Source organism: Panacibacter microcysteis, from assembly GCF_015831355.1.
GTDB classification, from domain to species: Bacteria; Bacteroidota; Bacteroidia; order Chitinophagales; family Chitinophagaceae; genus Panacibacter; species Panacibacter microcysteis.
The window spans coordinates 1,787,816-1,903,158 of record NZ_JADWYR010000001.1 but is presented as its reverse complement, the minus strand read 5'-3'; the positions used below and the strand labels follow the sequence as shown (position 1 = coordinate 1,903,158).

Sequence of the window (115,343 nt, the reverse complement as noted above, 5' to 3'; positions counted from 1 at the left end):
TTATAAAACTCACCGTGCCGCCACCTTCCATGATTATGTTCGATGCCAGTAACCGCGATCAGTGCGAGGTGAAAAGGCTTAAGACAAATACACCGCTGCAGGCACTTATTATGGAGAACGACCCCACCATGCTGGAAGCATCGCGGGTGCTGGCGCAAAACCTTGCCACAGAAAAAACGCCTGCAGAAGAGAAGATCACCAAAGCTTTCAGGCTGATTGTTTGCAGGCGCCCGACAGACAAAGAAAACGCAGTGTTGAACGGTTATTACAAAGATCAACTTACGGCATTTCAGCAAAAAAAATTAAGTGCAGACAGTACACTTAAAGTTGGAGAATACACGATGAATGATAAGGCAGACAAAACCACATCTGCCGCACTTATGAAAGTAATAGAATTGATCTATAACCTGGAAGAAAGTATAACAAAGACTTAGTTTTTATCACCCGTTATTTAGTTCATTGATTTTTTTTTGAGCCCGGCTGTTGAATAAGCATTGAGCTTTGGTTGCGTCGCACACTTGTACGCCTGCATAAATAATGAGCTGCCAGCAACACGTACTAACCAAACCATTCAGCTTTGCGCATTGCCTCATCGTGTTGCCTGTAGGTACTCAAAGTACAAGTGAGTGACACAACAGGCGATGCCACAAGGTGCTGCAGCCGGCCACCAAAAAATAAAAGCTGTTTCCCATACGAATGATGCATACCGGAACAAATGCAACAAAATTGGCTTTGCCGCTTGTTTCGTTTTTCTTCTAACCTTGAAATCTTAATGTAAAGAACATGTCAAAAGAATTTATAGAACACAGGCTGAATATGAACCGCAGGCGCTTTCTTTCGAGAATGAGTTTGGGTATTGGCAGTGTGGCGCTGGGCTCATTGCTTATACCCGATCTGTTCAGCGGTAAGAGTGAGGAAGAAACCATTATGAGCGGTTTGCCACATTTTGCTCCAAAAGCAAAACGGGTAATATACCTTTTCCAAAATGGTGCACCGTCTCAGCTTGACCTGTTTGATTATAAGCCCATGCTGCAACAAATGCACGGAGAAGACCTGCCCGCCTCCATACGTATGGGGCAGCGGCTTACCGGCATGACGGCTGACCAGAAAAAATTTCCGCTGGCGGGCACTGTTTTTAAATTCAACAGGCACGGGCAGGCCGGTGCATACATCAGTGAATTGCTGCCTTACACGGCAAAAATTGCCGATGACATTTGCATTGTAAAAACGTTGTATACAGAAGCCATTAACCATGATCCCGCATTAACGTTTTTTCAAACGGGTGCACAGGTAGGCAACAGGCCTAGTATGGGTGCATGGGTTAGTTATGGTTTGGGAACAGAAAATAAAAACCTGCCGTCTTTTTGTGTATTGTTGTCTAAAGGCAAAGGAAATGGCCAGGGCGTTTATTCAAAACTGTGGACAAACGGTTTTCTCGATTCCACCTACCAGGGCGTGCAATTCAGCAGCGGAGATCACCCGGTGCTTTATTTAAATGACGCAGACGGCATAACAAGGGAAGACCGGCGTAAAATGCTGGATAAACTGGGTGAGCTAAACGAAGAAAACTACAAACAATTTGGCGACCCGGAAATAAGCGCCAAGATACAGCAGTACGAACTGGCTTACAGGATGCAGACAGCGGTGCCGGAAGTAACCGATCTTTCCAAAGAACCGGAATCTATCATCAAGCTATATGGACCTGAATGCCTGGTGCCTGGGACTTATGCAGCCAATTGTTTACTGGCCCGTAAGCTGTCTGAAAATGGGGTTCGCTTTGTACAACTGTACCACCAGGGCTGGGATGGGCACAACAACTTACCCGGCGAAATTGTAGGCCAATGCAAAGATGTAGACCAGGCCAGCGCCGCATTGATCACAGATCTTAAACAACGCGGTTTGCTGGATGAGACGCTCGTTATTTGGGGTGGGGAATTTGGCAGAACAAATTATTGCCAGGGAGAACTAACAAAAGATAATTACGGCAGGGATCATCACCCACGTTGCTTTACCGTTTGGATGGCCGGTGGTGGAGTGAAGCCGGGCATTGTATATGGAGAAACAGACGAATTTGGTTATAACATAGCTGAGAACCCTGTGCATGTACACGATTTTCATGCAACGATCTTAAACCTGCTGGGTATGGATCATGAAAAACTTACTTACAAACACCTGGGCCGGCGATACAGGCTTACCGATGTATCCGGCGAACTGGTAAAAGGAATAATGACATAAAAAAGGGCTGCTCAACAGAGCGGCCCTTTTGGGTTACATGCAATATGTTTTAAAGTCTTACACCTACACCTATACTAAATGTGCGATACTTGTTTTCGTCTGTACTGTTGTCAGTTTGTGTAGAGTTAATCTTGGTTAAGCCAAGACCATAGTTAACACCAATCATAAAACGGCTCACCTCAACACCAGCAAGTGCGTTGATACCAAAGTCAAACCTCTTTAGCCTGTCGTAACGTGCACCTTCCTGTTCTCCGGTTGTAGGATCATCATCGTTAAAATTAATTGTTTCACTGGTAGACGTTTTTACACCTGCCAGAGAAGCTTCTGTTTTTGCTTTACCACCAATACCCATCGCTGCATAGGGGCCTGCACCTGCATAAATACGTGCACCAGCACCTATCGGGAATTTTACTACCAGGTTTGCAGGTAGTTCAAGGTACAATGGATTAAAAGTTGTTTTGTAAAAGTTATCGGACTGATCTGCATCGTTTAGATACAAATTGGTTTTAGAACCTTTTCCGTTGAGCAATAATCCAGTCTGGAAAGACAATACCGGCGCTAAAGGAATGTCTGCAACAACGCCGACATGAAAGGTGCTGAGCGTTTTTGCCTCGTTTACAGAACCATTTTTGTTCTCGGTAATATTGGCTGCATTGTATCCACCTTTAATAAAAATTCCTCCGGGGTTTACTTTTGCATCCTGGGCTAACACAGAACCTGCTGTAATCGTTGCAATTGTAAGTAATGATAATACTTTGTTCTTCATAAAGTTTCAATTTGAAAACCTTATTTTTCCAAAAGCATGCCACCAAAAAATCAGCTCTAAAAATCGCCGTATAAGCGTATAAAATGTAGAAAAATATACCGCAGGTTTCTACAGCATGAACATAAAAGGAGAAAAAACATGATTTAAATCTTCACTTCGCCCGCTACTACCATACCGGGGAGGTTTGGTGTAGCTTTAACATTGCCTTTTTCTTCAACCGTTATGGCAAAGACCTGGGGCGTTTTGCTAACGTTTAACATTTTGCACAATGCTTCTTTACCACAATTACCGAGGGCGCCGGCGTTTACGGGTGTGCCGTCTATAATTGCCCACAGCTCATACTGTTTATCAGCAGGCAATGGTGCCAGTGAAGCAGACATAATATAAACATCATTTGTCTTTTTATTCCAGAAAACCGAGGCGAGATTATTCTGATCCGGCTTTACAGTTTTAAGATCTATTTTCTGCACATTGGTATCTTCTATAATAGAGAAGTTGGTGCGGTATACATCATTATTAGCCTGTAGTGTATTTCGTTCCTGCAGCAATGCAACATACTTTTCGTTACTGTCTTTATAATTGCTGTAGAAATAAAAATTCAGTGCTGTACTGCCGACAAGTAATATGATTGATGCCGCAGCAAGATAGCGCCAGAAAGGTTTGGCGGGTGCAGCCATTATTGCTTCGTCGTTTGTATTGGTATTGAGTTGTACAACCGGCGATTGCTTTTTGTTGCCGGTAAATTCGTCGGCCAGGGCAAGCATAATATTTTCCTTCACCAGCGGCGGTGGAGGCATAGCATTCTCAAAAGCATTGGCTTCCATAAGCGCGGCAAAGTCGTCGACCGCCTGCTTAATGTCAGCATATTGCGTGCAAAGCAGTTCCAGCTCAGCAGCTTCAGCTGCTGTAGCCATGCCTAGCACGTAGCTTTCAATTATACCACTTTCTATGTATGCCTTTGTATCCACTTAATTCTTTACTAGTTCTCGTAATTGCAATAGTGCGGCCCTGAGCCTGGTTTTCACCGTCCCTAAAGGAATGTTCAGCATTTTTGAAATTTCATCCTGGGTGTATCCTTCAAAATAGGAGAGTTCTACAAGTACTTTGTAGTCATCCTTTAGGGTATGAACCAGTTTGCGGAGGCCTATCTTATCGATGTTGGTAGCTGTACTGCCACCGCTTTCATATACGGTTTCTGTTAGCTCCCGGTTTTTTTGATTGTTTTGAAAACTTTTACTGCGTACTACATCGATGGATGCATTACGGGCAATATTCATCATCCATGTAAAAAGACGGCCTTTGGAAGCATCATAAGATTCTCCCATACGCCATATCTTAACAAAGACTTCCTGGAGTACATCGCTTGCCTGTTCTTTTTCGGGAACTATTGCCAGTATTACATTATAAAGGGCGCCGGCATAATGATCGTACAAATAACTGAACGCATTCTGGTGCCGCTCTTTCAGCAAAGCTACCAGTTCAATTTCAGTATATTTTACACTTTCCGGCATTAATGATGGGTAAACTTAAATTTTATTTAAAAATGCTGGCCGCCCGGCAATTCTGGATCTTTGTGGTGCATGCACATTGAAGTAAGTATATATGGCTTGAATGTTTGAATTCAGAACCATTTTTAAATGAACCGCTTTCTTCGATTGCCTGTGCCCAAAAAAAATGCTATAACAAACAAAAAACAATAAAGTTATGCGCAAGACCACTATCTCCCCGGCATTTTACAACCTGCGGGAGAAGCCTTCTTCTGCCGGGAGTGCGCCGGTGGCACATGCTGCATATAGTTGATGCAGTACAAGTGTGCGACGCAACAACAGCCGGGGTTTGCAATTTGCCCGGTTCATAATTATTACTTCGGGAAAACAACGGGTGATTAATGGCTAACCAACCAGCGCTTCGTAGGCTGCGGAATCCATTAAAGCATCTATATCTGCAACGTTGGCAACTTCCAGTTTCACCATCCAACCTTCTCCATACGGATCTGTGTTCACAAGCTCGGGATGTTTTTCAAGATTTGTATTTACTTCCAAAACCTTGCCAGCTACTGGCAGAAAAAGATCGCTTACTGTTTTTACGGCTTCTACAGTTCCAAAAACTTCTTCTGCATTCAGGTCTTTGCCAATACTTGCCACGTCTACATAAACAATATCTCCCAACTCCTGCTGTGCAAAATCTGTAATGCCTATCAATGCTGTATTGCCATCAACCACTTTTATCCATTCATGGTCTTTGGTGTATTTAAGTTCTGAAGGAAAATTCATGCGCTAAAATTTTGGATTACAAATATTGAATAAAAAACCTAATAAGTGTAGTCTTTTATTGTAAATAAAAATGCCGCTAAAAAGATGCCTTAATTGAGCATTTTCATTTTCATGCGTACATCCTGCGTGGGCCTGTCGTTGCCATCTTTTGGCAATGCTGCTATTTTATCCAATACATCGAGGCCTTTTATTACTTCACCAAAAACAGTGTAGTTCTGGTCGAGAAAAGGTGTTCCGCCAATTGTCTTATATATTTTGCGTTGCGCGTCTGTAAACCTGAAACCGGGATCTTCCTGGCGCACATTACACTCCATCATATTCAGCGCTGTATCGTTATAGGTTTGCCCCTGCACTATATAAAACTGGCAGTTGCTGCTGGCCTTATCAGGATTGTTATCTCTTGCTGCAGCCAGTGCTCCTTTTTTATGAATAAGGTTACTCCTGAATTCTGCGGGTATGCGCTCTGCACCCGGCGCACTGCCTGCACCTAATTGCTGGCCGGCCTCGGCATTTTTACTGTCAGGATCGCCGCCCTGTATCATAAACTGCTGAATGATGCGGTGAAACATGAGGCTATCATAAAAACCCTGTTTTACCAGTTTTATAAAATTATCGCGGTGTAGCGGGGTAGAATCGTACAACCGGATAACCATGGTGCCATAATCTGTAGTTAGCTGTACCAGCCGGCCTTTGGCAACCGGTGTAGTGGTTTTGGGTGCTGTGGTTGTTTTTGGTTTGGCGGTTTGGGCAAATGTTGTGTGTGCGAGGGCAAACACCAGGAAAACGAACACTAATTTTTTCATGCTGAATAGAGGTTTAAAATCCTTGCTGGTCGAAGTAAAGCAAAATATGGTCTTTTAAAAAATTTTCCTGCTCGGCAAGGCCCTTCACAGGCATATCTTTCAATTGCCTGAAATGTGGCCAGCCATCTTTATCATAAGCTTCAAGTTCGTACAAACCACTTTGCGATAATACTGTACAAACGGCTACGTGCATCAGGTCCTGCTTTTGTTCCTTGGTTATTTTTTCCTGCATAAAGTTGGTTTCCTGCATACCAATGAGAAAAAGAATAGCCTCCAGGTCTGGCTTTTTACCAAAACGCTCCACCAGTTTAGCCTCGAGGTTCCACCAGCGTTGCTGTAAATCATCATTCACATATTGCATAGCGGGCAAAGGTAGGGCAATGAAGGAATAAGCAGCAAAGCGCGGTTGAACCAGATGGCTGTGTGCGGGCAAACATTCATCAAATATTTGCGGTGATTCTTTTTGGTTGCAGGCTACAGTAGTACTATGAAGCTTTTGTTGTGTCACTCACTTGTACGTCCGGTACTTTATGCAGCAAACGCGAAGATGGGCACGCAACATTTAAAACCTTTCTCCCTTTACCTTTCACCGTCCACGCTCTACCTGTCACCCCCCACCCGAAAATATTCTTCGCCGTATGCCGGTTATAATGCCGATAAGTTACCTTTATCAACGCACGCCATAAAAAACATTATTATGAACAGAAGATCTTTTTTAGGTACTACCGCAGCAGCACTGGCTGCAACAGGGCTGGCTTCCGCAATTCCTGCAACGTTACAGGCAGCCGCCCGTAAAAAAGGCATCAGCATGCCCATCGGTTTCCAGTCTTACGTTTTCCGCGAAGAAATATCGAACCAGCCACACGAAACCATGAGCCGTCTTGCCGGTTATGGGTACAAAAATGTAGAGTGGTGCAGCCCAAAAGGCTACCAGGGGCCGTTTGCACCACTGGCAAAATATTCCGGTAAAGAACTGAAAAAGATCACCAACGATGCCGGTCTCGAAAGCACCAGTTGCCACTTTACCTGGCAGGAAATAACCAACGATGAAAGCCTGAAAGAACGCATTGAATTTGCACACCAGCTTGGTTTAAAACACATGGTTTGTTCCGGTGGTCTTGGTGCAAAAACCGCAGATGAAATAAAACAACGCTGCGCACAAATGAACCATGTGGGCGAAATGGTAAAGAAAGCAGGTATGATTGCGGGCTACCACAACCACAATGGCGAGTTTGATGAAAAAATTAATGGCCGGCCACAGTACGATCTTATGCTCGAGCAACTGGATCCTGCAATGGTAAAAATGCAGTTCCAGGTAGCTGCTATAACCTCGGGTTATAAGGCACAGGATTACTTCCGCAAATTTCCGGGGCGTTTTATTTCAGCACACCTGCAGGATTACAGTCCTACCGATCATACAAAAGAAGTAGTAATGGGAACCGGCATTGTAGACTGGAAAGATTTTTTTGCTGCTGTTAAAACCGGCGGGCTCCAATACATCTTTGTAGAAATGGAATCTGACCAGTCAATTATGCAGGGCTGTGCCGATTACCTGAAACAATTATAACAAGAAAAGAAACTATTTTATTCAACAGGCCGTAAGCACAATGCTTACGGCTTTTTTGTTACAAACTTTGAGCATTTTACCTCAACTTGTACAGTAATAAAACCATTTCTTCCATTATCTTTAAATCATTGTCCATTCTTTACAACGAATCTTTAAAACACGATTGTTATGGCAGCAGGAAAAATATTGATCATCACCGGCGATGCAGGCGAAAGCTTTGAAATCCTCTATGCATCGCACCGCTTAAGAGAGGTAGGTTTTGTGCCCGTAATAGCAGCACCGGCAGTAAAAAGAATGAACCTCGTAATACATGATTTTGAACTGGGATGGGACACATATGTTGAGCGGAAAGGCTACCTCGTAGAAGCAGACATTTCTTTTGATAATGTAAATACTGCAGACTACGAAGCGCTGTTACTACCCGGCGGCAGGGCACCCGAATACCTGCGCAACAACGAAAGCGTTATAAAAATTGTGCAGGAGTTTGCCCGTAACAACAAATACATTTTCGCAATATGCCACGGCGTACAGATCCTGGTAACAGCCGGTTTGGTAAACAATAAAAAAATTGCCTGCTACGAACATGTAAAGTTTGAAGTAGAAAGCTGCGGTGGCGTATATGTTTCTCCCGACGAAGCTGTGCAGGATGGCATGATCGTTACCGGCAAAACATGGCAATCGCACCCCGAATTTTACAGGCTGGTCTTTCAATGCCTGCAGGAATAAGCGCTGTACAACTATGAATATATACAAGCATTACACGCAGGCGCAACTAAACGACCAATACAACAACCGCCTGCATGTGCCTGATTTTGCTGCTTATCTTTCGCGCTGGGAACAAACCAGCCTAACCGTTGCTGCGCAGCACGCAAATTTTGCAGACATACCTTATGGCAATCATGCGAGGGAACGACTTGATATATTCCCAGGCAATAAGCCCTGTACCAAAGTGCTTGTTTTTATACACGGTGGTTACTGGCAATTGTTTGATAAAGCCATGTTTCATTTCATTGCACCTGCTTTTCTCCGTTACAACGTTACCACCGTACTTATCAACTATCCGCTTGCACCTGCCGCAACAATGGATCAGATTGTTGCGGCTACACGCAAAGCCATGCTGTGGCTGCAGCAAAACCTGCAAACGTATCATGTTCCAACAACCGATGTATACGTAGCCGGGCACAGTGCCGGTGCACATCTTGCTGCCATGTTAGCTGCTGATGCCGCATTAACAAACACCCACTTTATAAAAGGCATGTGTTTACTAAGCGGCTTATACAATTTAATACCCATCCAGCTTTCTAACCGCAACGAAATATTGCAGATGGATACCGCAACTGCCATACGAAACAGCCCGGTATATTCAACGGCTGTTAATACCTGCCCCTTGCTTATTGCGGCAGGTGCTGCAGAAACAGCAGAGTTTAAAGCGCAGAGCCAAGAGTTTTGGCAAAGCAGTTTGAAAAACGCCACACCCGCAGACTTACTGCTATTAGATGGCCTGCACCACTTCTCTATTCCCAACGCATTTGTTGATGCAGACAGTGCATTGCATAAAGCCATGCGACAATTGATGGATGTATAAAAAGAAAATTCAGTTTACAACGTGCAGTTATGTGGAAGCAATAAGGTGTAACCAGCGGCAGTGCTACTATTGAGCTTTGATTGTGTCACTCACTTGTACGTTCGGTTCTTTGTGCGGCGACGATATAATTCTATAACAGCATTGTAATTTATGTTGATTTATGCTTAGCCTTAACATCAATTACTGCTGGAGTAAAAGGTACGCTACTAATGATAAACTACATACTAACGACAATGAAACATACCGTGAGGCCATAGAATTGCAACTGATGCTGCACAATGCGGATATGGAAATTATTAAAACAGAGAACCTGTATCTCTTTGACGGGGAACCCGCATTTACAGCAGCGCAAGGACAATAGGAATTATACAATTACAGAACACGCTTGCTGAGTCAATCAAAAAACTCAAAGAAAAGCAACAGGAGTATACGTATGTAAACGCACTGATAGAGGTCAATTTTAAACCTCCGCTGAATTAAACGCGTAATTTTTGAGTTGTGTTTTTTACAACCAGGTATGTATATGCCTGGCTTTTTTGTTTTTACGTGTAACTGCGTTTTTAACTACTGTAAACACAAAGCCATTAAATACTATTTACAGTTTTACAAGACTTTTCATTTTACGAAAATGGAACTGCGTGCGCATTGCTGCATATATAACCAACAGTACAAGAGTGCGACGCAACAGAAGCATAATAGCAGTACTACAGTTGGGTACATACATATTCTCTTATTACTCAACAAACGTTATTACAAACTGTTATTGTAACGTTTGCTTTTGTTTAATTATAGTGCCCGAAAATCTACCCGAGCAAATGAAGCACTTTATATTTTAATGCCAAAAGACACGAAGCAATTTCTTGCATCTGAAGGCATTAAACCCGGACCAGGATAGCCGCCTGCGCGACGTGTAAAATAACGTACATCAGCAAGGTTGTTAATGCCCGCTTTTATATTGTAGTTGCTAAGAAAGCGATAAGTGAGTGCCACATCCACAACGGTGTAGGCAGGTATAAGACCGGTTGTTGCAGCGGCACTGGGTGTAGTGGTATTATTTGCATCTGAATAAGCACTGCTTACATGACTCAACTGAGCAGTTAGTGAAAACCCTTTGATAAAGTAAGTAAGCCCGGTTCTCAGAATGTGGCGCGGCGCATTCTCTACACGTTTATCCCTTAGATTAGTTTCTGCAAGACTTCCATCGCTGGCTTTGGTGATCACTTTAAAATCATCATACTTCGCATCAGTATATGCGTAAGAAACAAACAGTGCCACCTCGCCATATGTTTTTTTCAACCAGTTTGCCTGGAACGGATTGAATTCAATTAAACCCTCAAATCCTTTGCTATGGCTGTTGCCAACATTTGTACTGTAATTGTATGTACTGCCGTCCTCCCTCATTTGTGTAATAGTACCTATACGGTTGCGGTAATTAAGATAATACACACCTGCATCGAAGTAAAGGTAGTTTTGTAGCTTACCGCGGTAGCCAAAATCAATATTGTATCCTTTTGCATCCCGCAGGTCAGGGTCTACGACATCGGTGGTTGCGTTGGCGCTAAGGTCTGCGAATTGTATAGGCCGGTATGATCCCGTAAAGTTTGCATAGAATTCGGTAGTGCCAAGATGATATTCAGCAGCTGCACCCGGTAATAAAAAGCCCCTGCTTTTGCTATTGTCAGCAAGTTTTATTTCGGTGGTATCTGTATAACCCACCCTGCCGTTTGCAGTGGTAGAAATCTGCTCCCACCTTAATGCAGGAATAACAAGAAATCGTTTGTTTATCCTGAAAATATTTTCTACCGCCACTGCTACATTGTTTGATACAAAATCAAGTTCTGTAGGAAAAACGCCTTCAATGTCTTTATTAAAATCATTGCCGGCATTTCCTTTGCCGTTGCGGAAACGGGTTGTATTGCCCCTGAAATATCTTACAGAAGTGGTAAGAGAATTTACTTCGCTGCCCCAGCTATAATTGTATAAGTGGCGTAGCTCTGCGCCAACATTTTTATACTTATCAATATCCACCGTTCTGTTGGCATAGGCACCTGTATTGCGGTTTATGGTATCTGCAACGGTAATAGCGTTCAGAAAACCAATACTGTTCCTGGTGCCTGATAATCCAAAGAGCTTTAAATTAAAATGACTGTTGGCGCCAGGTTTAAAATCCACGTTGGCTGCTGCGGTTGTCCATTGTACGTTAAACCAGTTACGCGTACGCAAAGACTGCTGCGCATCGATATTAAAAAGAGAATCTGTAAGACCACCGGGTTGCTGGCTTAGCATTTCGTAATGCAGCACTTCAATGCCTGCATGCAGTTTATCAGTAAAACGATAACCATATGTTGCAAAACCCGTATTGGTTTTATAGTTACTGTTCGCTCTCCATCCGTCTGCGTTTCTGTGGTCATAAAAAGCGTAGTAGTTCGATTTTCCCGACTGCCCGCCGATGGCATTGAAAGTATTGATCATTCCAAAACTGCCCACTGTATTTTGCGACTCGAAGGTGATGGGTTTATTCAGCCCGCTGCCATTTCGCAATACATAATTGAGCATACCGCCCATTTGCGGGCCAAACTGCAAAGCACCTGCACCTTTTAAAATCTGTATGCGTTGCACCGCCTGCATCGGTGGATTATAGTAAGCCTCAGGATAACCGAACGGATCTGCGGAAATATCATAACCGTTTTGGCGCACATTAAAATCCCAGCTACGGTTTGGGCTAAGTCCACGTGTAGATATACCCACCTGTATACCACTGCCATCGCTTTCCCAAATATGTATGCCCGGAACTTTTGCCAATATCTGGCGCATGGTGTTATTTACTACATTACCATTTACATTGTTTACCACTACCAATGCATTTTTCTTACCAGCGAAAATATGCGTACCCACTATTTCAGGCATCTGTACCATGTCGTGTCTGATGTCTGTTCCCACCACAGTAACATCTGGTAAAAACTGGCCTGGCGTTAATGTGTCTGTTCTTGGCTTTTCCGTTTTGCCGGTGTTAGAACTTTGTGCCGCTGCAATGGTGTTTACCATTACGACTAACATACCGATGATTGCTTTTTTCATTTGTAAAAATTCACATTGCAAAAATTCATCAGGTATGGCAAGATGGCTTACGGATTTGGAAACTCGGCTTACGGATTTAGAAAAATGCACAGCTTATGCATTGTTGTTTTCCTGCAACCAAACATCTTGTTTATCAGTTAAAGCAAGCCGTGCCTTTTTGTTAAACAAAGATGTAATACCAATAAAAAGAAGGAATGTGTTGCCAGCTATGTCAATACTATTGAGCTTTGGTTGTGTCACTCACTTGTACGTTCGGTTCTTTGTGGAGCATGTATTACTTCTTACCGTTCTTTCAACAGCTGACTTAAATGCCACAAACTCTTTTTTACATGATGCTCTAAAGTCAGAAAAGCCAAACAACATAGCTGCTTCAACCAACTCCAGGTCTTTACCTATACATACAAGACCATTGAGCATACGTTGCTGCACACTTTGATTAGTCAACAGATAATTTGCGTAAGTAAGAAAAGCTGAACGCTGCAGCCGCCATAAAAAAGGAACGATGAAGTGAGTGACACAACAGGCGATGCTATGAAATACCTATGCCGGCTACACTATTCTTTCTTCTTTTGTTTTGCTTTTTGCGGCAGGCTCATTCCGGCAACAACATTGTTACCTTTTCTGCAACTGATGGCTACCCTTATCTTTGCGCAAATTTTTTTGCATGTTACAGGTAAATGTTTTGCGCCAGCAAACAGCATGGGTTAAAGAAAGACTGGCCGTAAAAAACTTTAAACAGCCGGAACTGGTTGATGAGATTATTGCGTTGGATGATGAAAGGAAAAAGCTACAGGCAGCGTTTGATACCATACAATCGAAAATAAACACTGCATCCAAAGAAATTGGCAGGCTGATGGGCCAGGGCAAAAAAGAAGAAGCGGAAGCAGCAAAAGCGGAAGTGGCCACCAACAAAACTGCAGTTGGCGAACTGACGGAAAAAATGAACAGCACCGAAAAAACGCTGCAGGAAAAACTGTTGCAGTTACCCAACCTGCCATCTGCTACAGTGCCACCGGGTAAATCTGCGGAAGATAACGTGGTGGTGAGAACAGGCGGCAGTGATGTTACACTATATGAAGGTGCAGTACCGCACTGGGACCTTATTGAAAAATATAATATTGTTGATTTTGAAACGGGCTCTAAAGTTACCGGCCGCGGTTTTCCTTTTTATAAAGGTAAGGGTGCAAAACTGCAACGTTCATTGATTCAATATTTCCTGGATTACAATACTGCAGCGGGTTATACGGAATTTATTCCACCCTTTATGGTGAATGAAGCAAGTGCTTACGGTACAGGGCAACTGCCCGATAAAGAAGGACAAATGTATCATATAACTGCAGATGGGTTTTACCTTATTCCCACTTCTGAAGTGCCGGTGACGAATATTTACCGTGATACTATTGTAAAAGAAACTGAACTGCCTGTTATGATGACTGCTTATTCTCCATGTTTTAGAAGGGAGGCAGGCAGCTTTGGTAAAGATGTACGCGGGTTGAACCGCCTGCACCAGTTTGAGAAAGTAGAGATTGTGCAGATTACGCACCCTGATAAAAGCTATGAAGCGCATACCGCTATGGTGGAGCATATAGAACGTTTGATACAATCACTGGAACTGCCATACCGTATATTGCATTTGTGTGGCGGCGACATGAGCTTTACAAGTGCGCTTACCTACGATTTTGAAATATTCAGCGCTGCACAGCAACGCTGGCTGGAAGTAAGCAGTGTAAGCAATTTTGAAAGTTACCAGACCAACCGTTTAAAATGCCGCTTCAAAGATGCATCAGGCAAAACGCAGCTTACACATAGTCTTAATGGCAGTTCATTAGCACTACCCCGTATACTGGCCGGCATACTGGAAAACAACCAGACAGCGACCGGAATTAAGATTCCTTTTGTATTGCAGCCATATTTTGGCGCCGCAGAATTGAGCTAGTCATTTTTAAACTGATCGAAAAAGACCTGCTGCCAGTGCAGGTCTTTTTTTTGCGTGTGTAATAATGTGTGGTAAGAATTGTAAGGAGTAAAACGGCGGATGTGAAATATGCATCACAGTGCATGGACGCATCGTAAGATTATCTGTGCCTGGATTTTTTGGTATTTTTTCTTTCAGGAGAAAAGAACATGTAACAACTTAGTGGACGAGGAGCAAAATGAAAGCGTAACGCTGTTATTGAACAGGAGCAAAAGATAAAAATACTTTATCTTAACTTAATGAAAAAGCCAGTCTATGCCTGCCAGAGAACCTAAAATAGATGCGTACATAGAAAAGTCAGCCGACTTTGCGAAACCCATTCTGCAACACATCAGGCAACTGGTGCATACTGCCTGCCCGGAGGTAACGGAAGCGGTAAAATGGGGAATGCCATTTTTTGATTGTGACGGACCTGTATGCAATATGGCATCGTTTAAAAAACATTGTGCCTTTGGTTTTTGGAAAGCCGCCCTGATGAAAGACCCGGAAAATATTTTTAACAAGGATGGTAAAAATGCCATGGGCCAGTTTGACAGGATAACATCGCTGGAAGATTTGCCTGCGGATAAGATCATTATTGCTTACATAAAAGAAGCGGTGGCACTGAATAAAGCAGGCATAAAACAAGTAAAAACAAAAATGCCGGTACAGGAATTGCCCGTGCCGGAAGCGCTGGTCACTGCACTGCAACAACATACAAACGCCAAAGCAGTTTTTGAGAATTTTCCACCATCTCACCGCAAGGAATACATACAATGGATAAACGAAGCTAAAACAGCGGCAACACAGGATAAGCGCATTGCTACAGCCATTGAATGGATGGCAGAAGGCAAAGGCAGAAACTGGAAGTATGAAAAAAAATAACACACTGTCCATGGCTTCTTTGCTTCGGTCTACGCGTTTGCCGCATACTGCTTCCACAGTACAAGAGTGCGACGCAACAGGCGCCGAGTTATGCACATTTGCCGGGTACACAAACATTTCTTTTCTTAATTATTCACTATTCACCTGATACGAATGACCATTGCATGGTTTACTGTATGTTTGTTTTCAAACTCAGTACATGCCTTTTGATTCTATTGACACCATTCTTGACTTCCTTGAGCCGGTTAATAAGGCTTTTCTAAGTAATGACGAGGGTTATAAAGACAGCCAGCTTGGGAACAACATCATGCTGTATGACGAAGTTTTTCCGACACTTGAACAGGCAGACCTTGTGATTATCGGATGTAACGAAAACCGTGGTGCCGGTGTATTTCAGAAGCAAACAGCCAATGCTGCGGATGCTGTAAGAAAAGAATTGTATAAACTTTTTCACTGGCATAGAGATGTACATGTTGCCGATATTGGCAACATAAAACCGGGTGCTTCTATTACTGACACCTATGCGGCGCTGAGAACGGTGTTGCAGGAGCTGGTAAAGCAGGACCGGAAGGTGTTGATACTTGGCGGCTCTCACGACCTTACACTGGCACAATACGATCTGTATGCCAGGCAACAGAAAATTATTGAAGCGGTTGCAGTTGATGCAGCCATTGATATAAACGTGGAGAGTGTGGTGCCTGCAGACCAGTTTTTGATGCAGATGCTTACAGGCGAACCCAATTTTATCAGGCACTATAACCACATCGGTTTTCAAAGCTATTTTGTACACCCGGGTATGCTGGAAACAATTGACAAACTGCGTTTTGATTGTTTTCGTGTAGGCAAGGTGAAAGAAAACATGGAAGACATGGAGCCGGTGATACGCAATGCGGATCTCTTTTCTTTTGATATTAGTGCCATACAACATGCGCATGCACCTGCCAACCATCTTACACCCAACGGTTTTACCGGCGAAGAAGCTTGCATGCTGATGCAATATGCCGGTATGAGTAACCATACCGGGACCATAGGTATTTATGGCTACCGCAATGAGCTGGATACTGATAACCTGACAGCCAAACAAATCAGCCAGATGATTTGGTACCTGATGGACGGAATGCTGAAAGGCAAACAGGAAGCGCGTTTGACAGACCAGCATAATTTTAACGAGTTTCGTATTGCTTTTGCAGAAATAGAAACAACCTTTTTGCAAAGTAAAAGAACAGGCCGCTGGTGGGTACAGCTACCCGAAGGCAATTATATAGCATGTAGCCACCAGGACTACGTAATTGCATCTCAAAATGATATTCCTGAGAGATGGTTGCGGGCTGTTGAGCGGGGTTAACAGCAATATTGCTTTTTAGCGGCTGAACATCCTGTCAAGATAATCTTCTTTAAACTCTATATATGTAGGGCTACCGGTGGGTGTAACGTTTGCGGTATTGCTTAAAAAAAGTTCTTCCACCACCGTTTCCATTTCATTTTGCGACAAAGACTGTCCTGCTTTAATGGCCTGTTGCCTTGCCATACAACGCACAAGTTTTTCACGTTTGCTGAATTTTATATCGCTGCTGAAATGTTTGAATTGCTCCACCAGCAATTCGATGGTATGCTTTTCATTGCCATGGTTTACATCGGCAGGCGTACCCTGGATAACAAAAGCATTATTACCAAAAGGTTCTACCAGGTAACCCAGCGAAAGCAGGTCTGGTAAAAGATCGTGGAGCAATGCGGCATCCTGTGCGGGCAGTTCAACCGTTACAGGAAAAAGACTTTGCTGTGTAGCGATTTTCTTTCCGTGTGTTGCCAGGCTAAAACGGTCGTATAAAATACGTTCATGCGCCAGTTGCTGGTGTACCAGCAAAAAACCACTCTGCGTTGGAGCTATGATATAAGTATTATGCAATTGCAGCAAATGGGCGCCGGGGATTATTTTTTTACTTGTTGATACCGGCAACATTTCGTGCTGGCCAGTGTGCTGTACGGTTGCTTTGTCGTACGTAAACTGTGCGGTCTTTTCCTGCTCTTTGCCGGTAAAAAAATCTTTCCAGTGTTTGAGTTCACTTTTTTCGGTAGGTTCAATAAAATGCGCCTGGTGCTTTTGTGTAAAAGTTTTGAACAACGAGGATGATGCAGTTACAGACTCTTGCTGATCGTTGGTAAAAGGTTTGCTAACGGCATCCAGCTGCTGAATTTCTGCGTTGAGCGAAAAGTCTAACGATGGCGCAATACTAAACTGGGCGAGTGCATGCTTTACCGCAGCCTGTACAAAGGCATAGATGATCTTTTCATCCTCGAATTTTATTTCCTGCTTGGTAGGGTGAACATTGATGTCTATCTGCGAAGGGTCTAGATCGATGAACAGGACATAGAGCGGGTAACTGTCTTTAGCAATCATCTGGTCGAATGCAGTCATAACCGCATGGTTTAAATAAGCACTCCTTATAAACCGGTTATTGACAAAAAAATATTGCTCACCCCTGGTTTTGCGCGCAGTATCTGGCTTACCCACAAAACCATAAATATTCATGTAATCTGTTTCTTCTTTTACGTTTACCAGCTTTGCCGCATACTGGTTACCGAGTATCTGTATAACCCGTTGTTTAAGCGATCCTGCCTCGAGGTGAAAAACCTGCTGACCATTACTGGTAAGGGAGAAAAAGATGGCGGGAAATGACAGTGCCACCCTGATAAATTCATCTACTATATGACGTAGTTCTGAGGGGTTGCTTTTTAAAAAGTTCCTTCTTGCAGGCACGTTAAAAAAAACGTTTTTCATACAAATGCTGGTACCTGCAGGCGCAGCGCATGGCTCCTGTTTAACGACAACACTGTTTTCTATTTCTATATAAGTGCCCAGTTCAGCTTCAGGCTTACGTGTTTTCAGTTCTACCTGAGCCACAGCAGCAATAGATGCCAGCGCCTCGCCCCTGAAACCCATGGTTTTGATATGAAAAAGGTCATCAATTGCTTTGATCTTGCTGGTAGCATGCCGTTCAAAACTCATCCTCGCATCTGTCTCGCTCATGCCTTTTCCATTGTCAATTACCTGTACAAGGCTTTTGCCTGCGTCGTTGACAATGAGTTGAATGTTTGTTGCTCCTGCATCTACCGCATTTTCGAGTAATTCTTTCACGGCGCTTGCCGGCCGCTGAATTACCTCACCTGCAGCTATCTGGTTTGCTATATTATCCGGTAGTAATTGTATGATATCCGCCACTGCGCTCCTTCTTTTTTCAGGCGGCAAAAATAAAACTATTCAGATGAATCGGGTGGTTTAGTATTAACGGAGCCTTTCATATGTACATTCGTTTTACAATAACACCTGTTTTACGCCTTGTAAAACAGGTGTGTTGATAAATCAGCTCCTGCAATTTAACCTGTAAAACGGGAAACTGCAGGCAGCACATGTAGATTTTATGAAGCACGACGCCCACAAATGCGCTACACTTTTATGTGGCTCTAATAAGGCAAATGTTAACGCTAAAAGATTTTTTCAAGTTCCACCGCTTTTCTTTGCGTAATAAGTGCTGTAAAACTTTGTTGCATGTCGGTAGATATGTCAAGTATTCCTCCAAGGGTTTGCAAGAGTTTTTCTTCCAACAATTCCAGCCGCGCATCACTCAGTACGATCTCTGCGCAATAAGAATACAAGGCATATGCATGCACAGGGTTGATTTGTTTTACCAGTGCCGTAAGGTATTCATGCTCGTCTGTAATAAGGTTTTTATAATTCCTGTATTGTACCACCTGCTCTTTAAAGTTGAGCGTTGCATGCAGGTCTAACGCTACAAACAGGCCGGATACAAAATCGAGTTCCTTCTCTTTAAAGTCTCCGTCTTTATAACAGCAATGTAAGAACAAATGGCATATTGCTTCTTCTTTGGTTGTAATACCGGTCGTGATCATATTATATTTTTAGCTAAGCAGGTCAAGTATAGTGCCAGTTGGAAAAACGTAACTGGCATTATGGTTGCGCTTTTATTGCCTATAAAATTATTTTACATGAAAAGCACCGTGATCGTATACATATGCTGCCTTTGCCTGCTGGCCTTTTCATGCGACTCCAGACCAAAGCAAAACCCCAAATACACGCCGGCCACCAGTGCAACAGACAGTGTTATAAACAGCGGCGGGAAAGTTGCGGTAGAGAATTACCGCGAGGGAGCAAGAATGATTGCCGCCAATGATTGCTTTACCTGCCACCGGGTAGAAGAAAAAACAATTGGCCCGTCTTACCGGGAGGTTGCTGCACGTTATCATTTCAATGACGGCAATGTTGAAAATCTTGCTCACTCTATTATGTACGGTGCAAAAGGCTTGTGGGGAGAAAGAGAGATGACACCCCACCCCGGCCTGGAAAAGCGCGACGCGATGGAAATGGCGCGTTATATTCTTTCTCTTGACACTACCAATAAAGCCAATTAACAGATGGGATGAACCATACACTGACTGTGCCCGCCATTGCTGCATATGGTTATGCAGCACAAGAGTGCGACGCAAGGAACGATGCCCGGAGATCTGCTGCCGGGCTCCATATACTTACAACAGTAAATAATCGCTATCTTGATTAAATGAATGCTTCCTTTCTACAGGTTCTTATTAGCCTTATAGCAGGTATTGCAGTAATTGTTATACTTACATCGCGCTACAACATCCATGCATTCTTTGCGCTGATGATCGCCTGTTTTGTAACAGGGCTTGGTGTAGGCATGCTGCCCGCCGAAATTATCAATACCACGAAAGAAGGGTTTGGCAGCATTATGCGTTCGCTGGGTTTTATTATTGTGCTGGGTACAGCACTTGGTGTATTACTTGAGCACACCAGGAGCACACAGGTAATGGCAAATTATATTTTAAAAAAAACAGGTGAGAAACATGCTGCACTGGCATTGAGTTTAACAGGCTTTATTGTGGGCCTTCCCGTTTTTTGCGACTCAGGTTATATTGTTTTAAACGGCCTCAATAAATCTCTCATAAAATCCACTGGTTTACCCGCAGTAGTCATGAGCATTTCGCTGGCCACAGGTTTATATGCTGTGCATTGCCTGTTGCCACCACACCCTGGTGCTGCTGCCGCTGCAAGCAGTATTGGTGCGGACTATGGCAGGCTTATGCTGTATGGTATTGCCGTGGCAATACCTGCTATGCTTACAGGTTATTGGTGGGCAAACAAGGCAGGTAAAAACTTTGTGAATACTGCGTTTGCAGACACAGCAGAACCAGATGAAGCGGAAAGCGAACAACCAGGTGTTATACAGGCTTTTTTACCGGTTATTGTTCCTATTGTATTGATTGCTGCCGCATCATTTATGCACGCTTACGCAGCCAATGCTGTAATCAAAAATATTCTCTTTCTCGGCGATCCTGCAATGGCGCTGACCATTGGAATACTGCTTGCTTTTTTTGCAAAAAAGAAATGGCACAAAAACACTGTAGGCAGTTTATTGCAGGAGGCAGCTGAAAAAGCTGGCGGTATATTGGTCATTATAGCCGCAGGCGGTGCATTTGGCGCCATACTGGCCGCAACAAAAATCGGCGACCATTTCAGCAATGCGGTTACGTTAAGCAGTATCGGCTTATTATTTCCTTTCCTGCTTACCGTGGTATTGAAAACGGCCCAGGGCTCATCTACCGTTGCCATCATTACAGCAGCATCTATTGTACAGCCATTGCTGGCTGTACTTGGTTTACATACAGATGCGGGTAAGCTTATTGCGGTGTTGGCCATGGGTGCGGGTTCCATGATGATCTCTCATGCAAACGATGCTTATTTCTGGGTTATCTCCAGGTTTTCATCTGTTGACATGCGGGCCATGCTAAAAGTATATTCCACTGCCACCATACTGATGGGTATTGTATCGTTTTTTATGACGTGGCTTTTATCGTTACTGATCTTATAAAAATTTGGTGACGGGCTGCATTGCTACTATGAAGCTGCTGTTGCGTCGCACTACGTTCATCGGTAGTGCTGCTATGGGGCAATGTGCAGTCATCACCAGTTAAAATAAACTTCATGAGAATTGTAATTGCACCAAACGCTTTTAAAAACAGCCTGCATGCAACAGCAGTTGCCGATGCAATAAGCATGGGTCTTCAGCAAAGTAAACTCAACTGCGAAACGGTATGTTTCCCTGTTGGCGATGGGGGCGATGGTACAGGTGCGTTATTAGTCAACCACCTGGGTGGTAAACACATTGTTACAAAAGTGCATGACCCGCTGGGAAGAACGATCGATGCCTCTTTTGGTATGGTGGCATCTGCAAATACTGCTATTATTGAACTGGCAGATGCATCCGGCCTCAGGCTGTTAAAACCTTCTGAGTATGATCCTTTACATGCCACTACTTATGGTACAGGAGAATTGATAAAGGCAGCGCTCGATCATGGTGCAGCGCAAATTTTGCTTTGTATTGGCGGCAGCGCTACGGTAGATGCAGGCACGGGTATACTCAGTGCTTTAGGTGCCCGTTTTTATGATGCTGCACGTAACCTGCTGGAAGGCTTACCGGCATCGTTAACAGCAGTAGCGGCTGTAAACCTGCTGGGTTTGGACGAACGACTGCAAAAAACAGGTATCACGATCTTATGCGATGTTGAAAATATATTGCTGGGAGAACAAGGGGCAGCCAGTGTTTTTGGGCCGCAGAAAGGTGCAACAAAAGCAGCGGTAGAAATACTGGAAACGGGGTTCAGGCAGTTGTGCAATATCGCTTTTGATGAATCTGGTAAAGACATGGCCACCATAAAGTATGGCGGTGCTTCGGGAGGTGTGGCTGCAGGATTGCATACATTTTTACATGCAGAGCTGGTGCATGGCATAACACATTTCCTGGCCGTTACAGGTTTTGAATCTGCCTTACAGGATGCAGCACTTGTAATTACCGGGGAAGGCAGCCTGGATGTGCAAACACTGGAAGGTAAAGGCCCGTTTGGCGTGGCACAAAAAGCAAGGGCCAATAACATACCGGTTATTGGTATAGCGGGCAAAGTACCCTTACAACACCACCCAAAGATGCAGGAATATTTCGATGTATTATTACCAATCAGTAATGAAGCAATGGACCTGGATGAAGCAATGGAAAAGACGCACGATAACCTGGTAAGAACTGCAAGGGAACTGGGCAACCTGCTTGCTTTAAATATCAGGTAAGCTGCATGGTAATGGTATATAGTGAATGATGTATATCCACCTTTACACACCTGCCTTTTTGGTAATGATAGATATTGTAGTTACCATCGGGCATATCAATCCTGTATATGTTGTTGCCCAGCGGCTTTACAGCAAGAAACTGCTGAAAATTATCAGAGTATACTTTTGATATACTTACCGGCTCTGTATTGTATAAACACATCAGGTTATAACTGATGCTGATACAGCATACCGAATCTTTTTGGCGCTTATTGCAGATAACATATCCATTACCCGAATAGCTATGCTGCTTGTTTAATTTTTCATCGCCGTTTACTTTCCTGTATACAGAAGACTTGTTAAGAATACCGTTTTTAAAATGCGATTCTTCGGCCGCATCGACCGAAACGGCAAACACAAAAGATGTTTTAATATGTGATACCAGTTTGATCGTTTTAGCAATCCCGTTGCTGGTCTCTACAACGGTAAAGGTGCCAATATTTTTCTCGCCTTTCTTTACAGTATAATGTAAGGTTGTTTCCTGTGCCAAAGCACTATGGATAGTAAGCATGCATAGGCACAATATAAGAATGCTCTGTGCTGCACGACGTATAACAGGGGAAATATTTTTCATGCGGTTAAATTGTAAAAGCCTGCCCTTATAACGGGGCGGTGATGTTTTTGTTACAACGACTTTACAAACTTAACAGCACGGGATTGACAAAGCTTCAATATTGTGTTTGAACTGTGGAGATAGTATAATGAAATGTACGCTACAATATTTACAGGAAAATTTTGATATAGAGCCATACCAGTGGCGTGGTAAACAACAGGGAATCGAAACGATCGAGAAAACCGCCATGGCCCGGCATAATATTGCCACTGTCTTTTACGCCGGACATTCTTTTGATTTTACTTTCGAAAAGGTCGCCTGTGTTACCAGCGATGGCGGCTGTAGCAGATATCACAATAAGTGTTGTATAATCCTTCATGCCGAAAGCAAAGTAACCAAGCAGCGTTACCGTTGCAACGGCCAGTATTGCACCACCAATTGTTCCTTCCCATGTTTTTTTGGGCGATATACTGGAAAAAGGTGTTTTACCGATTACTGAACCAACCAGGTAGGCCATGGTATCGTTGATCCATATGGCAGCAATCATTACTACCGGAATAAGCCAGCCAAGATCGATGGTAAAAAGATTACCGAATATGAGTATGCCTTCTGAGCGCAGGTCCATCATTAAACCCCAGCAAACAGAAATATATAAAAACCCAAACAGGGAAATGCCGATATTCTGCAGGTTGAAGTGCCTGCCCAAAACTACTTCTGCCACGGGCATGGTAATAAAAAACATGAGCATGAGCCACCAGCCAATTTCAGAAAGTTGCATGCTGCCAACCTGGTAGGCGTTGTTTGTCATCCACATAATAAAACCCCAGCCTGCCAGCATGATGCCGTAACGGTGTATTGCTATAATGTTTTTGTAATCAGGATAAATTATGCCCATGAGTTTCTGGTACTCGAACCAGCAGCCAAAATGTACAACAGAGAATAAGATAAAGAAAGACCACTGATCTATAAAAAGCCCGCAGACCATTACGAGAATAAAGACAAGTGCTGTTAATGCCCTTACTTTAAACACAACAGGATTAAGTGCCATGTAGGATGAACGTTTATTAACAGCGCCGCAACGTGCGCTGTTTTTTTTATAAAGATAGCAGATTAGTTTGTAGCATATGTTTATAATGACTGTACCCTGGAGTGGTGCATATTGATCTGTTGTACAAGAGTGCGACGCAACAGGTGATGCCACAAAGTACAGGTGCCCGGTACATAAAAAAACCCGGCCTTTACAGACCGGGTGATAAGTGGTGTTTTAAGTGGTTATTGAATCATTACAGAGCTTGTATAAGCGATGTTCTCTTTGGTATTGATTAGTTTGATGAAGTACACGCCTTTTGGATAGGTTGCAACAGGAACACTTAAGCGGTTGATCATTTTAGCAGCGGTAAACAACTGGCCAAAATTGTTGCTGATGGTTACTGCATATTGTTTATCGTCTGGCAACTGTATTACAAGCTGGCTGCCGCTCTGGTATGTTTTTAGCAACGGGTTCGTTTTTACGGCACTGGTAGCAGTGGCTTTGGCAGCTTTCTTTTCAGTAAACTGGATATCGAACCTTTCGCCACCGATGATGGTGTTTTTATCCATTTGCTGAATATCGAACAGGAAGAGTTTGCCCGGGTTAAAAGAACGCGGCATTACAGTAAGTGTAACACTTGCCAGTTGATCCGGGTTAACAGGAATGCCATAGATTGTTCCTTTTGGAGACGTGAGCCTTACAACAGTTTTGCCCTGTTTATCTTCTGTAATAAAGCCGCCTTCTACTTTACCGCTTCTGCCAAGCCAGTCTTTGGCAAGGTCGCCAAGATCGATCTCTACATCGGCAACCTCGAGTATGTTGTTGTTTTCTTTTTCTTCAGGCATTTTAAATGCAAGGTCGAAAGTTGAAAAATCTCTGCCCAGTAGTTTACCACCTGCAACCAGCACTGAAGTACGAATCAGGGTAGCGTCAGGCAAGGCGTTAACGATAGAGATATTTTTCCAAACGATATTGTTGTTCTTCTTTACGTTATCGCCAAGGTTGGTTGTTTCAGGAAATGCCATACCGTAGGGAACAGCGGGTGTAGTTTCAATTCTTGCCAGCAGGCAGAAGTGCGAAGCATCGCTACCAAAGCAGGGGGCATAATCTGTTGGCTTGGGCGGCGTCCACGAAAACACAAGTGTGGTTGTGCCACCGGAAGAAACTGCGGGTATAACTTTTGTGCCGATTGCACCGCCAATATTTAAGGGCGTGCCTGCACAGCCGTAAGAGGCGCCGGTCCAGGGGAAGGTCCAGCCGAGGCTGGCGGATGCTTTGGCCCAGTAAAGTTTTAGCCTGCTGCCGGTAGCAAGTGAGGCCGCCACGCCCCTGTTGCGCACTTTTACATACACGTAGTTGGTTTGGCCATACTCAGGGTTTTGGTGCGTGGTACCGCCGTCGTTGGTGTTTCTTACCCATATATCAGGCGATACAAAGTAAGCCGAAGCATTATCAGGATTGGGTTCCAGCCCGGCATCGGTTACCTGGTCTTTCATGTAAAGATCGGGACCACTTTTCCATACGGCCCTGTATAAATTTAAGCGGCCATAGCCCATTTCGTTGCTGAAGCCTGATGCATTGTAAGTATAACCACCTACCTTATCTGCATTTTCGGTGAGTATGTTGAATACCTGCTGCTGTGTAAGATTTGCATTTAGCGAAAGCAACAATGCTGCAGCACCGGCTACCTGTGGGCAGGCGGCGGATGTGCCACCCATTCTGCCGGTGTAAGCATCGAAATTTGTACCCGCTGCAGGAAGATAAGTGCCGGTTGTATTTGGATTATAACCTGTAGCACCGGGAATATCCATAGACCATATTTCAAAATCTTCCCCGCGTATTTGAGAAGGGTAAGCACGGTGTGATGGTGCCACAATATCTACTACCTGGTTATCGGTACTTGCAGTATTGCTGGTGGGGCTGTAGTTGGCCTGCGCATCGTACCTGTCTGACGCACCAACGGTAAGTACACCCGCAACGTTTACATTGCCGGGAAATGTAACAAAACCATTGTTGCCGGATGCATGATTGGCTGTATTACCTGCAGCAAATACCACCACACAGCCAAGCCCGCCACGGCCGGTAGTAGTAGCATCTGTAATGGCTGTAACGATTGCCGGTACAAAGTTGGACAAGCTTGTTCCATAGCCCCAGCTATTGGATAAAATCTGCGCACCATTATTTTTTGCGAAGGTGATGGCATTGGCAATATTGGCATCAGAAGCAGAAGGGTTCAATATTTTGATGGGCATTATCTTACAAAGCGGCGCAACACCCGCAACACCCTGGCTGTTATCCCTGGTGGCGGCAACAAGACCTGCGCATGCATTGCCATGGTTACCGTTGCCCACAGGTGATGGATCGTTGCCAGGTGTAGCGGTTGAAAAATTACTGCCGCTCAATCGTACCTGCCTGGTGTTCGGCAGATCAAAGTGGTTACTGGTTACGCCTTCGTCGAGTACGGCGATGGTAATGGTGTTTTTACCTTTTGTGCGTGCCCAGGCCTCCGGTGCATCTATATCGGCATCTGCCGTACCTGTATGGCCGTCATTAATAAGCTGGCCAACATTGTGCAGGTTCCATTGCTGCCCAAAGTATTCATCATTTGGAACCTGGTGCATAATGATATCCCGGTAAAAATTTGGATGAGAAAACTCGGCCACTCCGCTTTCCATGATTGCATTGGCAACCTGCAGCGTATTGGCTTTGCGTGGTACAGCCACTGTATAAAACAACTCTCCTTTTTGTAAAATGGTAACATTGAATTTTTTTAAGATGGCTTCGATGTTTGATGAGTCGATGTCTTTTTTAAAGCGAACAAGAATTTCCTCTGTTGCGGAAAGCGCCAGCTTTTCCTTTGCTGTCTGAAGCAGTGGCTGAGCACTTATGATGTCGCTTTCATTTTGCAGTTGCTGCAGGGCGGCGCCATCTTTGTCTTTGAGTGCATTGATAATAACAGTGCGGTCATCTTTCCATTCCTTGTTTTTGAAGGCGCCGCTTTTTTCGAGCAATGCTATTTTTTCTTTTGCTTTATCTGCATTGATATAGCGCAGCACGTACTGGCCCGTTACGGTTTCAAGAGAAATTTTTTCTGTAAAGGCGTAATAGAAAAGGCCGTTTTGAAAATGACCAAAACTGCTGAAGACAATGGCAGCAAGGCATAGCGCTGCCATTAAGGTGCTAAGTAAAATACTGTTTTTCATACGTTAGGTTTGTAGTATTAAATAGATAAGCGGTTGTGTTGGTAACCACACAGGATTTGTTGCAGTACAAAAATTACCGGGCCCGGTTAATTAAACTGCTTAGTTTATCATAGGTTACACTTTTGATTGCAGCACAAAAATGCAAAGCAGTTTGCTCGAATAAAAGCGTAGTTCTACTAAATGTAAGAAGTGATTTTACGCATCATGATGCGTATGGTGAAAGTGGTTAGCTATTCCATCTTTGCGTGGCAATGTTAAAACCCGCAATGTCCAATACACGGTCTACAACGGTTAGCGCCACTTCTTCGATCGTTTGTGGCCGGTGATAAAAAGAAGGCGTAGCGGGGCAGATGATACCACCCGCAAGTGTTACGGTTTCCATATTCCTGATATGGATAAGGTTATAGGGTGTATCTCTTACCATAAGTATCAGCTTCCGCCGCTCTTTGAGCATTACGTCAGCGGCACGTGTTACCAGGTCGTCGCTTATGCCGTTTGCAATACGGCCCAGGGTGCCCATGCTGCAAGGTGCAACGATCATTATGTTGTAGCGTGCCGAGCCTGAAGCGAAGGGTGCCGAAAAATCGTGTTTATCGAAATAAGTTACAGGGTAGTTTTTATAGTCTTCATTGCTAAGCTCGGTTCTCCAGACTTCTTTTGCATTACTGCTCATTACCACACCCAGTTCCTGCCACTGCGTTTTGATGGTCAGCAGTTTGTCCAGCAACACTTTTGCATATACAGCGCCACTGGCCCCGGAGACAGCTACAACAACTTTATTCATTGAAAGCACTTTTTTTACCAAACAAAAGTAGCAGCTAAAAGGTTAACCGTGGTGAAAGAAGAATTATGTGGCGGGCTGCAGTACTGCTATGGGGCTTCTGTTGTGTCACTCACTTGTACGGCAGCACATTATGCAGCAGTAGCGGTACAAACAGGTTTTTATGTGCAAAATTGCTGGCCGGGGTTTTTAATGGTTATTATAAACAAATTAATCTATTTCTAATTTTATTGTTAAAATTAATGTTGCAACTTTGGCTACACAACAAAAAAATATTTACCTGATTTAACTAGGTGTTTTTCATAGGTTAGCAACGGCCCTGGTATTCTTACCAAGGCTTTTTTATTTACAGGCATTGGAAGACGGCGCATTACAGCGAAAAAAACATACATGAATGCCGGGCCATCTGAGGCCGGCAAACAAAAAACGGGTGTTACACCCGTTTTTTGTTTTGCTGTTATTGCTGTTGATAGATACTTATTATTGTAAAGGCTCACGGTTGCAAGACATGACCCGGAACGCTGCAGCCGCCATAAAAACGGAACCCTGAACCGAGCGTGGCAACAGGCGATGCCACAACGTACCACTGCCGGTTACCAAAAATGTATTTTACAATTGTTCGTAAAGTGCTCTCAGTTTTTCTCTTGTCATGATCTTTTCCCAGTCTTTACCAAGCGCATTCTCCCACAAAGGTTTCATACCCATTGACACGTTGATCATTGCTTCGAACTGCTCATCTGTTAAACCACTGCAGATGCCCGTAGGAATATCGATATTGTTGCGTTCTACCATGCGTTTAAATTCTGCTACGCCCTCGGGGTAATAATCCTGCAAATGATTCATTACAATGCAATTGCCAATGCCGTGTTTGGTGCCGAGCAGGTAGCTAAGCCCATAACTTACGGCGTGTGCCACGCCCACCTGCGAGTATGCAATGCTCATTCCGCCGGCATAAGAGGCCATCATTAATTTATCGTCGCACTCTTCATCCCACGTATCTTTTTCCAGGAAAACATACTGGCAAAGTTCCAGTGCTTTTTCGCCATAGCTTTTGCTGAATTCGTTGAGGAAAGTGCCCTGCAGGCTTTCTATACAATGGATATAACAATCCATACCGGTATAAAAACGCTGGTTGGCCGGCGCATTGGCGGTAAGTTCAGGATCGAGTACGATCTGGTCAAAGGGTGTAAAATCTGAGTTCATACCCAGCTTTCTTAAAGGGCCGGTAAGTACGCATGTGCGGCTTACCTCTGCGCCGGTACCGCTGAGCGTAGGAATACCGGCTTTGTACACGCCGGGGTTTTTTACAAGATCCCAACCCTGGTAGTCTGCGGAAGAACCGGGATTATTCATCATTAGTGAAACGGCTTTTGCAAGGTCCATAACTGAGCCGCCACCAATACCTATAATGCCGGAGACGGTACCAAATTCATCTTTTAACTGCTGCGCCAGCGCATCTACATAAGTGGTCTTGGGCTCGTATGTAACATCGGCAAAAATTATCTTGTCGTTGTTTCTCAGCGGTATGCGATTGACGAGCGGTTTATTTTCGAAGAAATGATCTACCAAAAAAATCATTGGGGCACCGGCTTTACGGTTCGGTGCAAGAATTTCATCCAGCTGGTTAAAACTGCCTCTTCCATACACTACATAACTAACCATTCTGAAATTGCGAAACTGTGCCATACAAAAAATTTTTGCGAAGTTATGAGAATGCGTGTTTAAGCTTTGCCTTCGGCTATTTTATTCATAGCTGGTTTTACCAGTATACTTTCGTAACCTTTCTGCAGCATGTAACGCATGGTTTTCATTTTCTTTTCTGCTGCTGTACCGGTTTTTAAACTGTTCCATTTTTTACTGATAAGGCTGTTGAGAGTTTGCTGGTATGCCTGATCTTCAATATTTCCGAGGGCGGTGCTTATGTTCCTGCTGCTTACTTTCTTTAGTGTAAGCTCGTGCTTGATCTTTATCTTTCCCCATTTTTTTAGCCGGAATTTACCCCTGGCAAAACTTACAGCAAAACGTTCTTCATTCAGGAAATCGTTTTCAATAAGCCATGCCACCACCTGTTCTGCATCACGCTTCCAGGCACCCAGCGCGTATAGTTTTTGCATTACTTCTGCATGAGATCTTTCCTGGTACGCGCAATAGTGTTTTAGCTTTTGTTGTAATTCACTCAACGATGGCAAAAGATGAAATTTATTTTGTAATAATAATAAAACATTGCGGTTTAGTTAAAATTTTGTAGTTTACATTTACACATCTAAGGTTAAAAGATGAACGATACCAAACCACAGGTTTTATTGATAGATGATGACCAGGTTTATTTATTCGCAGCTACCAAAACTATTGAAGCAACAGGCATGGCATCGAGCGTGGAAGTTTGCACCAACGGGTTAGATGCGCTTGAATACCTCAACAGGATCATTGGTTCCGGCGGAAAATTACCAGATGTTATTTTTATTGACATCAATATGCCGGTTATGGATGGCTGGGAATTCCTGGAAGAATACAAATCGGTATCGGTAAAAATACCGGGCAGCATTAAGATCTATATTCTAAGTTCTTCGGTTGATAAAAACGACATCATGCGCTCCAAAGAATACCAGAGCGTGGTAGATTACGTGGTAAAACCCGTTTACAAAGAAAAATTCAGCGAAATTTTACAGGCTGCATTTAACTAACATCCCCACAAACACAAGTAATTCACATTCTGCTGTTGATAAGTGCAAAGCAAAAAATACATATTGCTTTGTATGGTTATTTTACAGTAGGTTTGTTGCCATTTAAAATGAAATTTTTCTCATGAAATTTATCGTTTCAGCATCATCGTTGCTAAAGCATTTACAACAGATCAGTGGTGTAATAAGTGCCAATACTGTTTTACCTATACTCGAAGATTTTTTGTTTGATATTGTTGACAAGAAGCTGAATATTGTAGCCACCGACCTGGAAACTGTAATGCGTGTACAGATGGATGTGGAAAGCAAAACAAACGGCAAAGTTTGTATTCCGGCAAAAATATTGATGGATTCTCTGAAGAACATTGCAGACCAGCCGCTTACTTTTAATATCGACAAAAACTATACAGTAGAAATTACAAGCGACAATGGTAAATACAAGGTAATGGGCGAAAACCCTGATAATTTTCCCAAAGAGCCTGTAGCAGATGATACCAACTCTTTTACCATGACAAGCACTGCCTTGCTCAGCGCCATCAGCGATACATTGTTTGCAGTAAGCAACGACGACCTGAGGCCGGCCATGACAGGTGTTTATTTTGAGCTTACCAAAGATGCGGCACAGTTTGTAGCAACCGATGCCCACAGGCTGGTACGCTACAAAAGAACGGATGTAAAATGCCCCAAGACAGACAGTTTTATAGTGCCTAAAAAACCACTCAACCTGCTCAGGAACGCACTGCCAGATAATGACGATGAGCTAAACATAACCTACAACAATAATCACCTGTTTGTTACACATGGATCAACACAATTGATCTGTCGGTTGATAGATGCACGTTTCCCCGATTATAAAGTGGTTATACCTGCTGATAACCCATACAAACTTGTGGTAAACAAATCAGATTTTCAGAGTGCACTGCGCCGTGTAAGTGTGTTCAGTAACAAAAGTACCAACCAGGTTGTGCTCAGCATCAGCGGCAGCGAACTGCAACTGGCCGCGCAGGATGTTGATTTTAGTTTTGAAGGTACCGAGCGTATGAACTGCCAGTACGATGGAGAAGACCTGCAGATTGCCTTCAATGCAAAATTCCTGATTGAAATGCTGAATGCAGCAGAGACTGATGAAATAAAAATCGAACTTTCTACCCCAACAAAAGCAGGCATTATAAAACCAACAGAGCAGGCTGAAGGCGAAGATCTCCTGATGCTCGTAATGCCATTGATGTTGAATAATTAAGTTGCACAACTTTAATCGCTAATAAGCCGGCATTTTACAATGACCGGTTTTTTTATTGGCTACCAGCTATTGTTTTTCATGGCATCACCTGTTGTGTCACTCACTTGTGCGTTCCGTTTGCATGGCGACTGCAGCGTTGTGTTTTAGCAAGCCCGCATCGGGTACAGCAACGATATCGTTTCGCTTATGCAACACCAGCATGATGCGTGTAAAAAACACCGCGTGTTACACAATGCTGCATTACTTGTTGCCGTACAAGTGAGTGACACAACCAAAGATGATAGTAGCAATGCTGTTGAGACAACACGCTTTCAAAATAAGGTGGTACACACCTTTTGAAAAACTTACCCAGGCGATTGCAATTGACCTCTCTTAATATCAGGAGCCTGCACGAATATCTTCCAGCCGGTGTGAAAAATGTCGCTTGTTGGTGAAATAAACATACCTGATATTTTTACATGGAGATGTATCTCCATCTGCTATATTGGTTTGACCAAATCTAAAACTTTGAAGAGCGGGCATTTCTCTTACAAAATTAATTGTGGGAAGCGTACCACAGTTATTGAAAGCCAGGATAGTCAGTTGCTTTAGGAAGCTAACATAATCATGGTTTTTTATGCCTTTGCAATGATCAAAAATCAATGATTTTAATGAGTGCACACTTTTATCCAGGCAACAAAGTTTTTCTAACCTGGCACAATAATGAAATTCTATTTCTTCAAGCTCTTTTAATCCGCCAAGACCATGTAGATCGAGAACGTTTGACTGTGTTATTTTCAATTTCTTAAGATGAGTAATATAAGAAATGCTGGCGAAGTTTTTTTCTTTAGGTATATAACGATGCAATGAAAGCTCCTGCAATCTGGCGCATTGATCCATGTTTTGGAAATGTGGGCTCCAGTCGGCATTAAACACCTCCAACTTAGGAAAAAAAGAAAAATTCATATGTCTGTTTTTTCCTGAGATTATTGCTGAACGCAAGTCTGAAAGTACATTGATACCAGTTATATCTGAAATCCCCTCTGATATTGATAAATGCTTTACATGGGGATAATGCTTTATAAAATCTACGTTTGGCAGTTTATAATCATGGTAAATTGTTATTGCCACGCCATCTAACTTATGCTTTTCAAACACTCGCATACACTCTGAGATGTGATCAGAATTGATGATGATGTATTTATGCCCATTAACATAGACCTTACAGTTATCGATCATTTCAATTGCCATTCTATGTTGATTTTTTATTTGTTAAACAGGTCTATTCAAAGTATCATACCAGGTTCGAATCAATATGCCAAATGAGCAACCGCCGCAGCCGGAATTCCATATATCGCCGCGATAGTTAAACCGTCAAACACTTCCTGCAAATAACTGTGTGGATGAGTTTAGATATAAGCATAATTAATATTGCTTCTTACTACGTGTCAGTATTTAATTGAAATGATGAAAAGAATTCGCGCAAAATTAATATTCGTGTGCTAAACATGATTCTTCGTATTGCCATTTGCCTTGCAACTCCCCTTCATCCAAATATTGCTTAATTACCCTATAATCTATATTAGACGGAACATTAATAGCTAATATTTTTCTCGCTAAAAATATCTCGCCCTCACACCCCAAACTATTCAAATACTTTCTTACATCTTCAATGAGGATTACATCTTTAAAAAAGTAAAGTCTTACTGTGCTATTTCCTGATACGCTTACAAAATCATCAAAATAGTAAACACCTTCTTCAAGATCGTATTCAGCTTTTATTGTATCCCCTAACGATATCCTTTTTGCTATAAAAGGGATATTATCAATAATATAATTATCACCTCTTTTTATACACCAGAGGCTTTCTTTCTCAAATTCATTTTCATTTATCTTTTGAACAAAAAATATTTTTTGTCTATTAATCATAGTATTTTTTAAAATGGTAAACGCGGTGATAAGCGAAACTTATTAGGTGTTGGCGGCAGTGGGGGCGGTAAGGTAGCCCCTTTTTTCAAATTGCAATCTCTACACAATACCTGTCCATTATTAGGAGTGCCACTACCCCCATTTGATTTTGGATCTATGTGATCAACATGAGCTTCGTTTTTGGAGGTGTTAACCCCTTTTCTTGATTGTGCGGGATTTATTACCAAGTGGATCTATTTCTATAAATCTTCCAATTCACGGATCATGATTTCTCCATTTGAATTGCACCCAGTTTAAACCTAAATCATCATCAAATCTCTGTCCCAGAAAAGTCTTCTTTTTATTAGGTGTTATGTTAGCTGCTTTAGAGCTGATACCCGCCATTGTTAGCCCGAACGGATAATATTCCGTTCACTCCGGTAACGGCCCTCTCGTATGTATCACCTTGCAGGTTATCAAAGAACACATAAACCGTGCTCTGGTTGCTTGCATAAATTTAAATAAATCCACTTTTTGTAACCTGTATATTCTGCAAGTCAGTGTTATGACTTTTTACTACACCATTATTACCTGACATACTGCTGCCATATGATACGTAGTGGAACTGCTCATCAAACAATATCCAGTTTATACCCGCATTTGGTTTCAATTAGCCAGCTATTGTTTTTCATGGCATCACCTGTTGTGTCACTCACTTGTGCGTTCCGTTTGCATGGCGACTGCAGCGTTGTGTTTTAGCAAGCCCGCATCGGTTACAGCAACGATATCGTTTTGCTTATGCAACACCAGCATGATGCGTGTAAAAAACACCGCGTGTTACACAATGCTGCATTACTTGTTGCCGTACAAGTGAGTGACACAACCAAAGATGATAGTAGTAATGCAGGTAGAAAATTTAATGTTGTTATTTCGTTGGCAAAATAGGTTCCCTTTTTTGCTTTGCTTCTCATTCCCTTATTGCCAATTCGTCTATTTATGATTTAATGGCGAAACTCTTAATTATTTTATCGGTTAGAATTGACTGTCCCGAGCGTTTGCTGCGGCACCATATGGAATACGGAAACTCATAATAAATTTCCACACCTCAAAATAAATGATGAATGATATGAGTATATTTATTGTATTCAAAGCGTATTAATAATACTTAGAAAACTTGTTATAACAGCGGATTAATAAAAACAAATATTAAAAGTCAATGCAATCAACTAAAAAATTTGATATTCTATTAGATAACATTTTAGCTCAGGCTAAATATTTTCTCGACAATGCTGCTGAATTTTATCCATTTGGAGTTGCGATTGATAAAAACAAAAACATAAAACCGTTAGGCGTTTACTTAGATGAAGAATTTCCAGATTCTGAAACCGTTTTTAATCAACTGGAAAAAGCTATGTTAACATCATTGTATAATAATGAATATATCGCAGCTGCGATTGGAACTGACATTATTATTAGTACTGCACTACAAGACAGGATAGTACAACGTACGGCAATTCAGATAAAATTTTACATGGAAAACTCTAATTTTGAAACTCATTTTTTTTATAAAAAGATAGGGCCTAGTTATTCTATCGAAAAGGCTAATGTTTAATAGAGTTAGATAAAATTGGCTATGTCACCATTATTAATTGATAGAATTTATTATGTTTTCTGTATAACCATTAACGTAGTTCTACGTTTCGGAGGTGCACTCAACGTAGGTAGTGGTCCTAATTTCGGAAGACCTTGTAAAACTCCATCCTGAACTGGCGTACTCGTGTTGTGAGTTTTTATATCAAAATTTGAATTTTGCAATGGGTTTGTTAGTTTAACCCCGCATCACTGCGGCTTTGATTATTTCTGTATCTTAAATAAAGATCAGGGTTTATTAATAGCCTTTCTGTAAAATAATTTATTGTAAATAAATCTTCCAATTGATAGCGTTATAAAACTTACCAATCCCATTATAAAACCAAATATTGGGGAAAGCAAAAGCGCTATCAGAAACCCTTTAATCCCATATTGAGGAGTTCCATTAAAGACTACTGGTGTAACTCCTGCTAAAGATAAAATTGCTAGTAACAATGCAAATGGTAACATGCCAAGTGCGTAAGCGATTATCAAATCTTTTAAATTAAATTTTTGCATTTTATTGTTTCATTTTAAAAGTATAAGTTGACATTACCAAGTCCATATTTCAGATATTTTTCCCGCAACATAATCTGCGGCTGCAGTGACATAATTTTTAGCTGCCTTTGCTAATTGATATAGGTTAACGCTACCTTCACCTTCAACGGGTCCAATTTTTCCGCTGGCACCTATTTCTAAAGAATTATTTAATGATACTTTTCCACTCTTAACATTTCCATCAGCATCAACAAAATCGCCTGAAAAAGAAACATCAGGTTTTTGCAAATTAATATCATTCTCTCCTTTCAAAACTTGGCAGACTGGTTCTGACTTTAAAAAGGTTCAACTATGGCAAAGACAACATTAGGTAAAAAACTAAGGGAGTGCAGGGAGGATAAAGGTTTGTCCCAACAGGAACTGGCGAAGATTTTAAAAACTTCTCACTCTGTTATCGGTCGTTATGAACGTGATGAGATAAGCCCTACCATTGATGCAGTTAAAAAAAATGGCGGCTATACTTGATACAACAGTTGGTTAATTATTGGGTGAGAGTAACGAAGGAAAAACTTTAAAAGATACTGCCATGCTTAAACGGCTCAATGATATTTCTGCATTGCCTGATAAAGACAGGGAACACATCCTTTACACTATTGACGGGCTGATTAAATCGGCAAAGCTGCAAGCTCTCTAAATACAAAAGCCGCATCACTGAGGCTTTTGTATTTTACTCGTTTTATTACAAACGGCATCGATGATATATGATTAATAATTTGCCTGATTAATTGTATAACGATGTACCTTATCTAAGCTATCAACATACACAACATAGTAGTAATAGTTTAACTTAGAAACTTCATACCAATTATTCACTTCTAACCTTCCTATAACCTTTGTTTTTACATTCCCATAAACATCTCTTAGCCAATAAAAATCATTTTCCTTATTAAAGTATATTCTTTTGCTTTGATAGCTTTCCTCAGGCTTGATTTTTACGTTTGCAAAATAAGAGAAAGAAGAGTCGTACTCCAATTTGTCCAAAATTTCCGATTGACTTAAATCAACAAAAGGATTGATTATACTATCCTTTTTTACTTTCATCCTTTTGACTTCAATGGTATTAGCCCCTTCTGCTTCACTCTTTTTGTTCCAATTCGGGTTTATAATATACTCAGGAGTAATATCTATTTTTTTATCCAAACATCCCTCAGTAATCAAGACTGTAATAATCAAGATGATAAAATTTCTCATACAGCTACTTTTTATTTGGGTTGATTACATCAAATACTGGCGACCGTTAAAGTTTCATACTTATAAAAATTTTTGGTATTAGCACCTTTATATGGCGTAATGTCCCCTGAGCCAACATACATGGCCATAGAGAAGACGTCGTGAAGAAAGAAGAATGGCATCCAAGGCACAAAATGCCGATTCACAAATCCCTGCCTCAATCTTGGGCCAGCAGGGAAAAATTAGTTAACTCAACCAGATTCTTGTTATAACATCTTATTTTTCATTGTTATGAAATTTGTATTTTTCGTTTCCGTACGCCTTCAATCAACTTATCAATTTCTCGTTTATACTTTTATCTAAATTGGTTAATTTATTGTCAGCGAAATAAGAATTTGCAATACTGGCATGTTTTCAAAAAATCTGTCAAATCAGGGTTATGCGATTTATCTTCTAAAAAAGGAATGTCTGATAAGCTAGCATATTTTTTATACAAATTCTGATAAACTTCAAAATAAAAATATTTACAAAATAATTTTTTTAATATTTCCATCAATTCCTCACGATTTGCAACTTGGATCTTTCTGTCAATGGCAATAAAAAGGCGGATCTTTCAAATGTACTTTCTTTGTCAAATAGTTGATCCTTTATATAAGCGTCAATATTATCAGTTTTAGAGACAGCAAGCACATAAGCCATTGTCCATTTTATCGACTGGTTGTAATTACTGTTCTCAAATAAATCAATGATGATAGAAGGATTAAAAGGACTTTCTGCTGAAATCAATGCTCTAATTAAATGTTCACCTTTACCTAAATGTTCTTTATAAATTGCAGGCAGCCATTTTATTACTAACTCTATCATCTTAGATGGTATAACTTTTTCTTCATGGATTTGTCTTATATCGTGATAATGGAATCCTTGAGTTGCAAGCTCGTAAACTAATAATTTTTCTGCCGTTCGATTTTGCTCCATAATAAAATATTATATTCTAGTGTTGATCATTTATATTTACTCGTTTCACTTTCCCACTATCAATTTGATTTTGTAGCGGTTTTGTTACCTTCGCACCTTCGGGCAGCTTTAACACATATTGCCTAAAGGTATTTTTCGCATGAGCAATCCCATCTTTTATCTGACTACTTAAACATTGAATTGTTTTCGAGCCTATGTTCTTTATTTCTGCAAAAACTGTCGGCGTAGAAATATCTGCAATTCTATCTTTACCAGTTATAGGTCCTTGATATCTTTCTCTATTCTTTTTCCGCATGTGTTCCCCATTTTTTTCTCCTTCTTAACCCTTATCATTAGGCTCTTTTTCACCTTTCTTAGGATTACGAGCAGAAGAAGATGTAGCTGATGCGGATGACTGTGAATTAGAATTTGCTTGATAGCCAAAACTTCCTTCTGCCAAAGATTGATGGTAACGTGATTGAGCCGCCTGCGCACTCATAAGAATAAAACTATTGACACTTACGCCGCCAGATGCATCACTTACGCCGTTGGTAATTTCCTTACTATTAACGACGACAAAAGCAGTCGTTGTAATTACTGCTGCATCCGCTACAATCCTTGCGGCCAATATTTCTATTATACCATAAGTGAACGCATGAAAAAAGATATTGCTGGCAGGGAACTGCTGAATATTTATAAAAGGGCACAGAAACTTGAACCTCAACAACTCTTTGCAGTGAAAGATTTTGTTTCTGCTTACCTACTTAAAGCTGACCTTCAAAAAATTTTGTAACGAAGTAAAATACAAAAGCTTCAGTGATGCGGCTTTTGTATTTTAAACTATAATATCTGTTCCTATCATTGGAAGAAAACTTTTTAATCTGTTCATCTCCTCTTTGGTATCATCAAGCATATCACGTTCAAATAGCTGCTTGTCGTATATTTTAATAAGTTCATCTAAAGACGGATTGTTATTAAGCTTTGCTGCTATTATGCCTTTGAGGATTCTATAATTATCGTTTTGTGTATGAACTTTGTAGTCATTTGGTTTAGTATTAATAATCCTGTCAACCATCGCCGCAGTCGCATTATTCAAACAATATGGTAACCCAACTTCTTTAAAATGTTTTAATAGCTGGTTTGCTACATAAGTAATATGCTTCTCCTCAAACACATGCAGGTCAAGGCTTTTGTTCCGGCTTTTATATAAACCGTCAGGGTTTGCTAATATCGCTGCGATACTATTGCCTATAGTTTTAAAATCAGTATCACTTTTTATAACAGTATTTAATGTGATTTCTTTATAATATTTTTCTATCTCTTTTACATTAACCCATATGAAAGGTTCAACTAAAAAGCCTTTTGCAGATGTTTTGATAACTGTCCTGTTGTAAATAAGAAACTGGTACAAGAAAACAGCGCTATTTGTTTTTCTGATAAAACCTTGTTCTTTATAAGAAGGTTGAAAATCAAACGCCTTCATTTCATTGGAAAGCAAATCAATTATCTTTCGTAGCACTTCTTTCTGTGTCATTGTTTAATTAACCATTTATTGAACTGTAAATGAACCTGTTTTAGCATCCCATCTGTAAACCCCTGTCTTCAAAGTAGAAGGGTCAATTTTTGTTCCTTCAAGGGCTCCTGCATTCTTACCCAATAATGTTGCCGCATCACCATCATTGAAAAATAGTTTCTGTCCGTTACTTAGCGAACTGCCATTTACTTTTGATTCAAACACACCAACTACTTTACCATCTTTTACCACAACAAAATCAGCAGTCATAGATGCCCCATCCATTTTCATATTTACCTGCTCTAATATTTCCGCTCCCTTGAACTGTTTTTCTAAAACACCTTTGGTAAGTGTTTCACCCATTTTTCCTATGTCGTTGATTGAGGTGAGGTCGTTAAATACATTTTTAGCAAGAGTCCCTTCTTTGGTAAAGGAGCCTTCTTTCAATGGTGATAATGCCATTCCAATATCCGTTAGCACATGTGCCGTTGCTGCATACTTGGTAAACGCATCGCTACCAGAACCGCTATACTGAGATGAAACATTCACACCATAATCAACTGCATTTTGTACAGGTGATTTAGAAAGCATGTTACCAAGCCCTTTTAAGGTTTGCACTGGATGCGCAATTGCATTTCCCGTACCTTGTATTGCACCCTGCACAGATCCCCCTACACCCACAACCGCACCCAATACTTTTGCAGATGTACCATTGGGATTTTTTACGGTATTTTGAACTAGTTTATTAAATATTCTAAAGTCCAATCCTTCTGCTCCGTCTAAATCAACATTCTTTATAGGATCGTTGGAGCAATATTGATATGGGCTTAACTGATAGAACTTTTCGGTAATTGGGTCAATTCTAAAGAACCTTGCTATTTGCTGATTGTACTCTCTCATTCCGTAATCATACCATTCAAGACCAGAACCGTCATTAAATTCTTTATTCTGTATTTCCTTTCCAAAAAGTTTATGCTTATTTCCAGGCTCTCCGAAGTTGAGTGCTTTCGAACTAGTCCCCGCCATATTCAACCCGAACGGATAATATTCAGTTGTTTCCAGTAAAGGCCCCCTGGTATGTATCACCTGCAGGTTATCAAAGAACACATCAACCGGGCTCTGGTTGCTTACATAAATATAAATAAATCCACTTTTTGTAACCTGTATATTCTGCAAGTCAGTGTTATGACTTTTTACTACACCATTATTACCTGACATACTGCTGCCATATGATACGTAGTGGAACTGCTCATCAAACAATATCCAGTTTATACCCGCATTTGGTTTTAAATCGCCTGCCGTCGGCGTCCTGTTCAGCAGGCTGGAAGGCAGGCTGGTTGGCATGGTGCCGCCCGTTAATAATCCAAGGGTTGCTCCCTTGCCATCGACAGCGCCCGTTGGCGCACCAAGCAGCCCCGTAATAATATCTGCGAGCGGAATATTGGCATTACTGCCACTGGCATTGTTCTGAAACCAGTAACTCTTGCCATACACATCTATCCTGTCGCCGGTCATTACTTTCAGCGTTATACCCAAACCGGTTTTATTGGTGTTGCTGTTTAACTTATACAACCTGGCACTGTTTTGCCCGGTTGCACTGTTGGGGTTGTTGTTATAAGGCGGGTTGCCATTGTTATTTGTATAAGCAGTTATACCGGTTGCGGTAGTGTTTGCAACGATAAAAGCATTGTTTACATCGTAGTAATTTTTTTCTACATCTACAGCTGCAGTACCTGATCCATATGTACCTTCCAGAGTAAGGGCCGGATATACATCCTGTTTTATTTCGTCTGTAAGTACTACACGAACATTTCCAAGATGATCTTTTTCAAAATAATCAAACCATACTGTGTCTTTATTATAATTTGATTTTGTTCTTGCCCTGCCTTCTTCATGGGATATGTATTGCAGCGTGTCGTTTTGGTAATTAAATAAGCCCAGGTAGTCGGTTACAGTTGTTTTTGATGGCGTAACAGTATTATCAACAGTTGTTTTTTTCAGTTTATTACCCGCTGCATCATATGTGTAGGATATCGTTCCTTTTCCTGTTACAGTGATTACTTCCGGCAGGTTCAGGTAATTATAACTTATGCTGCTGATCTGCTTGTTGTTGTCCTTATTCATGTTACCGTTTCCATCATACCAATAATCCTGCGTGGTGTTATTGTTTACTTCAGTAAAATCTCCCAGTTTGGCGGCAGGGTCATTTAGTTTATCGGTAACATAATTAAGCCTGTTGCTGTTGGCAACGTAGTTGTATTTAAGGCTATCAATGGTAACAGAGGTATTGATTTTTAAGCCTTTTTGGTTTAAGGTGAGAATGTTGCCATTGAGGTCATACGACATGCTTTTCAGGCTGAAATCTACACCAGCACTAATATCCCACACGTTATTGCCAACATGTTGTGTAAAGTCTGCCTTTGTAAGCCGGTTTAAATTATCGTATGTAAAACCATATGATCTTTCCTGGCCATCGCTTCCACTACGCCAGCGTATACCGGCAATGTTACCATTCAACTCATTAGAAGTAAATCCAAAATCATAGCAAAGTTCCTCTCCAAACCAGTTGGTTGCGCCATTTATGTTCCTGGCATAATCTTTATTTATACCTCTTAACCAACCCCTGATGTTGTAGCTGAAGATTAATGAATCAAGATTATTACTGGTGTAGGTATTGATAGCAGCACTGTTTCTTTTTTGACCAATATTTTTTTGTGCCAGTTGCCCCAGTTCATTGTACTCGTTCTTTACAATGATAACCTCAGGGCTGTTGGCTATTTTCTTGTTGACCTGTAATAGTCTGCCTGAATTATCATATACATTTTTAGTGAGCACTTTATATGCCTGCGCATTAGCCCCACCTTTGCCATGGCAAACCAATGTTCGTAACAACTGTCCGGTATAGCTGTACTGCATCACGGTAGTATCCTTTCCACCAATGTTATTGGTGTTATGTGTTTCAATAACACGCATGCGATCGTCAAAATAACTTACTGTATACAGGTAATTGGTTGTACCCACAACATTTAGTTTTGACCCCGTAGCAATTCCACGCACCTGGTAAGATGCAGCTATAGCTTGCGGATAAGGAAAATTGTTGTTATCTGCTGCCTGGAAGTAATTTGTATTATTGCTATAAGTGGTTATCATAACGCCTGATAACCCTGTTCCACTCACCCACGAGTAATCATCATAATAATTTTGCGTAAGTATTGTATAGCCGGAAGATGGTGCAGGATAGGTAAGACTGCTTTCCGCCGCTGCCTGATGAATAGCCCGGTCAGATGCATTTGTCCATATACCTGTAAGATTTGCCCGGTTCAGCAGATCGTAATCTGTATACAGCCATTTACCTGCGGCTCTTTGTACACTATCCTGGGTCATAACCAGCCTGTCCCGTGAGTCGTATACCATAAGAATTTCGCCGGCACCGGGTATTCTTTTTATGGTCATTCTTTGTTTTGCATCATACTCATAACTAAAACATAATTCCCTGGCAACAGATGAGGTTCTCCATGAATTATTGTCAAACAACCAGCCGTTATTCAGCAGGTAGCTTGTAGCCTTTGGCTGCAGAACGAATCGCAAATTTCCTATGTCGTCATATACGTAATAGGTGCACGCCCAACCTGTATGCCCTTCGTATGATGTAGCGGCACTCTTTGATTTCTTCAATAATAGCTGCCCCTGCCTGTTTTTATACTCTACTGTTTTTTTACCATCTTCATCTGTGATGATATTTTCAAATAATTCTCCTTCATTGTAATAACCTCCAAAAACAGGAACATCAGCGTAAGCATAACCAATATTCCATATACAAACACTATCCTGCAGGCCATTCACCAGGTACGCAGTAGTTACGCCCTTCGCATCTCCTACCCAATTATTTCCCGGTGCATATGTTCCGGCTACGCGGTTCAAAGGGGATGGTTCGTAATCCGTTTTTCCATAAAAGAATTTTTCACCTGCACCGGCATTTGCCGGGTTGTATAAACTTTTGATAAAAGTATTTTGCTCAGCAAATGGATTACTTTTAAATCTTCCATCATTTGATGTACTTACATAGGGTAGATATTTAAACGTTTCTCTGCCGTAGGCATCATAAAGTACTGTTGACACGAGGTCGAAGCCGTTAGGGCTTACTCCCTTACTCACGGTTTGTAAAGGCCTGCCCAGTCCATCGAAATACTGGGTGGACTGTTTTACCTGCTGATCGGTACGCTCATTTGAGCTAACCGCTGTATCATAATAAAATGGCTTAATTGCATCCCAGACCCGCACAAAGTTTACCGGCATGTCACTTCCGTAAGGTGTTGGTAAAGTATTTAGTGTTGCCGAGCCGGCACCCGGTTGCGTAAGTGTATTGGGTTTTACCTGCCCGTAAACATTGTGCGAACAGGTAGCCCAGGTAAGAAGTATTTGAAAAAGGAATAAGCTCTTATTCATTTCTTGGGTATTTTTTCAGGGTATTCTTAAAAATTTGCATCCCGGCTTGCGGGAATTGATGTGTGAAGCATCCCGCTAAATGTTTGGAAAATCATTGTGTATTGACAGGCTCATTGCTGATTAGCAGATTCAGCAATGTCGTATCATACGTAAATGGTTTACTCAGACTAGCATACAATAAACCTGTTGTAGAGATAAGAAAGAATTGACCATCGTCTGTTATTACATTGTCCGTATGGCCATTATGCGTGGCTTTCGTTACCCATTGCATTAATACATGCTGTTCTGCGTTAGCCCGAGCTTTTGTATAAGCAGGACTGCTTATCGGAAAAGTCAGATGGAGAGAGTCTCTTAAAGCAGACCTAAGCATTGATTCGCTTACAATTGAACTGTCGAAATCCAACGCAGGTATACCAATTATAACTGTGCCGGCTGTATCTGCCTGGTATATTGAATCAAGTGCTGACAATTGATTCTTGTCCGGGTTCAGGGCATTAAATTCTAATATTATCAGGTGTTTATTTCGATAAGCAGCCATATTAATAATACTTCCGTCTACACTTTCGAAATCAAGCTCGTAAAGGTGTGGTGTATCGTATTGATTAAAGGAAAAAATGTTGAGTGCAATTATTAAATAAATAGCATTCATAAAGTTTAATGTTGATTGGTTATCGAAACCGTTGCGCAGGTAACACAGATTGAAGGCATGTTCAAATAATTGAAGCTGCCTGTATTCATTTGCATATAGCTATATACCTGGAAATTATATGAGTACAGACCGCTGTTAGGTGTAATTGTGACGTCATAAGGTCCCCCCTCCATGATTTGTCCAACCGTTGTTTGTAAGGTCACCGCTGGACTTAGGGTGAATGTATAGGTGACGCCTGAAGGCACATGTTTAAATTTGGCAGTCATAGACGTAGAGCCTGGATTTACATACTTTAGGCTAATCATTGCAGGCGCAGCACATGTCCCGTTTGTATTCGCATAATTTTGTCCATTGGCGCTTATATCATCCAAAGCTTGCTGATTGGCATCCTCAGCACTGATTTCAGAAAAATATGTATTAGCCGGCACAGTATACACGACCGTACTGCCATTGTAGTAAGAAGGGCTACAGTTTGATCGCCGGAAATTTTGCGATTGTGCAGTATTTGTAAATGTCTTTCCTTCGCAAGCGGATGGCTGACCTGCATAATTATAACATATCTTTTTTATAACATTCCTGTCCTGGTCTCTTATAACACGCAGTCTTTGAAATGCATCATACTCATAGTAAGTGGGCCTGTTATTAATATCGCAAACTGCTTTTGTATTACCGAAGGCATCATAAGTGTAAGTAGTCATTTGCGCATCAAAAGGATATAGACGCACTTCATCTATTGCCCCTGTTCCGGAGAGTGTGATTGACGAACCGGCCGCTGTAAATTTTTGTTCGTAATATGTCCATCCATTTAATGTTTTACCGGTAGCATTAACGGGAGTTCCTCCACCGGTGATTGTGTACAAGCCGTTCTTACTCCAGTACGAAAGAATATAAGTTTTGCCGCTGGTCACGCCTTTAGATAAAATTGCAGCAGCTGTGAGATTATAATACTTATTGCCTGTCGGAGGTGGGGATGAAGCGGTAGCATTTGTAATTACGCCTGTATAATTATTCCAGTTTCCTTTTCCGTCTGACTCAAACGATGTGTACGCGACCTGGTCACTCGTTGCATTGACTATCTGGGCTACAGGGTATTGTCCATTGTAATCATAAATAAATGAGCCTGTAGGTTGATTTGGTACAGTGAATTGTAAAATGTTGTAATCATTATCATAACCATCAAAACTGATCATTTGCCTGTATCTGCTATCCTGGCTGGTTGAACTGCCACTTACAGCGAAGGGCTGGAAATTTGTAATGGGTGATGAGATTGATAACTGGTATTGTTTATCCAGCCCCAATACATTTGCTGTAAGAAACCTGTATTTGCTTAACTGTGCACCTTTAACGTAGCCTGTAGAGGAGCCTGCATAATAAATACTGTCCCTTTTCTCAATTACTTCGCCAATCATATTGCGACCAATCATGCTGTCGAGAATAGCATTACCGGTATAAATGCCACTGGTAATATAATCCTGCGGGTATTTAAGGCTGCTAACCAGCGTGTTTGATTTGCTGTCCCACATTTTGCTCCTGGTAAGCTGGTAATGCTTGTTATTATCATAGTAGTGATAGGTTCGCGTAGTAGCAGCTTTAGAAGAAACCTGCTGGTCATATACCTTTTCCACTGTAGAGTCCAGTAATACTCTTTCAGAACTGATTGCCGGGTAAAAGCAAGCCATTAATTGCCATGTTGCTGAATCCAGGTCATTTGGACAATCGCACGCATCTAGAGATGGTATAGGGTTACCGTTTACGTCCGTATGACAGGGTTCAATTCCGCCTATATTATTGTTATATGCCGTGGCATTAACGTAATGTGTAAATTTTGCGCAATTATAAATGATTCTATTTGCCGTACTGTAATAGTACTTTGTGCTTGACAATTCATTATAACCTCTACCTAAAACCTTAAAAATGGTTTTTGATTTTGTAAGTCCATTTAGATTACTCGGAAGATTATTTGTTCCCGGCAGCCTGCTGCCTGCATAATTAAATGAAGTATCTGAGGTATTATAAAATGTGTAAACTATTTTACCATTATCATCGTCATTACTTGGATCAATAGTACGTTCTTCAACGTGGCTATATCCCACGATGTTTCCAGAAGAGAAACTGGTGATGTTAGATATGCTGCTTGAATACCTGGATAAAGATATTTTGTAAGTATAATTTCCTGGGCTTGGAGAGGTTTCAAGTACTTCGTTTCTTGCATAAGAAACGTAGCCCATTAATTTGCCATACGAATAAGACTCCTGCGTTCCATCGGAATTTCTATCTTCTTTGTAACCGTAATTATATACTTTTTTCTTGGCTATTGCTCCGGTTGCAGTGTAGTCAGTGATAGACTGCACTCTAAGACCACCGGCCATCATCATGGTAGTAGTACGATGCACGGGTGTTTGATAAGTAATAGTCGCTTTAATTTCCATAAATCCGGGATTACTGCCATTTGCAATCACTATCGACGGATCTATATAACCAGTCCAGGAGTAAGTTGTGGGTGATGATATGATTAGATCGGATGATTTAGAGTATACCATACCCGAACAGTTATTGCCTGTCATCGTTCCGCTACACTGAAGCCCGCTTGTTACAATATCTGTTGTGTTACCATTAAACGTAAATTGAATTTTGCCAAAACTCAAATTGTTGTGGTAGTAATTTAGCCGTTCACTGCTTGATGCTCTGAAGGATACCGTCAGGTTAGCATTTGTGTTTGTATAAGAAGTTAAATATATATCGGAAAAGTCTACAGTCCCTGTGTAAGTTCCGTTGTTATTTACTACGATGTCCACGGCCTTTGTTACCGTCTTCGTGTACTCAAAATCTTTTCCATCAGGCCCTCCTTTAGAACTGTCGTAATCGTAGTAATTTGGTTCGTAAGCAAACTCCGTACTGCCACCGGTTGGATATTGCACCTTTTGCAGAGAAAACGCTGTCATAAAACCGCTATTGGGTTCCCTGTTAGCTCCAGGCAAATCCAGGTAAACGGAAACATTGTTGATAAATGCTATCCCTCTAAATTCTGGTGTAAAACCTTTTTGAAAATCTAATCCAGAGCTGGTGGAAATTGCATTTGCAACGCCGTTAAAATAACCCCAATGATCAACGCTTGAATAATGCTTACCCATAAGTGAAGTTTGGGTAGTAGGCATATTGTAGTTGAATACATAGGGAGTTAATTTAATATTTCCGGAGATCTCCTTTACACTGTCAAGCCTAAGACGTAAAAATTCAAATGCATTACCACCCACAACAGGATTGAAATAACTATAGTAAAGTTTGTGCTCCTTCTGATAATGCAGACCTGATTGATCTTTGGCAAAAACCTTTAAGCATGATAATTTCCGGCCGTCCTGCAAATCATCACGGGTCTCATATTCAAATTGCACCTGCCCATTCTCCCAATCAATGTTCTGCAGCGTTTTATTAAGATAAAATGTGCCCACGTCGTTACTATAGATTGGATCTTCCATACCGCCCACTCCCTTTCTGAGTGTTTCATGTGTATTCCCTTTTACAAATGTCCATGAGCTGTTATTATCAATGTAATTGTATTCAATACTATCTTTTTGAGGCGTTATAATTTTTGATAGTTGCCATGAACTTATTTTCGGTGGTGCTGAGCCAGTGGCTTCCTGTAAATATTCTTTATCATTAAAATAGAACTTATTCCCATGGTCATCTGTTATCACGAAATAATCACCATTGGTTCCATATTCAATCTTAAAATTCTCCTGCTTTTGAAGAATGATTTTTCCGTCACGACCAATGATGAATTTGCCACCACCACCCGGAAAACTGAAGTTATAGAGATCGGGTTCTTTATCATAAGAATTGAAATATGGCATAGTCGGAAAATAGCTCACACTGCCCGTGGGCGTGTAAACACGATAGTTACACCTGAATGTGTATAGCCATGGAGTGCTGCTTGTTTCATAAGCGAAATTATGTGGAGATAACCTGCCTTTTGGTTCAGGAAAATCTACAGGAAGGCTGCCATTGAAATAATTGCCTTCAAAATCATCCTTGTCATTAATTGTCCTGCTGATCTGTCCGCCAGTGCTTAATGCCCATCCAAGGCCCACAAGACCTGCTTCTTCTGCAAGTCTGATGCCTCCCGTATGATAGCTGATGGATACGGGCACAGAAATGGATTTTGTTTTTACCGTGTAAAATGGTATGCTTACATCTGCCGTACCTGTATACGGGCTTACCGGAACATCAACGAATTTTGCAATACTTGCTGCATTGGGCGATGGTGGGATGATCTTGGGTTGGTAGGCCGTGGTTGCAGTTTGGGCATTAAGCGCTGCTGCAATTAGCAATAGACCAGTAAAGCCAAGGATTGATTGTTTAAGGTTCATATGACGTTGTCTATTCTTTAAAGGTTGTACCCGATACGGAATTTAATTGGTGAAGCTTGTGGTATTTGCTTTGTCGCAAGCAGGTCATACAGTACTTGTATTTTCCCTTCCTTCTTCTTGCCTATTGCATACTTTTTCGTTATACCAATTAAACCACTGCGTTCCCACACATCAATGTTTTTGATATCACTCAGTTCTTTGAATTCACTTACATAATTATACTCATAGCCTGCGCTTATCCAAATGCTTCCTTTCGCTTTTATATCAACATAACTCCTGAGTCCTATACCCTGATGACTAAAACGTATGTTGTTCCATCCGGTACCCCAGCCAAGTTTATAGCTCATGCCTACGCCAAAACTGCTTCGGTCATTTAATTTATACCCGGCATGAATGGCTATATCACTTGTAGATGGCAGAGGACCGCGGCTGCGTTCGCTTTGAATATTGATTCCGTATTCCACCCGCTGCAGGAGTTTTTTTGTATGCTGTTCATTGGGTTTAAAATCAGGTATAGTCATGTCACTGCTTACGTATTCATAACCTTTTAGTTTTTCTTTTAAAAGCGCCAGGTCAGCCTGTGTTTGTTGAACCTGTTGTTGAACATATTGCGCAGGAGAAATGACATTTGCGGGTGTTGCGGGTAAACGTTGACCGATCAATGTTTGCAAACCTGTTCTTGTTTGCAAACCAACCAGGCCGGCAGCCGTTCCAAAATCGGCATTTGCCGGAAAAAGCCGGGCCAGGAAACCATGTCTGCTCATAAACTGCTTAAACGCAGGCAGTTGCTCAACTGTAGCCAGTAATTTAGCTTCCAGCTTTTTTCTGTCATTCAAAATAGCTTTGTATTCCATAACCCTTTGCCGGTAGTAGAATACTTCTTTATTTAAACGTTGCAGTTCTTTTGCAAACATGGTATTCGAAAGAGCAGCCTTTAGCTGCGCTTCACGCGCAGTTACGAAAGACTGTATATCGCATGCCCGGTCAAGGTTAGTTTCCAGTTCGTTTGCAACACTCATTGTACCAGCTAACTGCCCTGCATTTTTTACGGATAATTCAGGCAATGATCCTTGCTGTAGCAGAAATGAAAGCGTTGTTTTCACGCTGTCAAGCCCGGGAATATATTCTGCTAAATTTGCTGCCGCGCCACTATGTGTTGCCCCCTGTTTTTGCAGCGCTCCGTACCGCCCGGCTACACCATCAAAAAGTCTTACTGCAGTTATACTATCACTTTGCATTACTTTTTTCCTTAGCCTCGCTTCTTGCTCCATCATGCGCACAAGCACCTTGTTGTTGTGTAGCTGCACCTGCCTATTAAGTGCAGCATACTTCCGGCTGATTTGATTTAAACACGTTTCCGGAAATTTCAATACACCCGAAGAATCTTCCAGGCTTACAGTTGAGTTTTGACAATAAACGCTTGTGCATATGGCAATACACAGCAAGGCAATAGCATATCGCATAAATAGGGCTTAGACCTTAAAAGTTTATGTAATGTGGTGTTAGCGGTTAGCTCAGAAAAATGTATGGTTGACGATACAAAAAAATGAATTTGGCGCAACTATTCAAATTAAAATTTTTTATAATGCATTATATAGCGATTATAAGAACAGGCAAGGCTATACAGTTATACTCAAATTCTTGTTGTAAAGCATGGCGTGTTCAGGCTTTTATATTTGGTGCAGGTTTTAAAAAGGTGGCATGTAAATTTTGTAGCCAGCTATTGTTTTTCATGGCATCACCTGTTGTGTCACTCACTTGTGCGTTCCGTTTGTATGGCGACTGCAGCGTTGTGTTTTAGCAAGCCCGCATCGGGTACAGCAACGATATCGTTTCGCTTATGCAACACCAGCATGATGCGTGTAAAAAACACCGCGTGTTACACAATGCTGCATTACTTGTTGCCGTACAAGTGAGTGACACAACCAAAGATGATAGTAGTAATGCAGCCTGTACAAAAAAAATCTGCACACCTGCAAAAAATCATGCTTCTTGTTCATTGCTTCAAGATTTACCGCTTTACAAATAGCAGGCATACCTCTGCGAAATTTACCTATCAGCCTGCACGCTGAAAAAGTGTAACGGAAATTTTCTTTATATTAACGCTTTGAGCGCTGACCAAAATTGCCACCGGTTATGAACACTACCCACACACAGCAAGCATCTACATTTATGGTTATCGTAGCCTTTGCCACGGTTTACCTGGTATGGGGTTCCACATATTTCTTTATTCAAAAAGCAGTGCACGACATTCCCCCGTTTATAATGGGCGCCATGCGCTTTATTGCGGCTGGTGTTATTATGATGGCATGGTGTATTGCAAAAGGTGAAAAATTGTGGAACGCTAAACAGGTAATGGTTGCTTCCATAGCGGGTTGCCTGTTGTTATTTATAGGCAGCGGGGCAGTAATATGGGCTGAAAGAAAATTGCCCAGTTCGCTGGTTGCGGTACTTGTTTCTTCATCAGCATTGTGGTTTGTAATACTTGATAAACCGAAATGGAAAGAAAACTTCGGCAGCGGTTACATAATAACAGGTTTGGCCGTGGGCTTTGTTGGTGTTGTGCTGCTGTTTAGCGAGGGTGTATCGGAAGCTTTTTCATCAACGGGTAGTCTTGCACAGGTTACAGGTTTGCTGGTGCTGGTGGCGGGCTGCATAAGCTGGGCCGGCGGTTCGTTGTATTCCAAATACAAAGGCAGTGGCACAGCATTGGTTAATACCACCTGGCAAATGCTTGCGGCTGGCCTTGCCTTTTTTCTTTTCAGCTTTATTGCCGGGGAATGGAGCAGTTTTACCGTAGCATCGGTTAGTGACGTGGCATGGTGGTCTATGATCTACCTTGTTATCATGGGGTCGCTGGCTGGCTATAGCGCCTATGTTTGGCTTTTACAGGTAAGACCAGCAACACAGGTTAGTACCTATGCTTATGTAAACCCGGTTGTGGCGGTGCTGTTGGGTGTATTGCTGGCGGGTGAAAAAATGAGTATGATACAGGTGGCAGGTCTTGCTATTATTCTTGCGAGCGTGGTGCTTATCAATATTGCCAGGCAACGGAATGAGCAGAAAGCTCCGGCAGCTAAAAACGGCGTAGCGGCCAAAGCTGCCTGACAGAAAATAGCCGGGAAAGATATTTAAACGGCCACGGCTTTTGCGGCGCACCTGCTGTAATACGCTATCTGGCAGTGTAATTATTCGTGCATAGCGCCTAAAAAAGTTTGCGTTGAACACCGCTTGTAAAAAATTTTGCCTTACCTTTGCCGTCCTTTCACAAGGAGGCAGTGATGGTGACTGTTTCCTGGTAGTTGAAACAAGATTAAAGGGTTAGTAAAAAATTTAATATGAAACGTACATTTCAACCGCATACACGCCGCCGTAAATCTGTTCATGGTTTCCGCCAGCGCATGCAAACTGCCAATGGCCGTAAAGTTTTAGCAAGCCGCCGTGCGAAAGGTCGTAAGAAACTTACAGTTTCTGACGAAAGACCGTTAAAGTAATACGATCAGGTTATAAACGATAATATTTAAGCCTCATCTTTGTGATGGGGCTTTTTCTGTTTACATGGCAACACAATTTACATTCGGCAAAAACGAAAAACTAAAAAGCAGGAAGCTTACAGAGCAGCTTTTTAAAACGGGTAAAACATTCAGTGTTTTTCCTGTAAAAGTTTTTTACCTGCCTGTAAATGCTGATCATATTGTAAAGGCAGGCGTGGGCACCAGCAGCCGCAATTTTAAAAAAGCTGCTGACCGCAACCGCATTAAACGTTTACTAAGGGAAGCTTACCGCACACAAAAAACGCCGTTAACCACATTCCTGGAAGAACAGCATAAACAGGTAGCATTGTTTTTTTTGTATACAGACAAAACGCTGCCTGAGTTTGCCATGCTCAAACACAGAATGCAGCAGGCGCTGGAAAGACTTATAAAACAATTGCATGAAAAGAGTGCTGCAAATACTTAGTTACCCGTTTATCTGGCTTATACGATTTTATCAGCTGGTCATTTCACCGGTTATTGGCCCTAAGTGCCGGTTTACACCTACCTGTTCGCAATATGGCCTGGAAGCTTTCAAAAAATACGGTTTATTGAAGGGTTTCTGGTTAACCATCAAAAGAATTGCCCGTTGCAACCCGTGGGGCGGGCATGGACACGATCCGGTTCCATAAAAAAAGCTACCGTTGCTGGTAGCTTGTTAAATAACCGGTGTATTTTTATTTACCTGTGCTGTCTGCCGCGGGGCCGGCGCCGGTAAGTTTCTCCAGCTTACCAATTGTCTCCCTTATTTCTCTTACACTGTAAAAACGGTACACTTCAGGGTCTTTGTCGCCTACTTTTTCAATTGAGGTCATTCTGTGATAAGGACCAACAATAAATGCATCAGCGTTATCGGTAATTTTTGCCGCACTGTAAGGTGGTATAAAAAAAGTTTTCTTTGCTTCACTGATATTACTGCCGGTAAGCATCTGCTTAAGTGAGTCAATATTACGCGCCAGTTGTTCCTGTGTCATTACACGGTTTGCCTGGTCTGGCGCAGAGTATTTCTGAAAACCTCCAATGATCGTATCCCTGGCTTTAGCATTTACCACGTAATATCCTGCACCGGGAATTTCAATTGATTTATTGCCGTCAGCAGCTTTTACATTTATTGCAGCTTTATCGCCGCTTTTAAAAACAATCTCTTTTTCGTTGTGGCCGAAAGTGTCTTTGATGGTAATTTCTTTTGCTGCTTCGTTTATTGATGCACCATTGTTTGTATAGACCAATAATTTTTCAGCAGCGCCGCCACCACAAGAAGCGAAAAACGCAGCACCCGCAGCAGCAAGTAATAATGTAATTCTCATGATCAAAATGTTTTAAATAAAAAGTCCTGCAAGTGTATTACAGGACTTGAAAGATAACAAAGTTTATTATTTATTTTGTCGCTGCAAAACGCTCAGCAACTTTATCCCAGCTTATTACGTTCCAGATGGCAGCCAGGTAGTCCGGGCGCTTATTCTGGTACTTTAAGTAATAGGCGTGCTCCCACACATCTACCCCCAAAAGTGGTGTACCTTTTACCTCCGCAACATCCATCAATGGGTTATCCTGGTTTGGTGTGGAAGAGATTTCCACTTTACCGTCTTTTGCAATCAGCCATGCCCAGCCACTGCCAAAGCGGCCAACACCTGCAGCATTAAATTTGGTTTTAAACTCATCAAAACTGCCAAAGGCAGCGTTTATAGCTTCTGCAAGTGCACCGGATGGTACACCGCCTGCATTGGGCGCAAGGCTTTCCCAGAAAAACGTGTGGTTCCAGTGTCCGCCGCCGTTGTTTCTTACAGCAGGAGATATTTTACCCGCATTAGCCACAAGCTCTTCAATGCTTTTGTTTTCGTTTTCAGTGCCGGCTATTGCTTTATTCAGATTATCTACATATGCCTGGTGGTGTTTACCATGATGTATCTGCATGGTCAGCGTGTCGATATGCGGCTCTAATGCTTCATGTGCATAAGGCAACGCAGGTAGTGTAAATGCCATACTATTGATTTTTTTAGATTAACAATCTATTGTTTGAAATAGGATAACAAATTTAACCAATCATCGTTCAACAGCCCAATAATAAAGTGAATAGTTTCGTAACGCGAAAGTTTCATTTTTTGAGCCCGGCTGCATTACATGCATTTAGCTTCCGTTGCGTCGCACTCCTGTACGTTCTTATCGCTATGCAGCAACCATCTTCGCAGCAATTACGTGTTTGTTAAAGGAATTTGTAAAACGCAATGTTAACCTTTCGGCAATCATTAAGCTATCGCATTCTCTTTGCATCCAATAAACATTAAAACAATAACTACACATAAAAAACAGTGCGTATGAAAAAGCTAATGTATTTAATGATTCCCCTGTTTATACTTGTACTGGCAAGTTGCAGCAGCTCTAAAATAACCAGTAGCTGGAACGATACCGGCAGTGTTGAAAGTACCGCTAAAATGAAGAAGATTATTGTGGTGGGTTTATTCGATGATAAAAACAGGAACCTGCGCAGGGACATGGAAGAACAACTGGTAAAACAACTAAAAACACAAGGCTACGATGCTATAACCTCTTACAGTGTTTACGGCCCCAAAAGCTTCCAGAATGTAAGTGGTGATAAAGCTGTGAGAATGGCGAAACAAAACAACGTTGACGGTGTAATAACCATTGGCCTTATGGACAAGACAAAAGAAAGAAGCTATGTGCCCAATAATAACTGGAACAATGGTTTCTATGGTCCATACGCATTCAGGCCGTGGGGCTACTATTACAGGCCCTATTACATGCCTGGTTTTAGAAGTGGCTATTACCAGACAAACATCAACTATACTTTTGAAACAAACCTGTACGATGTAAACAGCCAGAAGCTGCTTTACTCGGTGCAGACACAAAGTAACGACCCTTCTACCATGAGTGTACTTACCTATGACTATGCAAGGTCTGTGATAAAAGATTTAAGAAAGAGCAATGTGCTCGGCTAAAGATTTGAAAGTGGTATTGGAAATTACAAACGAAAGCCCCGGTAATGGGGCTTTTATATTGTATAGCTTACAGGCCTGTGGTACTATTCGGGAATTGATTTTGAGCGGGGTTAGCTGCTGCCATTAATTATGCAGTACAAGAGTGCGACGCAAGGAACGATGAGTAATGGATTGCTGCCGGTTACCTAACTAATGTAACATGTATTGCCCCGCAGGAATTTTAAACAGGTTACTGCGCTGGTATTGCTGAAAACCTTTTACTTCTTCGCCATGCTGCTGTACCCACTGCGTATATTTTTGTGCATCTGCATTGGTACCGATCAGCCACTGGTTGTATGCATCAAAATGGCCCTGCCGCAATAGCCTGCGCTGGTACTCGAACAGCGGGAATACCAGGCCTTTGGACTGGCTGTTACTATACCAGTTGAGAATAAAACGTGCCCTTAACGCTGTGAGCATTTCCGGCGTAATGCCAAACCTGCCAAACGAGGTAAGATCTGACAGATTCTGCGCCACCGCTTTTTCAAATGGTGTACCGTTTTGTTTTGGATTATCAAGTATAGACAGATCATCAAACAGTTTACGGTAACCGCCAAACAGAATGGTTTTTATTTCTTCTGACCGCTTACTGAGGCTTTCAATATTGACGAAAATCTCTCCGTACAACAGACCCCAGATAATATTTCCTTTTTGTGCATAATACTTTGTAGCAAAATAATAATTGCCGCTATAGTTAGGATCTGCTTCTATACCTTTCTCCCAGTACTTGATTGCATCTGCCGGGTTAGATGCAGCAATAAACTCACCATAATCGCAGTTAAGCGCACCGCTTTTAGGAAACCTGGTCAATGCTTTTTTATACATTTTCTCACTTTCCTTCGTTTCTGCGATAGCTTTATAGGCTAGGCCCAGTATCTGGAAACTTTGCGCATCTGCATCTTCGCGCTCAGTAATTTTTTTACTTAGTTCTATGGTTGATGCAAAATCTCTTTGCAGGTAATATACAAACGCCTTATCTTTTAAAATATCGATTGCATCCGGCTTAATAGCAAGTGCTTTATCAAAAGCCTGTAATGCGGAAGGAAAATCTCCCTGCCGCATAAAACTTCTGCCTGTCTCATGCAATGCTTCTGCATCCTGCGCAAAAGCATGCGTGGTCATTACCAGGCAACCGATGATTACGATAAGTTGGTGTAAGATCTTTTTCATTCAGTAATAAGATGTGTTAACAGGCCATCTCTCAGCTTTGGCTCAAACCAGGTACTTTTCGGCGGCATTACATTACCCGAGTCTGCAATGGCAAATAACTGCTCTATGCTAACAGGGTATAAACTGAATGCTGCAGCCATTTCGCCGCTGTTTACCCTGTTTTCCAGCTCTCCCAAACCACGTATACCACCTACAAAATCAATGTTCTTGTCTGTACGCTGGTCGTGTATATTAAGATGTTTACCCAGTATATTGTTCTGTAGAATGGTCACATCTAAAATACCAATCGGGTCTGTTGTATATGTACCTTCTTTTGCAGTTAGTTTATACCATTTTCTTTCTGTGTAAAAACCGAACTCGTGCAACTGCTGTGGCTTATAAGCTTTGCGGCCCTGCGGTTCAATAGTAAAGTCTGCTGATAATAATTCCAGCAAGGCTTCGGTAGTGTGGCCATTCAGGTTTTTAATAACGCGGTTATAATCCATAATTGCCAACTGGCTGGCCGGGAATAAGGTGGTAAGAAAATAGCCTGCATCTGCTGATGCATCTTTACCCAAGGCTTTTCTCACTTTGGCTGCAGAGGCGGCACGGTGGTGGCCGTCTGCAATATAGGTGCAGGACACTTCTTCCTTGAACAGCGCAGATATTTTTTCTATTACCGCAGAATCGTTGATGATCCAGATGGCATGTTCTATGCCATCATCTGCCGTAAAGTTATACACGGCTGTTTTGGTCTGCATCCATTTATCGATCAGTTCATCCAGCGCAGCTACATTGCGGTAAGCCAGGAACACATTACCGGTTTGGGCACCTGTTGTTTTAATGTGGTTAATGCGATCCTGTTCTTTTTCCGGTCTTGTAAATTCGTGTTTTTTAATAATGTCATTTTCGTAGTCATCTACACTGCTTACACATACAAGACCTGTCTGGCTGCGGCCATCCATTATTAAACGGTAAACGTAGTAACACTCCTTGTTCTCTTTAAAAAGAATATCTCTTTTGAGAAAAGCAGTCAGGTTTTCTTTTGCTGCGTCATATACCTGCTGGCTGTGTATGTCTGCCGATTCGGGCAGATCTATTTCACTTTTGGTGATGTGTAAAAAACTGGCAGGGTTGCCCTGTGCTTCTTTTCTTGCCTCTGCACTGCTTAATACGTCGTACGGTCTGCTTGCTACCTGTTTCGCAAACTGTGCCTGCGGACGCAAAGCCTTAAACGGTTTTATTATACTCATTAACTATGCGGTTGTTTTTTTAAGACGACTCTTTACAGCAATAATCATGCATTCTTATCAGAAAAGTCTTTCATTAAATCTACGATTGCCTGCACACTGCTTAGCGGTAAAGCGTTGTACATGCTTACACGCAGGCCGCCTACACTCCTGTGGCCTTTCACGCCTACCATACCCTCTTGTTTGCAAAGCGCAACAAAAGTGTCTTCCAGTTCAGGGCGCACCGTTGTAAAAGTAGCATTCATCATGCTACGGTCTTCTTTTACCACCAATGGTTTAAAAGCCGGCAATGCATCCAGCGTGTCGTAAAAAAGAGCAGCCCTTTCCTTTGCACGTTTTTCCATTTCGGCAAGACCACCTTCTCTTTTTATCCACCTGAGCGTAAGCAATGCAACATACACAGCAAACACAGGCGGCGTATTTAACAGTGAGCCCGCTTCTATATGATTGCGGTAATTCATTATTGCCGGTATGGCACGCTTAATACCAAGCATGTCTTTTTTTACAACAACAATGTTCACACCTGCGGCACCCATATTTTTCTGGGCACCGGCATATATAAGTGCAAGCTTTGAATAATCAAAAGGACGGCTGAAAATATCGCTGCTCATATCTGCAACCAGCGGCACATCTGTTGCAGGAAAACTATGCCACTGCGTGCCTTCTACGGTATTGTTAGTAGTGTAATGCAAATATTTTACACCGGCAGGTACTGTAAATGCTTTCGCTATGTAAGAATGATTTTTATCCTTTGTCGAAGAGACCACAACAGCATTACCAAACAACCTCGCTTCTTTTACAGCCTTCGTTCCCCAAATGCCGTTGTCTATATATGCAGCCGTTTCATCTGTATCTAACAGGTTCATGGGAACCTGCATAAACTGCGTAGATGCACCGCCATGTAAAAACAACACTTCGTACGCATCACCAATACCCATCAGCTCTTTTACCAATGCTCTTGCTTCGTCCATTACTGCACCAAACCACGATGTACGATGCCCTATCTCAAGAATTGATAAACCCACACCGTTAAAATCATAGATTGCAGCAGCAGCCTGTTCCATTACTTCTTTAGGAAGAATAGAAGGGCCGGAGTTAAAATTATGCATCTTCATATGTTCCCTTCAATTGAGCTGCAAAATAACGGAATTGTGTACAATGCACTGTTAATAACAATTGTTAGCGACAAAAAATACTTATTGATTATCACAGCAGTTTTTTTGTTAACAGGCAGTTGTTCCCTGTGGCATCGCCTGTTGTGTCACTCACTTGTGCGTTCCGCTTTTTATGGCGGCTGCAGCGTTTCGGTTACAGGGTTATCATGCAGGCTACAACGTGCTGTATACAAATGCTTGTTGAAGTGTACACGTATGAGCGTTATAGCGTTTGCCTGGTTTAGCCGCCTGCAGAACTAACCCACGATAAGCAGAGCTCATCAAACATTTTATAGTGCAGCAACAGGCTGAATTGTTGTGACTGTCTTACAAACAAAGCATTGAATGCACCTTCCTGTGCAGCATAAAACGGCTGTAGCAGTATGTGGTTACTGAAATCCACGCTGCCCCAGCCCCACCACTTAAATACAGCTTCTTTTGCACTCCATAATACGGTTAGCAGTTTATTCGCTGCACCATCCGCCGCTGCATCATGTATACCAAAATGTAAACGCTCCGTTTCATTCAAAAACTTATGGCTTATCCTGTTGATCTTGTAAGAAGGTATTTCAATATCTATACCCACCCGTTCTTTGCTGCTTACAATAGCCGCAGCGTAATTACCACAATGAGAAATAGAAAAATGGTATTGCTCGTAAGGCAGGTATGGTTTGCGGGTATCTGCAATCACTATTTCGTTGTATGGAAAATCGGGCACGAGCTGTTTTAGCAGGTAACGCCCGGCCAGGTGTTGCAAACGCTTGTGCGGGTGTGTTATGGTGCGTTGTACAGGCACCTGCGCCAGGAAAAAATCTTCGCTTTCTTCAATCTTCCAGATGCCCAGCTTTGAGTGTTCGTTAATATTATGTTGATAAAAGAGCGACAAAATAAGTTTGCTGATTTTAGATTGCAGAATTACGATTTATTTGCAAAACATTTGGTTACCCGCTAAACAGCAAAGCGGGCATTTAAAAATTTTACTACATGATTCTATCAGACCTGCGCATACTGGAAGAAATGGAAAAAGGTACCATTAAACTTGTACCTTATACCCGCGATTGTCTTGGCAGCAACAGCTACGATGTGCATTTGGGCAAATGGCTGGCTACTTACCGCGAGCATATACTGGACGCCAAAAAGCACAACGAGATAGAATATTTTGAAATACCGGAAGAGGGTTTTGTATTATACCCGCATATCTTTTACCTGGGCGTAACAATGGAATATACCGAAACACATGCACATGTGCCATTCCTGGAAGGGAAATCATCTACCGGCAGGCTGGGTATCGACATTCATGCAACGGCAGGTAAAGGAGATGTTGGTTTTTGTGGCCACTGGACACTCGAAATATCGGTAAAGCAACCCGTAAAAGTGTATAAAGGCATGCCCGTTGGCCAGCTTATTTATTTTCCTGTAGACGGTGAGATTGAAATTAAATACAACCAGAAGAAAAATGCCAAATACAGCGGACAGCCGGATAAACCGATTGAAAGTATGATGTGGAAGAATAAATTCTAGCTGCGGTCTTTATCAGCTTTTCGCATGTGCAGTTCTTCTGCTTCTTCGTAAGAATGTGTGCAGGTTATATCTGCTTCTTCTTTTGCCAGCCTGGAAAGCTTAATGTAAAACTTCTTAATTACCTCGAGTTCCTGTGCCGTAAGATCTTCTACATCTATCAGCCTGTTACTTGCTCCTTTTGTTGCAGCAATAAGTTCATTCAGCTTAAGGTGCAAAGCCACCGTGTCTTTGTTTTGCGATTGCTGAATTACAAAGACCATCAGGAATGTTATGATGGTTGTGCCGGTATTTATAACCAGTTGCCATGTATCTGAAAATCCGAACAGCGGGCCTGTAAGACTCCATGTAAGAATGATAAAGCATGCAATAATAAATGCACTTGGACTGCCGGTAGCTTTCGTTACTTTGGTAGAGAAAACATCAAATACTCTTGCTATGCCCTTTTTATGATGTACCATGTTGGTGTGTTTTACAATTTATCTTACCTGAAATTACAATGTTTAAGTTTGTTTATCATACAATGCATGCAATAAGCTGGTTATATTCGCTGCATAAACATCCGGATACATGAGAAAGCTTTTAATGCTGCTGCTGTGCAGTATTTTTTTAACGGCAGTACACGCTCAGCCTGATACTGCTATACTAAACGACATACACCGGTTCCAGGAAGAACTGCTGCATGAATACAGTACAGATTCTTTATCACCCTTAAGCGCTGACGCTAAAAAGGAATTCAAGGGTATTCACTTTTTTCCGGCAGCAATGCAGTACGTGGTAACAGCCTCCTTTGTAAGAACGAAGGGTGAAAAAATGTTTGAAATGCCAACATCGGGCAGCGTAACCAAGAAATATGTAAAGTATGGCGAAGCGCATTTTAGCATTGATGGCAAACCTTATAAACTGAATGTTTACCAGTCTGTAAGCCTTACCAAACAAAGACAATACAGGAACTATCTTTTTATTCCTTTCAGAGATGCAACCAGTGGCAAAGAAACCTATGGTGGTGGCCGCTATATCGATCTTACCATTCCACGTGCAGACACGATGATCATTAACTTCAACAAAGCGTACCACCCTTACTGCGCTTATACTGAAGGTTATAACTGCCCCATACCGCCAAGGGAAAACTACATTCCGGTAAAGATTGAAGCAGGCGTAAAATATTAACCACTATAACCGGCGCATTGTAACAAAAAACGCAGCAAGACTGTAAACTTGCTGCGTAAAGAGCCGAACGTACAAGAGTGCGACGCAACGGCAGCCCAATGCTTATACTGCCGCCCGGATCATAATTTTTTTACTTATTTTAAAATACGTCTCAAAGAAAACTTGCAGCTTACCTATATCTACAGGTTTCCTTTTTTTAATTCTGTTACCGCAAAGTCTGCCGCACGAGCAGTAAGTGCCATGTAGGTAAGCGATGGGTTCTGGCATGCGCTGCTTGTCATACATGCGCCATCGGTAATAAACACATTCTTTGCATCCCACACCTGGTTATTGCCATTGAGTACAGATGTCTTTGCATCGCGGCCCATACGTGCAGTACCCATTTCATGTATGCCCTGGCCTACGGCATATACTTTACTATCCCATGTGCTGATGTTTTTTATGCCCGCCATTTCAAACATGGCAACCAGTTCTTTAATGATGTCTTTACGCATCTTCAGCTCATTTTCTTTCAGCTCTGCATCCATGGTAAGCACTGGCAAACCCCATTTATCTTTTACCTCTTTGCTCAGGTATATTTTGTTTTCATGGTATGGCAGTATTTCTCCAAACCCGGTTGCACCAATGGTCCATGCGCCTGGTTCTGTTAAGGCTTCTTTGTAAGCTGCGCCTATATTCAGTTCTGCAATATCCCTGCTCCACCCCTGGCGGCTGGCACTGCCCTGGTAACCATAACCACGCAGGAAATCTCTCTTATCGCCGTTCATGTTTACAAAACGTGGTATATAAAAACCATTGGCGCGGCGGCCATAATAATATTTGTCTTCAAAACCTTCTACCATGCCGCTGGCCCCCAGCATATAATGATGATCCATTACGTTATGCCCCAACTCTCCGCTGCTGCTGCCTAAACCATCCGGCCATATGTCTGTGGCGGTGTTCATCAATATCCACGTACTGTTTAGTGCCGATGCGTTTACAAAAACAACCTTTGACCAAAACTCGTAGGTTTGGTTGGTTTCTGCATCCAGCACCTCTACGCCTTTTGCCTGCTGTGTGTCTTTATCGTAAATAAGTTTTGTTACAATGCTCCATGGCCGTACCGTTAAATTACCGGTTGCCATAGCCGCAGGTAATGTAGAAGATTGTGTGCTGAAATAGCCGCCAAACGGGCAACCTTCCCAGCAGCGGTTGCGGAACTGGCATTTGGTTCTGCCAGGTATTTCTTTTGTAAGGTTTGCCACTCGGCCAATAAACATGTGGCGTTGTCCTTTATAAAAACTATTAATCCTGTCTGCCACATCTTTCTCTGCGCAGTTTAAATCCATCGGTGGCAAAAAGTTGCCATCGGGTAAATGAGAAAGCCCTTCCCTGCTGCCACTGATGCCCGCAAATGTTTCTACGTAGCCATACCATTTTTCCAAATCTTTGTAGCGTATGGGCCAGTCAACAGCAACACCATCTTTCAGGTTTGCTTCAAAATCCATATCGCTCAGGCGGTAGCTTTGCCTGCCCCACAGAATAGAACGCCCACCCACCTGGTAACTGCGCCACCAGGCAAAGGGTTTTTCCTCCACGTAAGGCGATTCTTTTTCATTTACCCAATATTGCGTTATGGCTTCCTGCGCTGCCGTGCCATACATAGCCCAGTCTCTTGCAATAACAGGGTTATCTTTTTTGTATTGCAGAGGTGCACGGCCGCGGTGCGGAAAATCCCACGGGTTATAGCCCGCAGTTTTATAACCGGTGATGTGGTCGAGCTTTGGCCCACGTTCGAGCATCAGCACTTTCAACCCTTTTTCGGTAAGTTCCTTTGCGGCCCAGCCACCGCTTATACCAGACCCTACCACAATTGCATCGTATGTATTTTGTGCAACCGCTTTGTTATTTACATTCAGTGAATCTCCGGGCATGTTGGTTGTTTTTTATTGATTTCAGACAAGCATTAAAGATTGCAGTTGCCTATTTTGTTAATGATGTTTTTACCCGCTGTTGTTTTTTATGGCATCGCCTGTTGTGTCACTCACTTGTGCGTTCCGCTTTTTATGGCGGCTGCAGCGTTCCTGCCCGGCGGTTTTATTTACAGTATAAACTGCAGCAATACAATCTGCCGTTTAAGTCGTCTTGTCTAACTCCTTTCTTCCGCCTGAAAACTAAAGGTAAAAATGAGATGTGCTGCATTCATTATTAAACTAATACTAAACTATATTATTGTTTTACCAGTTGCAATACTTCCAGTGCCTCATTGTTTTTGGCGATGAGGAGTAATGTGTTGCCGGTGGCAGTGCTAATGCTGACGATGTCTCTTACTGCACCACGTATGTTTATACCACTCTGCCGTGCGCTGACTGCTGTAAAACCGCCGCTGCCATCTCCCTGCAGTAACACCCCGTAGCTGGCATCGTATATGCCGGCCTCCGGCTTGCTCTCGTAAAAATTACCTCCCATAAGTATGTCTGTATGACCGTCTTTGTTATAGTCTGCCGTTGCTATGGCATACATACTGCTTAGCTGTGCCTGCCACGGTAACTGCCTGGCTGTAAAGGTGCCGTTCTTATTGTTGATATACACCGTACTGGACATGGTATAGGCTTCGCTTTTTGTGGCGCCTGCCAACTGCTCTTTGCTTAATACCGCCCCGATCGTCTGGTTCCTGTAACTTTCATACTTCAGGTATTTCTTCTTCAATGCCGGCAGTACGGCTACCAGGTCGTGCCGTAACGTCATCGGGTAGGCGCTGTCTCCGTTGTAGCACGTGATTAGCTGCTCTATTGTACCGTTATTGCCAAAATCTCCCGCATACATCGTTACGGGCTTTTGCTCCGTAGCCCTGAACCGCGAGTTTAAACCATGGTTGGCTGCTATAATATCTGCATAGCCATCGTTGTTTACATCAGCTGTCTGTAGCCTGTTCCACCAGCCATTGGTTTTGCCCATACCTGCCGCGGTGGTTACTTCTTTCAGCAACCCTTTCTCATTATGCCAGATCTTTACCGGCATATACTCCCCGGCTATTACAAGATCGGGCCAGTGATCATTATCGTAATCGAACCACTGTGCCGTGGTTACCATACCGGCCTGGTTTAGCGTTGGCGCCACTGTTGCCGTAACATCTTTGAAAACACCTTTGCCATTGTTCTCGAGTATATAACTTTTGCATACCGTACCGTAGCTGAAGGGTTTTAGTCTTGTGCCCGTAAACAAATCCAGGTCGCCATCGCCATCATAATCTGCTGCGGCCACGCAACTGCTGCTCTCAAATATATAACCGGGTAATACCTGTGGTGATTTTGTATAACTGCCTTTGCCATCATTGATGTATAAACGGCTGATGAGGGCGGTGGCATTGGGTGAGAACTCATTGCCGCCGCTGCATACATACAGGTCTGCATCGCCATCATTATCTGCATCGAAGAAAAGGGCATCGGTATCTTCGCTTGCCTGGTCTTTTGCCAGCAATGCCTCATTGCTGCTTTTAAAAGTGCCTGCTGCTGTTTGTATATACAGTGCACCCGCCTGGTCTTTGGCGCCGCAGATGTACACATCTTCCAGCCCGTCATCATTTACATCGCCTTTGGCTATATGTGGCCCCTGCGTGGAGAGCATATGGTAGATGAGCCGGTCACGGTCAAAATCTACAAAAGCGTTTTCCTGGTGTGTATAACCAAGACCCCTGTTGGATGGGGAATGTACCACGTATGACCCCGTGGCTGTCATGGGATGGGGTATGCCTGCTGTAAGACCGGCTTCGCTCTGACGGATGGTGAGTTGCTGGTTTGCTGCCACATCTTTTACCACGCTTTTGCGGCCTCCATTCCATAACACCACCACTGAATCGACCTTTGCTGCCTGGCCAATACCAAACACCAGCTTCGTATCTACCGTTGATTCAAAACCTCGCATGGGCATCTGCTCCTGGTACGCTATACCGCTATCGTAATACACGGTAACCTTTGCGCCTATGCCAAAACTGTTCCTGCCTTCGCCCTGCAGCCGTACCGTTACATACTTATTGGCTGCCTGCAGCCGGTTGCTTTCGTTGCGGTACACATAGCAGGGCATGTTTACATTGTTTACCACAAGATCAAGGTCGCCGTCATTATCCAGATCCCCATATGCTGACCCGTTACTGAAACCCTTATTGTCTAAACCCCACTCCACTGCCTTATTCGTAAACGTAAGATCACCGTTATTCCTGAACGCATAATTGCTGACCGCAACAGATGGAATAAGATCGATCAGTTTTTTGAAATCTGCTTTACCTTCTGCTACTTCGTTATAAAATTTACTGTTTGATACATACTGGATGTAGTCTTCATTGGTAAGGTCCTGGTATATGCCATTGGCAACGAAAATATCTTTCTTTCCATCATTATCAAGATCTGTTATCAATGCGCCCCAGCTCCAGTCTGTTGCAGCTACGCCGGCCATCCTGCCTATTTCGCTGAATGTATTGTTGGCATTATTCAGCTGAAGCATATTGCGCGTAAACTGGTGGTAGTAATCATACTTAAGGTCAAGCTGGTATTTATCCCATGTTTCAAATGTTGTTTTTGTTTTTATAGAAGCATCGTCTTCGGGCAGCATTTCTGTAACAAAAATATCAGGTGCGGCGTCGTTGTTGATATCTGCCATGTCTGCACCCATTGAAGCATTGCTGATGCTCATCATCTGTTCTTCCAGAACTTCTTTGAATGTGCCATCCTGCTGGTTGATGTATAAATAATCGCGCTCAAAAAAATCGTTTGAAACGTAGATATCCTGCCAGCCATCGTTGTTAAGGTCACCCACCGTTACACCCAAACCAAAACCGATGACACTTCCATAAATACCGGCCTGCCCGCTTACATCTGTAAAATGATTATCGTCATTCCTGAAAAGTTTATCGCCACCGGCAGAATCTCTTATAGCTCTTTCATTGCGCTGCAGGTTGAAACTGCCAATGGCTTTAAAAGAATTATTGAGCAGGTACATGTCCAGGTCTCCGTCGTGATCATAATCAAAAAAGGCAGCATGCGTGGATAACCCACGGTCGTCTAAACCATATGCTGCCGCACTTTCTGTAAACGTACCATTCCTGTTATTGATGTATAATTCGTTTTGCCTGTTGTCTCCTTTTATATCGCCGCTGTTGCATACATAAATGTCTATCCAACCATCTCCGTTTACATCTGCCATGCTTACACCGGTACTCCATTTACCAGTTTTACCAATACCCGCTTTTGCAGTAATGTCTTCAAACTGCATATTGCCTTTGTTCAGGTACAATTTATTGGACAGCATATTGGCCGTGAAAAAGATATCAGGCAAACTGTCGTTGTTGATATCGCCGATGGCAACACCACCACCGTTATAAAAATTACGATACGTATAAATATTGAACCTGGCATCGTACGAAAGATTGTTACTGAAATCTATACCTGTTTGTGAAGCATTGAGCTGTTGAAACAATGTATCTTCTTTTTTACCGCTGCCCTTACAGGATGCCTGTAACAGTATAACAGACAGCATCATGCCGAGTATTGCTATAAAAGTACAAGTGTGCGACGCAACAGCAGCCACATAGTTTTGTTGCTGCCCGGTACATAAAAAAAATCTCCTGCTGTTATTACGTTGCTGAAACATTACTCGTTCACTGTTGCGTTTGTTACGGATAAATCTGTGTAATCTACTTTAACAATCCTGTCATCGAAACGGCCAATGGTTATGCGCCGGTTGCCATCTACTTTAACATAGATGGTTCCTTTTTCCTCATCACTGATCTGTATAAATGGATTGCCGTCTCTATACCATTGCCGGTAAAACTGCAGCACATCGGGCAACAGGCTGTCTGCATACAGGTGTTTGTTCCACGGTGCCCATGCATTGTATTGAAAAGTTGCCTGCATTTTATAAATTTTATCACCCGCCATTTCGGGAAAAAAATTCATGGACGCATCGTGTTTCAACTCATGGTTATTCAGCTTATACAAAATGGCCCTGTTGTTTGTGCCGTCTGTAAAGATGCCTTGCTTATTCAATTCCCAGCAGTGTTTATAAAACTGCCTGAGATCCATTCCGAAAGCAATGCCATAAAAAAGTGTATCAACGCGTTTGCCTGTTGACAATTCTTTTTGCACAAGCTGGTTGTACTGCTGCATGCTGCTTTCTTTACATGCAGCCAGTAAAAAAACGAATATTATAAAATAAACTGTTTTCATTTTTTAAACATAAGAATTTCCAGTGCCTCATTGTTTTTGGCGATGAGGAGTAATGTGTTGCCGGTGGCAGTGCTAATGCTGACGATGTCTCTTACTGCACCACGTATGTTTATACCACTCTGCCGTGCGCTGACTGCTGTAAAACCGCCGCTGCCATCTCCCTGCAGTAACACCCCGTAGCTGGCATCGTATATGCCGGCCTCCGGCTTGCTCTCGTAAAAATTACCTCCCATAAGTATGTCTGTATGACCGTCTTTGTTATAGTCTGCCGTTGCTATGGCATACATACTGCTTAGCTGTGCCTGCCACGGTAACTGCCTGGCTGTAAAGGTGCCGTTCTTATTGTTGATATACACCGTACTGGACATGGTATAGGCTTCGCTTTTTGTGGCGCCTGCCAACTGCTCTTTGCTTAATACCGCCCCGATCGTCTGGTTCCTGTAACTTTCATACTTCAGGTATTTCTTCTTCAATGCCGGCAGTACGGCTACCAGGTCGTGCCGTAACGTCATCGGGTAGGCGCTGTCTCCGTTGTAGCACGTGATTAGCTGCTCTATTGTACCGTTATTGCCAAAATCTCCCGCATACATCGTTACGGGCTTTTGCTCCGTAGCCCTGAACCGCGAGTTTAAACCATGGTTGGCTGCTATAATATCTGCATAGCCATCGTTGTTTACATCAGCTGTCTGTAGCCTGTTCCACCAGCCATTGGTTTTGCCCATACCTGCCGCGGTGGTTACTTCTTTCAGCAACCCTTTCTCATTATGCCAGATCTTTACCGGCATATACTCCCCGGCTATTACAAGATCGGGCCAGTGATCATTATCGTAATCGAACCACTGTGCCGTGGTTACCATACCGGCCTGGTTTAGCGTTGGCGCCACTGTTGCCGTAACATCTTTGAAAACACCTTTGCCATTGTTCTCGAGTATATAACTTTTGCATACCGTACCGTAGCTGAAGGGTTTTAGTCTTGTGCCCGTAAACAAATCCAGGTCGCCATCGCCATCATAATCTGCTGCGGCCACGCAACTGCTGCTCTCAAATATATAACCGGGTAATACCTGTGGTGATTTTGTATAACTGCCTTTGCCATCATTGATGTATAAACGGCTGATGAGGGCGGTGGCATTGGGTGAGAACTCATTGCCGCCGCTGCATACATACAGGTCTGCATCGCCATCATTATCTGCATCGAAGAAAAGGGCATCGGTATCTTCGCTTGCCTGGTCTTTTGCCAGCAATGCCTCATTGCTGCTTTTAAAAGTGCCTGCTGCTGTTTGTATATACAGTGCACCCGCCTGGTCTTTGGCGCCGCAGATGTACACATCTTCCAGCCCGTCATCATTTACATCGCCTTTGGCTATATGTGGCCCCTGCGTGGAGAGCATATGGTAGATGAGCCGGTCACGGTCAAAATCTACAAAAGCGTTTTCCTGGTGTGTATAACCAAGACCCCTGTTGGATGGGGAATGTACCACGTATGACCCCGTGGCTGTCATGGGATGGGGTATGCCTGCTGTAAGACCGGCTTCGCTCTGACGGATGGTGAGTTGCTGGTTTGCTGCCACATCTTTTACCACGCTTTTGCGGCCTCCATTCCATAACACCACCACTGAATCGACCTTTGCTGCCTGGCCAATACCAAACACCAGCTTCGTATCTACCGTTGATTCAAAACCTCGCATGGGCATCTGCTCCTGGTACGCTATACCGCTATCGTAATACACGGTAACCTTTGCGCCTATGCCAAAACTGTTCCTGCCTTCGCCCTGCAGCCGTACCGTTACATACTTATTGGCTGCCTGCAGCCGGTTGCTTTCGTTGCGGTACACATAGCAGGGCATGTTTACATTGTTTACCACAAGATCAAGGTCGCCGTCATTATCCAGATCCCCATATGCTGACCCGTTACTGAAACCCTTATTGTCTAAACCCCACTCCACTGCCTTATTCGTAAACGTAAGATCACCGTTATTCCTGAACGCATAATTGCTGACCGCAACAGATGGAATAAGATCGATCAGCCCTGTAATAACATTCGTCTTTTTGTCCAGTATCTTCTGCCTGATGTCTGCAAATGCACCGGCAGAATACTGAATATAATCCTGGTCTGTAATGTCTTTATAAATACCATTGGCTACATAAATGTCCTTGTATCCATCATTGTCGAGATCTGTTATCAATGCACCCCAGCTCCAGTCTGTTGCAGCCACCTGTGCAAACCGGCTGATCTCACTAAAACAGACACCGCCTGAATCGTTCACATCACCATTGTTTAGCTGCAGCGTATTTCTTACAAACTGCTTGTAGTAACCGTTTGCGATGTTGGAGTTGTATTTATCCCAGTTCTCAAAGTTTGTTTTTGTTTTCATTCTTGCATCATCTTCCGGCAGCATGTCGGTAACATATATTTCGGGCAGCGCATCATTATTAATGTCTGCAATGTCTGCACCCATTGCATTCATACTAATCTCGTTGATGCATTCCTCAAGCACCTCTTTGAATGTGCCGTCCCGGCGGTTGAGGTATAAATAATCTTTTTCGAAAAAATCGTTTGCAACATAAATATCCTGCCAGCCATCATTGTTGACGTCTGCAATAGTAACACCCAGGCCAAAACCTATCTTGCTGCTGTAAATACCGGCCTGTTGTGTAATGTCTGTAAAATGTGCACCATCATTCCTGTACAACCTGTTCCCGCCGAGTGAATCCCTTATATTCCGCTGGTCTTTTACCAGGTCATAGTTTCCTACAGATTTAAATGAATTGGTGAGTAAGTAACAATCAAGATCTCCGTCCTGGTCAGCATCAAAAAATGCAGCATGTGTTGAAAGTCCTTTGATGTCTAAACCGTATGCTGTTGCCTGATCTGTAAAAGTAAGATCACCGTTATTGATATACAAAGCATTACTGCGCTCATTGCTGCTGGTATCTCCGGATTTACATACATAAATATCAGGCAAACCGTCACCGTTTACATCAGCCATTGTTACGCCTGTGCTCCATACATTGCTTGTTGCAAGACCAGCTTTTACTGTAATATCTTCAAACTGCATGTTGCCCTTGTTGAGATATAATTTGTTGGACTGTTGGTTACTGCAGAAAAAAATATCCGGCAGGCTGTCATTGTTTATATCACCAACAGCAACACCACCCCCGTTAAAAAAATTACGAAATGTGTATGGATTAAAATCTTCTGTGTAAGAAATGGTATTGGCAAAATCTATTCCTGTTTGTGTAGCGGTAAGTAAGGTAAAACGCTTTGTTATGTCATCATTTTCACGACAGGCAGTTACACATATCACCAGGCAAATACACACATATTTCATAATCGGCAAAATATCTGATCTATTGATCCACACAAGTTTTATTAAAGTTAGCAGCTTTACCGTTACACCTGTAAGAAGGGTTTGGAGACCAGCTGCAGATTGTTTACTCATCGCCTGTTGTGTCACTCCCTTGTACGTTCGGAACAGCAGGCAGCAAGGTTACAGTCACCACCATGTCTTTGCAGGCTTATTCCTGCGCGGTATTGATTTTATTAATAACTGCACAATGCAACGCATGCATTATTCTTTAAAAGAAAGCAGGCGAATCCCTGTTCGCCTGCTATCCCTGGAAAGGGACGTAAAACTGCTCGATTTATAAGACTACACTCTTTATTAATAACCCGGGTTTTGTTTCAGGTTTTTATTTGCATTGATCTGCGTTGCAGGAATCGGGAACACATTCAGGTGATTGATTCCGGAAGGCCCGAGATTATCGGACGGATCCTGCGGGTGAAACCTGTAAGCACTGTTATATTTTCCAAACCTGATCAGGTCCTGCCTGCGTGTTGCCTCTGCAAACATTTCCCGGCCACGCTCTGCAAGAAAATTATCTTCTGTCATGGTTGTATATGCATCTACACCACCATGTGTTGTCCTGATCTGGTTAACGATCGATTTGGCTATTTCATCATTCCAGTTACCAGCTTTCCGGCAAAGCACCTCTGCTTTGGTAAGCAATATATCCGCATAACGGAAGATGCAGTAGTCATTGCTCAGATTACCTGTACCACCTTTGTAGATCTCCCATTTGCCTATTCTTGCACCCGATTGTCTCCATGCAGCAGGTTGCAGCTCATTGATGTACGGTGTAAAAACAATCGGCGCACCGTTAGGATCAGTTGCATCCGCAGCCCCATCCAGCAAAGGAGAAACGCCATCTGCCTGGTATTGCGGACCAACAATAAAGTTTGACAACCGTTTATCGGCAGTACCTGTAGTAGGTGTTCCAGCAGGGTCCACACCAACCACCGTTCCCTGGGGGCCGGGGTTTTGCGCCGGGTCAATATAAGACTGGTAAAATTCCTGAACACTGGCAAAACCGTTCCATGGCTGTAACCCTAACTTATATACGGCCTGTTGTGCAGGGTTAAGCGTTATCAGCGGCATGGTAAAGCCTGTTGCCTTGATCTCGTCATAAGGCAATGCCCAGATAAATTCAGTAGATCCGTAATTGTCCTTTTTGAAGTTATCATTGTAGTTACTCATCAATGCATATTTGCCTGAATTGATGATCTCATCGCAGGCTGCAATGCATTTATCCCACTGAGGTGTGCCGGTATATACACCAGCATTCTGGTAAAGTTTGGCGAGTACCGCGTAGCAGGTGTAATAGTTTACGCGGCCATAGGTTACAATATCCGCAGGCCCGGTTTTGGAAAGTGCAGGCGCATTTTCCAGGAGTTCTTTCTCCACAAAATCATATACCTCCTGTCTTGTGTTATTGGTGGGCGGGTCAGTCTGCGTAAAATCTATACTGATGGGTACATTGCCAAACAGGTCAAGTAACCAGTAATAATAGATTGCCCTTAACGCTTTCAGCTCTGATATATAGGCCGCTGCTTCCGGCGTACCCAGCGGATCTAAAATAGATATTACGCGGTTACATGTGTTAACACCGGCAAAAAGTACACTCCAGCTGTTTCCGGGGCGCGGATCATCTGCATTGTATGTGTGCAACTTTAAACGCACCCAGTGGCCGCCATCGCCCCAGTCTGCACCCCTTGTTGGTACAACCATTTCATCGGTTGTTACTTCCTGCAAGGGCATTATGTTATCCGCATTACCAAAAGTGCCATACAGGTTCGTATATGCCGCACCAATAGCTGCAAGAAACTCTGCATCGGTCTTAAAAAAGTTACCCTGAGTAACCTGGTCGTAGAGCACATCTTCTTCGTCCAGTTTAGTACATGAGCACGCCAGTACTATCGAGGCACAGAAAGAGTATTTTAAAATGGATAGTATTTTCATAACAGCAATTGTTTTGAATTAGAATTGAATGTTTACACCAAGAGAGAAGGTTCTTGTTCTTACCCATATTTCTCTCCTGTCTATACCGGGCGCCAGGATATTACCGCCATCATCATACCGCACCTCAGGATCTACACCTGTATAATCGGTAATCACAAAAAGATTCTGGCCGGTAACAAAAGCCCTTACCCCTTTTACTGTACCTGTTTTCTTCATCTGGAAATTATACCCTATCGTGGCATTATCAAGCTTTACAAACGAAGCCCGCTCTACATGCAGCGAACTGTATTCCTGCGCATCTTTAAGATCAGGATTATAATATTTTGTATTTACCACGTTATAGCTGTTTACCACCGTTGCATTTTCGTAAAATGCACGGAAGGTGTTGATCAGATCATGACCAATGGAACCACGAAAGAAAAAGTTTAAATCAAAATTTTTATAACGGAATGTGTTGGTAACACCGAATTCAAACTTGGGCAATCCATAACCGATAATTGTTTTATAGAATGTGCTGTTGGTGTCTTTTCCCGTACCATCATCAAACAGGTATTGCCCGTCTTTGTCTATACCCTTGTAAACAGGGCCCCATAACAAACCAATTTTTTCGCCTTCAACGGCCCGTGTAATCTGCGTTTGTTCCTGGCCCGGTGTGCCAAGGTTTGAAGCGCCCACAAAACTCCCCGCCAGGTCTTTATTAAGACTGGCAAGCTTTACACTGTACGTAGAAAAGTTTACAGAGCTGTTCCAGGTAAAGTCTTTGTTTTTGATGATGTCGTAAGCCACCATCAGTTCTACGCCACTACTTTTAAGTGTACCAATGTTACGGAACTGTGTGCTGGTAGGATATGGGGGCACAGGCACCGTAACGTTAAAGATGAGATCTGAAGTATTGCGGTTGTAATAATCAACCGTACCCGTCAGCCTGTTACCAAAAGCGGCAAAATCTGCACCTACATCAAATTCAGCTTTCTTTTCCCATTTAAGGTCTTCATTGGCGTTTTGTGTAGGAGCATAAGAAGGAGAATACACACCGTTGGCATAAAACAACCTGTCTGAACCGCCGGCAGGGCCGTACAGCAGTTGCGATAAGTAGGACCTTGGTGGCAATGCACCGGTTACACCATAACTGGCGCGCAGCTTAAAGTTATTGATCGCACTTACCTGCAAAAATTTATTCACGTCAAGGCCAACACTTACAGCAGGGAACATACCCCACTTATTGTTGGCGCCAAACTGCGTAGAACCTTCCCGTCTTAAACTTGCTGATAAGAACGCAATGTCGTTGTAATTAAGATTTACCCTTCCAAAAAACGCGACCAGCTTAGAGCCGTTTTTATAACTGTCAGAATAAGCAAGACCATTTTTAAAATCGAGTGAACTATTAAAATCTTCAGATACAGCATCCGTTAAAAAATTACCGGCCTGTACATAAAAACCATTATAAAGAAAATCCTGGTACGAGTAACCGCCTACAGCAGAGATACTCAGGTTATTGATTTTCCCGTCATAAGACAAGGTATTTTCGTACAACTGGTTAAAACTTTCATCATCACGTTTCCAGGCATAACCATTGCGCGCAAAACCGCTTACGCCTAAAAAGCTTCTTACATAGAACGATGTTTTTGGCAGGTAGGCCCAGTTGTAATAACTGATGTTTTCCTGTGCATAACGTACAGAGCCTTTCAGGCCTTTTATAAACTCGTATGTTGCAGAAGCATTGATATTGTTACGCTTTGTAACACGCTTGTTGGTATTTTGCTCAAGCACCGCAACAGGGTTTGAATAGTCAACAAAGTTTTGCTCAAAATAACCACCGCCGGTCAGGTCATAAGCAGGGTCCGCGCTTTTAACTGGCGCCGTAGGATTGAAGATAGTAGCGTATTTAAACGCATCACTCCAGCCAAAATCTGAGTTTCGTTTGGTGTTATTCGCGTCAAGCGTTAATGCAAGCTTATCCTTTAATGCCCGCTGCGTAAGACCAAAGTGCACGTTGAACTGGCTAAAGCCTGTGGTAATTGCTACACCCTGGTTGTTACGGTAGTTCACAGAAGCTGTATAGGAAGTACCATTGTTGCCGCCGGAAATGGAAAGGTTATGCGTATGCGAAATGGCTGTCCTGGTAATTTCCTTGTTCCAGTCGGTTTTGGAACCAAGATCAGAGCCGCCTGCCGCAACATACTCATCAGCACTCATATGGTCAGTAAACTTAGCAGGAGTTTCTGATGAGAGTGTTCCGTTATAAGCAATAGACGCCGCACCCCTGGCGCCGCGTTTGGTTGTAATAATAATCACACCAGCAGATCCGCGTGTACCATAAATGGCAGCAGAAGCAGCATCTTTCAGCACATCAATACTTTGAATATCATTCGGGTCAACTGTATTAATATCTATACCAATTTGCCCGTCCACCACCACCAGCGGAGATGCGTTGGCACCAAGCGTTGATAAGCCTCTAAGGCGTATAGCAAATCCTGCATTCGGGTCGCCGCCAGGCCGGGCTATAGATAACCCTGCTACCTTGCCCTGCAATAGCTGCGATACATTTGGCACATTACCCCTGTTGAATTGTTCAGCTTTCACACTTGTTACCGCACTCGTAATTTCTTTCTTCTTCTGTGTACCATAACCTACCACCACAACATCAGTAAGTTTATCGTTGCTCTCAGTAAGCTTTATTTCAATGTTGGTCTGGTTGGCAATATCAACCTCCAGCTGCTGGTAGCCTATTACAGAAACAACAAGCGTATTATTTGCCGCAGGAACATTAATGCTGAATACACCCTCCCGGTTGGTGGTTGTTCCCATCGAAGTGCCTTTGATCATCACACTGGCTGCTTCAAGGGGTGTGCCCGTGGCAGATACAACCTTACCGGTAACCGTTCGTGATTGTGCGTGTGCAATACCAATGATTAAGGACAGCACAAGTGTAAATACAGGCAGCCGCAGTAGCTTGGTGACATTCATAAGCAATCGTTGTTGGCAGTGATAGTGTTTGTAATTTTTAAGTGTTAAAATTACATTTATTAACAAATGTAAAAATTACACTTAATTTTCCAAAATATTTTTTCCGTCTTTTATATGCCGAAAACTAATATGTACCCGGCAGCAGTAAATCTGTTCAACTGTAGTTGCGTCGCACTCTTGTACGCCTTGCACGCTGTTCGGCAGCTCCGCCATGCTGCCTGCATCTATATACACTATCCCTACATTGCCACAATCGCATGCCAGGTAACAACATTAAATAACTAACCTCATCATTCGTTTGTGTGGAAAATGTTTCATCATAGTGTTCATTCAGCATGCACTTTCTACATGTGAGGTCTTTTTTTACCACTCTTTCAGTGTTGGAACATCTAAAACGTTGTGGCACATATTTTGGCTTTCTGGTATTAACCGTTTTTATTATCGCAACCCTGGGATAAACGTACTTTGGTCCGTAATAACTATGAAGACATTAAAAACCCAATACCTTTTAAAATCTATGTAATCATGTACCCGGAAAATTTCCGGGTTTTTTTATTTCCATTTTGAATGCGTGGTACTGCAAATAAGCCTGTTTACATTAACTTGTACTTATTAAACGATTACAAACCGCAATACCATGAATCGTAGAAAATTTTTACGTGGCACATCTGCAACACTGGCGCTTGCTTCTTTACAGGCAAATGGCATGATCAACCATTTTACTGCACCGCCCAGGCGCGTGGCACTTATCGGCACCGGCTGGTATGGCAAAAGCGACCTCTTCAGGCTAATGCAGGTTGCACCGGTTGAAGTAGCAGGTCTTTGCGATGTTGACAAACACCAGTTAGACAATGCGGCTGCTATGGTTATGGAAAGACAGCAGGTAAAGAAAAAGCCCGCCTTATATGGCGACTACAGGAAACTCCTGCAGGAAATAAAACCGGAAATTGTATTGATCGGTACACCAGATCACTGGCACGCACTTACAATGATAGAAGCGGTAAAATCCGGTGCAAATGTTTATGTACAAAAACCCATCAGTGTAGATGTAATGGAAGGTGAGGCCATGGTTGCCGCAGCAAGAAAATACAACAGGGTTGTGCAGGTGGGTACACAAAGAAGAAGCACCCCACATTTGCTCGATGCAAAGAAGAACGTAGTAGACGCAGGTTTACTTGGCAAAGTCTCTCACGTGGAAATGTGTTGCTACTACCACATGCGCAACAACGGCAACCCGCCTGTTACAACTGTTCCCGATTTTTTCGACTACGAAATGTGGACAGGGCCTGCACCCATGCGGCCTTTTGATGAAATGCCACACGTAAGATGGTGGCGCGCATTTATGGAATATGGTAATGGCATTATGGGAGACATGTGTATCCACATGTTTGATGCGGTGCGCTGGCTGCTTCGCCTGGGCTGGCCAAAACGTATTACATCTACCGGTGGTATTTATGTTGACAAAACAGGTAAAAGCAATATTGCTGACACACAAACCGCATTGTTTGAATATGATGACCTCAACTGCTCATGGACACACCGCAGCTGGGGCACACCTGCTGATCCGGAATACCCGTGGGCATTTAAAATTTATGGCGATAAAGGAACTTTATGTGGCAGCACAATGCAGTACGACTTTATACCGGCAGACAAAGGACAGAAAATACATAAAGACGTGGTGTACGAAAAAGAAAAATACCCTGCAGATCTTAAAGAACCGCAAATAGAACTGAATGCCGCACCTGCAACAAGACTGCACATGCTCAACTTTCTTGATGCCATTGATAAAAAAATAAAACCCGTTGCAGACATTGAAGAAGGGCATATCTCAACAGCAAGTTGTATAATGGCGAATCTTTCTATGAAGCTGGGCAGGCCGCTGAGTTACGACCCGCTGAAGCGGGAAATTATCGGGGATGCAGCAGCCACAAAACTTTTACAAAGACAATACAGGGCACCCTGGGCACACCCGCATCCTGACAATGTGTAAGCAGCGGCGCTGACGTTGCGTGCTTCACCAGGGAACAGAACGATGAACGGATTGCGACGCAACGATGCTCAATAGTACCACTGCAGCCGGTACCATACATTTTCTTTGTCGCATTTGGCATGTTACAAAGTCGCCTTTACACACCGTAAACGCAATAAGTGGTGTCTACTTTTACAGTGCTGATATTTTATAACTGTAAAAACGATAATCATGAAAAGCGCACGAATTGTTTACTGGACAACCACCCTCATCATTTTCCTGCTCGAAGGTGTAATGCCCGCATTTACTTCTAATTCTGAACTTGCGAAGCAAGGCTTCAGCTATCTTGGTTATCCTGATTATTTCAGGGTGATGCTTACCGTATTTAAAGTGGCAGGTGCAATATTGCTGGTACTGCCTGTAGTAAAAGGGCGTGTAAAAGAATGGGTATACGCCGGCTTTGCATTCGACTTTATTTGCGCAGCAGCATCATTAACGATTGTTGGCGGTTTGTCTGCGGCCATTATCTTCCCGCTTGTAATGCTGCTTATTCTGGTTGCATCTTATGTTGCATATCACAAATACGCATCTGCAAAACAAAGCAATACTTACTTTACCAAACTCGCAACACATTAATTAAAATTGCTTGTATGTCATTCCAGGCTTATCTGAAAAACATCCATTGACCTGGGGCATGGGCATGGTATGACCATCTGCGCAGTAGTAAGCGGTAAAAAAGATCGTGCAACAGCACAATAACACAAGAAGGTGCACCACCGGTAAATGCACCTTTTTTATTTGCGCAGTATGTTGATGGCGGCAAATTATATTACCTTAGAAGCCATCAATTACATTATTATGAATAAGATTATGCTTGTCAGCATCCGCAAGATTTTTTTACCTTTTGTAGCATGTATGCTTGCAATAACAGCTTTTGCTTTTGAAGGCAACACCATTGAAGGACGGTGGGACATCAACATTGACATGAATGGAAAAACAGCACCCGCATGGCTGGAAGTAAAACACTCCGGTTTTAAAACGCTGGTGGGCCAGGTTGTAGTGGTGGTGGGCAGTGCAAGACCTGTAAGCAAAGTAAATTTTGCAGACAATAAGTTTGACTTCAGTGTGCCGCCTCAATGGGAGCAAGGCGCAGGCGATATGTCTTTCAGCGGCACTTACGAAAACGACCAGATAAAGGGTACAGTAACTTACCCCGATGGCAAGAGTTATAGCTTTACCGGTGTTCGTGCACCACTGCTGCAAAGAGAAAAAGAACCGGTATGGGGCACACCTGTAAAACTGTTCAATGGCAAAGATCTTACCGGCTGGCATGCCCTCGGCGAAACAAACCAGTGGGTGGCAGAAAATGGCGTATTGCGCAGTCCTAAATCGGGTTCTAATATTGCTACAGACGCAACTTTCAAAGACTTTAAACTGCATCTCGAATTTCGCTACCCCAAAGAAAGCAACAGCGGCGTGTACCTGCGCGGCCGCTATGAAGTGCAGATCACAGACAGTAAAGGGTTACAGCCAGATTTTGGTTTACTTGGCGGCGTGTATGGTTTTATTACACCCAGCACCATGGAAGCAAAAGATGCAGGCGAGTGGCAGAGTTATGATATTACGCTGGTGGGCCGCATGGTAACACTAGAAGTAAACGGCAAAAAAGTTATCTGTAACCAGGCCATACCAGGTATTACCGGCGGTGCGCTTGATAGTAAAGAAGATGAACCAGGCCCAATCTATTTCCAGGGAGATCATGGCCCCATCGAATTCAGGAATATCGTAATTACCCCGGCAAAATAATGGATGTGTGTACCCGGCAGCAGTACATGCATTGTACTGCTGTTGCGTCGCACTCTTGTACTGTATATCTTTATGCAACACTTCCGGGTGTAACGCCGTATAAAAAAATCAATAACCAGGTAACCCTACAATTAAACACATGGAGTTTTCCATTCTCAGAACTTTCAACAATTATATCGATGCGCACCTGCTGCTTACCCGCCTCGAAAGCGAAGGTTTCAACTGCTGGCTGAAAGACGAAAATGTGGTTACCATCAATCCTGTATGGACAACCGCTGTTGGCGGTATAAAACTCATGATCCCGGACGAAGAGAAGGAAGCAGCAGAAAAAGTATTGCAGGAAATTTTTGAAGCACGCAAAGCCTCCTTTTCCTGCCCAAACTGCGCCAGTCATAACATTGAATTTATCAATACCCCACGCAAAGCTGTAAACTGGCTGAGTATTATTGCATCGTGGTTTTTCTCCAGTTATGCAGTAGCTGTTGAACAAACGTGGCATTGTTTCGACTGCAATGCAGAGTTTAAAGAACCAACCGACAATACAAACATCGATTACACCGCTGATGAAGACAATCCTACTTTTTAAAACTATACAGGTATGGTGCTTTGTTCGCACTGCCGGAAAAATGTTTGCCATGTCTTTTCAATATGCCCAGGCCTAACATTTTCCGCTGAAATGTTGTTCGGCGTATAGGTGTTCCCAATATTGCTTCATATACAGTTTGCAAAGCTTTCATGGTAAATTTTGCCGGCATCAGGTTCATGCCCACCAATTGCTGGTCAAGGTTGTTGCGTAAGGTTTGCAATGCTTTTTCCACAATCTCTTTATGATCAAAAATCAGCCCGGGCAGGTTATCAAGATCATACCATGTACAGGAGTCAGACAACGCATCAGGTGTTGGTACCACATGCGCATAGTTGATCAGTGCATAATAAGCCACCGTAATAAACCTGTCGAGTAACCAGTGATCATTGCTTACTTCGTACCCGTTTGCTTTTAAAATCTGCTTCATCACTGCAGGCTTAAACCTGTCTGTATTGCCAAATACATAACATTGCTCAAGGTATATATTGTCCAGCCCGGTGCGTTCTTTCAGGCCGCGCCTTACAGCATCATTTAAATGTTCTGTGCGCTGCACAAAACCACCGGGTAGTGCAAACAAACCCGTATTGTGGTATTCCATCAGCAGGATTTTCAGCTTATCCCCGGAAAAACCAAATACAACAGAATCGTAGGCAATATTGGTCAGGTAGTTCCTGCCGTATGTATCTTTTGCGGGATTTTTTTTTGAAACTGCCATTCAATGCTTTTAATAGTCCAAAAATAAATAAGCCCGGTTCACAAAAAATTTTTATTATTGTCTCACACTGAGACAATAAATTGTATGTTCATAAAAAAAATTATGCTTATGCTTGCCGCCACGTATGTATCCATTGCGGCCATAGCTCAAACAGATTACAACTTTCCCGTACAGGTTAAAATAGCAAATGGTACTATAGAGGGTAATTATGATACCAAAGAAAACCTGCAGTTGTTTTTAGGTATTCCATTTGCAAAGCCACCTGTTGGCGATCTGAGGTGGAAGGCACCGCAGCAACCGGATAACTGGAAAGGTGTTTTACAAACAAAAAAATTTGCAGCCAGGCCTGTGCAGGGCATTGTGTTCGGAGATATGAGTTCACGTTCTGCGGGCCTTAGTGAAGACTGCCTGTACCTCAATGTATGGACACCCGCAAAGCACGATACAAAAGGATTACCGGTGCTGGTGTATTTTTATGGTGGTGGCTTTGTGGCCGGTGACGGCTCAGAACCACGTTATGACGGGGCCAGCATGGCCAGGAAAGGCATTGTGGTAGTTACCGTAAATTACAGGCTGAATATCTTTGGATTTTTCGCGCATCCCGATCTTAGCAAAGAGGCTTCTTACAAAGGTTCGGGCAACTATGGTTTACTGGATCAGCACGCAGCACTGCAATGGGTGCAAAAGAATATTGCGGCCTTTGGCGGAGACGCTAAAAAGGTAACCATCGCAGGTGAATCTGCCGGTTCTATTTCTGTAAGTGCACAAATGGCTTCCCCGCTCTCAAAAGGTTTATTTGCCGGCGCCATTGGCGAAAGTGGTGCAGCAATCAATCCTACCCTGTCACCCGTTCCACTGGCCGAAGCAGAAAAAACAGGGCTCGATTTTGCTACCGGTATTAACGCACCAACCATTGCGCAACTACGTGCAATGACTACCCAACAACTTTACGAATATTATACTGCTTCCAAACGTTTCGGCTTCCCCACGGTGATTGACGGATATTTCTACACCAAAACGGTACCTGAAACATTCAAAGCAGGTGAGCAATCTATGGTACCATTACTCGCCGGCTGGAACTCTGCAGAAATTCCTGGTATGGCCTTTACCCAGGGGCCTTATACAGATGAGCAATATGTAAAAAAAGTAAAAGAGGCCTACCCGAAAGATTTTGAAGAAGTGCTCAGGTTGTACCCGCATGCCAATGAAAAAGAAATTGAGTTGTCTGCAACGGCACTTGCATCAGACAGGTTTATTGCATACAGCACATGGAAATGGCTGGACCTGCAGGTGAACCACAGCTCACAAGCCGTGTACCGCTACCTGTACGCTAAGCTAAGACCTGCGCTGGCAGATAATTCTTTAACGCCCGGCCTGGCCGGTGGCACCGTAAAAAAAGAAGGCAATGCACCCGGAATGCCTGCAGCCATAGGTGCGCCACATGCCTGCGAAATTGAATACTGCATGGGCAACCTGCACCTGGTAAAAGATTATGCATGGACGCAGGATGACTATACAGTATCTGCTACCATGCAGGAATACTTTGCCAACTTTATCAAAACCGGTAATCCCAACGGCGGCAGTTTACCTGAATGGCCGGCGATTAAAAAAGGCGATGCCAATCCGCCTGTCATGATCATCAATACAGCGTCAGCAGCAATAAAGGCACCGAATGATGCACGATATATCTTTCTCGATAAAGCGTATGGTAATTAACTGCTTTAATGGTGAGACGTGAAACGTGCGATGTGAGATGTAAGACGGCAAACGTGAAACGTGAAATAACTTCCGGTCGAACAACAAGATCGCCATGCTGCATCGTGCTGATGCAACGACTACTGCTGAAGCCACAGTAGTATATAAGCTTAATCCCTGCCTGAACTGTTGGTACTTTTTCTTCCCGGATAGAAAGTAAAGGATACAGCTTCGCAGGGCATTGGTTTGTTCGCAGCAGCAGTATATTTACAAAAACTATTTGCTGATATGCAGCGATGCCGCACACTTGCTGCATAAACAACCGAACGTACAAGTGAGTGACACAACAGGCGATGATAACAGCAATGCAGCTTAGTACACCACCGTCAAACGGCTGTTGCAGGTTGCATGTTTTCAAAAAACTGTTTGAGCTGCTCAAACATATCTTTAAAGAAAGGGATAACATAACCCAATGCACTGATCACCTGCGGACCCCAGGGCTCAATCAATACATAGGTGTGAGACGCTTCTATGGTTTCCGGTTTGAGAAGGCCCATTTCTGTTGCGTAAAACAAGAGGATGCTATAGACCATCATATAGAGCAGGATATAGAAGACTATACCGCCCAGTTTATTCAGCCAGCCGAGCAACACTATTTCTATTGCGGCTTCTGCAAGATTTGCGACCCAGCGTACAAGCAGCATTACGCCAATCAATACCACGAGGAATGCGATGAATGGCAGCCATTGTGTGCCGATACCGGTATGATCATCGAGCCAGGCGGCAACGGCAACAGAAAGCTTCATAGCTGCGGCGAGGCCTATGAGAATACCCAGGAAAGAAAGTATGGAAACAATAAGGCCACGGCTAAATCCTTTAAAGACTGCCATGGCCAGTATAATGAGTGTGATAACGTCTATGATCATAAAGGCAATTTAAACAAACTACCCAATGCTGCATAGAGGAATTATTTGCTGAGCAATTCTTTTACAGCAGCGGAAATGGCTTTGCCGTCTGCTTTGCCTGCAAGCTGTTTGGTGGCGGCGCCCATTACTTTGCCCATATCTGCGGGTGAGGCGGCGCCTGTTTCTGCAATAATCGTTGTCAACGCTTCTTTCAGCTCTGCTTCGCTCATTTGCTTTGGCAAAAAACGTTCTATAACAGCGATCTCTTCTTCTTCTTTTTGTGCCAGGTCTGTACGGTTTTGCTGCCTGAATACATCCAGGGAATCTTTGCGCTGTTTCACCATTTTTTGCAGCATTTTCAGTTCTGTTTCTTCTGATACCTGGCCGTTTGCACCGGGCTCTGTTTTGGCTTTTATGATTTCAGCTTTTATAGCGCGGAGACCGCGTAAAAGTGCTTCGTTCTTTGATTTCATGGCTTCTTTCATTTCTGCCATGATGTTTTGTTCTAAACCCATATGTTACGTTTATAGTGAGAGAATTTATGCTTTGTTGTCTTTCATTTGCTGTTCGCGGAACTTGTTGTAAAAGTCTTTTGCAAACTTCTTCATATCCTCTACCATTTCCTGGTTGTGCGTGGCGCGGTTGTAGGTGTCGGCCATGGTCATGATTGTCTGGTAAAAAAAATCGGCCATCTCGTCTACCATCATGTCTTTTGTCCAAAGGTCTATGCGCAATGCGCTTTTGTCTGCGCCATCCCACAAAGAAAGCATCACTGCTTTTGCCTGCTGCGCTTCTGCCGCCGAGCTGCTGTCTGCCTTCCAGGTTATTTTTTCAGGTACTTTATCATTATCCAGATGAACATCTATAGAGATTGTTGAAGTTTGCATATTGTTGTTTGTTGATAATACTAAGATAATGGAAATGCAAAAGCGGTATTGTTAATTACATCAGTTGCCAGAGGCTTTCTATTACGGCTTCCTGCCGGTACAATGCCGCCTGTTTTGCGGCGGCGGCTGTCATGTTGGTTTTATGGTTCTCGTCTTTGTAAATGCGGTTAAGTTCATCACCAAAAGCTTCATAATCTTTATCTGGCACCAGTACTGCCGCATCCTGCAGGTATTCTTCCAGGCTGGCCGTTTGGGTGGCTATTACCGGTGTATTGCATTGCAGTGCTACCGTGCCCGGCCAGAGGTCTGCATCGCTTATTGCGGGGTGCAGTAATGCATAAGCTGCTGCTATAAGATCGGCGGTATCTTTCCTGTCTGCATCATTGACCAGGTTTACATCTTCCCGATATTTATAGGTTTCCAGCTTATCGTAAATATTACCGGCAAAACTTTCATCTTTTGGGAGTAATACGAGTTTCATACCACTTTGCTGCCACTTTTTAAATTTAGAAAAGGCTTTGAGCAGGTCTATAAAAACAGCTTCGTTATGGTCTGGCAATATGCCCACGAAGTATTCCTTGTTTTGTGCGTAGCGGCTTTTTACATACAGTTTATTGTGCCATTCCATTGGTGCAAAAACTTCGGGTGCGGTATAGGGCAACACCTGTATCCTGCCGGATTCGATCCCGGTGCTTTCAATAGCCTGCTTTGCAGCATTTGCATATACCAGCACGGTTGATGCGGCTTGCAGGCTCTCTTTTATTCTGCCGGCAGCAAATTGCTGCCACAGCAGTTCACGTTTTTCCTGTTTAACAAGTGATACATCGGGTATTACCAGTACCTGCTTAATGGTTGCATTGGTACATACACCATAAAGGCATACTGCAACATCTACCTGGTATTTTTTAAAGATGCGGTTAAGCTTATAACCGTACCAGTACTTAAGGGAAAAATTGCTGCCGGCGGGAATAACGATGTGCAGCAGCACATTTTCTTCTTTAATGCTTTCTCTTGCATTTACCACATGGTCGTAATCTTTGACCAGGTATTCCTTTGCTTTGGCAGATTCATCGAGCAATGCGGCAAGATAGGCGCCGTAATCATTGGTAATATCATCACTGTGATGGATAAGTGCTATACGCATATCACCTCAACTTTTCTTAGACCTTTTATTATACGTGGAGAGCGGTGTCGTTTATTCATATATCCCCGGTAACCCGGTTTATTGCTGTTTGATCATTTTTTCTGCATTCTCGGCCACCTGCAATGCTTCTATAAATTCATCGAGTTCTCCGTTTACCACGGCAGGCAGGTTATAAGATGTATGGCCGATCCTGTGATCGGTAACACGGCCCTGCGGCCAGTTGTACGTACGTATTTTCGCGCTGCGGTCGCCGGTACTTACCAACGTTTTACGATGCCTTGCAATCTCCTCTTCTTGCTTGCGTACCTGCTCTTCGTATAACCTGGTGCGCAGCATCTGCATGGCTTTTTCGCGGTTGCCGAGCTGGCTTCTTTCGGTCTGGCACACCACAACCGTACCGGTAGGAATATGCGTTAACATTACCTTGGTTTCCACCTTGTTTACGTTCTGACCACCGGCACCACCACTACGTGCTGTTTCCATTTTTACATCAGCAGGGTTCAGCTCAAAATCTACTTCCTCCGCTTCGGGCATTACTGCCACGGTAGCTGCCGACGTATGCACACGGCCCTGTGTTTCTGTATCGGGCACACGCTGTACGCGGTGTACGCCACTTTCAAACTTAAGCGTACCGTACACATCTTCTCCCTGTACTTCCACCACCACTTCTTTGTAGCCGCCAACTGTTCCCTCGCTTTCGGTAACAATACTTGTTTTCCAGCCTTTTTTAGCGCAATAACGCAGGTACATACCCAACAGGTCCCCGGCAAATAAAGATGCTTCATCACCACCCGTACCTGCCCTTATTTCCAGCATGGCATTTTTATCATCCTGCGGGTCTTTTGGTATCATTAGTTTGGTAAGCTCTTTCTCCAGTTGCTCTTTTTGCTCTTCCAATTCGGGCAGTTCCATTTTTGCCAGCTCACGCAATTCTTCATCATTGCCATTCAGGCTTTCTTTGGCAAAAGTATAATCTGCCGACACCTTGCGGTATGCTTCGTAAGGTTTTACAATACGCTCCAGCTGGCGGTATTCTTTGCTGTACTGCTGAAACTCCTTTTGATTATTGATAATCTCGGGGTTAGTAAGCGCAACGCCAACCTGCTCAAATCTGGCTTTTATAGCATCTAACTGGTCTAACATGTGTAGATAATTTTTATGAGCCCGGCACCAGTAAAAGCATGCAGCTTTTCTTGCGTCGCACTCTTGTACGCCATAGCCCTGCGCAATAACGATACTGCGTTTGCAAACACCCTGCTGGTGCAGTGTGGCATACGCAGCGGCACATTTTAAATCGTTTGCAACTTTTGCTGCCGTGCAAAAAAGTTGCAGCGGATTGTGTGTTTGCCTTGCACTGCGGGCAAATAAGGGCAGCAAAATTAAGCGATTTTAGCACTTGGCACATCTGTTATCTTTACAGCATGGCTTACAAAAAATTCCAGGCAGATTATTTGTTCACCGGTACGGCAATGCTTGGTGCAGATAACGTTTTAATTACCGATGAAGCGGGTGTAATACAGGAAATTGTTCCGGCGGCGGAAGCCGGCGGAGACATTCAGCAATTACCCGGCATACTTACACCCGGTTTTGTAAACTGCCATTGCCACCTGGAGCTGAGCCATATGAAAGGGCTTATACCCGAACATACCGGGCTGGTAGATTTTGTGTTTAAAGTAGTAACACAACGCCACTTTGCAGAAGATGAAATACTGCAGGCCATTGCCAATGCTGAAACTGAAATGCTCGCAAACGGCATTGTTGCCACAGGCGATATTTGCAACAACACGCTTACGCTGCAGCAAAAACTGCAACAGCAAATGGCGTATTATAATTTTGTAGAAGTTAGCGGCTGGCTGCCGTCGGTGGCAAATAACCGCTTCGAAAACAGCCGGACTATTTACCATGCCTTTGCTGCTGCAGATGAAAGAATAAATGCACGTACTACCCTGGTGCCACATGCCCCTTATTCTGTATCTGATGAGCTATGGCATTATATACAGCCATTCTTTGCAGGCAAAACCGTAAGCATACATAACCAGGAAACCGCTTTTGAAGATGAGCTTTTTTTAAGCAACAGCGGAGATTTTGTACGTATGTATGACATGATGAAAATTAACCATGCGCATTTTAAACCTACCGGATTAAGCAGCCTGCGGTCGTATTTTACCAGGCTGCAGCCTGCGCAAAGCGTACTGCTGGTGCACAACACTTTTACAAAAGCAGCAGACATTGATTTTGTACAGCGCAATGAAGGCAATACTGCCGGCGAAGTATTTTTTTGTTTATGCATCAATGCCAATCTCTACATCGAAAATGCCTTACCGCCTGTGCGTTTGTTGAGAGAGCATAACTGCCGTATTGTATTGGGTACTGACAGTTTAGCCAGCAACCATAGCCTGAGCATACTGGATGAAATGAAAACATTGAGCAAACATTTTCCCGGGATTGAAACGGAGACGCTTTTACAATGGGCGACGATCAATGGCGCGCATGCTTTACAAATGCAGGATAGCCTTGGCAGTTTTGAAAGAGGTAAAAAGCCGGGTGTGGTATTGATTTGTAACACATACAATGAGCTGTTTACAAATAAAACTACCGCTACCCTATTGTTGTAGATACCGCTATACGGCCCTTAAGATTTGTTAACTATTTAAGCATGTTAAACAATACCGACAGATGCACTGCCGTACAAGTGAGTGACACAACAGGCGATGATAGTAGTAATGCAGCTTAAGCAACTATACCTGCGCCACTAATTATTTACATGCAGCAATAATGCCTTACTGTTATTTATACCGGCAACAAAGGCTTCTCCATTTTTTGTCTTTATTGCAGAAAGGCTTCTTACATTTCCCCTGATGTTGAGGCCGCTTGCAGGTTGCGGCACATATGTAAAGTTTCCTTTTCCATCGCCGGTAAGCAGTATGCCATGGTTGGCGCTGTAGCGGCCAAATTTAATGCGTGTCCACGTGTTATTGCCGAGCAACAACAGGTCTTTTTTATTGTCTTTGTTTGCATCTAATGCCACCATACCATATACCGGCGCATACTGTGCCTCTGCCGGCAGTTTGTGCATTACAAAACCTTTGGCGCCCTGGTTCTCGAGGTAAATGGTTTCCATTAAGCCTGCCTGTAAAATGTTTGCATCCTGCAACTGTTCTTTTGTAAATATATCATTGATGGTTGCGGTGGAATAGCCTTTGTACTCAAGGAATTTCTTTTTGATGAAAGGCAGTTGGTCTGCAAGATCGTCTCTTGAAGCAGCGGGGTAAGAAACGCCTTGTATATAATAACAGAATACCGGGTCTACAGAACCATTGTTGTCAAAATCTTTATAATAAATACTGAGTGGCTGTTTGGCATTGGCCCTGAACTGCGCGTTTAAGCCAATGTTGCCAAGTATAAGATCACTGTCGCCATCAGCATCCATATCTGCTGCGTAGATTTTATTCCACCAGCCTGAGCTTTCAAATTTTATAAAGTCTTTTGACGCATCTGCCAGTTTACCGTTTTGGTTGATGAAAACCTTTACAGGCATCCATTCTCCTGCTACAACCAGATCGGGTCTTTTATCTGCATTTACATCCACCCAGGCAGCGTCTGTAACCATACCGATATTTTTCAGGGTGCTGCCCACCGCATCTGTTGCATCAGCAAAGTTTCCTTTGCCATCGTTCAATAAAACATAACTACGCGGTGTGACAGGATACATGCCGGGTACAAGCCTGCCGCCGGTAAAGATATCCACGTCTCCATCACCATCTATATCTGCGGCTTTCACGCAGCCGGTACTGGTAGGCATACGCGGCAAAGCATTTGATGCTTTTGCAAAACCAGCTTTACCGTCGTTGATGTACAGCCTGTCCTGCAACAATGAATCAGACTGCTCAAACTCGTAACCGCCACTGCCAACATAGAGATCTGCATCACCGTCGTTATCCGCATCGAAAAAGGCGGCAGCTACATCCTCGCTGCCGGCATCTGCGGCCAGAGCGGGCTGCACAGATTCAGCAAATGTGCCATTTGGCTGCTGTATAAATATTTTAGACGGAAAGCCTTTTGCACCGCCGGTAAAAAGATCGCTGAGACCATCACCATTAAGATCTGCCTGCTGAATACACGGACCTTGCCTGGATAAATAGTTAATAAGCAGCAGTTGGCTTGTAAAATCGTTAAAGCCGTTTTCTGTATGGCTTATAGCAGCGAGTGTGTCAGTACTAATTATCTTTTGTACAGCAGCAGGTACATAAGAAAATTTATCTTTTGCATCAATACTTTTGATGATAAGGGTTGTATTGGCGTTTATGTTTGTAAGCTTTTGCATGTTATCATCTGGCCAGATAACAATAACCGAATCTGCCATTTTGTGCCTGCCTATGCCGAAGTTTAACACCGGATCTACAGAAGTTTGAAAACCTCTTACAGGAGATTGCTCCTGGTAATAAACAGTATCTTTACAAAATACTTTTATTTTAGCACCTATACCTCGTGAATTGCCCGCAGACCCCTGGAGGTTTATTTTAAGAAAGTTATTTTCTTTTGTGGCTTCACTGTTATTGCGGTACACATCTGCATAATCGTTGGAGTTATTGACGATAAGATCGAGGTCTCCGTCATTATCGAGATCTGCATAAGCTGATCCTGCTGATACCACCGGCTTTTCAAAACCCCATTCTTTGGTTTGTTTGGTAAAGGTGCCATCGCCGTTGTTTTTATATATGTAATTGGGAATGACGTTGGTTGGCATTTTTTGAATGTACTCGGGAATGCCATCTACAGAATCGTGATTCATGTTACGTATAACCCGGTCTACAGAATACCGCAGGAAATCCATATCTGTATAATCTTTTACATAGCCATTGCTTACAAACAGGTCTTTATTACCGTCATTATCATAATCAGCAAAGAGGGCCGTCCAGCTCCAGTCGGTATTGGATACACCAGCAAGCTGTGCCACCTCACTAAAGGTACCATCGCCATTGTTTTTTTGCAGCATGTTGCGGCTGTACTGGTAGTAAAATCCTTTGTCAAACAATATCTGGAACTTATCGAAATTTTCTGCGCCGCTGTGCATTTTTTGGGTACGGTTATCCTCGGGCATCATATCTAACGTTACCAGGTCTGTGTAGCCATCGTTGTTATAGTCTGCCACATCGGAACCCATTGAGTAAAGCGAAATTTCATCCATGCATTTACCAAGACTTTCGGTAAACGTACCGTTGCGGTTATTGATAAAAAGATAATCAGGTTCATTAAAATCGTTGGAAACATACACATCCTGCCAACCATCGTTGTTCACGTCTGAAATAGCAAGACCCAAACCGAATGTTAATACATTGGAAGTTATGCCGGCGCTATCGCTTACATTGGTAAAGTGGTTATGATCGTTGCGGTAAAGTTTTGTAGCAAAATCAGGGTTGCGTTCATTTCTTAGCTCCGGGTTGTCCTGCACGCCGGCAGTATATTTTTGCAGGGAGTGGTTGATGATAAAACAATCAAGGTCGCCATCTTTGTCATAATCAAAAAAGCCGGCCTGTGTTGAATAGCCATTATCTGCCAAACCGTATTGCGCAGCACTTTCTTTAAAAGTAAGATCTCCGTTGTTGATGAACAGCAGGTTCTTTCTACGTTCCGGGTTGATGTCTGCACTTCTGCAAATATATATATCAAGTTTGCCGTCTCCGTTAATGTCTGCCATTGTTGCGCCTGTACACCAGCCCTGCATTTGATCTACACCGCTCTGTTTGGTAATATCTTCAAATGTAAGATTGCCTTTATTTAGGAAAAGGCGGTTTCTAACCATATTACCCGTGAAAAGAATATCCTGCAGGCCATCGTTATTAATATCTCCTACAGCAACTCCACCACCGTTATAAAAGTATATATAGTTGGAAACGTTGAGCGGTCCGTCTTCAAACAATGTGTTGTTGAAATTAATACCGGTAGCAGACTTGTCGAGCCTTGTAAAAAGCGTTGAATGATCGTCTCTGCATGCATTAAGTACAAAAAGCAGCAGCAGTATGCAACAATGAAAAATACGCATCAGCAGTTAGTAATTAGTTGTATAAATGTAGATAAAATATTGCCGCTTACACATCACCCGTTTGGTGGCCAGGCTGATTATTTTGTTACCAGCTTTTACACTTTGTGGCATCGCCTGTTGCCACGCTCGTTTCAGGGTACCTCTTCTATGGCAACTGCAGCGTGGCGGCTTCAACAGCGCAGGTGAATCCTTAGCCGGTTGCTGATACACATGTTGCCGCACGAAATAAAATTTGCTGTACAAACACATTGTTATTTGCACAGCAGCCATCTTTTTCTATCCGCTTCAATCTTCGCGTTTGATCAATAGAGTTCCTGCAGTACAAGAGTGCGACGCAACAGCAGTTTAATAGCAGCACTGCAGCTGACTCAATAATTAAAAAAAGATTCCGCCTTTTGAGCGGAACCTTTTATGCTAAAAGAAAACTCCTCTTAGTTTTTATCCCACCACAGCGGTGTGGTTACTTTATCTGCACCACCTAAAGCAGATTCGCCTGTTGCAACGCCATCGGGGTTGTTTTGTTTTTCAGACAACAGGAATGGAATTCTCCTGATCCATTGCGTGGTTGGATCCGGGATATCCGGATTTTCAGAATTTGCTACGGGGTATAAAATAAAGTAACGTCCTCTTCTATAATCTGCCCATGCCTCATTTCCATCCGGGAACAAGGCCAGCCATTTTTGAATGGCAATTTGCTCAAGTTGTGTACTTTGATCTGCGGCAAATTTTACCGGGGCATCGGACACCGGCGGTGAGTTGAGGTAATCGTTTGGAGCAACCGGTGTAGCAGTACTGCCGATGTATGCGGTAATGGCAGCTTCATCTGTAATACCCCATTGGTACATAGAATTTCTGATGCCATCTTCATATAACTGTTGTGCTGTACCGCCCATGTTCCAGCCAAGTATAGCGCCTTCTGCACGCAGGAAGTATGCTTCTGCGGCACACATTACATTTTGGGATGTGGTAAGATAATTAGTAGTGCCCGCAAATGAAGGTGATGACCATCTTTTGCCAACTTTAGAATTGGAAGTTGCCTTATTAATTGTTTCTGTAAGCTGGGTGGAAGTAAGCCCATTTCTCAATCCTTCGTACTTACCGGTTCCGTCAGGATGATCCTGGTCTGCACCGGCCGGTATCCAGTATGTAGATTCTCTTGGGTCTTTATAACCGTTCATTACAGATTCCATAGCGGCACTCATCCTGAATTCATTCCAGTCGCTCATGATAGATAAGCCATTCCAGTCTGAACCGTTATCACTTTTTTTGATCAGCGCATCATCTCCGGGGCTTGCTGTAAATACACCTGAGGCCACTGCTGCTTCTGCTTCTGCTTTGGCACGTGTAGGATCGACTTTTGATATCCTTAAAGCTAAGCGCAGGCGTAAAGTGTTTGCAAATTTTATCCATTTGTTTACATCACCACCATAAATGATGTCGTATGCGCCATAAGGCGTGGCGGAGGTATTGCTTTTAAGCACCGTAACAGCACTTTCCAGGCGTTTGAAGAAATCATCGTATATCTGATCCTGCGGATCGTATGGAACCGAAGGATTGGGTTCTCCTGCACTAAAGTAAGGAATAGGACCCCAATAATCAGTTACCCTGTGGAAACCCAATACCCATACAATGTTTGCCAGTGCATACTCAGGCGATGCAGGATCAGAATTCGCAAAGATGGTTTGCGCCTGGGGCAAAAGATCTGTGTAGATGGGATTAAATGCCGCACCTACCCAATCCATCCTGATGTTAAGCCTGTCTGACGGAAAGTATGTAGCGGTACAAGCAAAGTATTGTGCGTACTGGTCTGCAAACAGGTTTTGTGCAACCTGGTAGTTCCATACGTTTGGTATTGCTGTTTGTTCTGTTTTTGCAAACAGGAACGGCAGTTCAGATGCGCCTACGGTAGGTATAGCATTCCTGTTCTGGTTTATCTCGTCGTATTTTTTGGTACATGCAGAGAAAACCACACTACACGCAACAAGTGCCGCAATGCTATTCTTATTAAATACTTTATTATATCTTTTCATATTAAGATTTTAGTGTAATTAAAATGTTAGTTGAACGTTTACACCAAAGCTTCTGGTTGAAGGTAAGGCTCCGTATTCTACGCCCTGGTAATTGGCATTACCGAGGCTCATATCAGGATCGAACCACATCTTTCTGGTACCGAGACCTGGAATATCCATTTTTGAACTGCCCCTGTAAATCCAGAAAACGTTTCTTGCAACAAAAGATACTTTAGCTCCTTTTACAAATGATTTTTCCTTCAATGGTAAAGAGTAACCAAGAGAAAGTTCTCTCAGCCTGAAATTTGTAGCGTCGTAAGCAAAGAATTCACCGTTTCCATAGCGTTTACCGGAGGCAATTTGCCAGAAGTCCTGCGCGGTAATAGTGGCACTAACCGGAGATCCGCTTGCGTCTACTCCGCCCAGGTTCCATCCGCCCTCTCTATACTGTTCTGTTACTTCAGGAATACCGCTGAATGCGAGGTTCATTTCGGTACCGGACACCATTACACCACCAACCCTTCCATCAGTTAATATGCGCATGGAGATATTCTTATACTGGAAAGTGTTTGTAAAACCTAAAGTAGCTTTTGGATTGAAGTTTCCAATGTACTCCTGGGCCTGCGTAGCTACAGGTTTTCCATTACCATCTACTATATAATTTCCTTTACTGTCAGTGGCCCATTTAAATGCAAGCAGGTCTCCGTAGCTTTTACCTTCTTCCACAACAGGTGTTGCAGAACGTCCGAACCCACCTCCGAGATAGAATATTTTAACTTCATCACTCAGTTCTACGATCTTGTTTTTGTTTGTAGCAAAATTGAATGTTACATCCCACGAGAAGTTTTTATTCTTGATAGGTGTGCCATTTACTACAAACTCAAAACCCTGGTTTTGTATATTACCGGCATTGATGTATTTGCTTGAATAACCGGTAGCCACCGGTAATGCAACAGTCAGCAACTGGTTGAACGAATTACTTTTATAATAAGTAGCAGTAAAACCGATCCGGTTATTAATAAACCTTGCTTCAATGCCAAATTCCAGGTTCTTAACGATCTCCGGCTTAAGGCCCGGAATAGACAATACTGAACTTCTTGTAAGGTACCCGTTGCCCGCACCAAGTGAGTATCCATATGTATTGGCAAGTAAAGCAAACTGGCCACCATTACCAACTTCAGCATAGTTTGCACTTGCTTTAAGAAAGGAAATTGCTTTTGGTAATACTGTCATATCTGAGATGATTGCTGACAAACCAACTGATGGATACTGGTATGAGTAGGGAGATGGCAACCTTGAATCCCAGTCGTTACGCAAACTTGCATCCAGGTACAGGTAGTCTTTATAAGACAGGTTCAACTGGCCAAATACAGATTGTGTTTGAATTTGCGTACCACCAGAATTAACAGAAGGTGCTTTTGCAAAGTTCATACTGAATTTATTGGTCACATTTAAACCACCTGCAGCCGCGTTTGTTGAAATAGCAGCTGCATCCTGGAATATACCACCAACCCGGTAATTAACTTTAATATCTTTACCGATGTTGTTGTTTCCTTCCAGTATCGCATCGTACCATTGCTCCGTAATCCTGAAATCGTAAATAGAATAGTTGCCGCCGGATGCGCTGTACAAAATTGTACCGAGCGAAACCTGGTTCTCGCCTTTTTCATAAGTTCTGTCCAGATTTGCACGCCCGGAAATACTTAACCAGTCAGTGATCTTATACTTTGCAGAAAGAAAACCAATGATCCTGTCCCTGCTTTCGTTGATAGCAGTGCGATTGATCATCCAGTAAGGGTTCTGGTAAATAGAACTCAATGTTGATGGCCACGTTGTAGGCGTTGGCACACCAACATTATTGATAAATTCTGACTGCTGTGCATCAGTGATCGGAATGTTCCTCGCAATCTGGTAAATATTACTTACAGGTGAATTCTCCTCACCTGTTCTTGGTTTATTCCTGATACGCTGGTTGATGTAGGTAACCTTCGCATCCGTAGACAGCCTGCTGGTAACCTGGTTTGTTATTCTCAGGTTAACGGTATTACGGTATAGGTTATTTGCAGGAATAATACCTTGTATAAGGTTGCTTGTATAAGACGCATAGGTCTGCATCTTTTCATTACCGCCTGATACGCCTATTGAATTATTGAAACTTGTTCCTGTGCGGAAAAAATCTTTGATATTGTCCGGCTGTGGTGAGTATGTGCCGGGATTGCCAAGATAATTGGTAATTGACTGTCCGGTCATTTTTTCTCCCCAGCTTTCACCGGATGTAAGATCCATTTTATTGCTGTTTCCCTGGCCATACACATTTTGAACATTAGGCAGCGCAAATGCCGACTCTGCTACAACGCCGGAATTCAGGGTTACAGACATCCGGTCTTTTTTACCCTTCTTAGTAGTTATAACAATGACACCATTACCTGCCTGGCTGCCATAAAGCGCAGCTGCCGATGCACCCCTTAATATGGTCATTGATTCGATATCATCAGGGTTGATGTTAGATGCACCATCTGAACCCTGTACAGATCCAAAATCGCTGGTACCTGTACCATTCGTACTGTTATTGATTGGAACACCATCTACCACAATCAATGCGTTGTTGCTTTGCTGTATGGAGCGGTTACCACGCAATACAATTCTGGCACCGGAACCGGGGCCGCCCGAACCTTGTGTAATAACAGCATTGGCTACTTTCCCGGAAAGTGAGTTCAGCACATTGTTGGGATCTCTCACTTCTGTAAGCTCTGAAGGCTTCACAGTTTGTGTGGCATAAACCAGTGTCTTTGCCTGGCGTGTAATACCCAATGCAGTTACCACCACTTCACCAAGGTCACCTTTTCCTTCGCTGAGTTTAATACTTACATCTGAAGTTGATGCGCTTACCGGTTGTTCAACCGTTGCAAAGCCAATGTATGATATAATCAACACCACATCACCCGATGAAACGGATAATGTAAAAGAACCGTCATTGCCCGACGCTGTTCCGGTAGTTGAACCTTTTACCAAAACAGATGCCCCGGCAATGGGCGAATTATCCTGGGCCGAAACAATCTTACCCTTGATGGTTCGCGTTTGAGCGTTTGCTGCCGTTATGATCAATAACAACAGCGGAAGTAAACAGATTTTTTTAAGCTTTCCCATAGCAGTTTTTGTTTAGTAATAAAATAGAAGCAATACTGACATAGCGGGTACGTTTACGACGAATCGTACATCTTTAAAGAAGAGGGCATAATAAAGATTTTGGTTATCGAAAGCAGTTGTATCTCTAAATTTACGTTTATTAGATCTAATAAAGTTGGACATAAACCGCTCAAACGTTTGCGTAAAAATTTAAAACAGCTACAACCGTAAAATGATTAATAAACAACCGACAATCAAGGAAATAGCGCGCCGGTTAAACATCTCTGTATCAACCGTGTCAAGAGCATTGCACGATCATGCCAGTATTGGTTTACGCACTAAAATGCAGGTAAAAAAACTGGCAGAAGAATTAAACTATGAGCCCAACCAGACAGCCATTTTCTTTCAGCAGCGTAAAACATTTACCATTGGTGTTATACTGCCGCATCTTGGTGAGTCTTTCTTCTCCGAAGCCATCAGCGGCGTAGAAGATGTTACTGCAAAAAACAAATACACAGTGTTGCTTGGCCAATCGCACGATGAGGTAGAGAAAGAGAAACAACTGATCGAAAAAATGAAGATGCACCGTGTTGATGGCATGCTTGTTTCAATTGCAAAGAGCACCACTACCTACGAACATTTTGAAGTGCTGAAGAAGGCAAATATCCCGGTTGTTTTCTTTGACCGTATACCGCGTATGCAGGATATCAATTATGTTGCCTGCAATATGGTATCAGGTACCATGCAGGCCGTGAAGTTCCTTTTGCAAAAAGGGCATCGCGTAATAGGTTTACTCAACGGCCCTGAAAACCTGTTTGCCTGTAAAGAGCGACAGGAAGGCTACGTACAGGCGCTCATCAAAAACAGGATAAAGTTCGACCCTTCCCTTGTGGTAAATACCGACCTTTCTCCTGATGGTAATGTAAAAGCGGTAAAAGAATTACTTGCGCACAAAAGAAAGGTTACCGCCGTGGTTGTCTTCAATGATTATGTGGCCATGGACGCCATGCACTATACGCAGCAACAAAAGCTAAAGCTTAATAAAGACATTTGTTTTGTCAGCTATGCCAATCTCCCGTTTACCAATTATTTAAAATACAGCCCGATGGCTTCTGTAGAACAGTTCCCTTACAAACAGGGGCAAAAAGCCACAGAAATGCTGATCGAACTACTGGAAAAAACAGACGACAGTGCACTGCCATCCTATTACAAAATCATACTCGACTCACAACTGATGATCAACAATGCATAGCCAATATTTTTCCGTGCAAACGTTTGATTATACAAGCAGCATTAATCATCTTTATTTTTGAATTGTAACCAGATTATAAAATCCATTGCCATAACCTGCGCATGACAACCGATATTCTCAAAAGGTTTAGTCTGAACACCGATGAAGTGCAAATTCAACCGTTTGGCAGTGGCCTTATCAATCATACATGGCTTGTAAAAAATGGCCCAAAACAATATATCCTGCAACGCATCAACACGCAGGTATTTACACTTCCTCAAAATATAGACAACAATATCTCCCGGCTGGCAACATACCTGCACAAACACTCCCCGGGCTATTTATTTACCACACCCATTAACACGACCGATCATAAAGGCCTGGCGGAACATGACAACGCCAGTTACAGGCTCTTTGGTTTTGTGGAAGGTTCTCATTCCTACACCGTGGTGGAAGATAAAGAACTCGCTTACGAAGCAGCCAGGCAGTTTGGCAAATTTACACGTTTGCTTGCCGGCTTCGATATTGATCAGCTGAGCATAACGTTACCGGATTTCCATAACCTCTCACTCCGGTATTCGCAGTTTGAAAAAGCTGTGGAAGGCGCTTCCGCAGAGCGTTTACAAAAAGCCAGGTCTTCCATAAACATACTTATACACAACAGGGATATTGTAACCGCATTTGAAAATATTCTCCATAACCCGGCATTTAAGAAACGTGTTACCCACCACGACACAAAGATCAGCAACGTACTGTTCGACAGCAACAACAAAGGCCTTTGCGTAATAGATCTCGACACCGTAATGCCCGGCTATTTTATAAGTGATGTAGGCGATATGATGCGTACCTATCTTTCTCCGGCTGGCGAAGAAGAAACAGACTTTTCCAAAATAGACATACGCGAAGATTATTTTGATGCTATTGTAAAAGGCTACCTCGGTGAGATGGCAGAAGAGCTTACAACAACAGAAAAAAATTATTTCATTTATGCAGGAAAGTTTATGATATACATGCAGGCCCTGCGCTTTCTTGCCGATTATCTTAACAACGATATTTATTACGGTGCCAGGTATCCCGGTCACAACCTCAACCGCACCATCAACCAAATAACACTGCTACAAAAACTACAGCAAAAAGAACCTGCACTATCGCAGCTCGTTACAGGCGCTTTACAGCATATATAGTATGTACCCGGCAGCAGGAATACGATGAAGCTTTCGTTGCGTCGCACTCTTGTACTGTTGAAACAATACTGAACAAAAGCGAAGATCAAAGCGAAGTATAACATTACACTTTTGGCCAAAGCCGTAATGGATAAATATAAAACGGCGGGCTAAAGCCCGCCGCAACAAATTCCTGCATCAGCTCATCCAGTTTACACCCGCTTCAGGATTCCATTTTACAGTTGATTTTTTCAGCTTTGTAAAAAATTCTATTGAACTCCTGCCTGTAATATCGCCAGTGCCAAACTTGCTTTCATTCCAGCCACCAAAAGAAAACGGTTCTCTTGGTACAGGTACACCAACATTCACACCGATCATACCGGCACTTGCCCGTTCTATTACGTAACGTGCATAGCTGCCATTTTGTGTAAATACACTTGCCGCGTTGCCGTATATATTGCTGTTCTCAATGCTGATTGCTTCATCAAGACTGTCAGCACGCATGATGCAGATAACCGGCCCGAATATTTCTTCTTTTGCAACAGCCATGCCCGGTGTTACAAAATCTATAACGGTCGGGCCAACATAAGAGCCGTCTTCTTTGCCCTCCACCACCGCCTTACGGCCATCTACCAGAATTTTTGCTCCCTGCTGTTCCGCTTCTGTAATGTATTGTTCAATTCTTTGCTGCGCTGCTTTATTGATAACAGCACCAAGGTTTGTTCCGGGTATTACTTTTTTGGCTTCGTCGCAGATCTTTTGAATAATATGATCAACACCACCAACGGCTACCATGGCAGATGCAGCCATACAACGTTGGCCGGCACAACCACTCATAGATGCCACAACATTCTGCGCAGTCATATCAGCTTTGGCATCTGGCAAAACAATGAGGTGGTTTTTTGCACCGCCCAAGGCAAGGCACAGCTTAAGCTGTTGCGTGGCCTGGCGGTAAACATGCTTTGCTACTTTGGTAGAACCAACAAAGGTTACCGCATGTATGGAAGGATGCGCACATATGGCATTTACAATTGTATGATCGCCGTTTACAATATTAAATACCCCGTCTGGCAAACCCGCTTCTTTTAACAGCAATGCAATCTTCGCAAGCGTAAGCGGTACTTTTTCAGATGGTTTTATGATCATGCAATTGCCCAAAGCAAGAGCATTGGGTATTGTCCAGTTGGGTACCATAGCAGGAAAGTTAAAGGGCACAATGGATGCCACAATACCCACAGGTACGCGTTCTGTTCTGCATTCAACACCTTTGCTTACTTCGAGTATTTCACCTGTTACCAACTGCGGTATGGAGCAGGCAAACTCCGTTAGCTCTATGCACTTTTCTACCTCGGCTACAGATTCTCCAATGGTTTTGCCATTCTCTTCACTGATGAGTGAGGCGAGCTGCTGCAGGTCTCTTTCCAGCAATGTTTTATACCGGAAGAATACCTGCACCCGTTCTTTTACAGGCATGCGGGACCATACCGGTAAAGCAGCCCTGGCGGCTTCTACAGCCTGATCGAGGTCTGCCGTTGCTGATAATGGCACCACAGATAACAGATTACCATCCAAAGGAGAAATAACAGGCAGTGTGGTACCGGTACCGGCATTTACAAATTTGCCATTGATATAATTTTGCACCAGCGGGTATTTCATACAAGCAGCTTTTAGTGTGTGTACTAAGATAGGAAATGTAAGAGTTGATTGCCTGCTGTACTTTACAGGTTGTATAAGAGTGCGGCGTAACAACCCGGAGGAGTTGCCTGTTGTTATACAGTAAAAGAGTGCGACGCAAGGGACGATGCACAGCATTACCGGTGCCGGCTACATAAAATTATTTACCGAGTAAATGACCGAACGCCTGATGATAATCGCTGAACGGGAAACTGTCTATTATTTTTTTCATGTTAGCGGTTATATGATCGTTGCACAAATTACCGATGCTGCCTTCGTGCGTGTGTGCCACGTGTGTTGAATAAGTGTAATTGCCTGCCTCAATATCCAACCCGATTTTTTTATATGCATCGCGGAAAGGTGTGCCCTGCAGCACAAGCTTATTTACTTCTTCTACGCTGAAGAGGTATTGGTACCGTTCATCTTCGAGAATGTTTTCTTTTACCTCCATATTACTTAGCATAAGCCCTGCCATATCTATACAACTGCGCAAGGTTTCAAACGCAGGAAAGAGGTGTTCCTTGAGCAACTGCAGGTCTCTGTGATAACCGGATGGAAGATTGGTGGTCATCATCAGGATCTCGTTGGGCAATGCTTTGATGCGGTTGCAGTAAGAACGGATGAGCTCAAACACATCAGGATTTTTTTTGTGCGGCATAATGCTGCTGCCTGTGGTAAGCTCTGCCGGGAAACTGATAAAACCGAAATTCTGGTTGAGGAACAAACAGGCATCCATACTAAGGCGGCTCAGTGTATCTGCAATATTGGCGAGTGCAGCAGCCACCATGCGCTCTGCCTTGCCGCGGCCCATTTGCGCATACACAACGTTGTAATTTAAATCTGCAAAACCGAGCAGCCTGGTGGTCAACGTTCTGTTTACCGGGAATGAAGAACCATAGCCTGCAGCGGAACCCAACGGATTTTTATTGACCACATCGAATGCTGCCTTTAGCGCTACAGTATCGTCTGCCAGGCTTTCTGCATACGCGCCAAACCAAAGCCCAAAAGAAGAAGGCATGGCAAGCTGTAAATGTGTATAGCCCGGCAGCAGGTGTGTTTTAAATTTTTCACTTTGCTTTATGAGCAATTCAAAGAAAGCATAAACGGAATGCACGGTTTTCTCCAGCTCGCTACGCAGGTACAGTTTTACATCTACCAGCACCTGGTCGTTGCGGCTGCGTGCAGAATGTATTTTTTTACCGGTATCGCCAAGCTTTTCTGTCAGCAGGTATTCAACCTGCGAATGCACATCTTCAATATTGCTGTGTATAGTAAACCGTGTATCATCTACAGCCTGTGTTGTTGCATAAATATGCCGCAACTCCGTTGTTAACTGGTCTGCTTCATCAAGGGTAAGCAGCCCGATGGTAGCGAGCATTTTTGCATGCGCAATATTTCCCAGCACATCAAAAGGTGCCAGCAACAAATCAAATTCACGGTCTTTGCCAACAGTAAACTGTTCTACTTCTTTTAACGACGCGGTATTTTTTGCCCAAAGTTTCATGTTAGTGCCCGGTTACTGGTTGCCGGTTTCCCGTTTTATTGAATTCGTTTAAATGATCTGCTGCGTGCAGTGCAAACCTGCCAACCCTTTTCGTTCATTACAGTAACGTGGAACTGCAACTGCTGACTATAACAGTATTTTATCCAGCAACTGTATATACAATGCTATTCCCTGCCTGATCTCATCTATGTAAATAAATTCGTCTGCCGTATGGCTGCGGGCACTATCGCCGGGCCCCATTTTAAGGGTCGGGAAATGCATCAGCGCTTTGTCGCTGGTTGTTGGCGAACCATAATAGCTTCTGCCAAGTGTTATACCAGCCTGTATAAGCGGGTGATCTGTTGCAATAGATGTTGAACGAAGGCGTGAGCTACGCGGCTGTACATCGCAGCTTACATTACTGCGTATGGTTTCCAACACTTCTTCAAAGGTATGCAACTCGTTTACGCGTACATCTACCGTAAACTTACACTCATGCGGTACCACATTATGCTGCGAGCCTGCATTGATAATCGTTACACTCATCTTCATCGGGCCCAGCAGATCAGACACTTTATCGTACTTATACGTACGAAACCACTCGATATCTTTTAATGCTTTATAGATGGCATTTTCACCCTCTTCCCTTGCAGCGTGGCCTGCCCGCCCATGTGCGGTACAATCCAGAACCAGCAGGCCTTTTTCGGCAACTGCCATGTTCATCAATGTTGGTTCGCCAACAATACCAAAATCAATTTCCGGCAAACGCGGCAGTAATATTTCAATGCCGTTGTGCCCGGAAATTTCTTCTTCAGCACTGGCAGCAATAACAAGGTTGTATTGCAGGTTTTCCTGTTTGTAATAATGAATAAATGTGGCAATCAATGACACAAGACAACCGCCTGCATCGTTGCTGCCAAGGCCATACAACTTTCCATCCTGCTCTAATGGCGTAAAAGGATCCAGCGTATAGGCTTTGTTTGGTTTTACTGTATCGTGATGTGAATTAAGTAAAATGGTTGGTTTACGCTCATCGAAGTATTTATTCTTTGCCCAGATGTTATTTAGATAACTGTATGTGTTTACACCTTTGGCATTGAGGAAATCATCAATGATCTCTGCAGTATTATCTTCTTCTTTGGAAAAAGATGGCGTGCTGATGAGTTTTTTTAAAAGCCCTGCTGCATCTGAAAAAAGGTTATGTATGTGTTGGTTACTCATGAACGATGCTTGTGCCTGATTGCTGATGGATTAATTCCTGTAATTGCTCTGCTTTGCCTATCACCACCCGGTGTACACCGCTGTGCAGTGCTGCAAAAGCATTATCGAGCTTTGGTATCATACCTGCATAAATTACCTGCTGGTCTTTCAGTGTTTTGTAAGAGGCCGGTGTAATGGAATTGATCACCGTGCTGTCATCTGCTGCATTCATTAAAACGCCGGCTTTCTCAAAAGAGTAGATCAAATGCGTTTCGTACAATGCACTCATTGCCTGTGCAATTTCCTGTGCAATGGTATCTGCATTGGTATTTAACAACTGTCCTTCTTTATTGTGTGTAATGGGCGCCATCACTACATTAATGCCTTGTTCTGTTAAGCTTTGTAATAGCCCTGTGTTCACCGTATCTACATCTCCTGCAAAACCATAATCAATTGAGGTGTGATGCCGCTTATGCGATTGTATCACGTTCCCATCCGCACCGCAAAGACCAATTGCATTGCTGCCACGTGATTGCAGTTGCGCAACAATATTTTTGTTGATGTAACCTGCATACACCATAGTAACGATCTTCAATGTTTCTGCATCTGTTATCCTTCTGCCATCAATCATCTGTTGTTCAACACCTAACTGCGCTGCAAGTTTTGTAGCCAGTTTACCACCACCATGAATCAGTATCTTTCTACCTTCCACCGCCACAAAAGAAGACAGAAACATCTGCAACTTTACATCGTCATCAATAATGTTACCGCCAATTTTTATTACGTACAATTTATTCATACTTGCATTTAGTTACTCACGTCTTATCACTTACTTCTTAGCATTTACTACTTAGAACTTACTAATATCTCACTTATCACAGCCTGTGCTGCCCATACGCGGTTGCCGGCCTGTTGTGTTACAATACTGTTTGGTCCATCCAGTATTTCATCACTTAATTCCACGTTCCTTCTTACCGGCAGGCAATGCATCACCTTTGCATTATTCGTCAGTTGCAGTTTAGCATCTGTGAGCATCCACCGCGGGTCGTTCTCGTATATCTTGCCATAATCTTTAAAAGTGCTCCAGTTTTTTACATACACAAAATCTGCATCTTTCAATGCTTCATCCTGGTTTGTGGTTATCGTTGCGCCACGTGTAAATGCTTCGCTCAGTTCATAATCTTCCGGGTGTGTAATAACAAACTCTGCTTCGCCCCAGGCATTGATCCATTGCGCAAAACTATTGGCCACACACTGCGGCAAAGCTTTTACATGTGGTGCCCAGGTTAAAACAATTTTTGGTTTACTCTTTATAGCTGCATTGCCGGATAATACTTCTTTAATGGTAACAATATCCGTTAATGATTGCAATGGATGCAACGTAGCGCTTTCAAGGCTTATAACCGGCACGCCGCAATATTTTATAAACTGGGAAATATATAATTCACTGTAATCATCTTCGCGGTTCTTGAGAGAGGGAAATGTTCTGATACAGAGTATATCAAAGTAACTACCCAAAATGGGCGCCGCATCTTTGATGTGTTCAACAGAACTTCCGCTCATAATTGCACCTTCTTCAAACTCAAGCGCCCAGCCTTCTTTATCAACGTTGAACACAATCGCTTCCATGCCAAGGTTACCCGCAGCAACCTGTGTACTAAGGCGGGTACGTAAACTGGGATTAAGAAATAACAATCCGATGCGTTTATCTGCGCCGAGTGTTCTGTCTTTATAAGGATCAGCTTTGTATGCCAGCGCTTTTTCTACCAGTGTATTGATATTGCTGACATCATTAACGGAAATAAATTGTTTCACTGCTGTTGATATATTTATTTATGTACTTAGCTGTATTGCTACTATTAAACTTTTGTTGTGTCACTCACTTGTACGTTCGGTTCTTTGTGCTGCACGGCCACCACGCTGCTGAGTATTGCTTACCAGGTTTTGGTTAAACGCACGTAAGCTGTGCTGTTCCATTGTTGCCACAATGTTCCGGACGATCAAGTGATTGCGACGCAACAGGCGATGCCATGAAATACCATAGCCGGTATCAAAATTATACTTCTACGCCTCTACCGGTTTTGTATTGTTGATTTCTGCAATTGTTTCTTTTAGTGTATTCAAAAACGTTTCAATCTGTTCCCGTGAAATATTCATGGCTGGCAACAGGCGAATAACGTTCGGCTTTGCTTCGCCGGTAAAGATGTGTTGCTTATTCAACAATATCTTACGCAGGTCTTGGAGTTCTTCCGTAACATCAAAACCGATCATCAGGCCACGGCCGCGTACATTTTGAATGCCTTCGATTTCTTTCAAACTGTTTATTAAATAAGTGCCGTTCTCTTCTGCCATTTTCATAAGTGAATCCTGCTCTATTACTTCGAGCACTGCCAGTGCTGCAGCACATGCCAGGTGATTGCCGCCAAATGTTGTACCCAGCATACCATGCTTTGGCTGTATATGCGGTGCTATCAGCATACCACCAACCGGGAAGCCGTTGCCCATGCCTTTTGCCATGGTATAAATATCTGCATTTACACCTCCAAAATCGTGACTGAAAAATTTGCCGCTGCGGCCATAACCACACTGCACACTGTCTGCAATATATACTGCGCCATAGTCATTACACAAACTGCGTATCAGTTGTAAAAAGCTTTCGCCTGCTACATTAATACCACCCACGCCCTGTATGCCTTCTATAATAACCGCAGCCGTTTCTTTGCCATGCTCTTGAAAATAGTTTTGCAGTGCGGCTTCATCATTTAAAGGAAGAAAAGTTACATTGTCTGTTTCATTAACCGGCGCCACAATTTTTGGATTATCCGTAACTGCAACAGCCAAAGAAGTTCTGCCATGAAAAGCTTTTTCAAACGCCACAATTTTCTTTCTGCCGGTATGAAAAGACGCCAGTTTTAAAGCATTTTCATTGGCTTCTGCACCGCTGTTTACCAAAAACAACCGGTAGTCTTCTTTGCCACTTACCTTGCCCAGCTTTGCAGCAAGCTGCTGTTGTATGGGTATGATTACCGAGTTGGAATAAAATGCAATATTGTGCAACTGCTCTTCGATACGTTTTACCCAGTGCGGGTTTGTATGACCAATGCTTATTACAGCATGGCCGCCATAGATATCAAGATACTGCGTGCCTTTATCATCCCACACATAAGAGCCTAACGCCTTAGTGATGGTGATGTTGTTGAGCGGGTAGACGTCGAATAAAGTCATAAGTAATAAGTTGGAAGTAATAAGTTATGCCCGTACTTTATTTATAAGTGCAATCAACATTCCTTTTACTTCATTGATGATATTAAATAAGGTATTAAAATTTTGCTCGCTCAAATAAGTAAGGTCCCTGGCCAGGATAACAAAATATTCCGATTCGTTTGCAGAGCCTAAAGCAATATTCAGGAAATGAGCAAATTCCTGTTTTGAATTTTTACCGCATCCTTCCGCAATATTTGCCGGTATAGACGACGCAGACCTTTTAAGCTGGCTGGTTAAACTGTACATTTCTTCTTTTGGAAACTGGCTGGCATATTCATAAACTTTCAATGTAAATGAATGAGCCTTTTCCCAAACTTTTAAATCTTTATAGTTTTGCATCGATCTTACAACTTACTACTCAAAACTTATAACTTAACACTTTAAAACGCCGCCGCCTTCAATCTTAGCCCCGCTGCTTCTTCTATACCAAACATGAGGTTCATGTTTTGTACGGCCTGGCCTGATGCACCTTTTAACAAGTTGTCGATTGCAGAATGCACAACCAGCTTACTGCCTACTTTTTCCAGTTGTATTACACACTTGTTGGTATTAACAACCTGCTTTAAAAAGATCGGCTCTTCACTTACACACACAAAATGATGACCGGCATAAAAATCGTTGTATAGTTGTTTGAGCGCTGCCTGCTCCAGATCGCAATGCAGTGTGGAACTGATAAAAATACCGCGTGTAAAATCGCCGCGCCATGGCACGAATGAAAGGTCGATATTGCTGTTGGGCTGCAGCTGCAGCAGCGACTGGCCAATCTCGCCAAGATGCTGGTGCGTTAATGTTTTATAAGCCTGGATATTATTTGCACGCCAGCTAAAGTGCGATGTATTTGCAAGACCCTGGCCTGCGCCGGTTGAGCCTGTAATGCCGGTAGTGTACACCTCGTTTAATAAACCTGCCTTTGCCAGCGGCAACAGGCCTAACTGTATGGCTGTAGCAAAACAGCCGGGATTGGCAATATTTTGCGCCTGCTGTATTTGCGCTTTGTTCAACTCCGGTAAGCCATATACAAAATAACGTGTTACCACTTCGGATTCAATGCCGGTGTAGGTGGTATGAAAAAATGCATTGGCGGTCAACCGAAAATCATTTGATAAGTCGATGACTTTTATATGCGGCGGAATATTATTTTTCTCCAGGAATTTTTTTGCTTCTCCATGACCGGTACATAAAAACAATATATCGATATCATCACTCAGTTCGCCGGTAAAGCGAATGCCGGTTTCACCAATAAGATCCTGGTGTACTTTGTGCAGGGGATTACCACTGTTGCTATTGCTGTGCACAAAACTTATTTCAGCAAACGGGTGGTTTAGCAATAACCTGATCAGCTCTCCGCCGGTATAACCGGCACCACCTACTATGCCTGCATTGATTTTTTTCATATTCATCACAATTGAACCTGTCTGTATTGGTTGAAGGTTGAGAGCAGACCAGGAAAACACGGTCTGTGCCTGTTGCGCTACTGACCTGATGCTGATTGCCCGGCGCTATAAAAAGCCTTGCTATGCTGTTTGCTTTTAACTTCAAAGTTGGCAATTCCTCGGGGAATAAAAAAGAACTGCTGCGCGTGTGCATGATAGCGCATTACCCCCGCTTGAATCCGGTGGCATGCGTTGAGCACGGACGAAACTCTAATTGCCTGCAGCCCCCTCAACATCCTTTTTTACCTGGTAGTACATGGATGTTTGGTTACCGAATATTTTACTGAAGCCGCGTACATCCTGTCCGCTCCAGCCGCTGTTCATTTCGCCGTATTTGCCAAACTTACTGCTCATAAGATCATAGTTGCTTTCAATACCGGTTACCTGGAAGCGGTATGGCTGTAACTGCACAAAAACATCCCCGGTTACATTGGCCTGCGCACTTTGTAAGAAAGCTTCGATATCTCTCATTACGGGGTCGAGTATCTGGCCTTCATGTAACCAGTTGCCATAGAAATTTGCAATCGTATCTTTCCAGCTAAGCTGCCATTTGGTAAGCACATGTTTTTCCAATGCATGGTGCGCTTTTAGTATAACCATGGGGGCCGCTGCTTCAAAACCCACACGGCCTTTGATGCCAATAATTGTATCGCCCACGTGTATATCTCTGCCAATACCATACGCACCGGCTATGGTTTGTAAATATTGTATTGCTGCTGAAGGATGCTCAAAAGACTGGTCATTCACCGCGGTAAGTTCTCCTTTCTCAAAATGAAGTTTTACTTCTTCGCTGCCTGTTTTGGTAACCTGTGTTGGCCATGCTTCTTCAGGTAACATACCTTTTGAGTGCAATGTTTCTTTTCCACCTACACTGGTGCCCCATAATCCTTTGTTGATGGAATAGGCAGCTTTTTCAAAATTCATGTCTACGCCTTTGCTTTTAAGATAGCTGATCTCTTCTTCGCGGCTAAGCTTAAGATCCCTGATTGGCGTAATGATCTCTACATTGGGAATCATAATATGAAAAACCATATCGAAACGAACCTGGTCGTTGCCGGCGCCGGTACTGCCATGCGCCACGGCATCTGCCTGTAATTTTTGTACATGCTCTGCAATATGCAATGCCTGTACAAGACGCTCTGCACTTACACTAAGCGGGTAAGTATTGTTCTTTAATACATTGCCAAATACGAGGTATTTTATAATGCGGTCATAGTAACCCTTTACAGCATCTACCGTGGTATGAGATGTTACACCCAATGTTTTTGCGTGCACAGCTATTTTATCCAACTCTTCCCGTGTGAAGCCGCCGGTGTTTACAATAACACTGTGTACTTCGTAGCCTTTTTCTTCTGTAAGATATTTTACGCAGTATGTTGTATCTAAACCGCCGGAAAAACCTAGTACTACTTTTTTCATGTAAGATGTATAAATGTGAAAAAATCAGATCGATGATGAAAGGTTGCAGCAGATGTTATAACTGTGTGCGCTGCTGCACCCGAAACTGCTGCCTGTTGCTATACAGTACAAGAGTGCGACGCAACAGCAGCTTAATATATATTCCAAACCCCTGGCCCATGATTGCCTTTCTTTTACACTCGTTTTGCTGCTACACGCCAAAAGAAATAATGCAACAGTGATTTTGGTTTGGCTGCACCTCTAACTTCTTTTTCTTTATTACCGAAAATGCGTTGTTTTAAACTCATGAGCCGCTCGAACACTTTGCTTTTCTGTTCAAAATTTTCTTTGGTTTCTTCAGGCGTGTAATGATCGGCAGGATCGTACAACATGGCTGTGCACATGCAGTTCTTACGGTCTTTGCTCATCAGTATATCATAGTTTACACAGCTCCTGCAACCGGCCCAGAATTTTTCATCCTGCGTAAGCTCGCTGTACGTTACGGGCTCGTAACCCAGCTCGCTGTTGATCTTCATTACTGCAAGGCCTGTTGTTAAACCAAATATTTTTGCATTGGGATATTTCTGGCGCGAAAGGTTGAAGATGGTACGCTTGATCTCTTTGGCAACACCACTTTTACGAAAGGCGGGAGAAACAATTAAACCGCTGTTGGCAACATACTCACCTTCCCACGTTTCTATGTAGCAAAAGCCTACCCAACTGCCATCTTTTGTGTGGGCAATAACCGCTTTTCCTTCCTCCATTTTATTGGCAATATATTCAGGGCTTCTTTTAGCAATACCGGTACCACGGGCTTTGGCAGAAGCCTCCATTTCGTCTGTAATCGTTTTGGCGTAGTGTACATCGCCACTATGGGCTACACGTACAGTTATATTTTGTTCCAATGTTGTAGATGCTAATGATTAAAAAAGATACACGTATAGCTTACGGGTGTAAGCAAACCAGGAGAACAGGATGTAATCTGTAAAGCTGATTGAAATATCAAATACGAGGTCGTCGTACCGGTCGGAAGCAGATTGGTTCGGGCAAGTTAACAACACCCATCATTACAGGATGGAAAGATAAGAGGTGACTATGTGTTGTAATCTGTTTCAACTTCAGTTCAGCATAAATTGTGATCTAAAAATTTTGAGAGCGTAAAGTTAATGATGTTTAAATAAAATGTGGATAATTAATTTAAATTTTAAGTTAACGTTGGTTAGTATAGAAATGCTCTAAAGATTACAGCTTTTCAACGCAAAAAGCTATTGCTAAGGTTTTACCTGCACCTGCTAAAATTATGTGCCCATACAATGCAGGTTGATTTTATCTTTCTGCCATAATAACTATACTGCTATAACTTCTGCGTGTCATGCGTAAAGCATTGTTACACCCGGTCATTTTTTATTTTGAATCGAACACCACCGACGTTAATCCCAAACGCTGCCCGGTGATGATTGCTGCTTTCAGCAAGCTTACACCGGAATGTAACGGTGCAGATTCTGTGTACCACAACCGGGTGCAACCTTTCACCATCGACCGTAGTTCAAACATCACCATCAGGACTGTAAACATAGATTGGGACCACCCGTTTACAACACAGGCTGTTGTAACAGATACAGCAGCAGACCATGTGGATATACTCATAGATAACAACGCTTATCCTTTTTATTATAGAAAATGGCACGCTTGCTTTTACAGGCGAAGGCTGGAAAAGCAACTGGTGGGAAATGTGGGGCACCATGGAGTTTAAAACCAACACCGGTGTTATAGCACCGGGCACCGGAGACAATGGTGTATTTGGCCGTGCACCGGAAAATTCAACGTGTCTTGATTACCAAACGGGCAGGTACGTATACACAATACATTCATATGCCTGCCAGAGCACTGCAGTTAACGGCCGTGCAGGGCCTGGCGATCACGCGTTGATGTACGGAGAATAATCATGTAGCCATCATTGGTAGTCATGGCATCGCCTGTTGCCACGCTCGTTTCATCGTTCCTTTTTCATGGCAGCTGCGGGCTCCGGGCACAATCCCCGCAAAAATCATTACCGGCAGCTGCAGCCATTCTCAAAGAATCAATCTTATCTTAATCCTGCTGATTTGGATTTATTAAGGCACTGGATTAATATTGTGCTCCAAACCTAAACCCCTGCTATGAGATTCTTCATACTTACCCTGTTTAGTATCCTTTTGTATACTGCTGTACAAGCACAAAACACATGTCCGCCCAACATTGATTTTGAACAGGGAGATTTTTCACACTGGGATTTTTCTACCGGTACAACTTACTCCAGCGGGGTACAAAATGTAATTGACCTTAAACCTGATGCTACAGATACAATGTCCATCAGGCACAAGATCATTTCTGCAGATCCATCCGGCGTTATCCCGCTCGATCCCTATGGCAAGTTTCCGCAGCTTTGTCCGTACGGTGGCAAGTATTCAGTAAAGCTCGGTAATGATGATGTAAATGCACAGGCAGAAGGAATCAGTTATACTTTCAATGTACCAACTACAGAAGACACATTCAGTTTTACCTATTTCTATGCGGTGGTGTTCCAGGATCCGCAGCATTCGCCCTATGAACAGCCACGCTTTTTTGTAACAGCTTATGAAACGGGCACAGGCAACCTGATCAACTGTGCGTCTTACAATTATATTTCCAACGGCCAGATACCCGGTTTCAAACATACAGCACCCAACAGTGACATTTTATACAAAGAATGGTCGCCTGTTTCCATACAATTTGTGGGGCTTGCAGGCAAGCAGGTAACGTTGGAATTTAAAACGGGGGATTGTACACTGGGCGGGCATTTTGGCTATGCCTACCTGGATGTAGGCTCCGGCTGCTCAAACATTCTTGCCACCGCGCCCTATTGTATTGAAACAAACGCGCTGCTGCTGAATGCACCTTATGGTTTTAAGTATTATACCTGGTACAATGAAGACTATTCCAAAATACTGGGCACAAGTCAAAATCTTACACTCTCGCCGCCACCCGTCACAACGGGTAAGTTTTGGGTCGACCTGGAACCCTACCCGGGCTATGGGTGCCGCGACACCGTATATTCTATCGTTACACCATTGCCTGTGCCAGATACGCCTAAAGGAAAAACATTATATTATTTCTGCCAGCATGAGAATGCACCGCCGCTGGAGGCAACAGCAGCGATCAACAGCGATCTGCTTTGGTACACCGATACACTACAACCCGGCTCTGCAGAACCGCTGATACCTGCTACCAATAAGGCTGGTACGTTTTATTATTATGTATCGCAAAAAGTGTTGTTTGGCTGCGAAAGTTTTAAAAAGAAACTAACCGTTCACGTAGAGCCTGTACCGGTAGCTGCCTTCTCTGCCAGCAGCACTTCCGGATGCCAGGAAGACAATGTTTTTACTTTTTTCAATCATTCTACCAACCTTAGCAATCCTACACTTCAGTGGGATTTTGGTGATACTTCCACGTTGCTCACAAAAGACACGGTACAACATTCCTTCAAAGATTATGGCCGCTTCAGCGTAACCCTTAAAGTAACCAATTCCGGCGTGTGTGAAAATACGCAGCAGGCAATCATTACAGTAGTGCCAAAACCGGTTGCTGATTTTATTTACCCGGGTACAGTTTGCCAGAACGAAACAGTGTTGTCATTAACAGACCAGAGCAATGTGCCGCAACAATTGTCTAACATCAATACATGGCAATGGATGATCAACGGTACCCCTGATAACGTTCAAAACCCCGCAAGCTTTATTCCGCCGGCTGCAGGCCCTATACCCGTTTCGCTTGTGGTAACAACTGATGAAGGATGTGTTTCTGATACGGTTACCAAAACAATTGAGGTACGCAACCAGCCTGTAGCAGCATATCGTTTAGACCCACCGCTGTGCGACAATAAAACCTTACACCTGCAGGATGCTTCATGGCTGCCCGCAACAGTAACCGGAGAAGTGATCAACACCTGGAAATGGCAGGTGAACAATACTAGCTTTACCGCACAAAACCCTGCAACAGTTTTTGCAGAAGGTGATTATGCACTTACACTGCAGGCAACCACCAATTATGGCTGTAACAGTATTCCCAAAGACAGTTTTTTTCATGTATTCCCACACCCGTCCACTTCATTGCATGTAAGTGATTCCTGTGTTTACCGCACCATTAAATACACCGCAACAGATCTTACCGGTCTTGTAAGCGAATGGTACTGGGATCTTGGTAACGGGCAGAAAAAAGGCAATCATGAGCTTACAAAATATTTTATGAACGAGGGTGATAACGCTTTTACATTGTATGCAAAAACAATCCATGGCTGTACCGATACAATTCACAGGCCCTTAACCATTTTTAAAAACAAGGCATTTGCAGGTTACGATACGCTGGCAGCCAAGAACCAGCCGGTACAACTGAATGCAAATGGTGGTAACAACAATCACTATACCTGGAGCCCGCCTATCGGGCTCAGCGACACCCACATTGAAAACCCCGTAGCTACATACGACCGTGAATTGCGCTACCGGCTTGATGCAGTAACCAATGAAGGCTGCGATGCGCACAGTACCATTCTTATAAAAAGATATTTAGGCCCGGATATTCTTATACCTACCGGTTTTACGCCAAACAGGGACGGTAAAAATGATGCACTGAAAGCAATACCGGTAGGTATGAAAAGCCTTGATTATTTTGCCGTATACAACCGCTATGGCGAACGCGTTTTCTACACACGGGACTTTACAAAAGGATGGGATGGCACTATAAATGGCATGCCTGCGGCGCTTACCGCATACGCAGTAGTGGCAGAAGCCACAGATTATACCGGTAAAAAATTTATCAAACGTGGCACCGTTGTGCTCATCAGATAATTAACCGGTACTGCCATACAATAATTGTATATTCATCGGTGTTTGGTTAGCAACAATTTTTACCATACTGTTTTATGAATATGCAATTAAAGTTCTGGCATAAATTACTGATCACGTTCATCGCTTTTGGCATTGCCATAGCAGGGTTTATGCTAAGATTGCCCGCTATGTTTTCCGGCAGGGACCGGGAGATGCACACCCTTTTTTATTTTTTGGCCGCTGCATTCCTCAACATACTTTTTGCCAAAAGAAATCTCCTGATTCACGCGCTGATATTTGCAATGCTCTATGCATTTGGTGTGGCAATTGAATATGCCCAGGAATATTCAAACACACTGTTGCACCGCAAAATACATGGCAATGCAGATCCTGAAGACATGCATGCAAACCTTATCGGTATTGCCGCATTTTCCGCACTGTGGCTCGTGTACGTTTTGTGCTGGTATTTATGGAAGGCATTCAAAACCGGCAACAACAACGCTGCCACCGGCAAAATGGAAAGTAAATAATGGCA

97 protein-coding genes (1 of these 97 cut by a window edge) are annotated in these 115,343 nt (G+C 43.0%); 36 read left to right on the top strand and 61 right to left on the bottom strand.

Annotation, left to right across the window (positions count from 1 at the left end):
* Positions 1-434, top strand: the 3' portion of a protein-coding gene (locus I5907_RS07725) for a PSD1 and planctomycete cytochrome C domain-containing protein (RefSeq protein ID WP_196990139.1). It extends 1,903 nt beyond the left edge of the window; the window shows 434 of its 2,337 coding nt (coding positions 1,904-2,337); its start codon lies beyond the left edge, outside the window; it ends in the stop codon at positions 432-434.
* A 349-nt stretch (positions 435-783) separates the two neighbouring features.
* A complete protein-coding gene (locus I5907_RS07720) occupies positions 784-2,235 on the top strand; it encodes a DUF1501 domain-containing protein (protein ID WP_196990138.1) in 1,452 nt (483 codons plus the stop codon).
* A gap of 49 nt (positions 2,236-2,284) precedes the next feature.
* Here the strand turns inward: I5907_RS07720 and I5907_RS07715 are convergent, their stop codons facing one another.
* From I5907_RS07715 to I5907_RS07690, 6 genes are all read right to left on the bottom strand, one after another.
* Positions 2,285-3,001, bottom strand: coding sequence for a porin family protein (locus I5907_RS07715; RefSeq protein ID WP_196990137.1), 717 nt, complete (start codon positions 2,999-3,001; stop codon positions 2,285-2,287).
* Positions 3,002-3,144: 143 nt separating this feature from the next.
* Positions 3,145-3,915, bottom strand: a complete 771-nt coding sequence (locus I5907_RS07710) for an anti-sigma factor domain-containing protein (RefSeq protein ID WP_196990136.1) — start codon at positions 3,913-3,915, stop codon at positions 3,145-3,147.
* A gap of 54 nt (positions 3,916-3,969) precedes the next feature.
* Positions 3,970-4,512, bottom strand: a complete 543-nt coding sequence (locus I5907_RS07705) for an RNA polymerase sigma factor (RefSeq protein WP_196990135.1) — start codon at positions 4,510-4,512, stop codon at positions 3,970-3,972.
* Positions 4,513-4,893: 381 nt separating this feature from the next.
* Entirely contained in the window at positions 4,894-5,274 is a 381-nt protein-coding gene (gene gcvH, locus I5907_RS07700; RefSeq protein ID WP_196990134.1) for a glycine cleavage system protein GcvH, read from the bottom strand.
* An 89-nt stretch (positions 5,275-5,363) separates the two neighbouring features.
* Positions 5,364-6,077, bottom strand: coding sequence for a peptidylprolyl isomerase (locus tag I5907_RS07695; protein WP_196990133.1), 714 nt, complete (start codon positions 6,075-6,077; stop codon positions 5,364-5,366).
* A gap of 13 nt (positions 6,078-6,090) precedes the next feature.
* Entirely contained in the window at positions 6,091-6,438 is a 348-nt protein-coding gene (locus I5907_RS07690; RefSeq protein WP_196990132.1) for a hypothetical protein, read from the bottom strand.
* A gap of 336 nt (positions 6,439-6,774) precedes the next feature.
* On the opposite strand from I5907_RS07690, the gene I5907_RS07685 reads away from it, so the two are divergent.
* The 4 genes from I5907_RS07685 to I5907_RS07670 all read left to right on the top strand — a co-directional run bounded on the left by I5907_RS07685 (position 6,775) and on the right by I5907_RS07670 (position 9,590).
* Entirely contained in the window at positions 6,775-7,644 is an 870-nt protein-coding gene (locus I5907_RS07685) for a sugar phosphate isomerase/epimerase family protein (RefSeq protein ID WP_196990131.1), read from the top strand.
* 168 nt (positions 7,645-7,812) lie between these two features.
* The gene (locus tag I5907_RS07680; protein ID WP_196990130.1) at positions 7,813-8,370 is read left to right on the top strand and encodes a DJ-1/PfpI family protein; all 558 of its coding nucleotides are present in this window, start codon (positions 7,813-7,815) and stop codon (positions 8,368-8,370) included.
* 13 nt (positions 8,371-8,383) lie between these two features.
* Complete coding sequence (locus tag I5907_RS07675) at positions 8,384-9,229, top strand: alpha/beta hydrolase (protein ID WP_196990129.1); 846 nt, start codon at positions 8,384-8,386, stop codon at positions 9,227-9,229.
* Between the two features lie 160 nt (positions 9,230-9,389).
* Positions 9,390-9,590 (top strand): hypothetical protein, encoded by a 201-nt coding sequence (locus I5907_RS07670; RefSeq protein ID WP_196990128.1) that lies wholly within the window; start codon positions 9,390-9,392, stop codon positions 9,588-9,590.
* A gap of 464 nt (positions 9,591-10,054) precedes the next feature.
* Here the strand turns inward: I5907_RS07670 and I5907_RS07665 are convergent, their stop codons facing one another.
* A complete protein-coding gene (locus tag I5907_RS07665; protein WP_196990127.1) occupies positions 10,055-12,307 on the bottom strand; it encodes a TonB-dependent receptor family protein in 2,253 nt (750 codons plus the stop codon).
* A gap of 664 nt (positions 12,308-12,971) precedes the next feature.
* On the opposite strand from I5907_RS07665, the gene serS reads away from it, so the two are divergent.
* The 3 genes from serS (at position 12,972) to I5907_RS07650 (ending at position 16,491) form a co-directional block, all read left to right on the top strand.
* Positions 12,972-14,243, top strand: a complete 1,272-nt coding sequence (serS, locus tag I5907_RS07660; RefSeq protein ID WP_196990126.1) for a serine--tRNA ligase — start codon at positions 12,972-12,974, stop codon at positions 14,241-14,243.
* Between the two features lie 294 nt (positions 14,244-14,537).
* The gene (locus I5907_RS07655) at positions 14,538-15,146 is read left to right on the top strand and encodes a YdeI/OmpD-associated family protein (protein ID WP_196990125.1); all 609 of its coding nucleotides are present in this window, start codon (positions 14,538-14,540) and stop codon (positions 15,144-15,146) included.
* Positions 15,147-15,345: 199 nt separating this feature from the next.
* Positions 15,346-16,491, top strand: coding sequence for a formimidoylglutamase (locus I5907_RS07650; RefSeq protein WP_196990124.1), 1,146 nt, complete (start codon positions 15,346-15,348; stop codon positions 16,489-16,491).
* 15 nt (positions 16,492-16,506) lie between these two features.
* Here I5907_RS07650 and mutL read toward each other — a convergent pair whose 3' ends face one another.
* The gene (mutL, locus tag I5907_RS07645) at positions 16,507-18,366 is read right to left on the bottom strand and encodes a DNA mismatch repair endonuclease MutL (RefSeq protein WP_196990123.1); all 1,860 of its coding nucleotides are present in this window, start codon (positions 18,364-18,366) and stop codon (positions 16,507-16,509) included.
* Between the two features lie 263 nt (positions 18,367-18,629).
* Positions 18,630-19,055, bottom strand: coding sequence for a TerB family tellurite resistance protein (locus I5907_RS07640; RefSeq protein WP_196990122.1), 426 nt, complete (start codon positions 19,053-19,055; stop codon positions 18,630-18,632).
* Between the two features lie 96 nt (positions 19,056-19,151).
* Here I5907_RS07640 and I5907_RS07635 point away from each other — a divergent pair, with 96 nt between their 5' ends.
* From I5907_RS07635 to I5907_RS07625, 3 genes are all read left to right on the top strand, one after another.
* Positions 19,152-19,574: a c-type cytochrome gene (locus tag I5907_RS07635; RefSeq protein ID WP_196990121.1), complete on the top strand. Its 423-nt coding sequence runs from the start codon at positions 19,152-19,154 to the stop codon at positions 19,572-19,574.
* A gap of 146 nt (positions 19,575-19,720) precedes the next feature.
* Entirely contained in the window at positions 19,721-21,049 is a 1,329-nt protein-coding gene (locus tag I5907_RS07630) for a GntP family permease (protein ID WP_196990120.1), read from the top strand.
* A gap of 113 nt (positions 21,050-21,162) precedes the next feature.
* Positions 21,163-22,299, top strand: coding sequence for a glycerate kinase (locus I5907_RS07625; RefSeq protein ID WP_196990119.1), 1,137 nt, complete (start codon positions 21,163-21,165; stop codon positions 22,297-22,299).
* On the opposite strand, the gene I5907_RS07620 is transcribed toward I5907_RS07625, so the two are convergent.
* The 6 genes from I5907_RS07620 to I5907_RS07595 form a co-directional block, all read right to left on the bottom strand.
* Positions 22,292-22,912 (bottom strand): DUF6134 family protein, encoded by a 621-nt coding sequence (locus I5907_RS07620; RefSeq protein ID WP_196990118.1) that lies wholly within the window; start codon positions 22,910-22,912, stop codon positions 22,292-22,294. The two genes, I5907_RS07625 and I5907_RS07620, sit on opposite strands and share 8 nt — an antisense overlap.
* Positions 22,913-23,060: 148 nt before the next feature.
* Positions 23,061-23,939: a phosphatidate cytidylyltransferase gene (locus I5907_RS07615; RefSeq protein ID WP_196990117.1), complete on the bottom strand. Its 879-nt coding sequence runs from the start codon at positions 23,937-23,939 to the stop codon at positions 23,061-23,063.
* Between the two features lie 224 nt (positions 23,940-24,163).
* Complete coding sequence (locus I5907_RS07610) at positions 24,164-27,124, bottom strand: S8 family serine peptidase (RefSeq protein WP_196990116.1); 2,961 nt, start codon at positions 27,122-27,124, stop codon at positions 24,164-24,166.
* A 226-nt stretch (positions 27,125-27,350) separates the two neighbouring features.
* Complete coding sequence (locus I5907_RS07605) at positions 27,351-27,908, bottom strand: UbiX family flavin prenyltransferase (RefSeq protein ID WP_196990115.1); 558 nt, start codon at positions 27,906-27,908, stop codon at positions 27,351-27,353.
* A gap of 606 nt (positions 27,909-28,514) precedes the next feature.
* On the bottom strand, positions 28,515-29,591 hold the full coding sequence (locus tag I5907_RS07600) for an iron-containing alcohol dehydrogenase family protein (RefSeq protein ID WP_196990114.1): 1,077 nt from the start codon (positions 29,589-29,591) through the stop codon (positions 28,515-28,517).
* A 35-nt stretch (positions 29,592-29,626) separates the two neighbouring features.
* Positions 29,627-30,094, bottom strand: coding sequence for a regulatory protein RecX (locus tag I5907_RS07595; protein WP_231401992.1), 468 nt, complete (start codon positions 30,092-30,094; stop codon positions 29,627-29,629).
* A gap of 87 nt (positions 30,095-30,181) precedes the next feature.
* On the opposite strand from I5907_RS07595, the gene I5907_RS07590 reads away from it, so the two are divergent.
* Positions 30,182-30,589 carry a response regulator gene (locus I5907_RS07590; protein ID WP_196990113.1) on the top strand — a complete coding sequence of 136 codons (408 nt, stop codon included), beginning with the start codon at positions 30,182-30,184 and terminating at the stop codon, positions 30,587-30,589.
* A 121-nt stretch (positions 30,590-30,710) separates the two neighbouring features.
* On the top strand, positions 30,711-31,826 hold the full coding sequence (gene dnaN / locus I5907_RS07585; RefSeq protein WP_196990112.1) for a DNA polymerase III subunit beta: 1,116 nt from the start codon (positions 30,711-30,713) through the stop codon (positions 31,824-31,826).
* A gap of 378 nt (positions 31,827-32,204) precedes the next feature.
* Here the strand turns inward: dnaN and I5907_RS07580 are convergent, their stop codons facing one another.
* The 3 genes from I5907_RS07580 to I5907_RS21990 form a co-directional block, all read right to left on the bottom strand.
* Positions 32,205-33,056, bottom strand: coding sequence for a leucine-rich repeat protein (locus I5907_RS07580; RefSeq protein ID WP_196990111.1), 852 nt, complete (start codon positions 33,054-33,056; stop codon positions 32,205-32,207).
* A 237-nt stretch (positions 33,057-33,293) separates the two neighbouring features.
* Positions 33,294-33,734, bottom strand: coding sequence for a DUF4265 domain-containing protein (locus I5907_RS07575; RefSeq protein WP_196990110.1), 441 nt, complete (start codon positions 33,732-33,734; stop codon positions 33,294-33,296).
* Between the two features lie 8 nt (positions 33,735-33,742).
* A complete protein-coding gene (locus I5907_RS21990) occupies positions 33,743-33,961 on the bottom strand; it encodes an HNH endonuclease (protein ID WP_196990109.1) in 219 nt (72 codons plus the stop codon).
* Positions 33,962-34,929: 968 nt separating this feature from the next.
* Here I5907_RS21990 and I5907_RS07565 point away from each other — a divergent pair.
* The gene (locus I5907_RS07565) at positions 34,930-35,325 is read left to right on the top strand and encodes a hypothetical protein (protein ID WP_196990108.1); all 396 of its coding nucleotides are present in this window, start codon (positions 34,930-34,932) and stop codon (positions 35,323-35,325) included.
* 266 nt (positions 35,326-35,591) lie between these two features.
* On the opposite strand, the gene I5907_RS07560 is transcribed toward I5907_RS07565, so the two are convergent.
* Positions 35,592-35,861, bottom strand: a complete 270-nt coding sequence (locus I5907_RS07560; protein WP_196990107.1) for a hypothetical protein — start codon at positions 35,859-35,861, stop codon at positions 35,592-35,594.
* Positions 35,862-35,894: 33 nt separating this feature from the next.
* Positions 35,895-36,152 carry a hypothetical protein gene (locus I5907_RS07555; protein ID WP_196990106.1) on the bottom strand — a complete coding sequence of 86 codons (258 nt, stop codon included), beginning with the start codon at positions 36,150-36,152 and terminating at the stop codon, positions 35,895-35,897.
* A gap of 39 nt (positions 36,153-36,191) precedes the next feature.
* Between I5907_RS07555 and I5907_RS07550 the strand changes: the two genes are divergently transcribed.
* Positions 36,192-36,365, top strand: a complete 174-nt coding sequence (locus I5907_RS07550; RefSeq protein WP_196990105.1) for a helix-turn-helix domain-containing protein — start codon at positions 36,192-36,194, stop codon at positions 36,363-36,365.
* Positions 36,366-36,605: 240 nt separating this feature from the next.
* On the opposite strand, the gene I5907_RS07545 is transcribed toward I5907_RS07550, so the two are convergent.
* From I5907_RS07545 to I5907_RS07530, 4 genes are all read right to left on the bottom strand, one after another.
* Positions 36,606-37,091 carry a hypothetical protein gene (locus tag I5907_RS07545; protein ID WP_196990104.1) on the bottom strand — a complete coding sequence of 162 codons (486 nt, stop codon included), beginning with the start codon at positions 37,089-37,091 and terminating at the stop codon, positions 36,606-36,608.
* Positions 37,092-37,622: 531 nt separating this feature from the next.
* Positions 37,623-38,045: a hypothetical protein gene (locus tag I5907_RS07540; RefSeq protein WP_196990103.1), complete on the bottom strand. Its 423-nt coding sequence runs from the start codon at positions 38,043-38,045 to the stop codon at positions 37,623-37,625.
* Between the two features lie 16 nt (positions 38,046-38,061).
* Positions 38,062-38,340, bottom strand: coding sequence for a hypothetical protein (locus I5907_RS07535; RefSeq protein ID WP_196990102.1), 279 nt, complete (start codon positions 38,338-38,340; stop codon positions 38,062-38,064).
* A 24-nt stretch (positions 38,341-38,364) separates the two neighbouring features.
* Entirely contained in the window at positions 38,365-38,652 is a 288-nt protein-coding gene (locus tag I5907_RS07530; protein WP_196990101.1) for a hypothetical protein, read from the bottom strand.
* A gap of 27 nt (positions 38,653-38,679) precedes the next feature.
* On the opposite strand from I5907_RS07530, the gene I5907_RS07525 reads away from it, so the two are divergent.
* Complete coding sequence (locus I5907_RS07525) at positions 38,680-38,817, top strand: hypothetical protein (RefSeq protein ID WP_196990100.1); 138 nt, start codon at positions 38,680-38,682, stop codon at positions 38,815-38,817.
* Positions 38,818-38,859: 42 nt separating this feature from the next.
* On the opposite strand, the gene I5907_RS07520 is transcribed toward I5907_RS07525, so the two are convergent.
* The 5 genes from I5907_RS07520 to I5907_RS07500 form a co-directional block, all read right to left on the bottom strand.
* Positions 38,860-39,558: a hypothetical protein gene (locus I5907_RS07520; RefSeq protein WP_196990099.1), complete on the bottom strand. Its 699-nt coding sequence runs from the start codon at positions 39,556-39,558 to the stop codon at positions 38,860-38,862.
* 15 nt (positions 39,559-39,573) lie between these two features.
* The gene (locus I5907_RS07515; protein WP_196990098.1) at positions 39,574-43,983 is read right to left on the bottom strand and encodes a DUF6443 domain-containing protein; all 4,410 of its coding nucleotides are present in this window, start codon (positions 43,981-43,983) and stop codon (positions 39,574-39,576) included.
* 91 nt (positions 43,984-44,074) lie between these two features.
* A complete protein-coding gene (locus I5907_RS07510; protein WP_196990097.1) occupies positions 44,075-44,632 on the bottom strand; it encodes a hypothetical protein in 558 nt (185 codons plus the stop codon).
* 5 nt (positions 44,633-44,637) lie between these two features.
* Entirely contained in the window at positions 44,638-48,999 is a 4,362-nt protein-coding gene (locus I5907_RS07505; protein ID WP_196990096.1) for a DUF5977 domain-containing protein, read from the bottom strand.
* A 17-nt stretch (positions 49,000-49,016) separates the two neighbouring features.
* Positions 49,017-50,273: a hypothetical protein gene (locus tag I5907_RS07500; protein WP_196990095.1), complete on the bottom strand. Its 1,257-nt coding sequence runs from the start codon at positions 50,271-50,273 to the stop codon at positions 49,017-49,019.
* 862 nt (positions 50,274-51,135) lie between these two features.
* Between I5907_RS07500 and I5907_RS07495 the strand changes: the two genes are divergently transcribed.
* The 4 genes from I5907_RS07495 (at position 51,136) to yidD (ending at position 53,164) form a co-directional block, all read left to right on the top strand.
* Entirely contained in the window at positions 51,136-52,107 is a 972-nt protein-coding gene (locus tag I5907_RS07495) for an EamA family transporter (RefSeq protein ID WP_196990094.1), read from the top strand.
* A 230-nt stretch (positions 52,108-52,337) separates the two neighbouring features.
* A complete protein-coding gene (gene rpmH / locus I5907_RS07490; protein ID WP_196990093.1) occupies positions 52,338-52,493 on the top strand; it encodes a 50S ribosomal protein L34 in 156 nt (51 codons plus the stop codon).
* A gap of 64 nt (positions 52,494-52,557) precedes the next feature.
* The gene (locus I5907_RS07485) at positions 52,558-52,959 is read left to right on the top strand and encodes a ribonuclease P protein component (RefSeq protein ID WP_196990092.1); all 402 of its coding nucleotides are present in this window, start codon (positions 52,558-52,560) and stop codon (positions 52,957-52,959) included.
* The gene (yidD, locus tag I5907_RS07480; protein WP_196990091.1) at positions 52,934-53,164 is read left to right on the top strand and encodes a membrane protein insertion efficiency factor YidD; all 231 of its coding nucleotides are present in this window, start codon (positions 52,934-52,936) and stop codon (positions 53,162-53,164) included. The genes I5907_RS07485 and yidD overlap by 26 nt, the downstream gene beginning before the upstream one ends.
* Positions 53,165-53,209: 45 nt before the next feature.
* On the opposite strand, the gene I5907_RS07475 is transcribed toward yidD, so the two are convergent.
* Positions 53,210-53,839, bottom strand: coding sequence for a hypothetical protein (locus tag I5907_RS07475; RefSeq protein ID WP_196990090.1), 630 nt, complete (start codon positions 53,837-53,839; stop codon positions 53,210-53,212).
* A gap of 70 nt (positions 53,840-53,909) precedes the next feature.
* On the bottom strand, positions 53,910-54,515 hold the full coding sequence (locus I5907_RS07470) for a superoxide dismutase (protein WP_196990089.1): 606 nt from the start codon (positions 54,513-54,515) through the stop codon (positions 53,910-53,912).
* A 332-nt stretch (positions 54,516-54,847) separates the two neighbouring features.
* Here I5907_RS07470 and I5907_RS07465 point away from each other — a divergent pair, with 332 nt between their 5' ends.
* On the top strand, positions 54,848-55,489 hold the full coding sequence (locus tag I5907_RS07465) for a hypothetical protein (protein WP_196990088.1): 642 nt from the start codon (positions 54,848-54,850) through the stop codon (positions 55,487-55,489).
* A gap of 189 nt (positions 55,490-55,678) precedes the next feature.
* Here the strand turns inward: I5907_RS07465 and I5907_RS07460 are convergent, their stop codons facing one another.
* The 4 genes from I5907_RS07460 to I5907_RS07445 all read right to left on the bottom strand — a co-directional run bounded on the left by I5907_RS07460 (position 55,679) and on the right by I5907_RS07445 (position 59,967).
* Entirely contained in the window at positions 55,679-56,698 is a 1,020-nt protein-coding gene (locus I5907_RS07460) for a tetratricopeptide repeat protein (RefSeq protein WP_196990087.1), read from the bottom strand.
* On the bottom strand, positions 56,695-57,930 hold the full coding sequence (locus tag I5907_RS07455; protein ID WP_196990086.1) for a DUF1015 domain-containing protein: 1,236 nt from the start codon (positions 57,928-57,930) through the stop codon (positions 56,695-56,697). Before I5907_RS07455 ends, I5907_RS07460 begins: the two co-directional genes overlap by 4 nt.
* Positions 57,931-57,974: 44 nt before the next feature.
* Positions 57,975-59,042, bottom strand: a complete 1,068-nt coding sequence (serC, locus tag I5907_RS07450) for a 3-phosphoserine/phosphohydroxythreonine transaminase (protein ID WP_196990085.1) — start codon at positions 59,040-59,042, stop codon at positions 57,975-57,977.
* Between the two features lie 280 nt (positions 59,043-59,322).
* Positions 59,323-59,967, bottom strand: a complete 645-nt coding sequence (locus I5907_RS07445) for a 4'-phosphopantetheinyl transferase family protein (RefSeq protein ID WP_196990084.1) — start codon at positions 59,965-59,967, stop codon at positions 59,323-59,325.
* Between the two features lie 98 nt (positions 59,968-60,065).
* Here I5907_RS07445 and dcd point away from each other — a divergent pair, with 98 nt between their 5' ends.
* Positions 60,066-60,602, top strand: coding sequence for a dCTP deaminase (gene dcd / locus I5907_RS07440; RefSeq protein ID WP_196990083.1), 537 nt, complete (start codon positions 60,066-60,068; stop codon positions 60,600-60,602).
* Here dcd and I5907_RS07435 read toward each other — a convergent pair.
* Positions 60,599-61,060, bottom strand: coding sequence for a low affinity iron permease family protein (locus I5907_RS07435; RefSeq protein ID WP_196990082.1), 462 nt, complete (start codon positions 61,058-61,060; stop codon positions 60,599-60,601). The genes dcd and I5907_RS07435 overlap by 4 nt on opposite strands.
* Before the next feature lie 109 nt (positions 61,061-61,169).
* Between I5907_RS07435 and I5907_RS07430 the strand changes: the two genes are divergently transcribed.
* Positions 61,170-61,769 (top strand): DUF1684 domain-containing protein, encoded by a 600-nt coding sequence (locus I5907_RS07430; protein ID WP_196990081.1) that lies wholly within the window; start codon positions 61,170-61,172, stop codon positions 61,767-61,769.
* A gap of 179 nt (positions 61,770-61,948) precedes the next feature.
* Here I5907_RS07430 and I5907_RS07425 read toward each other — a convergent pair whose 3' ends face one another.
* The 6 genes from I5907_RS07425 to I5907_RS07400 form a co-directional block, all read right to left on the bottom strand.
* A complete protein-coding gene (locus tag I5907_RS07425) occupies positions 61,949-63,682 on the bottom strand; it encodes a GMC oxidoreductase (protein WP_196990080.1) in 1,734 nt (577 codons plus the stop codon).
* A 295-nt stretch (positions 63,683-63,977) separates the two neighbouring features.
* On the bottom strand, positions 63,978-67,394 hold the full coding sequence (locus tag I5907_RS07420; protein WP_196990079.1) for a VCBS repeat-containing protein: 3,417 nt from the start codon (positions 67,392-67,394) through the stop codon (positions 63,978-63,980).
* Positions 67,394-67,969, bottom strand: coding sequence for a hypothetical protein (locus I5907_RS07415; protein ID WP_196990078.1), 576 nt, complete (start codon positions 67,967-67,969; stop codon positions 67,394-67,396). Before I5907_RS07415 ends, I5907_RS07420 begins: the two co-directional genes overlap by 1 nt.
* Positions 67,966-71,412, bottom strand: a complete 3,447-nt coding sequence (locus tag I5907_RS07410; RefSeq protein ID WP_196990077.1) for a VCBS repeat-containing protein — start codon at positions 71,410-71,412, stop codon at positions 67,966-67,968. Before I5907_RS07410 ends, I5907_RS07415 begins: the two co-directional genes overlap by 4 nt.
* A 222-nt stretch (positions 71,413-71,634) precedes the next feature.
* Positions 71,635-73,269 carry a RagB/SusD family nutrient uptake outer membrane protein gene (locus I5907_RS07405; protein ID WP_196990076.1) on the bottom strand — a complete coding sequence of 545 codons (1,635 nt, stop codon included), beginning with the start codon at positions 73,267-73,269 and terminating at the stop codon, positions 71,635-71,637.
* Between the two features lie 18 nt (positions 73,270-73,287).
* Positions 73,288-76,236, bottom strand: a complete 2,949-nt coding sequence (locus tag I5907_RS07400; RefSeq protein WP_196990075.1) for a SusC/RagA family TonB-linked outer membrane protein — start codon at positions 76,234-76,236, stop codon at positions 73,288-73,290.
* Positions 76,237-76,873: 637 nt separating this feature from the next.
* On the opposite strand from I5907_RS07400, the gene I5907_RS07395 reads away from it, so the two are divergent.
* From I5907_RS07395 to I5907_RS07380, 4 genes are all read left to right on the top strand, one after another.
* Positions 76,874-78,226: a Gfo/Idh/MocA family protein gene (locus tag I5907_RS07395; RefSeq protein WP_196990074.1), complete on the top strand. Its 1,353-nt coding sequence runs from the start codon at positions 76,874-76,876 to the stop codon at positions 78,224-78,226.
* A 210-nt stretch (positions 78,227-78,436) separates the two neighbouring features.
* Complete coding sequence (locus tag I5907_RS07390) at positions 78,437-78,841, top strand: DoxX family protein (RefSeq protein WP_196990073.1); 405 nt, start codon at positions 78,437-78,439, stop codon at positions 78,839-78,841.
* A gap of 222 nt (positions 78,842-79,063) precedes the next feature.
* Complete coding sequence (locus I5907_RS07385) at positions 79,064-80,011, top strand: 3-keto-disaccharide hydrolase (protein ID WP_196990072.1); 948 nt, start codon at positions 79,064-79,066, stop codon at positions 80,009-80,011.
* A gap of 139 nt (positions 80,012-80,150) precedes the next feature.
* Positions 80,151-80,597, top strand: a complete 447-nt coding sequence (locus tag I5907_RS07380; protein WP_196990071.1) for a putative signal transducing protein — start codon at positions 80,151-80,153, stop codon at positions 80,595-80,597.
* Here the strand turns inward: I5907_RS07380 and I5907_RS07375 are convergent.
* Positions 80,587-81,312 carry an NUDIX hydrolase gene (locus I5907_RS07375; RefSeq protein ID WP_196990070.1) on the bottom strand — a complete coding sequence of 242 codons (726 nt, stop codon included), beginning with the start codon at positions 81,310-81,312 and terminating at the stop codon, positions 80,587-80,589. The two genes, I5907_RS07380 and I5907_RS07375, sit on opposite strands and share 11 nt — an antisense overlap.
* 84 nt (positions 81,313-81,396) lie before the next feature.
* On the opposite strand from I5907_RS07375, the gene I5907_RS07370 reads away from it, so the two are divergent.
* Complete coding sequence (locus tag I5907_RS07370) at positions 81,397-83,028, top strand: carboxylesterase/lipase family protein (protein WP_196990069.1); 1,632 nt, start codon at positions 81,397-81,399, stop codon at positions 83,026-83,028.
* 365 nt (positions 83,029-83,393) lie between these two features.
* Here the strand turns inward: I5907_RS07370 and I5907_RS07365 are convergent, their stop codons facing one another.
* The 5 genes from I5907_RS07365 to prfA form a co-directional block, all read right to left on the bottom strand.
* On the bottom strand, positions 83,394-83,933 hold the full coding sequence (locus I5907_RS07365; RefSeq protein ID WP_196990068.1) for a CvpA family protein: 540 nt from the start codon (positions 83,931-83,933) through the stop codon (positions 83,394-83,396).
* 41 nt (positions 83,934-83,974) lie between these two features.
* Positions 83,975-84,427, bottom strand: coding sequence for a GatB/YqeY domain-containing protein (locus tag I5907_RS07360; protein WP_196990067.1), 453 nt, complete (start codon positions 84,425-84,427; stop codon positions 83,975-83,977).
* A 24-nt stretch (positions 84,428-84,451) separates the two neighbouring features.
* Positions 84,452-84,799: a gliding motility protein GldC gene (gldC, locus tag I5907_RS07355; protein WP_196990066.1), complete on the bottom strand. Its 348-nt coding sequence runs from the start codon at positions 84,797-84,799 to the stop codon at positions 84,452-84,454.
* A 55-nt stretch (positions 84,800-84,854) separates the two neighbouring features.
* Positions 84,855-85,943, bottom strand: a complete 1,089-nt coding sequence (locus I5907_RS07350; protein WP_196990065.1) for a glycosyltransferase — start codon at positions 85,941-85,943, stop codon at positions 84,855-84,857.
* A gap of 78 nt (positions 85,944-86,021) precedes the next feature.
* Entirely contained in the window at positions 86,022-87,086 is a 1,065-nt protein-coding gene (prfA, locus tag I5907_RS07345) for a peptide chain release factor 1 (RefSeq protein ID WP_196990064.1), read from the bottom strand.
* Positions 87,087-87,364: 278 nt separating this feature from the next.
* Here prfA and I5907_RS07340 point away from each other — a divergent pair, with 278 nt between their 5' ends.
* Positions 87,365-88,558, top strand: coding sequence for an amidohydrolase family protein (locus I5907_RS07340; protein WP_196990063.1), 1,194 nt, complete (start codon positions 87,365-87,367; stop codon positions 88,556-88,558).
* A gap of 137 nt (positions 88,559-88,695) precedes the next feature.
* Here the strand turns inward: I5907_RS07340 and I5907_RS07335 are convergent, their stop codons facing one another.
* The 3 genes from I5907_RS07335 to I5907_RS07325 form a co-directional block, all read right to left on the bottom strand.
* A complete protein-coding gene (locus tag I5907_RS07335; RefSeq protein ID WP_196990062.1) occupies positions 88,696-91,986 on the bottom strand; it encodes a VCBS repeat-containing protein in 3,291 nt (1,096 codons plus the stop codon).
* A gap of 431 nt (positions 91,987-92,417) precedes the next feature.
* The gene (locus I5907_RS07330; RefSeq protein WP_196990061.1) at positions 92,418-94,016 is read right to left on the bottom strand and encodes a SusD/RagB family nutrient-binding outer membrane lipoprotein; all 1,599 of its coding nucleotides are present in this window, start codon (positions 94,014-94,016) and stop codon (positions 92,418-92,420) included.
* An 18-nt stretch (positions 94,017-94,034) separates the two neighbouring features.
* A complete protein-coding gene (locus tag I5907_RS07325) occupies positions 94,035-97,142 on the bottom strand; it encodes a SusC/RagA family TonB-linked outer membrane protein (RefSeq protein WP_196990060.1) in 3,108 nt (1,035 codons plus the stop codon).
* Between the two features lie 211 nt (positions 97,143-97,353).
* Here I5907_RS07325 and I5907_RS07320 point away from each other — a divergent pair, with 211 nt between their 5' ends.
* Together I5907_RS07320 and I5907_RS07315 are read left to right on the top strand one after the other, a co-directional pair.
* A complete protein-coding gene (locus I5907_RS07320) occupies positions 97,354-98,373 on the top strand; it encodes a LacI family DNA-binding transcriptional regulator (protein ID WP_196990059.1) in 1,020 nt (339 codons plus the stop codon).
* Positions 98,374-98,474: 101 nt separating this feature from the next.
* The gene (locus I5907_RS07315) at positions 98,475-99,536 is read left to right on the top strand and encodes a phosphotransferase enzyme family protein (RefSeq protein WP_196990058.1); all 1,062 of its coding nucleotides are present in this window, start codon (positions 98,475-98,477) and stop codon (positions 99,534-99,536) included.
* Positions 99,537-99,713: 177 nt separating this feature from the next.
* Here I5907_RS07315 and I5907_RS07310 read toward each other — a convergent pair whose 3' ends face one another.
* From I5907_RS07310 to I5907_RS07265, 10 genes are all read right to left on the bottom strand, one after another.
* Entirely contained in the window at positions 99,714-101,171 is a 1,458-nt protein-coding gene (locus tag I5907_RS07310; protein WP_196990057.1) for a CoA-acylating methylmalonate-semialdehyde dehydrogenase, read from the bottom strand.
* 178 nt (positions 101,172-101,349) lie between these two features.
* A complete protein-coding gene (argH, locus tag I5907_RS07305) occupies positions 101,350-102,693 on the bottom strand; it encodes an argininosuccinate lyase (RefSeq protein WP_196990056.1) in 1,344 nt (447 codons plus the stop codon).
* A gap of 126 nt (positions 102,694-102,819) precedes the next feature.
* Complete coding sequence (locus tag I5907_RS07300; protein WP_196990055.1) at positions 102,820-103,893, bottom strand: M20 family metallo-hydrolase; 1,074 nt, start codon at positions 103,891-103,893, stop codon at positions 102,820-102,822.
* Positions 103,886-104,671 carry an acetylglutamate kinase gene (gene argB / locus I5907_RS07295; RefSeq protein WP_196990054.1) on the bottom strand — a complete coding sequence of 262 codons (786 nt, stop codon included), beginning with the start codon at positions 104,669-104,671 and terminating at the stop codon, positions 103,886-103,888. The genes I5907_RS07300 and argB overlap by 8 nt, the downstream gene beginning before the upstream one ends.
* A gap of 47 nt (positions 104,672-104,718) precedes the next feature.
* The gene (locus tag I5907_RS21900) at positions 104,719-105,687 is read right to left on the bottom strand and encodes a Rossmann-fold NAD(P)-binding domain-containing protein (RefSeq protein ID WP_196990053.1); all 969 of its coding nucleotides are present in this window, start codon (positions 105,685-105,687) and stop codon (positions 104,719-104,721) included.
* A 249-nt stretch (positions 105,688-105,936) separates the two neighbouring features.
* A complete protein-coding gene (locus tag I5907_RS07285) occupies positions 105,937-107,097 on the bottom strand; it encodes an aspartate aminotransferase family protein (protein WP_196990052.1) in 1,161 nt (386 codons plus the stop codon).
* 24 nt (positions 107,098-107,121) lie between these two features.
* Positions 107,122-107,475, bottom strand: coding sequence for a four helix bundle protein (locus I5907_RS07280; RefSeq protein ID WP_196990051.1), 354 nt, complete (start codon positions 107,473-107,475; stop codon positions 107,122-107,124).
* Between the two features lie 41 nt (positions 107,476-107,516).
* Entirely contained in the window at positions 107,517-108,530 is a 1,014-nt protein-coding gene (gene argC / locus I5907_RS07275) for an N-acetyl-gamma-glutamyl-phosphate reductase (protein WP_196990050.1), read from the bottom strand.
* 249 nt (positions 108,531-108,779) lie between these two features.
* Positions 108,780-109,988, bottom strand: coding sequence for an argininosuccinate synthase (gene argG / locus I5907_RS07270; RefSeq protein WP_196990049.1), 1,209 nt, complete (start codon positions 109,986-109,988; stop codon positions 108,780-108,782).
* 173 nt (positions 109,989-110,161) lie between these two features.
* A complete protein-coding gene (locus I5907_RS07265; RefSeq protein WP_196990048.1) occupies positions 110,162-110,872 on the bottom strand; it encodes a GNAT family N-acetyltransferase in 711 nt (236 codons plus the stop codon).
* Between the two features lie 467 nt (positions 110,873-111,339).
* Here I5907_RS07265 and I5907_RS07260 point away from each other — a divergent pair, with 467 nt between their 5' ends.
* The 4 genes from I5907_RS07260 to I5907_RS07245 all read left to right on the top strand — a co-directional run bounded on the left by I5907_RS07260 (position 111,340) and on the right by I5907_RS07245 (position 115,338).
* The gene (locus I5907_RS07260; RefSeq protein WP_196990047.1) at positions 111,340-111,720 is read left to right on the top strand and encodes a hypothetical protein; all 381 of its coding nucleotides are present in this window, start codon (positions 111,340-111,342) and stop codon (positions 111,718-111,720) included.
* Positions 111,617-111,910: a hypothetical protein gene (locus I5907_RS07255; RefSeq protein WP_428842557.1), complete on the top strand. Its 294-nt coding sequence runs from the start codon at positions 111,617-111,619 to the stop codon at positions 111,908-111,910. Before I5907_RS07260 ends, I5907_RS07255 begins: the two co-directional genes overlap by 104 nt.
* A gap of 216 nt (positions 111,911-112,126) precedes the next feature.
* Positions 112,127-114,829 carry a PKD domain-containing protein gene (locus tag I5907_RS07250; RefSeq protein ID WP_196990045.1) on the top strand — a complete coding sequence of 901 codons (2,703 nt, stop codon included), beginning with the start codon at positions 112,127-112,129 and terminating at the stop codon, positions 114,827-114,829.
* Between the two features lie 74 nt (positions 114,830-114,903).
* Positions 114,904-115,338 carry a hypothetical protein gene (locus tag I5907_RS07245; protein ID WP_196990044.1) on the top strand — a complete coding sequence of 145 codons (435 nt, stop codon included), beginning with the start codon at positions 114,904-114,906 and terminating at the stop codon, positions 115,336-115,338.
* Positions 115,339-115,343 lie beyond the last annotated feature (5 nt).

Excerpts from the sequence above, each read along its gene's own strand:
- I5907_RS07720 (WP_196990138.1), top strand. The coding sequence starts at position 784 with ATGTCAAAAGAATTTATAGAACACAGGCTGAATATGAACCGCAGGCGC.
- I5907_RS07715 (WP_196990137.1), bottom strand. The coding sequence starts at position 3,001 with ATGAAGAACAAAGTATTATCATTACTTACAATTGCAACGATTACAGCA.
- I5907_RS07710 (WP_196990136.1), bottom strand. The coding sequence starts at position 3,915 with ATGGCTACAGCAGCTGAAGCTGCTGAGCTGGAACTGCTTTGCACGCAA.
- I5907_RS07705 (WP_196990135.1), bottom strand. The coding sequence starts at position 4,512 with ATGCCGGAAAGTGTAAAATATACTGAAATTGAACTGGTAGCTTTGCTG.
- gcvH (WP_196990134.1), bottom strand. The coding sequence starts at position 5,274 with ATGAATTTTCCTTCAGAACTTAAATACACCAAAGACCATGAATGGATA.
- I5907_RS07695 (WP_196990133.1), bottom strand. The coding sequence starts at position 6,077 with ATGAAAAAATTAGTGTTCGTTTTCCTGGTGTTTGCCCTCGCACACACA.
- I5907_RS07690 (WP_196990132.1), bottom strand. The coding sequence starts at position 6,438 with ATGCAATATGTGAATGATGATTTACAGCAACGCTGGTGGAACCTCGAG.
- I5907_RS07685 (WP_196990131.1), top strand. The coding sequence starts at position 6,775 with ATGAACAGAAGATCTTTTTTAGGTACTACCGCAGCAGCACTGGCTGCA.
- I5907_RS07680 (WP_196990130.1), top strand. The coding sequence starts at position 7,813 with ATGGCAGCAGGAAAAATATTGATCATCACCGGCGATGCAGGCGAAAGC.
- I5907_RS07675 (WP_196990129.1), top strand. The coding sequence starts at position 8,384 with ATGAATATATACAAGCATTACACGCAGGCGCAACTAAACGACCAATAC.
- I5907_RS07670 (WP_196990128.1), top strand. The coding sequence starts at position 9,390 with ATGCTTAGCCTTAACATCAATTACTGCTGGAGTAAAAGGTACGCTACT.
- I5907_RS07665 (WP_196990127.1), bottom strand. The coding sequence starts at position 12,307 with ATGAAAAAAGCAATCATCGGTATGTTAGTCGTAATGGTAAACACCATT.
- serS (WP_196990126.1), top strand. The coding sequence starts at position 12,972 with ATGTTACAGGTAAATGTTTTGCGCCAGCAAACAGCATGGGTTAAAGAA.
- I5907_RS07655 (WP_196990125.1), top strand. The coding sequence starts at position 14,538 with ATGCCTGCCAGAGAACCTAAAATAGATGCGTACATAGAAAAGTCAGCC.
- I5907_RS07650 (WP_196990124.1), top strand. The coding sequence starts at position 15,346 with ATGCCTTTTGATTCTATTGACACCATTCTTGACTTCCTTGAGCCGGTT.
- I5907_RS07640 (WP_196990122.1), bottom strand. The coding sequence starts at position 19,055 with ATGATCACGACCGGTATTACAACCAAAGAAGAAGCAATATGCCATTTG.
- I5907_RS07635 (WP_196990121.1), top strand. The coding sequence starts at position 19,152 with ATGAAAAGCACCGTGATCGTATACATATGCTGCCTTTGCCTGCTGGCC.
- I5907_RS07630 (WP_196990120.1), top strand. The coding sequence starts at position 19,721 with ATGAATGCTTCCTTTCTACAGGTTCTTATTAGCCTTATAGCAGGTATT.
- I5907_RS07625 (WP_196990119.1), top strand. The coding sequence starts at position 21,163 with ATGAGAATTGTAATTGCACCAAACGCTTTTAAAAACAGCCTGCATGCA.
- I5907_RS07620 (WP_196990118.1), bottom strand. The coding sequence starts at position 22,912 with ATGAAAAATATTTCCCCTGTTATACGTCGTGCAGCACAGAGCATTCTT.
- I5907_RS07615 (WP_196990117.1), bottom strand. The coding sequence starts at position 23,939 with ATGGCACTTAATCCTGTTGTGTTTAAAGTAAGGGCATTAACAGCACTT.
- I5907_RS07610 (WP_196990116.1), bottom strand. The coding sequence starts at position 27,124 with ATGAAAAACAGTATTTTACTTAGCACCTTAATGGCAGCGCTATGCCTT.
- I5907_RS07605 (WP_196990115.1), bottom strand. The coding sequence starts at position 27,908 with ATGAATAAAGTTGTTGTAGCTGTCTCCGGGGCCAGTGGCGCTGTATAT.
- I5907_RS07600 (WP_196990114.1), bottom strand. The coding sequence starts at position 29,591 with ATGGCACAGTTTCGCAATTTCAGAATGGTTAGTTATGTAGTGTATGGA.
- I5907_RS07590 (WP_196990113.1), top strand. The coding sequence starts at position 30,182 with ATGAACGATACCAAACCACAGGTTTTATTGATAGATGATGACCAGGTT.
- dnaN (WP_196990112.1), top strand. The coding sequence starts at position 30,711 with ATGAAATTTATCGTTTCAGCATCATCGTTGCTAAAGCATTTACAACAG.
- I5907_RS07580 (WP_196990111.1), bottom strand. The coding sequence starts at position 33,056 with ATGGCAATTGAAATGATCGATAACTGTAAGGTCTATGTTAATGGGCAT.
- I5907_RS07575 (WP_196990110.1), bottom strand. The coding sequence starts at position 33,734 with ATGATTAATAGACAAAAAATATTTTTTGTTCAAAAGATAAATGAAAAT.
- I5907_RS07565 (WP_196990108.1), top strand. The coding sequence starts at position 34,930 with ATGCAATCAACTAAAAAATTTGATATTCTATTAGATAACATTTTAGCT.
- I5907_RS07560 (WP_196990107.1), bottom strand. The coding sequence starts at position 35,861 with ATGCAAAAATTTAATTTAAAAGATTTGATAATCGCTTACGCACTTGGC.
- I5907_RS07550 (WP_196990105.1), top strand. The coding sequence starts at position 36,192 with ATGGCAAAGACAACATTAGGTAAAAAACTAAGGGAGTGCAGGGAGGAT.
- I5907_RS07545 (WP_196990104.1), bottom strand. The coding sequence starts at position 37,091 with ATGAGAAATTTTATCATCTTGATTATTACAGTCTTGATTACTGAGGGA.
- I5907_RS07540 (WP_196990103.1), bottom strand. The coding sequence starts at position 38,045 with ATGGAGCAAAATCGAACGGCAGAAAAATTATTAGTTTACGAGCTTGCA.
- I5907_RS07535 (WP_196990102.1), bottom strand. The coding sequence starts at position 38,340 with ATGCGGAAAAAGAATAGAGAAAGATATCAAGGACCTATAACTGGTAAA.
- I5907_RS07525 (WP_196990100.1), top strand. The coding sequence starts at position 38,680 with ATGAAAAAAGATATTGCTGGCAGGGAACTGCTGAATATTTATAAAAGG.
- I5907_RS07520 (WP_196990099.1), bottom strand. The coding sequence starts at position 39,558 with ATGACACAGAAAGAAGTGCTACGAAAGATAATTGATTTGCTTTCCAAT.
- I5907_RS07515 (WP_196990098.1), bottom strand. The coding sequence starts at position 43,983 with ATGAATAAGAGCTTATTCCTTTTTCAAATACTTCTTACCTGGGCTACC.
- I5907_RS07510 (WP_196990097.1), bottom strand. The coding sequence starts at position 44,632 with ATGAATGCTATTTATTTAATAATTGCACTCAACATTTTTTCCTTTAAT.
- I5907_RS07505 (WP_196990096.1), bottom strand. The coding sequence starts at position 48,999 with ATGAACCTTAAACAATCAATCCTTGGCTTTACTGGTCTATTGCTAATT.
- I5907_RS07500 (WP_196990095.1), bottom strand. The coding sequence starts at position 50,273 with ATGATGGAGCAAGAAGCGAGGCTAAGGAAAAAAGTAATGCAAAGTGAT.
- I5907_RS07495 (WP_196990094.1), top strand. The coding sequence starts at position 51,136 with ATGAACACTACCCACACACAGCAAGCATCTACATTTATGGTTATCGTA.
- rpmH (WP_196990093.1), top strand. The coding sequence starts at position 52,338 with ATGAAACGTACATTTCAACCGCATACACGCCGCCGTAAATCTGTTCAT.
- I5907_RS07485 (WP_196990092.1), top strand. The coding sequence starts at position 52,558 with ATGGCAACACAATTTACATTCGGCAAAAACGAAAAACTAAAAAGCAGG.
- yidD (WP_196990091.1), top strand. The coding sequence starts at position 52,934 with ATGAAAAGAGTGCTGCAAATACTTAGTTACCCGTTTATCTGGCTTATA.
- I5907_RS07475 (WP_196990090.1), bottom strand. The coding sequence starts at position 53,839 with ATGAGAATTACATTATTACTTGCTGCTGCGGGTGCTGCGTTTTTCGCT.
- I5907_RS07470 (WP_196990089.1), bottom strand. The coding sequence starts at position 54,515 with ATGGCATTTACACTACCTGCGTTGCCTTATGCACATGAAGCATTAGAG.
- I5907_RS07465 (WP_196990088.1), top strand. The coding sequence starts at position 54,848 with ATGAAAAAGCTAATGTATTTAATGATTCCCCTGTTTATACTTGTACTG.
- I5907_RS07460 (WP_196990087.1), bottom strand. The coding sequence starts at position 56,698 with ATGAAAAAGATCTTACACCAACTTATCGTAATCATCGGTTGCCTGGTA.
- I5907_RS07455 (WP_196990086.1), bottom strand. The coding sequence starts at position 57,930 with ATGAGTATAATAAAACCGTTTAAGGCTTTGCGTCCGCAGGCACAGTTT.
- serC (WP_196990085.1), bottom strand. The coding sequence starts at position 59,042 with ATGAAGATGCATAATTTTAACTCCGGCCCTTCTATTCTTCCTAAAGAA.
- dcd (WP_196990083.1), top strand. The coding sequence starts at position 60,066 with ATGATTCTATCAGACCTGCGCATACTGGAAGAAATGGAAAAAGGTACC.
- I5907_RS07435 (WP_196990082.1), bottom strand. The coding sequence starts at position 61,060 with ATGGTACATCATAAAAAGGGCATAGCAAGAGTATTTGATGTTTTCTCT.
- I5907_RS07430 (WP_196990081.1), top strand. The coding sequence starts at position 61,170 with ATGAGAAAGCTTTTAATGCTGCTGCTGTGCAGTATTTTTTTAACGGCA.
- I5907_RS07425 (WP_196990080.1), bottom strand. The coding sequence starts at position 63,682 with ATGCCCGGAGATTCACTGAATGTAAATAACAAAGCGGTTGCACAAAAT.
- I5907_RS07420 (WP_196990079.1), bottom strand. The coding sequence starts at position 67,394 with ATGTTTCAGCAACGTAATAACAGCAGGAGATTTTTTTTATGTACCGGG.
- I5907_RS07415 (WP_196990078.1), bottom strand. The coding sequence starts at position 67,969 with ATGAAAACAGTTTATTTTATAATATTCGTTTTTTTACTGGCTGCATGT.
- I5907_RS07410 (WP_196990077.1), bottom strand. The coding sequence starts at position 71,412 with ATGAGTAAACAATCTGCAGCTGGTCTCCAAACCCTTCTTACAGGTGTA.
- I5907_RS07405 (WP_196990076.1), bottom strand. The coding sequence starts at position 73,269 with ATGAAAATACTATCCATTTTAAAATACTCTTTCTGTGCCTCGATAGTA.
- I5907_RS07400 (WP_196990075.1), bottom strand. The coding sequence starts at position 76,236 with ATGAATGTCACCAAGCTACTGCGGCTGCCTGTATTTACACTTGTGCTG.
- I5907_RS07395 (WP_196990074.1), top strand. The coding sequence starts at position 76,874 with ATGAATCGTAGAAAATTTTTACGTGGCACATCTGCAACACTGGCGCTT.
- I5907_RS07390 (WP_196990073.1), top strand. The coding sequence starts at position 78,437 with ATGAAAAGCGCACGAATTGTTTACTGGACAACCACCCTCATCATTTTC.
- I5907_RS07385 (WP_196990072.1), top strand. The coding sequence starts at position 79,064 with ATGAATAAGATTATGCTTGTCAGCATCCGCAAGATTTTTTTACCTTTT.
- I5907_RS07380 (WP_196990071.1), top strand. The coding sequence starts at position 80,151 with ATGGAGTTTTCCATTCTCAGAACTTTCAACAATTATATCGATGCGCAC.
- I5907_RS07375 (WP_196990070.1), bottom strand. The coding sequence starts at position 81,312 with ATGGCAGTTTCAAAAAAAAATCCCGCAAAAGATACATACGGCAGGAAC.
- I5907_RS07370 (WP_196990069.1), top strand. The coding sequence starts at position 81,397 with ATGTTCATAAAAAAAATTATGCTTATGCTTGCCGCCACGTATGTATCC.
- I5907_RS07365 (WP_196990068.1), bottom strand. The coding sequence starts at position 83,933 with ATGATCATAGACGTTATCACACTCATTATACTGGCCATGGCAGTCTTT.
- I5907_RS07360 (WP_196990067.1), bottom strand. The coding sequence starts at position 84,427 with ATGGGTTTAGAACAAAACATCATGGCAGAAATGAAAGAAGCCATGAAA.
- gldC (WP_196990066.1), bottom strand. The coding sequence starts at position 84,799 with ATGCAAACTTCAACAATCTCTATAGATGTTCATCTGGATAATGATAAA.
- I5907_RS07350 (WP_196990065.1), bottom strand. The coding sequence starts at position 85,943 with ATGCGTATAGCACTTATCCATCACAGTGATGATATTACCAATGATTAC.
- prfA (WP_196990064.1), bottom strand. The coding sequence starts at position 87,086 with ATGTTAGACCAGTTAGATGCTATAAAAGCCAGATTTGAGCAGGTTGGC.
- I5907_RS07340 (WP_196990063.1), top strand. The coding sequence starts at position 87,365 with ATGGCTTACAAAAAATTCCAGGCAGATTATTTGTTCACCGGTACGGCA.
- I5907_RS07335 (WP_196990062.1), bottom strand. The coding sequence starts at position 91,986 with ATGCGTATTTTTCATTGTTGCATACTGCTGCTGCTTTTTGTACTTAAT.
- I5907_RS07330 (WP_196990061.1), bottom strand. The coding sequence starts at position 94,016 with ATGAAAAGATATAATAAAGTATTTAATAAGAATAGCATTGCGGCACTT.
- I5907_RS07325 (WP_196990060.1), bottom strand. The coding sequence starts at position 97,142 with ATGGGAAAGCTTAAAAAAATCTGTTTACTTCCGCTGTTGTTATTGATC.
- I5907_RS07320 (WP_196990059.1), top strand. The coding sequence starts at position 97,354 with ATGATTAATAAACAACCGACAATCAAGGAAATAGCGCGCCGGTTAAAC.
- I5907_RS07315 (WP_196990058.1), top strand. The coding sequence starts at position 98,475 with ATGACAACCGATATTCTCAAAAGGTTTAGTCTGAACACCGATGAAGTG.
- I5907_RS07310 (WP_196990057.1), bottom strand. The coding sequence starts at position 101,171 with ATGAAATACCCGCTGGTGCAAAATTATATCAATGGCAAATTTGTAAAT.
- argH (WP_196990056.1), bottom strand. The coding sequence starts at position 102,693 with ATGAAACTTTGGGCAAAAAATACCGCGTCGTTAAAAGAAGTAGAACAG.
- I5907_RS07300 (WP_196990055.1), bottom strand. The coding sequence starts at position 103,893 with ATGAGTAACCAACACATACATAACCTTTTTTCAGATGCAGCAGGGCTT.
- argB (WP_196990054.1), bottom strand. The coding sequence starts at position 104,671 with ATGAATAAATTGTACGTAATAAAAATTGGCGGTAACATTATTGATGAC.
- I5907_RS07285 (WP_196990052.1), bottom strand. The coding sequence starts at position 107,097 with ATGACTTTATTCGACGTCTACCCGCTCAACAACATCACCATCACTAAG.
- I5907_RS07280 (WP_196990051.1), bottom strand. The coding sequence starts at position 107,475 with ATGCAAAACTATAAAGATTTAAAAGTTTGGGAAAAGGCTCATTCATTT.
- argC (WP_196990050.1), bottom strand. The coding sequence starts at position 108,530 with ATGAAAAAAATCAATGCAGGCATAGTAGGTGGTGCCGGTTATACCGGC.
- argG (WP_196990049.1), bottom strand. The coding sequence starts at position 109,988 with ATGAAAAAAGTAGTACTAGGTTTTTCCGGCGGTTTAGATACAACATAC.
- I5907_RS07260 (WP_196990047.1), top strand. The coding sequence starts at position 111,340 with ATGCGTAAAGCATTGTTACACCCGGTCATTTTTTATTTTGAATCGAAC.
- I5907_RS07250 (WP_196990045.1), top strand. The coding sequence starts at position 112,127 with ATGAGATTCTTCATACTTACCCTGTTTAGTATCCTTTTGTATACTGCT.
- I5907_RS07245 (WP_196990044.1), top strand. The coding sequence starts at position 114,904 with ATGAATATGCAATTAAAGTTCTGGCATAAATTACTGATCACGTTCATC.